This is a genomic window from Sphingomonas changnyeongensis, from assembly GCF_009913435.1.
GTDB classification, from domain to species: domain Bacteria; phylum Pseudomonadota; class Alphaproteobacteria; order Sphingomonadales; family Sphingomonadaceae; genus Sphingomonas_B; species Sphingomonas_B changnyeongensis.
In genome coordinates this window covers 1,621,703-1,733,689 of sequence record NZ_CP047895.1, presented here as the reverse complement: position 1 = coordinate 1,733,689, position 111,987 = coordinate 1,621,703, and the positions used below count along the sequence as shown (strand labels likewise).

Genomic DNA, 111,987 nt, shown 5'->3' with positions numbered 1-111,987 from the left:
AGCGCCCTTGGCCCGATGCCGAACAGCGATGCGCCCGGCGACATTGCCGGCTGCAACGGCAAGCTGTTCGCCATTGCGAACAATGGCCGCGGCTTGTGGGCGGCCGGCGGCAGCGGCTGGACCCAGATCGGCACCGCCACCTATGCGGCGATGGACGCGAATGGCGGCTGGCTGGGCCTTGTCGACACCGGCGGCAATGGCTGGGTGATCGACACCACCGCAACCAGCCCCGCGCCCCAGGCGATGATGACCGGGCTGAGCCTGCTCGCCCAGGCGCCCAATGGCGACCAATATGTGACCGACAGCAGCCTCAACCTGTGGCACGTCGCCTATGTCGCCGGGCAAAGCCCGTCCTGCACCCAGCTGCGCGCCAATATCGTCGGCATCGCCGTCAGCGATGGCGGCACCGTCTATGCGACCGACAATAGCGGCAATGTCTGGGTGCTGACCGCGCCCGCCACCAATAGCTGGCAGCTGCTGCCGGCGCTGCCGTCCTGAACCGGCCGTCATCCCCGCCAACCGTGAAAGGAACCGCCATGGCCCCGCTGCCCGTGATCCCGATCCTGCAATCGGTCATGACCGCCCAGTCCTATCTGCGCGCCGCCACCAATGCCAGCCTGCCGCCGGTGATCACCGGCCAGGGCCAATATGGCCCGCTCGTCACCAGCTTTGTCGACTGGCAGGAGGAGTTGTGGACCCAGTTCTGGGAAGGGCTGGTCGACACCGGGGTCGTGGCGGCCGCAGCAGAGGTGAACACGCTCTTTCACAGCAATCTGGCCGATGCAGGCGTGATCAACGGCCTGCTCTATGACGACGACATCCCGATCGCCGTCGCCCAGTGCAACGACGTTGCCAACCTGATCACCAGCGCCCAGCCCATGCTCGAACAGCTGGAGGAGATTGCCGCATCGATCGAGGGGGCCGATCAGGCCAAGGTCGATGCCTATACGGCGCTGGTCGCACAGTTGCAGGACCAGTTCAACGCGCAGGAAGACAAGCTGACCCAGGACGCGCTCGACAGCGCGACCGAAATCGTGTCGACCGCGATCGATGTCGGGATCGCCATCGGGTCCGAGGGCGAGGATACGACCCAGCTGATCGAAGGCGTCATCAAGCTCGGCACGACGGCGATCGACGAACTTGCGCTGACTGCCGCGATCAAGGAGACGCTCGGCCAGCTCGAAGACGCCTGGGCCGCGCTTGATCAGGCGAGCGCCGACCTTGCCCAGATCACCCATTGCTGCAAGCAGCTGAAGACAGTGACCGACCAGACGGCAGCGACGCTGACCGCGCTCGATACGCTGTCCACCGCGTGGAACAGCGTTGCCGCCACGACCACCCTGCCTGCCGATCAGTGGGAATCGGAAGGCTGCGCGGCGCTCCGCCAATGGGCGGCGCAGATGGTCAAGCTCAGCTTCGGCAACGCCACCCAGCGGGTGACGACCAGCACCGTCAGCGCGGCCTGAACCGGGGTCCGTTCCCCGCCCCGGTCCCGGCGCTGCATCCGGGGGACAACACCCCGCCCCCGGCGATCGGGCGGCACATCATCCGTGCCGCCCGATCGGCGTTTCCGCCGGATTGCGCGCGGTCATGGGCACGCGCAATCACGGGGATCGGAAACATGATTGCGGGCATCTGTCGCGCTGGTCGTTCTTGAGGGCCAAGCTGTTCTTGTTCCGGTGGAATTACGCCCTGCCCCCGCCCCCCGTTCCACAATGGGACAGATATTTGCCGCTTATGACTTGCATAACCATTCATTAATCAGGATTCTGCGGCACCGGAGGAGCACCATGACTCATGGGGAAAAGGGGTAGATCTGTGAAAAGCCCTCTGAAAGGAGGGTTGCTTGCCGGTGCAGCCTTTGGCCTTGCCGGCAGCGCCAACGCGGCGATCACCGTGCACACCACGTCGGGCAGCTTCACCGCCGCCGCTACCGGGCTGCAGACCGACACGTTCAACGACCTGTCCGAGATCCTCTATTCGTCGCCGCTGAGCCGCAGCGCCGGCTCGTTCAGCTATCAGGCGTCAGCCGCGAACGGGCTGTTTCCGGGCAGCGTGTCGGGGAACCGGTTCCTGTCGACCAACACGGCAACCAACCTGATCACGTTTGCGAACTTCGGCACCGCAGTCTCGGCGATTGGCGGTCGCTTCTTCGGCTCCGACAGAAATGGCGATTTCATTCGGTCGCCCTCGATCACCCTCACCGCCACGGACACGACCGGCAGCGTCGTCGAGGTGATCGTGAACCCGACCACGTCGAGCTTCCGCGGCTTCACCACCACCGGCAGCTTTGTCTCGCTGCTCGTGGCCGGGTTCAATCCGGTCGCATCGAACCCGCTCTGGCCGTCTGTCGATGACCTCCAGCTCGGCACGGCCGTCACCGACGCCATCCCCGAACCGGCAAGCTGGGCGATGATGATCAGCGGCCTCAGCCTTGCCGGTGCCGCGATGCGTCGCCGCCGGGTGAATGTCGCTTTCGCCTGACCCGCAGCGTCAGGCCAGGCCGAAAGGGGTCGCGCCGTCCGCCGGCGCGGCCCTTTTTCGTCGGTGCCGGGCATGAAGACAGGGTGACGGGCGAACCCGGCCCTGCCTGACCCGGATCCGGCTGCATTTGACGGCGATGTTCGAAGAAACCGTGGTAGCGGAGGAGGGACTCGAACCCCCGACACGCGGATTATGATTCCGCTGCTCTAACCAGCTGAGCTACTCCGCCCCTGACGGCGAGGCGGCGCTATAGGCGGGCTGGCGCGCCCGGTCAACCGGCAGATGAGCAGCTGCGCGACCTGCTTGACCGGAGGGCTGCGATCTTCTTTCTGCTCCTTGCCCCGGACAGGCCGGGCGGCGTGAAGGGAGCAGCGGAAGTTGACGGACGCGAGCATGGGCCGGGTGGTGATCGTGGGTGCGGGCCATGGCGGGGCGCAGGCGGCGATCATGCTGCGGCAGCTGGGCTATGCCGGCACAGTGACGATGATCGGCGACGAGCCGGAACTGCCCTATGAGCGTCCGCCGCTGTCCAAGGACTATCTGGCCGGGGAAAAGCCGTTCGAGCGGCTGCTGATCCGCCCCGAGCGTTTCTGGGCCGAACGCGGGATCGACATCAGGCCCGGCGAACGCGTCGTCACCGTCGATGCCGAAGCGCACCGCGTGACGACCGACCGGGGCGAGGCCATTCAATATGACCGGCTGATCTGGGCGGCGGGCGGGCGGCCGCGCGCCCTGCCCTGCCCGGGTGGCGAGTGCGGCGATGTCCACCGCATCCGCACCCGCGCCGATGTCGACCGGCTGGTCGCGCATCTGGGCGAGGCGGAGCGGATCGCGATCATCGGCGGCGGCTATATCGGGCTCGAGGCGGCAGCGGTGCTGGTGAAGCTTGGCAAGCGCGTCAGCCTGTTCGAGGCGCAGGAGCGGCTGCTCGCCCGCGTCGCCGGCCCGGCGCTGTCGGCCTTTTATGCCGAACGCCACCGGGCGCACGGCGTCGACCTGCATCTGGGCGCGAGCGTCGCGGCGATCGAAACCGATCCGGCGAGCGGGCGGATGACCGGCGTGCGCCTCGCGGGCGGCGACGGCACGCCCGGGATGCTGGTGCCCGCCGACATGGCGATTGTCGGCATCGGCATCGTGCCCGAGGTCGCGCCGCTGCTCGCCGCAGGTGCTGCGGGCGATGCCAGCGGGGTATCTGTCGATGAACGCTGCCGCACCAGCCTGGCTGATATCTTCGCGATCGGCGACTGCGCGGTCGCCGCCAACCGCTTTGCCGGCGGCGCGCGCATCCGCGTCGAATCGGTCCAGAACGCCAATGATCAGGCGGGTGTCGCGGCGCGCACCATCTGCGGCGAGGACGCCGTTTATGATGCCGTGCCGTGGTTCTGGTCGAACCAATATGATCTGAAGCTGCAGACCGTCGGCCTGTCGCTCGGCCATGACGAGGCGGTGCTGCGCGGCGATCCGGCGGCAGGCGGGTTTTCGGTCGTTTACCTGAAGGACGGCCGGGTGATCGCGCTCGACTGCGTCAACGCGACCAAGGATTATGTGCAGGGCCGCGCGCTGGTGCTGGCCGGGGCGCGGATCGACCCGCTCGACCTTGCCGATGCATCGCGCCCCCTCAAGGAACTGCCGCAGCAATGCTGAGCGCGGTCAGCCGCGCCCGTTGAAGCGGGTGCTGCCGATCGCCTCCCACGGCCCGCCGCGCCATGCCCAGCTTGCCAGCCCGGCTATGTGCAGCGGCCGGGCGGTCACCTCGGCCGACAGGGCGGCGAACAGCGCCTTCGCCTCGCGCGCCGGGACGCCGTTCTGGATGGTGATGTGCGGCTGCCACCCGGCCCGGTCCTGCGCGCCGAGCAGTCCGGCCAGCCCGTCGGCCAGCTCGTCGCGGATCGCCGCCAGATCGGGGCTGTGGACGCTGAGCGCGACCCCGGCCTCCAGCCGCATCACCCCGGCGATCCGCGCGCGCGGCGGTGCGCGCCCCGCCACGGCGGCGCGCAGCCGCGTGGCCAGTTCCGGGCCGCTCGCCGGGGGCAGCTGGTGGAACAGCGTCAGATGCGCGGGCACATGGTTGCGCGCCGCCGGATAATGCGCCCGCCGCAGCTTGTCGGCAAAGGCCTGGTCGGCGGCGCCAAGAAGCGCGGTGACAATGATCGGCGCCGGCGTCACATTGCCCCCGACGCGCGCCCCGGCCCGGCCGGGGCACCGCCACCGGACCAAGGAGACAGCGATGATCGAGTTCCATACCGCCGCCACCCCCAACGGCCACAAAGTGTCGATCATGCTCGAGGAATGCGGGCTGGATTATCGTCTGCATGTGATCGACCTGTCCTCCCAGGCCCAGAAACAGCCCGATTTCCTCGCGATCAACCCCAATGGCCGCATCCCGGCGATTGTCGACAATGGCTTTCCCGTCTTCGAATCGGGGGCGATCCTGCTTTATCTGGCCGAAAAGACCGGCCGGTTCCTGCCCGCCGACGCTGAAGGGCGCAGCCGCGCGGTGCAGTGGCTGATGTGGCAGATGGGCGGGCTTGGCCCGATGATGGGCCAGCTCAACGTCTTCAAACGCTATTTCCCCGAACATATCCCCGCCGCGATCGAACGCTATGAGCGCGAAAGCTACCGGCTGTTCGGCGTGATGGAAACGCGGCTGGCCGACAGCCCCTATCTGGCGGGCGATGATTACAGCATCGCCGACATTGCCTGCTGGCCCTGGGTGCGCGCGCATGAATGGCCGGGCCTGACGCTCGCCAACCATCCGCGCCTCGCCGACTGGCTGGCGCGGATCGGCGAGCGGCCGGCGGTGGTGCGCGGCATGCAGGTGCCGCCGCGCCCGGACATGAGTGGCGACGGTGCCCAGCGCTTTGTCGAGCGGGCGCGCACCATCCTGGCGTGAGGGTTAAGTCGGAGAGGGTGTGTCTTGCGCGGTGAAGCGCAAACACACCCCCCTCAGATTTCGACCTGGCTGCCCAGTTCGACGACGCGGTTGGTCGGCAGGCGGAAAAACTCCATCGCGCTTTCCGCGTTGCGCAGCATCCAGGCGAACAGCTTTTCCCGCCACAGCGCCATGCCCGGCCGCGACGAGGCGAGCAGCGTCTGGCGCGCGAGGAAGAAGCTGGTGTCCATCATCTTGAACTCGGGCCCGCAGCCGGTGAGGTTCTTGAGCGCGGCGGGAACATCGGGTTCCTGCATGAAGCCATATTTGATCACCAGCCGGTGGAAGCCGCGGCCGAGATCCTCAAGCTGGCAGCGCTGCACCTGCTCGACATAGGGCACATCGAGGATCCTGACCGTCAGCAGGATCACCCGCTCATGCAGCACCTTGTTGTGCTTGAGATTGTGGAGCAGCGCATGCGGCACGCCTTCGGGCGTCGAGGTCATGAACACTGCGGTGCCGGGGACGCGGGTGGCCGAGTTGGTCGCGGATTCGATGAAGATCGAAATCGGCATCGCCGATTCGCGCAGCCGCTCGATCATCAGCTTGCGGCCCTTGGCCCAGGTGGTCAGCAGCGTGAACGCGATCAGCCCCACGAGCAGCGGGAACCAGCCGCCATCGGGCACCTTGGTCAGGTTCGACAGCAGATAGGCCAAGTCGACGATGAAGAACACCGCGAGCAGCAGCGTCGCCAGCAGCTTGTTCCAGCGCCACATCGAAAACAGCACGACCGCGAGCAGACAGGCATCGATCGACATCGCGCCGGTGACCGCGATGCCATAAGCGGCGGCAAGGTTCGACGAGGACTGGAAGCTCAGCACCAGCAGGATGACGACCGTCATCAGCGTCCAGTTGATCACCGGGATATAGATCTGCCCGGCGGTCGACGCGCTGGTGTGGGTGATGCGCAGGCGCGGGATGAAGCCCAGCTGGATCGCCTGCTGGGTCACCGAGAACGCCCCCGAAATCACCGCCTGGCTGGCGATGATGGTGGCCAAAGTTGCCAGGATGACGAGCGGCAGGCGCAGCGATTCGGGCGCGAGCAGGAAGAACGGGTTCTTGATCGTCTCGACCGCCGCCTCGGGCGGCAGGCCGACGACCATCGCCCCCTGCCCCAGATAATTGAGCATCAGCGCCGGCAGCACGAAGAACAGCCAGGACACGCGGATCGGGTTGCGCCCGAAATGGCCCATATCGGCATAGAGCGCCTCGGCCCCCGTCACCGCGAGCACGACCGAGCCGAGCGCGAGGAAGGCCAGCCACTGGTCGACAAGGAAGAACTGCACCGCATGCCAGGGATTGAGCGCGGCGAGAATGCCCGGCGCCTTCACGATCTGGACAATGCCCAGCGCGGCGATCGCGACGAAATAGGCGAGCATGATCGGCCCGAACAGCCGCCCGACCGCCGCGGTGCCGCGCGACTGGATCATGAACAGGAAGATCATGATGCCGACCGCGATCGGCACGACCAGCGGCGCAAAGCGCGCCTCGACCACCGTCAGCCCCTCGACCGCCGACAGCACCGACATCGCCGGGGTGATCATCGAGTCGCCATAAAACAGCGCGGTCGCGAACACGCCGAGCAGCACGATCGGCGCCGTCCAGCGCGCGCCATTGGTCGACCGGTTGATGAGCGCGAGCAGCGCCAGGCTGCCGCCCTCGCCCTTGTTGTCGGCGCGCATGATGATCGACACATATTTGAGCGTGACGACCAGCATCATCGACCAGAAGACGAGGCTGAGCACGCCATAGATGTGCAGCCGGTCGGGCGTCAGCGGGTGATGGCCGGCAAAGGTCTCGCGGAACGCATAGATCGGGCTGGTGCCGATATCGCCGAACACGATGCCGATCGCCGCCACGGCAAGCCGCGCCAGCCCCTGGCCGGCATGGCCGTGCGGATCCTGCATGACCGGCGCGTCGTCGCAGCCCGGCGTGTCGCTGCCCATCGGGTCGGCGGTGCCGGACATCATCGGCGGGTCATTTCGATCAATCGCGACATCAAGCGCATAACAAGCACTACGCCCCTTGCACAGGCGGGCGGCCCCTATCACGCGCCCGGTGGGGCTGCAACGCCTATCGGGTCGGCCGCTCGCCACCCTCCGGCCCGGCCGTGCCGAACAGGGCGTCGGCCTCGCTGCGCGTCGGGATAGCGCGCAGCACGAAACTGCTGCTGATCGTCGTCACGCCGGGCAGCCGGCCAAGATGTTCGCGGTGCAGCCGCTCATAATCATCAAGGTCGCGGGCGACGATCTTCAGCCGGTAATCATGCGCGCCCGAAATCAGCGCGCATTCCACGACACCGTCGATCGCCGCCACCGCCCGCTCGAACCGCGCCAGATCCTCCTCGACCTGGGTGCTGAGCGTGATGTCGACCAGCGCTGTGACGTGAAAGCCGAGCCGGCGATGGCCGAGCCGCGCGCCATAGCCCTCGATCAGCCCGCCCGCCTCCAGCGCCTGGATGCGCCGCGTGCAGGCCGACTGGGACAGGCCGACCCGTTCGGCGATCTGCGCAACCGGCAGCCGCGCATCGGCGGCCAGCGCCTTCAGGATGTTGCGGTCAATCCGGTCCATGCGCAGATATCCTCTGTCAAGTCGCTCTATCACGCCGGATTTATGCGCGCAAACGGCATCCGGCGCAGTGAAGTTGCAGGGATTCGCGCGCCCGCTTTGCGCTATCGATCAGGGCGACAACCCTGAGCGATGGAGAGACGGACATGCGTGTCGGTGTGCCCAAGGAAATCAAGAATCACGAATATCGCGTCGGCCTGACCCCGCCGTCGGTGGCGGAGCTGGTCGCGGCCGGCCATGAGGTGGTGGTCGAAACCCGCGCCGGCAGCGGCATCGATTTCGACGATCAGGATTATGTCGCCGCCGGCGCGCGCATCATGGGCAGCGCGGCCGAGGTGTTCGCCAATGCCGACATGATCGTGAAGGTGAAGGAACCCCAGCCGGGCGAGATCGCGCTGCTCGAGAGCCGCCACCTGCTGTTCACCTATCTGCATCTGGCCGCCGACAAGCCGCAGGCCGAAGGGCTGATGAAGTCGGGCGCGACCTGCATCGCCTATGAAACGGTGACGGCGCGCGACGGCTCGCTGCCGCTCCTGAAGCCGATGTCGGAAGTCGCCGGGCGGATGTCGATCCAGGTCGGCGCCCATTATCTGGAAAAGGAACAGGGCGGTCGCGGCGTGCTGCTGGGCGGCGTGCCCGGCGTCGCGCCGGCGCGGGTCGCGATTCTGGGCGGCGGCGTCGCCGGGGTGAATGCCGCGCAGATGGCGGTCGGCATGCGCGCCGACGTGACCATCTATGACATCAACATGGCGCGGCTGGCCGAACTGGACATGTTCTTTTCCAGCCAGATCAAAACCGCCTATGCCTCCAAGGCCGCGATCGCAGCGGCGGTGCGCAACGCCCATCTGGTCATCGGCGCGGTGCTGGTGCCGGGCGCGGCAGCGCCCAAGCTCGTCACCCGCGACATGCTGAAGACGATGAAGCGCGGATCGGTGCTGGTCGATATCGCGATCGATCAGGGCGGCTGCTTTGAAACCTCGCGCGCGACCACGCACGACAATCCGGTGTTCGAAGTGGACGGCGTGACCCATTATTGCGTCGCCAACATGCCGGGCGCGGTCGCGCGCACCTCTGCCTTTGCGCTCAACAATGCGACGCTGCCCTTCGTGCTCCGCCTCGCCAATCTGGGCGCGGACGCAGCGATGGCGGCGGATGCGCATCTGGCAAACGGCCTCAACGTCTCGGGCGGCAAGATCCGTCACCAGGCGGTGGCCGAGGCGCTCGACCTGCCGTTCGACCCGGCCTGATCCGGGGCGGCAGTGAAGCCGGGGGCCGGATATGTCCGGCCCCAAGGCCTCAGAACAGCTCGTCGAGCAGCAGGTGGAAACGGAGCCGGGCCTCGTCCGGCTCCGTGATGCCGTAAGCCGCGAGCATCGCCGCCTGGGCGTCCGCGCCGTAAGCGGACAGATTGTTCCACAGGATCGCCAGATCCTGCCACGGGTCGGCCAGACCCAGCCGGCCGACATCGATCATCCCGGCCACGGCCCCGTCGGCGATCAGCAGATTGCCGGTCGAAAAATCGCCATGCGTGACCACGCGGCGCAGCCCCTCGGGCCGGGTGGCAACCAGCGCGTCCCAGACCTGGGCGGCGGTCCAGCCCTGGCGCTCGGCATCGAAATCGGTTTCATCGACCAGACCCAGCTCGATGTTGCGGCTGGCGGCCGTCATGCGCAGGTCCGCACCCATTTCGAACGGACACTGGCCGGCGGGCAGCGCATGAAAATCACGCAGATAGCGCCCGAGCAGCGCGGCAATCTCCGCCGCGCGGTGCGGCTCGGCAGCCAGCAGCGCATCGACCGTCACGCCCGACAGCGCCTCGGTCAGCAGCCAGGCCGCCCCGCCTTCGCTGGCAAAGGCCAGCATGCGCGGCGCCGGCCAGCGCCCCTCAAGCCAGCGCAGCCGCGCCATTTCATTGGTCAGTTCATCGGCCACGCGGCCGGTGCCATATTTCAGATAGGCGGGCCGCTCGCCCTGCCGCGCGAACACCAGCCCGCCGGATTCGCCCCCGGTGACCGGAACCCAATCCCCGTCGAGCATGGCCGGAAACGGCGTCGGCATCGGGCAATCGGGCATGGCAACCTCCTCAAGCGGGCAATTCGGCGATCCTTGCCTCCAGCTCGTCGCGCCACGGCGCATCGGCCGGGCTGCGGGCGAGCAGCTGCTGCCACAGCTCCCGCGCCTCGTTGAAGCGGCCCGACTGGGCGAGCGCCAGCCCCATGAAGAAGGGCGGGCCGGGATGCAGCGGCGCGATCTCCGCGGCGCGCCGGAACGCGAACATCGCGGCCGGGGACACCTGCCCCTCATTATAGACGACAAATGCGTTGCCGAACCCCAGCCACAGATCGGGGTCGCGCGGATAATCCTTCAGTCCCCGGCGGATGAAGCCGATCGCCGCCGCCGGAACCCCCGCGCGCATCGCGCCGTCGGCGGCAATCAGATATTGCTGCGCCCCGCCCATGCGGTCGCCAAACTTTGCCCTGAGCGCGATTTCGGCATCGGCCACCCGTGCCGCATCGGCGCGCGTCGCGCGTGGCGCGCCGGGCAGATCGGGCCGCCCCTGCAGGGCATAGCCGGCCAGACCGAGCAGAAGCGCGGCGGCCACCACCTCAAACGCCGCGCGCGGCAGGCTGGCAAAGCGCCACATGGCAAGGCCGACCAGCACCACCAGGCCGATCACCGGCAGCCATCCCGTCATCGCCGTCCCCTCCCCCGGAAGCGCCCGCGCGCCAGCCAGCCGCCCAGGGCAAGCAGGATCAGCGGCGTGACCCACAAGGGCGCGGTGACGGCATCGACCGGCGGTTCATAGGTCACCCAGCGGCCATAGCGTTCGATCAGCCAGTCGCGGATCGACTCGGGCGTCTCGCCGGCGTCGATGCGGCTGCGCACCAGCGCGCGCATGTCGCCGGCCAGTTCCGCATCGCTGTCGGCAATCGACTGGCCCTGACAGACGATGCAGCGCAGCGTCAGCATCAGATCATGCGCGACGCGCTCCTTTGCCGGATCGGCCAGCTGTTCATGCGCATAACGGGCCGGCGGCAGCGCGGAATCGGCCAGCGCCGGCCCGGCAAGGGCGAGCAGCGCGACAAAGGCGGCGGCGCACGGGCGCACAGGCGCGCTCACCGTGCCGCCTCGTCAAGCCGGGCGAGGATGTCGGGGATATTCTCCGCCCGGATGTCGCCGATATGCTGGTGGCGGATGATGCCGCGCCCGTCGACGACGAACGTCTCGGGCACGCCCGATGATCCCATCGCCAGCTGCACGCGCGACACGGTGTCGGACCCGATATGGCGATAGGGGTCGCCGTGCCGCGCAAGGAAGCCGGCGACATCCTGCGGCCGGTCGCGGATCGCGATCGCGTCGATCTCGACCCCGCGCCGCTTCAGCTCCATCAGCACCGGCGCTTCGGCGACGCAGGGCACGCACCAGCTGGCAAAGACGTTGAGCAGGCGGGGCTTGCCGGTTGCCAGCGCGCGGCTGTCGAACCGGCCGCGCCCCGGCGCGCCTTCGGGCAGGTCGAACGCCGGCACCGGCTTGCCGACCATGCGCGAGGTGATGCTGCGGTCTGCCGGGGCGTAAAGGCCGTGCGCGACAAAGCCCAGAAAGGCGACGAACCCCGCGAGCGGCAGCCAGAGAATAAGCGCGCGTTTCATGCGAACGCCGCCACCGGCTGGCGCGCCGCGCGACGCACCCGGCCGACCAGCGCCAGCGCACCGCCCAGCGCGATCAGCCCGCCGCCCAGCCAGATCAGGGTCACGAACGGTTTCCACCACAGCCGCAGCTGCCAGCGCCCGCGCTCATCCTGCGCGCCCAGCACCGTGTAGAGCTGACCGTCCCAGGCAGTGGCGATGGCCGATTCGCTGGTCTGGGTCACCGGATTGGGCCAGCTGCGCGCCTGCGGCTTGAGCGTGATCGGCGCATTGGTGCCGCGCTGCGCGACCAAAGTGGCTTCAAGCGCGGTCCAGTTCGGCCCGGCGACCGGATCGATCGCCGTCAGCCTGACCGAATAAGGCCCGACCATGCGCGCCTCGCCCGGGTTGAGCGCGACCAAAGTTTCACGGGTAAAGGCGCTGTCGCACGCCATGCCCGCCAGCGATACGGCCACACCCAGATGCGCGATCACCATGCCCCAGATGAACAGCGGCGTGCGCCTGAGGTTACGGCCAAAGAGCGGCGCGACACTGGCCGCGCCAACGCCGATTGCCGTCACCAGCCCGAGCAGCGGCAGGATGCGGATGCCCGGCGCAAATACCAGCACCGCGCCCAGCGCGGCGACCCCGGCCAACATCGGCACCGCCAGCCGCCGGATCAGCGCCTTTGCCTGGTCGCGCCGCCAGCGCAGAAGCGGCCCCGCCGCCATCAGCACGAACATCAACAGCGCGAGCGGCCCGGCGGTCGCGTCGAAATAAGGCGGGCCGACCGACAATTTCTCGCCCGACAGCGCCTCGGCCGCCAGCGGATAGAGCGTGCCGACGAACACCACGCCCAGGATCGCGGTGAGCAGCAGATTGTTGCCGACAAGCGCGCCCTCGCGGCTCACCGGCTCGAACTGCGCGCCTTCCTTGACGGTCGCGATGCGCAACCCGAACAGCGCCAGCGCGCCGCCGATATAGAGCGCGAGCAGCGCGAGGATGAACGACCCGCGCTGGGGATCGACGGCAAAGGCGTGAACGCTGGTCAGAATGCCGGAGCGCACAAGGAAGGTGCCGACCATCGACATCGAAAAGGCGATGACCGCCAGCATCACCGTCCAGGCGCGCAGCGCATCGCGCGTTGCCAGCACGGTCACCGAATGCAGCAGCGCGGTCGCCGCCAGCCAGGGCATCAGCGAGGCATTTTCAACCGGGTCCCAGAACCACCAGCCGCCCCAGCCCAGCTCATAATAGGCCCAGTAGCTGCCGGCGGTGATGCCGAGCGTCAGCATGATCCATGCCGCCAGCACCCAGGGCCGCATCGCGCGGGCAAAACCGGCATCGACCTCGCGCGTCAGCAGCGCGCCGACCGCGAAGGAAAAGGCAACCGACAGCCCGACATAGCCGAGGTAAAGCGTCGGCGGATGAAAGGCGAGGCCCGGATCCTGAAGCAGCGGGTTGAGCCCCTGCCCCTCGGCCGCCGCCGGTGCCAGCCGCTCGAACGGGTTTGACGAAAACAGCAGAAACGCGAAAAAGCCGAGGCCGATCGCAGCCTGGGCGGCAAGCGTCGCATGGCGCATCCGCGCGCTCACCCGCCGTTCGAACAGCGCCACCGCCGCGCCCGCCACGCCCAGGATCGTCACCCAGAGCAGCATCGAGCCCTCGTGATTTCCCCAGGTGCCGGCGATCTTGTAGAGCATCGGCTTGGCCGAATGGCTGTTGGCCGCCACCAGCCGCACCGACATGTCGGATTCGGTGAACAGCCAGACGAGCAGCATGAAGGCAAGCAGCGTTAGCAGCCCCTGGGCAACCGCCGCCGGGCCGACCACCGCCCCGCCGACCATCCGGGCGGCATCGCCGCGCCCGGCAAAGGCGGTCGCCCCCATCACCAGCTGCAGCAGCGCGAGCGCCGCCGCCAGCCACAATGCGGCCAGCCCCGCCTCGGCGATCATGGCTTCAGCGTCCCGGTCTTGTGACGCTGGCCGTCGCCCCCCCGTTCCAGCTCGGGGGGCATGTAGCGCTCGTCATGCTTGGCGAGAATCGTGTCGGCGACGAACACGCCGTCGGGGCCGAATGCGCCTTCCGCGACCACGCCGCTCTTCTCCTTGAACAGATCGGGCGGAATGCCGCGAAACCGCACTTTGGTGGTCGACGGCCCGTCGGCGACGACGAAATCGATGGTCACGCCGTCCGCCGCGCGGCGGATCGATTTGTCGGCGACCATGCCGCCCAGCCGGATGCGCTGCCCCGGATCGACCGGGCTGCGCGCCAGATCGGCGGGCGAATAGAAATAGGCCGCCTGATCGCGCAGCGCCGAGGCGGCAAGCAGGCCAGCCCCGACCAGTGACGCCAGCGCGACCACGCCGAGCGTCAGTCTTTGGTGCTTTGCCTTCATTTGCGCCGGATCGCCTCCGCCTCGCGCTCGGCCCGGCGCATCGCCGCCCAGGCATGGAGGGACAGGCCCGCCGCACCCAGCACGGTGATCGCATAGGCGGCGATGATATAGGGCCAGTGGTTCATGCCGCCGCCAGCCGGCGCAGCCGCGCCTCGACCTTGGCGCTCGCCAGCGTCGCGCGCATCCGCATCAGCACGATGGCCCCGAACAGCAGCGAGAAACCCAGAGTTGTGAAGGCGAGCGGCCACAGGATTTCAGGCGCGATCGCCGAACCGCGCACGGTGATGCTCGGCCCCTGATGCAGCGAGTTCCACCAGACGACCGACCGGTTGATGATCGGCACATTGACCGCGCCGACCAGCCCGAAAATGGCGGTGGCGCGCGACACGCTGGTCTTTTCCTCGCTCGCGCCCGCAAGCGCGATATAGCCGATATAGAGGAACAGCAGCACGAGCATCGACGTCATCCGCCCGTCCCACTGCCACCATGTGCCCCAGGTGCGGCTGCCCCAGATCGAGCCCGAAATCAGGCAGATGGCGGTAAAATAAGCCCCGGGCAGCGCAATCGCCCGCGCCGCGACCCCGGCCAGCGGATGCCGCCAGACCAGCTGGGTCAGGCTGGCGATCGCAATGCCGGTCCACCCGCCCATGCCCAGCCAGGCGGCGGGCACATGCACATACATGATCCGGACGCTCTCGCCCTGCAGGTAATCGGGCGGGGCCAGCATCAGCCCGGCATAGAAGCCATAAAGGCAAAGCGCCGCGCCAAGACCGAACAGCCATGGGGTGAGCGGCCGGGCAAGCCCCAGAAAACGGGTTGGATTCGCGAAGCCGTGCATGATCTGGGCTAACCTTAACCGACCGGACGGCCAAGCGGAAGCGCCGAATGGGCCAGCCGGTTGCCGCCCGGCCGGACCGAGCGATCAGCGCCAGACGATCAGGCCGGGACGATCAGGCCCGCACGGGCGGGCCGATGCTCAGCCCCGGCCGATCAGCTGCTGCGCGATGCGGTCGGCGACATGGGCGGCGGGATCGCCGGTCGCGGCGCTTTCGGCCCAGACCTGTTCCAGCCGTTCGGGGATCTGGCGGATGCGCGCGCGCACCTCGGCCTCGTCGCCCTGCCCCAGATATTCCAGCCCGACATTGATGATGCCGCCGGCGTTGATCACATAATCGGGCGCATAGAGAATGCCCCGGCCATGGATGCGGTCGCCATCGGCGTGGGTCGCCAGCTGGTTGTTCGCCCCGCCGGCGACGATCGGCGCCTTGAGCGCGGCGATGCTCGCCTCGGTCAGCACCGCGCCCAGCGCATTGGGGCTGATGACATCGGCCTCGATGGCCAGAATCTCGTCGGTCGCGGCGGTCGCCGCACCCAGTTCGGCCGCCAGTTCGGCGGCGCGCGCCGCGTTGACATCGGCAAGCGTCAGGCGCGCGCCTTCGGCTGCCAGCAGCCGGGCAACCCCGCCACCGACGCTGCCGACGCCCTGAATGGCGACATGCACGCCCGCCATGTCGTCACGGCCGAGCGCACGGCGCACCGCAGCCTTGATGCCCAGAAACACGCCATAGGCGGTGAACGGCCCCGGATCGCCGCCCGCGCTGCCCTGTTCGACCGGCAGGCCCGACACGAAGCGGGTGTGGCGCGACACGGCGACCATGTCGGCGGTCGAAATGCCGACATCCTCCGCGGTGACATAGCGGCCACCCAGCGAATCGACCGAGCGGCCGAACGCGGCGAGCATCGCCTCGGTCTTGGTTCCCTGCGCATCGGCCAGGATGACGCCCTTGCCGCCGCCCAGCGGCAGCCCGGCCATGGCGTTCTTGTAGCTCATGCCGCGCGACAGGCGCAGCGCGTCGGTCACCGCATCGTCGCGGCGCGGATAATGCCAGAAACGCGCGCCGCCCGCCGCCGGGCCAAGCGCGGTCGAATGCACGGCAACGACCGCCGTCAGCCCGCTGTCGCGGTCGCGGAACAGGTGCACGCCCTCATGGTCGTCAAAATCCGGCAAATCCCAGACGTTCACGGCAAACCCTTATCAAATCAAGATGATGGGGCGATCGACGGGACTTGAACCCGCAACCCCTGGTACCACAAACCAGTGCTCTAACCGATTGAGCTACGATCGCCGTAACGGCTGGAACCGCGGCGGGCACATAGGAGCGCGAACGCCCCCGCGTCAAGCACATGGCGCACCCGGATCGATCAATAATCGCCCGACAGGTCGAGAACCGGCCGGTTTGCCCCCGTCACGCGCAGCCGCGCCGTCCAGCCGGCCCGCCCCAGCCGGAGCGTCAGCCGCTCGGTGCCGCCGGCGCTCACCAGGTCCAGCCGCACATCGCCCGCAGCGCAGGAAACCGGCCCCGACAGGCGCAGCGCCGCGCCCGCCGCCAGGCCCGGCACTGCCGCTGCCGGCAGGTCCGCAGTCACCCGCCCGCGCGCGCTGACGCAGCGGCCGCCCGAAAAGCCGATACCGACCTCATCCAGTTCGACCGCCTCCACCGGCGGCAGGCCGGCCGCGCCCGCCAGCACGATCCGCCCGGTCGCCGAATCGAGCGACTGCCCCCCGGCCCGGCTTCGATCCGCGCCGCAAATGCCGGCACATATCCCGCAAGGCCCAGCCGCACCCGGCCGGTCAGCAGCGCCAGCGGGTCCAGCCCGGCCTGCACGTCGCCCAGCATCAACGGCCCGATCCGGGCATCGACCAGCCGGCCCGACCACAGGCTGCCGGTCGCGGCGCGGGCGGCAAGCACCGGCGGCATCAGCCCCAGCACGACGCGGAGCGGCATCAGCGCGATCAGCGCGACGACGAAGCCCAGCCCCGCGACCAGCACGATCCGGCGGCTCATCGCCCGGCCGCCCCCGGCGCGGCGATCAGCCCGGCCTCGACCTGCACGGTCTGGTCGGCATTGGCGCGGACCGCCAGCCGCTCGACCACCACGCCCTCGCCATCGAGCGCCGCGATCCATGCAAAGGCGGCGGCTGGCCGCGCGGCGGGAATGATCAGCGCCGCCCGGCCCGCGCCCTGCGGCGTGACGGCGGCTCCGGCAAAGCCCGCCGCCTCCGCCGCCGCGCCGATGCGGGTCGCCAGATCGCCCGGCACAGCGGGGCGCGCGCGCGCCGCGCGGTCGAGCCGCGCCAGCGCCGCCGCCCGCGCCTCAACCCGCCCGGCCAGCAGCACCGCCTCGGCATGGCGCGCCTCGGCCCGGGCCAGCCCGGCGGCCAGCGGACGCGCAATGCCCAGCCAGCCGATCACGACCGCCAGCAGCGCCAGCATCACCGCAATCAGCACGCGTTCCCGCGCGCTCAGGGCGCGGAACCAGCCCGACAGCTGCCCGACAGCGCTCATCCGCCGATCCTCAGTTCGCCGCGGATGCGGCCATTTTCGGTCACAAAGGGCGGCGTCTCGACCGCCAGCCCGGCGGCGCGCAGCCGGGCCGCCAGCGCCTCGACCTCCGCCGCGCCGGGTGCGGAAATCGTCGCGCGCAGCAACCCATCCACGGAAAAACTCATTTCTTTCAACTCGATCGCTGGGGCAGCCGCCAACCCGGCAAACAATGTGCCCGCCGTTGCGGCAAAGCCTGCGCCGCCACCCTGGCGCTGGGCCAGCCGGGCATCGAGCGCCGCCACACCCCCGGCAGGCGCGGCCTTTGCGGCAGCCGCCGCCTCCAGCCGCGCGGCGGCAAGATTGAGCCGAACCATCTCGGCCAGCGGCACGGCTGCGCTCAGCACCGCCAGCGCCGCAGCAAACATGCCGAGCCGTTGGATCCGCTCCGGCGCGACCGCCAGCCGGCGGCGGCGCGCAAACCGCCCCTGCCGCAGGTCGAGCGGCGGATGGGCGAGCACCGCAGCGAAGGCCGCGGCCATGTCCACCGCCATCACCGGCGCGTCAGCGGTCAGCAGCGGGGTCAGCGCCGGATCATCGGCAAAGGCGCAGTCCGCCCCGCGCAGCACCGCGCCCTCCCCCAGTCCAGACGGGCAAAGCCGGTCGCCGGCACCGGCGGCAACAGGATTGCCGGCCAGATTTCATCGGGATCGACCCCCGCCGATGCCAGCCCCCCAGCCATGCCTGCATCCGCGCCGCCGTGACCAGCGCGACCGGCCGCGTCGCCCCTTCAGCCGGGCCGACGGCGACATGGGTGTCGCCGGCAGGATCGAGCAGCTGATCGGCCAGCATCGCCCGCGCCGCCCCGCCCGCCTGGGCCGGGGGCATGGCCCCGAGGTCGAGCCGCACCAGCCGCACCGCATCGGCGGGCGCGACCGCCACCAGCAGCTCGTCCGGCCCCGTCGCCGGCAGCGGCAGGCCGCCATGGGCGATTTCCCGTCCGCGCCCGTCGCTGCCGCGCTCGATCCGGTGCCAGCCGGCGGGCCGGTCATTGTCCCCGATCCTGACGAGCAGCAGGCTGCCCGTGTCGCGTGCCGGCCGCGTCACTGGCCGTCGCCCCAGCGCCGGGCGACGATCCGCGCCGGATTTGCCCCGGCATCGATCAGCGCGCGTTCGGCAAAATCGGCCCCGCCCACCGCCACCTCAACATCGAGCGCGAACCAGCGCGTCTGGACGCGCGGCTGGGCCTGCACATCGGCGGGCGCTTCGGCACCCAGCCGCCCGGCATCGTTCCAGAATGCGGCAACGCTTTCCCAGCCCCCGGCCGGGCGGCGGGCGATCAGCGCCCGGGCGCGGGCCGGGGGGATCTGTTCGGGCGACAACATGGTGAGCAGCGGCACCTGTTCGGGCGTGAGCGTGTTGACGTTGATCGGCGACAGGTCGGTCACCGGCAAGGTGCAAACCCAGGGCTTCAGCCGCTGATAAAGGGCCGGGCCGATCCCGGCAATGGCGGCCAGTTCGCTGGGATCCGCCAGGACGGTGCCGGCGGTCAGATGCGGCACCGGCAGCGCGCGATAGGCGGCATCCTCTGCCCCCATTGCGCGCGGATAGTCATCGGTGTCGATCCAGTCGGCAAGCGCATCGCCGGCCCGCCGCGCCTCGGCAGCACCAATGCCCAGCCCCTCCATCAGCGCGACGAACTGGGCCAGCCCCGTCGGGCGGGTGACGAAGCGGATGTCCGGCCCCGTCGTCGCGCCCGACACCACGCTGTTGAGATTGAAGCAATTGCCGCCATCGCTCAGCCGCGCCGCCGCCAGCCCGGCGGGCAAAGGCAGGCCGACTCGCCGCCCCTGCCAGCCGCCCGGATCGGCGCGCTCCCCGGCCGCACGGCGCAGGGCGGCGATGCGCGCGACCGCCACCTGTTCGGCGGCAAGCGCCAGGAAACGCGCCTGTTCGATGCCCGCACCATTGGCGGCGATGCGCGTCGCGAGCCTCAGCCGGTCAAGCGCCATCGCCGCCAGCCCGGCCATGATCGCGACCAGCATCAAGACCGCCAGCAACGCGGCCCCGCGCTCATGCGCCCGAATGCGGATCAGGGCCGGGCGCGTCACTGGCCGGCCCCGACCAGATAGGCATGGCGGGTCTCCACCCCGCCCGGCCCGGTGACGACCAGTTCGAGCGCCAGCGGCAGCGCATCGCGGGCAAGCGGATCCCAGCGGTCGCGCCAGCCCGCGCGGCTGCGATAACGCAGCCGGATCGCCTGCGCATCGGCGATCACCGGCTCTGGCGCGAGCGGCGCGGCACCATCGAGCATCGGCCAGATCCGCCTCTCCAGCCGCGCGCCCGCCAGCCGGTATTCGACCCGCTGCAGCTCGGCCCGGGGGGCATCGTCCAGATTGTCCCAGCCGCCGCGCACCAGAGTGAAGCCGTCGGGCCCGCCGGCAAAGGCCGGTTCCATCGCCCCGGCGGCATTGCGCGTCGGGCGCGGCACCGCCTGGGCCAGATCGGCGCGCAGCAGCGCATCGACGCGGCGGGCGGCGGCCAGCTCGTCCAGCCGCGCACGCACCGCCCCTGCGACTGGACGCTGATGCGCAGCACCGCGATGCCGGCCGCCGCGAGCAGCGCGAAGACGAGCAGCGCGACCAGCAGCTCGACGAGCGTAAATCCCTGCGCGGCGGCGCGCTGCCCGTCGGTCCGCGTCGTCATGCGACGGGCCTGAGCACGGTCAGCAGCGCGGGTGCGCCGCCGCCCGCGACCATGATGTCGATGCGCAGCAGCGGCTGGCCGGCCACCGCCTCGGCCCTGACCGTCCAGCGCCAGCGGCGGCCGCCATTGGCGAGCGCGCCAGTCCTGACGCCGGCGGGCGGGGGCAGCGGATCGGTCAGCAGATCGACCGCGATGTTGCGCGCGACCAGCTCTGCCTGTTGCCGCTCGGCCAGGTCGGCGGTCTGGCGGACCGAGGCGGTTTCCAGCCGCATCAGCGCGAGTGCCGCCAGGCCGAACAGCAGCAGCGCGACCAGCAGCTCGACAAGCGTGAAACCGGCCCCGCGCGCGGTCATCTCAGCCGCCGACCGACACTGCGCCATCGGCGGCGATGCGCACGCCGATCCGCACCCCGTCGCGCGTCAGCACGAGGGAGAATGGTCCGCTCGGCCGCCCGGTCGCGTCGAACGCGGTGCGCGCCGCAGGCGGCCCGCCCAGCTCCGCCCGCACGCCCGCGCCCCAGGGCCGGGCGGCAAAGGCGCGGTCAACGACCGGCAGCCACTGGCCGTCGCGCCGCCGGTCGAACGCATAGCCGCTGGCGGTGACACGCAGCGCGACCGGCCGCCCCTCAATGACCGCCATGTCGCGCGCCGCCGCGGTGCGCGCGGCAAAACGCTCCGCCTCGTCCAGCAGATCGCCGCGCGGATCGGGCATGGTCAGCACCACCGCGCCCGCCATCAACCCGATGATCGCGATCACGACCATCAGTTCGACCAGCGTGAAGCCGTGTTCGGCGGAACGCCATGAAGACGTGAAGCCGTGTTCGGCCGAACGCCTGCGCGGTGGTGCGCCGCGTCCGGTGCTTCGCCGACCGGGATCAGTCCCAATTGCCGATATCGGCATTCTCGGCCTCGCCCCCCTCTTTGCCGTCCGCGCCGAGCGTCCAGACATCGACGGGGCCGTGCGTGCCAGGCGCGGCATAGAGATAGGGCCGCCCCCAAGGGTCGTCGGGCAGGCGCTTCACATAGCCGCCCGGCCGGTAACGCTGCGGCTGGGCAAGGCCCGGCGGCGGCGCGACCAGCGCCTTCAGCCCGTCGGTCGTCTGCGGATAGGCAAGATTGTCGAGCCGGTACATTTCAAGCGCCTGTTCAAGCGTCGCAATGTCCGCCCGCGCCTTTTCCATCGCCGCCTTGTCGCCCGCCGGCAGCACATTCACCGCGACGATCGTCGCCAAAAGTCCGATGATCACGATCACGACCATCAGTTCGACCAGCGTGAAGCCGTGTTCGGCCGAACGCCGCGAAGACATGAAGCCGTGTTCGGCGGAACGCTTCACAGACGTGAAGCCGTGTTCGGCGTAACGCCGAGAAGACGTGAAGCCGTGTTCGGCGGAACGCCGAACGGGCGCGCGAATGGCACGCGAGAGAAAAGCCGCGCGGGGCGGCGGAATCGGGCAAGGGTCATCATCTTCCTCATCATCCGGCCCCCTTATAATCCGGCCAGCGTCTCCAGCTGCAAAATCGGCAGCAGGATCGCCAGCACAATCGCGGCGACCAGCGCCCCCATCATCACGATGATGGCCGGTTCAAGCAGCGCCAGCGCGGTCGCGGTAAAGCCGTCAAACTCGCGCTCCAGATAATCGGCGGCGCGTTCGAGCATCTGGTCGAGCCGGCCCGATGCCTCACCGCCCGCCGCCAGATAGACGAGCAGCGGCGGAAACACCCCGGCGCGGCGCAGCGCCGCCGACAGGCTGCCGCCGCCGCGGATCGCCTCGACAATCTCGTCGGTCGCGGCGCGCAGTGCGCGGTTGTGGATCGTGCCCGCAGTCAGCGCCAGCCCGTCGAGCAGCGGCAGCCGCGAGGCGACCATGGTCGCGAGCGTGCGCGCCATGCGCGCGGCATGCAGGTCACGGATCAGCCGCCCGATCAGCGGCAGGCCGAGCAAAGCGCGGTCAAAGGCCAGCCGGGTGCGCGGCTCGGTCAGCGCCCGCGCCGCGATCAGCCCCGAAGCGACCAGCCCGGCAAGCAGCGCCCACCACCAGCCGACCAGAAAGTCCGACAGGCCGATGACCATGCGGGTGAGCAAAGGCAGCCGCTGCCCGACCGTGTCGAACTGTTCGACCACCTTTGGAACGACGAACACCATCAGCGCCGCGACCACGAACAGGGCGACCAGCGCCAGCACCGCCGGATAGGCGGTGGCGGTGACGATTTTCGAGCGCATCTGCGCCTGACGTTCGAGCAGCGCCGACAGCCGCTCAAGGATCACCGGCAGCGCGCCCGAACCCTCCCCGGCGCTCACCATCGCGCGGTAGAGCGGCGGAAAGCTCAACGGCGCGCGGGCCATGGCATCGGACAGCCGCCGCCCCTCCACCACCCCCTGATGCACCTGGCCGACAATCTGCCGGACATGCGGCTGTTCGGACTGGACGGCCATCGTCCGCAGGGATTCCTCAAGCGGGCTGACCTGGGTCAGCGTCGCCAGCTGGCGGGTGAACAGGGTCAGGTCCTTGGCCGACAGCCGGCGGCGGCGCGCGAACGGGCGGGCCCGCATGCCCACGGGCGGATCGGCGGTCCCCGGTTCCAGCCGCACGACGAACAGGCGGCGCTGATCAAGCTGCTGGCGCGCCAGATCGGCCGAGGCGGCGGCAATGCGTCCGCGCCGCTCCCCGCCCGGGCGTCGATCGCCAGATAGTCATAATCAGGCATCGACCGGCTCGCGGCGCGAGATGCGCACCGCCTCTTCCGCCGTGGTTTCGCCCGTACGCACCAGCGCCCGCGCGGCAGCCCCCAGATTGGGGGCGTTCAGGAACGCATGGCGGGCGATGATCGCTTCGTCGCCGCCATCGTTGATCAGCCGCCGGATCGTCTCGTCGACGCGCACCGCCTCGAACACGCCGATGCGGCCGCGAAAGCCGCTCTGCCCGCAGGCGTCGCAGCCGACCGGCTCATAAACGATCTCGCCGGGATCAAAGCCGAGCAGCGCCGCCACCGACCCGCTCGCCGCGACCGGGCGGCGGCAATCGGGGCACAGCCGCCTGACCAGCCGCTGCGCGATGACCGCGCGCAGCGTGGAGGCGAGCAGGAATGGCTCCACCTTCATGTCGCGCATCCGCGTGATCGCGCCGACGGCATCGTTGGTGTGGACGGTCGACAGCACCAGATGGCCGGTCAGCGACGCCTGCACGGCGATGTCGGCGGTTTCGCGGTCGCGGATTTCGCCGACCATCACCACATCGGGATCCTGGCGCAGGATCGCGCGCAGCCCGGCGGCAAAGGTCAGCCCGACCTTGGCATTGACCTGGGTCTGGCCGACGCCCTCGACCGCATATTCGACCGGATCCTCGACGGTCAGGATGTTGCGCGTGCCGTCATTCAATAGCCTGAGGCTCGCATAGAGCGTCGTCGTCTTGCCCGATCCGGTCGGGCCGGTGACAAGGATGATGCCATTGGGCTCGGCCAGTGCATCGCGCAGCACCGCCTCCGCCCCCGGCGCGAGGCCGAGCAGGGCAAGGTCCATGCCCGCATTGGCCTTGTCGAGGATGCGCAGCACCACCCGCTCGCCCGCCCGGCTGGGCAGGGTCGACACGCGCACGTCGAGCAGCTTGCCGCCCAAAGTCAGCGAAATGCGCCCGTCCTGCGGCACGCGCCGCTCGGCAATGTCGAGCCGCGCCATCACCTTGATGCGGCTGACGAGCACCGGGGCGACATGGGCGGGCATGCGCAATGTTTCGCGCAGCACGCCATCGATGCGCATCCGCACGACCAGCCCGGTCTCATAAGGCTCGACATGGATGTCCGACACGCCCTGGCGCACGGCATCGGCGATCACGCCGTTGATCAGCCGGATGGCGGGCGCATCGTCGGCGGTGTCGAGCAGATCGTCGGCGGTCGGCAGATCGCCCGCGATCAGCGCCAGATCGTCGCCCAGCCCGAGCGAGCCTGCCGCCATCGCCGCCGCCTCGCCGCCCAGCGCATAATGATCCGACAGCAGCCGGTCGAACGCATCCGGGGCGACAAAGGCGACGTCGAACCCCTGTGCCAGATGCCGCCTGACCTCGAGCAGAATGGCCGGGTCCGCCCCCTCGCGCAGCGCGACCGACAGCCTGTCCCCCGACCCCGCCATCAGGATGACGCCGTGACGCCGGGCAAAGCCATAGGGGATGGCGATGGGCAGCGCCGCCGGTGCCGGCATGGCGGGACCGGCCGCCGCCAGATCGCCGGGGCGGCCCATCGTCACCGGTCGCTCCCCGGCGCGGCGGGAGGCGCGGATTCGGGCCGGGCCGGTTCAGGCTGGGCGGGTTGGGGCTGAGCCGTGCCCGGCCGCGCCGGCAGCAGCGCGGCGGCGCCCATATAGTCGCGCACCAGTTCGTCGATCGTCGGCTCCGCGTCCGGCTGCTGGTCGAGCTGCTGGGCGCGGACATAGCCATAGCGGCGCATGGCCACCGCACGCGCATCCTCGGGCGTGCGCAGGATGGTCGGGCGGATGAACACCATCAGATTGGTCTTGGCGCGCGAGCGCGAGCGCGACCGGAACAGCTCGCCCAGCCCCGGAATGTCGCCGAGCAGCGGGATCTTCTCGATCGTCCGCCGTTCATTGTCGTCAAGCAGGCCGCCAAGCGCGATGATCTGGCCGTCATCGACGGTCACCGTCGTCTCGATCTCGCGCTTGTTCAGGATCAGTTCCTGGTTGCTGTTCGACACCGGCCCGGCGATCGAGCTGACCTCCTGCCGCAGGATCAGCTTGATCGCCCCACCCTCGTTGATCTGCGGCCGGACCTGCAGCTGGATGCCGACATTCTGGCGCTGGATCGTGCGGAAGGCATTGTCGAAATTGTTCGACAGCGCCTGACCGGTGGTGATCGGGATTTCCTGGCCGACCAGGATCCGCGCTTCCTGATTGTCGAGCGTCATGATCGACGGCGTCGACAGCAGGTTGGACGCGGTGTCGGAGCGGACGGCGTTCAGGATCACGCCGAAAATGCCGTTGCGCCCGACATTGGTGGCAAAGCCGCCCAGCCCGCCGGTCGCGCCCAGCACGGCATTGGCCGCCGCCTGCGCCAGCTGGTCGGACACCGGGCTGTTGGTGGTCGTCGTCACCACCTGGCCGTTGACGGTGGTGGTCGTGCGATCAAGCTCGCGCGCGGCGACCGCTCCGGCGATGGTCAGGATGTTGGGCTGGGCGTTGGAGTAATTGGTCGCGAGCAGCGGCACGTCGCTGCCCGGCTCGCCGCCCAGCAGGAACTGCACGCCCAGCCGCTTGGCCAGCTGGTCCGAAATCTCGACGATGATCGCCTCGACCAGCACCTGATCGCGGCGGGTGTCGAGCTGGCGCACCACCTCGCCCAGAATGCGCTGCGTGTCGGGCGCGGCGGCGATGATGATCGCGTTCGCACCTTCAAAACGGGTGACGATCGCGCTTTGCCGGCCGATGATGCTTTCGCCCGGCGGCACCGGCTGGGCCGGCAGCGCCGCCGGCTGGGGCGACCCCTGCGCCGCGCCCAGCCCGCCGCCCGCACTCCCCGCCCCGCCCAGGCCGCGCGACTGGCTGAGCCCGGCGGTCTGGCCGGGCTGGGTCACGCTCTGCCCGGTCAGCTGCTGCAGCACCGGCAGCAGCAGCTGGGCATCGGCATGTTCGAGCCAGTGGACGCGCACCTCGGTGCCGTTGGCCGCGCGCTGGTCAAGCTCGGCCGCGACCTGCGCCAGCCGCGCGACCGTCGCCGGATCGCCGCGCAGCACGACGGCGTTCGAACTGTCGACCGCGACCACGCTGGCCGCCGCCTGTCCGCCGCTTTGCCCCGGCGCACCTGCCCCGCCCGGCCCGATCAGCTGGGACAGCGAGCCGGCAATCTCGCGCGCGCCGGCATTCTTGAGCGTGATCACCCGGGTTGCCGCGCTGTCACGGTCGATCCGCGCCAGCACCTCGCGCACCCGGCGGACATTGTCACCGAAATCGACGATCACCAGCGAGTTGCCGGCGCGATTGGCGGTCACCGAGCCTTCGCGGCTGACCAGCGGCCGCACCGTTTCCGCCGCCGAGGGCGCATCGATCGAGCGCAGGCGGACGATTTCCGTCACCAGCGCATTGGCCGTGCCCGCCCGGCCGACGCGGCTGGGCTGGCTGGCCGCGCCGTCGAGCGGCTGGACGCGGAACGCGCCGCTGCCGGCCGGCACCGCGACCAGGCCATTGGCCCTGAGCGTCGACAGGAACACTTCCAGATATTCGCTGCGCGACAGGCTGCGGTCGGTGACGACCGACACCTTGCCCTGCACCCGCTGGTCGATGATGAAGCTGCGCCCGGTGACCTTGGCCGCATCCTGGATGAAGGCGCGGATATCGGCGTCGCGGACGTTGAGCGCATATTGCGCCGCCGCCGGGGCCGCGAGCAGCAGCGCAGCGGCGGTGCCAAGGGTGAATGCGGCGGATGGACGGCGCATCAGCGTGCCTCCCCCGGCCCGGAGGCAGGCTGGGTAACGGGCGGGGCAACAGGCTGGGCAACAGGTGCCGGAACCGCCGCCGGGGCGTCACCGACGACCGGAGCCGGCGGTGCGCTGCCCGACTGGACGATGAACAGCGATTCGTCGCGCCCGGCGCGGCTGATCACGACATGATCGAACGCCACCGATTTGAGCGTCACGCCTGGCTCGATCTCCTCGCCGACCGCAACGCTGCGCTGCACATTGTCGGCGCCCGCCAGGATCGCGGATCCACGGCCCGTCGCCTCGTCCACCCTTGTGCCGAACAGGCTGAGCGGCAGCGCGGTGACTGCAGCGGTATCGCCGGTCGCGGTGCGGAAGAACGGATCGGTGCCGGCGGCAAGCGCCGCGCGCCCGGCCGCCGCATCGGGGCCGGGCATGGCGGCCCATGCCCCGACCGGGCCGGTCGGGGTGATGACCGCCCAGGCAAGCCGGGCCGCCTGCACCGCGATCAGCGCGACGACCAGAATCTCGGCGAGCAGCAGCGGATCGAACCGGGCGGGGCGCCACAGGGTTCGCCAGCGGCGCGGATCAGTCGACAGGCGCATCCATTCTCCCCAGCGTGCGGCCGCGCTAGGCCCCCTTGGTGACAGTTCGCGGAATGATTTGTGACAGTCATATGGCAGCCGGAGCAGACCAGCAACCGGCCCCGACCTGCGCGCCTCCACCTGCGACCGACCCAGCGGGCCTTGACGCTTGCCGCCCGCCCGCGCGACGGTCCGCCATGCCGGAAGGATGGCCGGGCAGGAGGATGACGTGACCGACAATCCCTATGACCAGATGGTCATCGACAGCATGATGGCTGCGCCCGGCATCCAGCGCGTGCCGACGCCCAAGGTCAGCCTGTTCATCCGGCGCGGGTTCCTGACCCCGGAGGAATGCGCGCAGGTGATCGAACGGATCGACCGCGGCCGCCAGCCTTCGACCGTCACCGATTACAATGGCGACGCCGCGTTCAGGACCAGCGAGACCTGCTATTTCGACGTCAATGATCCCTTGATCGTCGACATCGACCAGCGGATCTTCGCCTTCTCACGGCTCGATCTCAAATATGGCGAGCCGATGCAGGGGCAGCGTTATGCGGTGGGGCAGGAGTTCAAGGCCCATACCGACTATTTCGAGCCGCAGGGCGCCGATTATCAGACGCATACCCAGGTCGCCGGACAGCGGACCTGGACGGTGATGATCTATCTGAACGAACCCGAAGCCGGGGGGGCGACGCGTTTCAAGGCGATCGACAAGACCGTGCAGCCCGAAACCGGCAAGCTGCTCGCCTGGAACAACCGCCGCCCCGATGGCAGCCCCAATCCCTCGACCATCCATCACGGCATGAAGGTGCGGGCGGGCACCAAATACATCATCACCAAATGGTTCCGGGAGCGCCCCTGGGGCTGGGCCTGAGCGCAACGGACGGCCGCGATGAGGCGGTTCACGGAGCCGCACAGGTAACGAACCGGCCCGCCCGTGTCCGGTGCCGGCAAAGGCGTCACACCCGGCAACGCAGCCCCGACCGACCGGCCTTCTTGCCGCGACGACCCCGCGCCAGCACCGCCATTTCACGAAAAAAGCCAGAAAAAAGAAAAGGGACGGCCCGGAGACCGCCCCTTTCCGTCATTGGCGTCCAGCCCGTTTCCGGGCCGGCCGGGATCAGGCGTAGACCGCGCGAACCTTGCGGACGCGGCGGGCAGCGGCACCGATCATGCCGAAGCCACCGATCATCATCGCCCAGGTCGCCGGCTCAGGCACCGCCGCGATGGCGATGTTGTCGACTTCAAAGGCGTTGCCATAGGCGCTGAAGCGCAGCGCGGTCACCTGCGACTGGAAGCCGTTGGTGAAGTCCAGGCGCACGATGCGGTTGGTGTTGGCTTCGGTCTGGTTGCCATTGGCCGGATCCCAGACATTGCTGCCTTCGATGGTGGCGAGAACGACGCCACCGGCGCCGAGCACTTCGAGCGTGTTGTAGACGTCGATCGAGCCCCAGAGCAGGCTAACCGCGTTGATCGGGCCGAGACCGGTCAGATCGAACACGCCGGGCGTGCCATCGGCCGGGCCGACCGAGATGAAGCCGCCGGTGCTGCCGAGCGGACGGGCGCGGGTTTCGACGGTCGTCGTGAAGATCGACCGGTTCCAGCGCGGCGTGGAGGTTTCGAAGTCGAACACCAGCGGGTTGTCGAACCCGCTGCCCGGATAGACAGCCGCACCCGGCGTGCTCGAAAGGACAACAGCCGACTGGGCCGGCGCGGCGGCAATGGCGGCACCCGCCATCGCGAGACCGAGAACAAACTTCTTCATAAACAACACCCCTTGGTTCGTAAGGATCAGCAACCCACCCAAAAAACGCCGATCTGTCAGTCATGTGCGCCCCGGGCACGAATCACCCGGCACCTCACGCAACCGCTTCGGCTTCAGTTACCCGTTTACGCAAAATTAACCATTCTGTCCAAGGCAAATGTTCACTTATGCACGTCCCGCAGTGGCACATGGGGCACCGGACGGAACGGCCTGGTTGCACAGGAAAGGGCGGTCGGCGCGGGCATGCAGTGCCGCCAGGCACCGCAGCTCAGCCGGTCAGCGCCTCGACCAGCGCGCGGACCTTTTTCTGCCGCCATTGCGGCATCGGGGCATGCGCCCAATAGCCCATGCCGTGATCGACCGGGTCGGCCAGCGCCACGATGCGCCCGGCGGCCAGATCCGCTTCGGCCAGCATTTCAGGCACAAGCGCGCGGCCCAGCCCCTCTGCCGCCGCGTCGATGGCAAGCCCGGCATCGGCGACGCGCAGCAACGCCCCATCGGGGGCATGGCCCGGCCAGGCGATCCACGGCGCATCGGCGGCCGCGCCCGGCGCGGCGATGCGCACGAACCGGGCGGTGCCGATCAGCACCCCTTCATGCTCGCCCCGGTCGACCATCAGCCGGATGGCGAGATCGAGATTGGCCTCGGTGAAATCGACCGCCTCGTCCCCCGCGACGATGTGAAAGCGCAGTTCGCCGTCGTCGGCCGCCAGCCGGGCGAGGCGCGGTGCCAGCCAGCGCGCGGTCAGGTCGCGCGGCGCGGCGATGGTCAGCACTTTCGACGACTGACCGGCCTGGATCGCCCGCACCGCATCTTCAAAGCACAAAAAGCCCTGGCGCAGCGCCGCCAGCCCGGCTTCTGCCTCGGGCGTCAGTTCCAGCCCCTTGGCGGTGCGGCGGAACAGCACGACGCCCAAAGTCTCCTCAAGCGCGCGCACCTGCTGGCCGACCGCGGCCGGGGTGACCGCCAGCTCGTCGGCCGCGCGGGTGAAGGACAGGTGGCGCGCCGCCGCGTCGAGCACGCGCAGGCCGTTGAGCGGCAGATGCGTGCGCTTCATGCCTGCACCGCTGGCGCGACGAGCGGAAAGCGCGGGATCGCGACGTCGAAGGTCGAGCCATCCTCGGCGATCATGCGGTAGCTGCCGCGCATCTGCCCGGTCGGGGTCGACAGCGGGCAGCCCGAAACATAGTCGAACGATGCCCCCGGCGACAGCAGCGGCTGTTCGCCCACAACCCCCTCGCCCTGCACCTCGTGGCGCGCGCCGTGCCCGTCGGTGATGATCCAGTGGCGGCTGATCAGCTGCACCGCCATCCGCCCCTCATTTTCCAGCCGGATGTGATAGGCCCAGAACCAGCGCCCCCGTTCGGGATCCGACTGATCGGGCATGAACGAGACGGAGACCCTGACGGTCACGCCCCGCGTGGTCTGGGCATGGGGGAAAAGCGCCTTCACAGCCCGACTGCGCCGAGCGCCCGGTCGAGATCCTCGATCAGGTCGGCGACATCCTCCAGCCCGACATTCAGGCGCAGCATCCCGTCGGTGATGCCCATATCGGCGCGCACCTCGGCCGACAGGCTGCTGTGGGTGGTGGTGGCCGGATGCGTCATCAGCGACCGGGAATCGCCGATATTGTTGGAAATGTCGATCAGTTCGAGCGCGTCGAGCAGGCCGTGCGCCTGGGCACGGTCGGCGACGAACAGCGCCATGATCGTGCCGCCGGCCGCCATCTGCCGTGCCGCCAGCGCGCGCTGCGGATGGCTGTCCAGCCCCGGATAGAGGACGCGCAGTCCCCGGTCTTCGAGAAACCGGGCGACGGCCAGCGCATTGTCGCTCTGCCGGCGGACGCGCAGGTCGAGCGTTTCCAGACCCTTGAGCACCACCCAGGCGTTGAACGCCGACAGCGTCGGGCCGGTGTTGCGCACGAACGGTAGCAGCACATCGTCGATGAACGCCCGGCTGCCGCACACCGCCCGGCGAGCACCCGGCCCTGCCCGTCCATAAGCTTGGTCGCCGAATAGGCGACGATATCGGCCCCGAAATCGAGCGGCCGCTGCAACGCGGAGGTCGCAAAGGCATTGTCGACGAGCGTGCGGATGCCGTGCGCGCGCGCAATGCCGCAGATGGCGGCCAGATCGGCGATCTCCAGCGTCGGATTAGCGGGGGTTTCAAAGAAGAACAGCCGGGTGTTGGGCCGGATCGCGGCTTCCCAGGCGGCGGTATCGACCGCATCGACGATCGTCACCTCGATCCCGAAGCGCGGCAGCAGCGAATCGGTCAGCCAGCGGCACGATCCGAACATGGTCCGCGCCGCGACCAGATGGTCGCCGGCCGAAAGCTGGCAGAGCAAGGCCGACGTCATCGCCGCCATGCCGCTCGCCATCGCGCGCGCGGCCTCAGCCCCGTCGAGCATCGCGATGCGCTGTTCGAGCATCTCGACCGTCGGGTTCTGCAGCCGGCTGTAGGTCATCCCCTTCTGTTCGCCGGCAAAACGCGCGGCGGCATCGCCCGCGCAGTCATAGGCGTAGCCGGAGGTGAGGAAGATCGCTTCGGACGTCTCCCCCCATTCGGACCGCGCAGTGCCGCCGCGCACCGCCTGGGTCGCGGGGCGCCATTTCGAGGTGATCGCAGGATCCTGGCCGGTCAGTCGCTTCATGGCGGCCGCTTTGCCGGTTTTGCCCGGCCAAGGTCAACTCGGGCGATGGCCGGAGCGCCTGCCAGTTTTTCTTTCAGCCGGCCAAGCCGGGGCAGCGCCCGGCCTCGCCGCTCGGTCCGGTCAAGCGGCGAGCGCGGCGATCACCCGGTCGCCCATCGCTGCGGTGCCGATCGTGCCGCCCAGATCGGCGGTGCGCGCGCCCGAGGCGAGCACGGCGGCGACCGCCGCCTCGATCCGCGCCGCCGCGTCGGCCAGCCCCAGCGAATGGCGCAGCATCATGGCCGCCGACAGGATCGTTGCCAGCGGATTGGCCCGGTCCTGCCCGGCAATGTCGGGGGCGGAGCCGTGGATCGGCTCGTACAGCCCCTTGCCCGCCGCATCGAGCGAGGCCGAGGGCAGCAACCCGATCGAGCCGACGCACATCGATGCCTGATCCGACAATATGTCGCCGAACAGATTGCCGGTCACGATCGTGTCGAACTGCCCCGGCGCGCGCACCAGCTGCATCGCGGCATTGTCGACATACATATGGGTGAGCGCGACATCGGAATATTCGGCGGCGATTTCGGTCACCACGTCGCGCCACAGCTGCGAGGTTTCGAGCACATTGGCCTTGTCGACCGAACACAGCCGCCCGCGCCGCCCCCGCGCGGTTTCGAACCCCAGCCGCGCGATGCGGGCAATCTCCGCCTCGTCATAGCGCATCGTGTCAAAGCCTTCGCGCAGCCCATCGGCGGTCGTGCGGCGGCCGCGCGGCGTGCCGAAATAGACGTCGCCCGTCAGTTCGCGGACGATCATCAGGTCGATCGCCCCGGCGACTTCGGGGCGCAGCGCAGAGGCGTCGGCCAGCCCCGGAAACAGCCGCGCCGGCCGCAGATTGGCGAACAGCCCCAGTTCGCGGCGCAGGCCCAGGATCGCCTGTTCGGGCCGCAACTGCCGCTCCAGCCCGTCACAGTCCGGATCGCCGACCGCGCCGAACAGGATGGCATCGGCGCGCGCGGCCAGCGCCAGCGTCTCGGGCGGCAGCGGGTGGCCGGCGACGCGATAGGCATGGCCGCCGACCGGTGCCTCGGCAAAGTCGAGACCGAGGTCGAGCGCCGTCAGCACCCGCACCGCCTGGGCGACCACGTCCGGCCCGATCCCGTCCCCGCCAATATCGCGACCAGCACCAGCACCCTCCCCAGAAAACGGCAGCCTGCCGGTGCAAAGCCGCATCCGGCCCCGCCGGTCAACCCCGGCCCGCCCGGACCTTTGCCGCGTCAGCCCCCGCTGCCGGCACGCGCCAGCCGGGTGCGCAGCCGGTCGCGCGCCGCCAGAATGACGCCGCGCCGGCCCGGCAGCAGGTGACGGGCAATGGCATCGCCGGTCGCATCACCCGTCGCATCGCCGCCGCCGCCAGCCTCCGGCCCTGCTGCGCGTCGCTCCGGCAGCCCCCCGGCCAGCCCATAACCAAGCTCGGCCAGCAGCAGCGCCTCGAACCGCCAGATCGCGGGCGCCCAGCCGCGCGCGCTCGGCGCATGTTCGACGGCATCGAGCACCGCGGCCAGCGCGTCATGCACGGCAGGATAGGCATACCCCTCGGGCAGCGTCGCGGCGGTGAGCGCGCACAGCCAGTCGATCGCCGCCGCCGGCAGCGGTTCGGCGAGCAGCGGCGCGCGGCTGTGCACCAGCTCGGCGGTGGCGGCGGCAAGCTGCGTCTCGGTGCGGGCGCGCAGGCTGAGCGCGACGACGTTGCCCGGCGACAGCACTGGCCGGAGCGCCCGCGACCGGCCACCCCGGACATAGCCTGGCTGCAGGCCATGGGCCGGGGTCAGCGCGCGGATCACCGCGCCATGCTCGCCATGCGCGCGCACCGCCAGGATCAGCGCCTGCGCCTCGATGATCATCGCCGGCCGGCCTCCCGACCGGATCGGGGAGCGGGCCGGTGCCGCCCTGCCCCACCGGGGTGCTCAGCGCTGATGAAAATGGTCATAGACAAGCTGGGCGACGCTGCGCGACACGCCAGGGGCCTTTTGCAGATCCTCAAGGCTTGCCGCGCGCACCGCGCGGGCGGTGCCGAAATGCATCAGCAGCGCCCGCTTGCGCGCCGGGCCGATGCCCGGCACCTCGTCCAGCGGCGATGCGCCAATGGCCTTGGCGCGTTTCTGGCGGTGCGCGCCGATGGCAAAACGGTGCGCCTCGTCACGCAGCCTTTGCAGATAGAACAGCACCGGCGCGTTGGGCGGCAGCGTCAGCTCGCGCCCGCCGGGCAGATGGAAAGTCTCGCGCCCGGCATTGCGGTCCGGCCCCTTGGACACGCCGACCAGCGGCACATCCTCGATCCCCATATCGCCCAGCGTGCGCAGCGCGGCATTGAGCTGGCCGCGCCCGCCATCGATCAACACCAGATCGGGCCAGTCGCCGCCCTCGCGGTCGGGATCGTCATTCTGCGCGCGGGCGAAGCGGCGCTCGAACACCTCGCGCATCATCGCGAAATCGTCTCCGGGCGCGGTTTCGGGCCTGCGGATATTGAACTTGCGATAGCAATTCTTGAGGAACCCGTCCGGCCCGGCGACGATCATCGCGCCCAGCGCATTGGTGCCCATGATGTGGCTGTTGTCATAGACCTCGATGCGCTGCGGCGGGCCGTCCAGCTCGAACAGCTCGGCCAGTTCGCGCAGCAGCCGCGCCTGGGTGGTGCTTTCGGCGAGCCGCCGGTCGAGCGCTTCCTCGGCATTGCGGCGCGCCTGATCGATCAGCCGCCGCCGGTCGCCGCGCTGCGGGGCGAGGATCGCGACCTTGCCGCCCGCCGCCGGGGCCAGCGCCTCGGCCACCAGCTCCGCCTCGTCCAGCGGCCGGTCGAGCAGGATGGTGCGCGGCGGCGGCACCTCTTCGTAGAATTGCATCAGAAAGCTGGTCAGCACCGCGTCTTCGGCCAGATCTTCGACATGGGTCGGAAAGAAGCTGCGATGCCCCCAATTCTGCCCGCCGCGGATGAAAAACCCCTGGATGCCGACCGTCCCGCCCTTGCTCGCCAGCGCGAAGATATCGGCATCGCCCAGCCCGTCGGCATTGATCGCCTGGCTGCCCTGGATGAAGGTCAGCGCGCGCAGCCGGTCGCGGTAGATGGCGGCCAGCTCGAAATCCATCCGCTCGGCCGCGTCCTGCATCGCCGCGCCCAGCTTGGCCTGCACCTGGGTCGATTTGCCGGCCAGGAACGCCTTGGCGTCGGCCACCAGCTCGCCATAGGCATCGGGCGTGATCCGCCCGACACAGGGGGCGGAGCAGCGCTTGATCTGATAGAGCAGGCAGGGCCGCGACCGGTTGGCGAAGAAGCTGTCGCTGCACGAGCGCAGCAGGAACAGCTTTTGCAGCGCATTGAGCGTGCGCGTCACCGATCCGGCGCTGGCGAACGGCCCGTAATAATTGCCTTTGGCCCGCTGCGCCCCGCGATGCTTCTGGATGCGCGGATAGTCATGCTCCGCGCCCAGCAGGATATAGGGAAAGCTTTTGTCGTCGCGCAGCAGCACATTATAGGGCGGGCGATAGCGCTTGATCAGCTGCGCTTCGAGCAGCAGCGCCTCGGCCTCGCTGTTCGTCGTCACGATCGTCATCGCCCGGGTCTGCGCGACCATCCGCTGCAGCCGCCGGGGTAGCCGTGTGACCTGCGTGTAATTGGTCACCCGGTTTTTGAGCGCCCGCGCCTTGCCGACATAGAGCACATCGCCGCGCGCATCCTGCATCCGGTAGACGCCCGGCCGGGCGGGCAGCGTGCGCAGCACGTTGCGGATCGCGGCAATGCCCAGATCAAGGTCGGGCGCATCCGCCCCGCGCACCGAATAGGCGGCGCTTTCCTCGTTGAACCGGTCAGGGGTGTTGGGGCGCGACATGGCCGCCCCAGTTAGGCATGATCGCCCCGGGCGGCAACCGGCCGCCGGGCCGGCAGACCGGCGACAGGCGCAGGTGAACAGGCGGGAGACGGGAATGCAGGTGCGCGGGCTGAACGTGGTGGTGACCGGCGGCACCGACGGGATCGGCCGCCATCTGGCCGCCCAGCTGCACGATGCGGGCGCGGCGGTGATCGTGATCGGCCGCGATGCCGAGCGGCTGGCCGCCGCCCGCGCGGCGGGGATGGAGGCAATCGCCGCCGACCTGTCGAACCGCGCCGGATGCGACGCGCTGATCGCCGCGCTTGCCGGCCGGCCGATCGACATGCTGATCAACAATGCCGGCATGAACAGCGATTTCGATGTCGACGGGGTGATGGACCGCGACATGACGGACCGGGCGATCTTCCTGAACCTCAATGCCCCGATCCATCTGGTCGCGGGGCTGCTGCCCGCGCTGCGCGCCCGGCCGCAGGCGGCGATCGTCAATGTGACGTCGGGCCTTGCCTATGCGCCGCGCGCCGGCGCGCCCGTCTATTGCGCAACCAAGGCCGGGCTGCGCAGCTTTACCCAGACGCTGCGCCACCAGCTCCGCGACAGCCGGATCAGGGTGATCGAGGTGCTGCCGCCGGTCGTCGACACGCGGATGACCGCGGCCAACCGCCACCGCAAGATGCCCGCCGATGCCTGTGCACGCGACATCATCGCGGCGATCCGCGCCGACCGGCTGGAAGCGCCGGTGGGCGCGGCGCGGCTGCTGCGGATCCTGGCCAATATCGCCCCGGCGGCCGCACGGCGGATCATGATCCGATACTGAGCGTTTTCGAGCCGGGTGGACTCACCCGGCGGCCGGGAAAACGCGGCAAACCAACGAATTAGAGCGGTTGGTCTGGCGCAGCCAGATCTAAAACCGCTCTAAGCGAGCCGGACGATGCAAAAGAGCGGCGCCCCCGCCAAGGGGACGCCGCTCCGTTCGCGACCGGCGCAGGGCCGGGCCGGTCGAGTTCTGGGCGCGGGCCGCGCCGGTTACTTGACGGCAGCGAGCGCCGCTTCGGCTTTGGCCATCGTCTCGTCGGTCAGCGCCCCGTTCGAAAAGGGCTGAACCTGGCGCAGGGACATCGACTTGAACTGGTCAAAGGCCGGGTGGGTCGAGATGCCCGGCACCGCGGTGTCGAGCGCAGCCTTGCCAGCCGGATCGGCGACGATCTGTTCGATCGGCGTGTCGAGCGTGAAGCGCGCGGCAGTCGCCGGCGCGGCGGCGCCATGGCCGGCATGGTTCTGGGCGACGGCCGGGACAGCGGCAAAGCCGATCAGCGCGGCGGCAAAAAGCTTGTTCATGGTCATCCTCTCCCTCATGACGCCGCCAGCCATGCCGGCCGCGATGATCAGTGAACCGAGCCGAGCCCGGCAATCGTCGAATCGACGAGCGCCTTGTCCGCCTTGGCGTCGTGGCGAGCGGCGATCAGCCGGGTCGCGGCCTCGGTCGCGGCATCGACGGTGCGGGCGCGAAGTTCGTCAATGGCCGCGCGCTCGGCAGCGGCGATCTTGTCTTCCGCCATCCGTGCCCGGCGCTCGACCAAAGCCGCCGCATCGGCTTCGGCACGGGCGCGCAGCGCTTCGGCCTCGGCCTCGGCATGGGCGACCATCTGCCGGGCGTCGGCCTCGATCGCGGCAAGCTTGCGCGCATATTCATCGCGCAGCGCCTCGGCCTCGGCGCGCAGCGCACGGGCCTCGTCCAGCCGGCCGCGAATGGCCGCAATCTGGCCGTCGAGCATCCGCCCGATCAGGCGCGGCACACCCTGCCAGATCAGGATGGCGATGAACACCGCCATCGCCAGCGACACCCAGCCGGTCGGATCGAGCATCAGCGCGGTCGGATCGGCATGGACCACGGCCTCGCCATGCGCGGCCGCGTCAGCGGAAAGGAAGGAAAGTTCAACCATTCAACACCGCCTTGACGGCGCCCTGCGCCTCGACGTCCGAGATCTCGGCACCCGACACGCGGGCAACGATGGCGCGCGCCGCATCGGCGGCAACGGCCTCGATTTCCCCCGCCGCCTGGGCGGCAGCGGCGGCAATGCGCGCTTCGGCATCGGCGATCCGCGCCGCCTGGGCGGCATCGGCCGCAGCCAGCACCGCTTCGGCGCGGGTCGCCGCTTCGGCCTGGGCAGCGGTCAGCTTAGCACGTGCCGACTCGCGGGCGGCATTTTCGCGCGCCCGCCAGTCCTGCTCGGCCGTGTCGGCGGCGCCACGCGCCGCCTCGGCTGCCGCCAGATCCGCCGCGACCTGCGCGTCACGGGCGTCCATGGTTGACTGGATCTTGGGAACCATTCCCCGGCCAACGATGAAAAAGGCAAGGCCGAACGTGATCAGCAGCCAGAACAGCTGCGATGCATAGGTTGCGGCGACTTGATCGATCTGGGGCATTCTGGCTGTCCTGCATTGCGCGGGGCCGGCGGGTGCCGGCCCCCGATCGTGCCTGGCTTAGGCGACGAAGATCAGCAGCACCGCGACGACGAAGGCGAGCAGGCCGAGAAGTTCGGCGGCGGCGAAGCCGATGAACATGTTGCCCTGCTGGCCGGCAGCAGCCGACGGGTTGCGCAGCGCGCCCTGAAGGAAGGCGGCAAAGACGTTGCCCACGCCCAGCGCGGCGAGGCCCGCACCGATCGCCGCGAGACCGGCACCGAGCAGCTTGATCGAATCAGCTTCCATTGTTCACTCCTTGGGAAATGCGTTTGACGAAAACGGGTGAAAATCAGTGCGCGTGGAGATGCTCGGCATCGTTGATGTAGAGCGACGTCAGCAGCGCGAACACATAGGCCTGGACCGCCGCGACCAGCACTTCGAGCGCCGACACGCCGACCATCAGCGCAAAGCTGGGAATGCCGACGGCCAGCCCGGTGCCGGCACCGGCACCCGCCGCCTGCACGATGAAATAGGCGAGCACCTTCAGCAGGATATGGCCCGCGGTCATCGCGACGAACAGCCGCAGCGCAAGGCTGAACGGGCGCACCATGAACGACACGAACTCGATCGGCGCGACCAGCAGCAGCACCGGCGCGGGCGTGCCCTTGGGCGCGAACAGGCTGAAGAAGTGGAGACCGTGGCGGACAAAGCCGACCACCAGCACGATCGAGAAGGACAGGATCGCGAGCACGCCCGTCACCGTGAAATGGCTGGTGAAGGTGAAGGGATGCAGCCCGAACAGGCCAAGCGGCAGCAGGCCGAGCAGGTTGGCGAACAGGATGAACATGAACAGCGTGAAGACATAGGGCACATATTTGCGCCCGGCCTTGCCGATATTCTGCGCCAGCAGCTTGTCGATGAAACCGACAAACGCCTCGACCATCATCTGCCCGCGCCCCGGCACCAGCTGGCGCTTCATGCCCATCAGCATGAACGCCCACAGGCCGATAAGCGCCGCGACCATGAACGCCGCGCTGTTGGTGAACGCGATTTTCTGGCCGCCCAGCGTGAACATGTCGGCAATCGTCTGCACCTCGAACTGGTGCATCGGATCGATCGTGCCTGCCTTTTCGGTCGCCACAGCCATTCCCATTTAACCAAAGCGCCCGAAGGTCACTGCCCCGAGCGCTTCTTCGAAATCCGGATGATGTTCCTGAACGCGCTCACCGTTCCCAGGAACAGCAAGGCGAGCAGGAGCCAGGGCGATGTGCCGAACAGGCGGTCAAGCACCCACCCGATCAGCGACCCCCGACCATGCCCCCGACCAGTTCGGCCAGCACATGATTGCCGAGACGATAGCCGTCCCCGTCACCGCGCTCTGCCGCACCGGTCCTGTCCGCCTCTTCGCCGCGGGCGCGGCGCAGGCGCGCATCGAGCGCATCCAGCCGCCGGTCCTCGGGTAAAGGCTCCAGGCCGGGTTCGTCCTCCGCCATGCCAAAGTCTCTCCGTGCCACGGCCCTGAGGCCATATCGGGCGAGCCCAAATGCGCGACGGCGAGCGACCCCGCCAAGGCGCGGCCCGTTTAGGAAGGGAGTCGAGGGGTGTCAACATGTCTGGCATGTGACAGGCCGGCCGCGCCCGACCGGCGGGCGGCGTTCAGCCGCACCCCCGCAAGGCTGCCGCCGGGTCAGTCCGGGCAGTTCAGACCGCGCGGCGGCGGGTCGCCGGCCCCGCGCACGCGCCAGTTGGTGCCGTCGAGCGAATAGGCATGGCCCGGCGCGACGCGCTTCAGCGTCTGGCAGCCCGTTGCCGCGGCAATCTCCTCGACCGACACGCCGCGCGCCGCCGCCTTTTCGGTGTAGAGCGCGCGGCGCTTGATGTTGATCTGATCGATCTGGGCGCGGATGCCCGCATCGACGGCGCTGCGCACGCCCAGATAGCCGTCGGCGCGTTCGCCGACCGCGCCGGAATCGAGCACGGCGGTCAGCCCCGCGACCTGGGCGGCGGCAGGGGCCGCCACCATCAGCGCGACCGGGATCAGGGCAAATCTCATCATTGCGGAAACAGCTCCGAATTCTGCTCGATCAGCTCCTGCGCGTCGCGCTGCAGCCGGACGAGCACCTCCTGCTTGATGTTGACGTTAAGATTGATCTCGATCGGCCGGTCGGGCGCATTCACCTGCACACAGCCGGCCGTGACGATCGCCAGGAAAGGAACGACAAGAACCCGCATGGCCCCCTGCGTCGCATCCCGATGGTCCGCGGTCAACATCGCATCCCCTATCGGCGGTTCCGGCTGACCCCGGCCTGAACGGCGGGGCGCGCCGGAACCGGATCGGCCGGCCTCAGCTCCGGCGGCAGCCGGTCACGCAGGATCAGGCCGGGGTCATAAAAGCTGCGCGCGCTCGACAACAGGCCGCGAAACGGCGCCGTCACGCGGATATTGAACCGGAACGGCAGACGCTGCACCTGCGCGGCCAGCTGACCGCCCAGCCGCGCGATCAGCCCGGTCGCGACCGGGGCGATGGTGCCGCGGCTGACCCCGTCGAAGCGGATCTGGCTGATCATCTCGCCATCCACCGCCCCGTCGAGCGCGATGGTCAGATCGCGGTAGCTGATCGATTGCAGCGCATCGAACGCGATATCGCCCCAGATGCCGAGATCGGCCTTGGATACATCGCCGACATAGGCGATGCGGCCGCCGGGCGGGCGGGCGCGCAGCATCCCGCCGACGATGCGCCCGCCATCGCGGTCGAACACCATCGGCACGACACCGTCGAAAATGCCGGTGGCATCGAGGTTGCGCACCTCGAGCCGGCCGATGAACTGCGCGGCATCGATGCCGCTCAAATCGACGGTCATCTGGCGCGGCTGGTCGGCGGCAAAATCCCAGACCGTCGGGCGGATCGAAATGCGCCCGCCGGCAAGCGGCCATGTGGCACCGGCCAGCGCCATCCGCCGCCCGGGCAGCAGGCTGTAGGCGACCTCGCCATTTTCAACGAGCACGCCCGGATTGACGGCGGCGATGGTCGCGCGCTGATCGGGCGCGGTGACAAGGCCGAGCAGGTCGGTGAAGCGGATACGCCCCTTGAGCCCGTTGACCGGACCGAACGCGGCGGCAAGCGCGGCGGCATCATAATCGAACACGCCGCTGCTCGTCACCTCAGCCCCCGCCCAGCCGATGCGCGCGGTGCCGTCGATCACGCCATCGACCGAAGCGACCACGCCGAGGGTGAGCGGGGTCAGCGCCTCGGGCTGGAGATCAGGCCCGAACCGCAGCCCGACGACGCGCAGATCCGCCGCGCCCTGCCCGCGCGCCAGATCATGGTCGATGCTCACCTTGGCGACCGCCGTGCCGGTCGCGGGGTGGCGCAGCGTTCCGCTGGCCCTGACCATGCCACCCGCCAGCCGGAGCGACAGGTCGGGCACGGCCAGCGGCTCGAACCGGGCGGCGGCGGCGCGGTCGGCGATCCGCGCGGCGGCACCCACATCAAGCACGCCGCCCGCCAGCCGCCAGCTGCCCGCGCCGCCGGACATGAGCAGCGGCACCGTGCCGATCCGTCCGGACAGGCCGGCAAAGCGGCCACCGGCTCGGCCAAACCGGCCTGACAGACTCTCGACCTCGACCATGCTCGCGGCATCGCCGGTGCCGAGCCGGGCCGCGAGGCCGGTCGCGGCAAGGCCATCACGATCGACGGTCAGCCGCCCGGCGGCAAGCCGCAGCGGCGCGTCGCCCGACCGGCCGGTCAGCACCAGATCACGGACCGCCGCACCGTCGAGCAGCGACCTGCCGGTGGCGCACAGCCGCGCGCGCGCCGGATCAAGGACAATCTCGCCAATCGCCGCGCGGGCAAAGCCGATGGCGGTGCAGCCGGGATTGAGCATCGGCGCGGCGGCGATCCGCCCGCCCAGATCGAATGCCAGCCCCTCGATCCGGCCGCCGGGGATCGGCCCGGTCATCGTCACCCGCGTGCTGACCCGCCCCCCTCAAGACGCACCGGCGCAAAGGCGACCCGCGCATCACCGGCCACATGCGGCGCGATCCGGATCCAGCCCGACAGGGCCGCGCCGGGCGCGCGCTGCACCAGCCGAGCGCTGACCGGCGGCAGGCCGGGTGCCGTCAGGTCGATCTGGCCATCGGTCTGCAGGTTGAGCGCCGGCCAGACCAGCCTGACGCCCTCGCCCCCGCCAGCCGTAGCCGCGCGCCGCCGGCCCGCGCCTCGACCGTGTCGATGGTGAGCGCGCCGCGCCCGCCGGACCCGGCGGCCGCCAGTGTGGCGGCAACGTCCGTGCCCCGCGCCGCCTGCTGCACCAGCCGGTCGGCCCCGGCAATCAGCGCCGCCGCCGGGGTGCCCGGTGCCTGAAGCCGCGGCACGCCCCCCGCGGCGGCGAGGCCGCGCGCCCCGGCCCGGCCCGACAGCCGCCATGCCCCGTCGGCGCGCAGATCGAGTGTGCCGGCAGTCTCCGCCCGCTCGATTGTCAGCCCCGGTGCGGTGACGCCAAGCGCGGCCAGCACCACCTGCCCGCCTGCGCTCGCACCCCGGCCCGATAGGCCGATCGTCGCGCGCAGCCCGTCCGCCGCCAGTTGCGCCCCCGGCACCGCCGCCGCTGCCGTCGCCAGCTGAGCGCTGGCACGCCAGCTGTCGAAGCCCGATGACAGACCAAGCTCAACCGCCGCATCGGGCCGGGCCAGCCGGGCTGCGCCGCAATCGATCCCCGCCGCCCTGACCGGCCCGGTCAGCGCCGGCCGCCCGCCCCGAACGGTGATGGCCAGCCGCCCGGACAGCCCGGTCACCCGGCAGGGATCGACCTGCAGCGTCGGCGCAGCCAACGCGACCCGGCCAGCAAAACCGTCATTCATCCGCCCACGCCCGGCGAGCGCGATGCGCACCGGGCCGGCGGGTGTCGCCAGATCGGCGATGGCGTCGGCCAGCTGCAGGTCGAAATCAGGCAGCGCCGCCCTGCCCGTCCCCTCCGTCCCCAGCCGGTCGAGCGCGCCGATATCCAGCCGCCCATCGGCCCAGCGCGCGCTGAGCCTGACGCCCCCGGCCCGGATGGCGGCGATACGCGGCGCGCCCAGCCGGGGCATCAGATCGATCTCGACCCAGCGGGCCGACAGGTCGGGCCGCGCGGGATCGCCGATCACCAGATTTTCGATCCGCTGCGTCCTGAGACCAATCCGGGTGATGGTGTAGCGCGCCGGGATGCCGCGCGCGGTCAGCGCCCGCTCGATCGCCCGCTCGGCAATCGGCGCGCGGGCCAGCCACAGGGCGGCAAGCGCCGCGACGATGCCGGTCGCGCCCAGCATCGCCGCCCGCGCGGGGCGCCGGGACGGGCTGGTCAAGAAAGGACCGTGACGTTCATCCCCGCCAGCATAGCGGGGCCGGACGCCGATTGCGAAGCCCGGATCGGCGGCATAAGCCTTGGGCCATGGCGGATAACGGGATGGATGGTGACGTGGCTGCGGCGCATGGAGGAACCTCCGGTGCGGACGGGGCTGCGGACGCGGTGCAGGATCCGGGCGGCACGGCAGGCCACCGCGCGCGGCTGCGCCAGCGGCTGCTGCGCGGCGGGCCGGACGCGCTGCTCGACCATGAACTGATCGAATATCTGCTCGCCCTCGCCATCCCGCGCCGCGACACCAAGCCGCTGGCGAAGCGGCTGATCGCGGAGTTTGGCGGCATTGGCGGGCTGCTCGCCGCCGATCCCGAGGCGATCGGCCGCACCGGCCTTGGCGAATCGGCGATCAGCGCGCTGAAGCTGGTGCAGGCGGCAGCGCTGCGCATGCTGTCGGCCGAAGTGCGCGCCCGGCCGGTGATCAACAGCTGGGCGGCCCTGCTCGATTATCTCCACGCCGATCTTGCCCATATCCCGGTCGAACGGGTGCGCGTGCTGTTCCTCAATGCCAAGAACATGCTGATCCGCGATGAGGTGATGAGCACCGGATCGACGAACGAAGCGGCGATCTACACGCGCGAAGTCATTCGCCGCGCGCTCGACCTGTCGGCATCGGGGTTGATCCTCGTCCACAACCACCCGAGCGGCGACCCTGCGCCCAGCAAGCAGGACATCGCCGTCACCCGCGACATTGTCGAGGCGGGCCGGCGGCTCGACATCACCGTGCACGACCATCTGATCATCGGATCGAACGGCCATAGCAGCCTCAGGTCGATGGGCCTGATCTGACGGCAATGTCGGTGCCCCCGCCACCGGCGCGGGCGTTAACTTTCTTTTATCCGCTGAATGATCACCCCCGGCGGCCGGCGTTCCTAGATATGAATGATACACGCCAATGGCTGTCATCGTTCTTTACCATCAATCGCGTGGAACGATCCAAATCATTGGCCGGAAATATGCCGACTGAGGAGGATCATATGCATTGGTTCACCGCACATGCGCCGATCCGGCAGAAGCTGCTGATCGCCTTTGGCGTGATGGTCGCGCTGACAGCGCTGCCGGCATTGGCCGCGCTGCTGACCGGTGCGTGGGTCATGGCGGCCGTCGGGGCGGTGGCGACGCTTGCGGCCGCCAGTGTCGCCCATCTGTGCCGCGAGGCGATCGCGCGCCCCTATGTGACGACCGTGGTCCGCATGGAGGGGCTGGCCGCCGGTGATCTGGACAGCCCCATCGCCCATACCGATTTCACCGACTGTGTCGGCCGGATGACCCGCGCGATGTTCGTGTTCCGCGACACGGCGCGCGCGCAGCTGTCCAGCCGGGCCGAGGAACAGGCGCTGGTGACGGGGATCTTCGGCACCGCGCTCGCGACACTGCGCCAGGGCGACCTGACCATGCGCATCGATGCCGACGTTCCCGCCGCTTATTCCCAGCTGAAGACTGATTTCAACGACATGGCGGAGACGCTTCAGGCGCTGCTGGCGGCGCTGAGCGAAAGCAGCCGCACGATCATGGGCGGATCGGGCGAGATTGCGAGCGCCGCCGGCGACCTTGCCCGGCGAACCGAGGCCAATGCCGCCAGCATCGAGGAAACCGCCGCCGCCATCGCGCAGATGAACGAACGGCTGGGCGAAGTCTCGGCCGCGGCCGGGCGCACGGTCGACCGGGCCGACCAGACGCGCGTGACCGTATCGGCGGGGCGCACGACCGCGAACGAGGCGGTGACGGCGATGGAGCGGGTGTCGGACAGCGCCAAGGGCATCGACAGCGTGATCGAGGGGCTGGACAAGATCGCGTTCCAGACGCGCGTTCTGGCGATGAACGCGGCGGTCGAGGCGGGCCGCGCGGGCGAGGCGGGGCGCGGCTTTGCCGTCGTCGCCGATCTCGTCTCCGCGCTGGCCATGCGCGCCGAGGAAGAAGCCAAGCGCGCGCGCGACCAGCTGACCCTGACCCAGACTGATATCGGCACGGCGGTCGGCGCGGTCGAGCGGGTCGACACCGCGCTCGCCGCGATCGCCGACGATGTCGGCACCGTTCATGCGCTGCTGGCCGACATCGCGCGCGACAATGCGGCCCAGTCGGCCGCGATCACCCAGATCAACGCGGCGATCGGCTCGATGGACCAGTCGACCCAGCAGACGGCGGCGATGGTCGAACAGACATCGGCCGCCGCCAACACATTGATGGGCGAGGCCGGCGTGCTCGCCGACCGTGCGGCGGCGTTCGAAATCGGTGGCGAGCGCGGCGGTGAGCGCAGCGGGCCGCGGCACGGCCAGCGTTCACCTGCGCTGCGGCTGGTTGCCGACCCGCCGGCCCGGGCCGGGGCCGGCAGCGGCGGCCGGAACGCCCGCCCCGTCCCCCACGCCGCCGAGGCGGCATGGAGCGGTTTCTGACAGCAGGGCCGGCCGGTGTCCCGCAGGGGATGCCGGCCGGGCGGCGTCAGCCCTTTTTCAGGTGCCGGCGGCCGAGCAGTTCGGCGATCTGCACGGCGTTGAGCGCCGCGCCCTTGCGCAGATTGTCGGACACGCACCACAGCGCGATGCCATTCTCGACGGTCGGATCCTCGCGCACGCGGCTGACATAGGTCGCGAACTCGCCCACGCATTCGATCGGCGTCACATAGCCGCCATCCTCGCGCTTATCGACGAGCATGATCCCCGGTGCCTCGCGCAGCAGGCGCTGTGCGTCGGCGGCCGAAATGTCGTTTTCGAACTCGATATGGATCGCCTCGGAATGGCCGACGAACACCGGCACGCGCACGCAGGTGGCGACGACCTTCACCTTGGGATCGAGGATCTTCTTGGTCTCGACCACCATCTTCCATTCTTCCTTGGTCGACCCGTCGTCGAGGAAGCTGTCGATATGGGGGATGACGTTGAAGGCGATCTGCTTGGTGAACTTCTTCGGCTCGGCCGGGTCGCCGACAAAGATGTTGCGGCTCTGCTCGAACAGCTCGTCCATGCCCTGCTTGCCCGCACCCGACACCGACTGGTAGGTCGACACCACCACCCGCCGGATCGTCGCGAAATCATGCAGCGGCTTCAGCGCCACCACCATCTGCGCGGTCGAGCAGTTCGGATTGGCGATGATGTTGCGCGCCTTGTAGCCGTCGATGGCGTCGGGATTGACCTCCGGCACGATCAGCGGGACGTCCGGCTCCATCCGGTAGAGCGAGGAATTGTCGATCACCGTGCAGCCGGCAGCAGCAAAGCGCGGCGCGTGGATGCGCGTGGCGTCCGACCCGATGGCGAACAGCGCGATGTCCCAGCCGGTGGGGTCGAAATGCTCGATATTCTGGACCTTGACCGTGCGCCCGGTATCGCCCAGCTCGACCTCTTCGCCCTGGCTGCGCGACGATGCGAGCGCGGCCAGATCGCTGATCGGGAATTCGCGTTCCGCCAGGATGTTCAGCATCTCGCGGCCGACATTGCCGGTCGCGCCCGCAACCACCACCCGATAACCCATGAAGCGCCTCCTCAAGGGGTGGCGCCTAGCGGGCGGGCGCGGGCCTGTCCAGCGCCGGGCGGGCGCGCAACCGGGCTCGCGCGCGTCCGGCGGGCCAAGATTTTCTTCAGCGCCTGAAAGCCGGGGGCGGCACCCCGCCCGCCCCCGGCACTCTCCGGATCAGGCGAACACGATCCGCGCCTGGCGGCGGCGCAGGCCGAACCCGGCAAGGCCGAACCCGGCGACCATCATCGCCCAGGTCGCGGGCTCGGGCACCGCATTGCCCGAGAAGCGCACTTCCGACAGGCCGCTCGCCCAGTCACGCTCGGCATAGGTGCCCTGGGCATGGTTGGACAGGATGTCGAGCCGCACGAAGCGCGCCTCGCCCGCCAGCGCGAAATCCTGGGCGGCGAGCGCCTGGCCGGTGCCGAGCGCCAGCCGCGCATCGAGCGCGCGGGCATAGCTGCCGCCGTCGCGCGACACGAAGATGCTGAAATCCTTCACCCCGCGCAGGATGGTCGACATGAACTCGGCCGGGTTGCCGAAGTTATAGTTCCAGATGCTGACGCCGCTGAGCGCATAGACATCGCCCAGATCGAAGGTGACCGACGCCTGGTTCACGCCCAGATTGGTCATCCACATATTGGCAAAGCCGGCATCATGGGTGCCACCGGTCAGCCCGCTGCCGTTGATCAGGTTGACCGCGCGATACTGGCCGAAAAAGGCGAAGGTGTCGCTGGCGGAAACGCCGACCGGAACGATGGTCCCGGCAGCCGCCGGCGCGGCCAGCGCCGAGGCCGCGAGCGCGGCGGCGAAAACATGCTTGATCATGAACCATACCCCTTGACTGACAGGCGGCACCGACGGGCGGTGCCGCGCAGCCGGGCTTAGATGCGGTTCGAGACAGGATGGTTAACCATTTCCTAAGCTTTTGTTTTTCACCCGCGGCGATGGTGCCGGACAGGGCGCGGATTTGACGCCGGTCGGCGGCCAGGCCATGCTGGAGCACTCGCCATCCGCTCCGCCCAGACCATGACCGAGTTTCGCGCCGCCCCGCCGCCCATATCGGCCCCCTCCGCCCCGCCCGTGATCCGCACCGCGCGCCTGACGCTGCGTCCCGCCACGATGGAGGATCTGGAGCCTTTGCACGCGGTGCTGAGCGATGCGCGGGCGATGCGTTACTGGGCGACCCTGCCCCACCGCGCGCTCGACGAGACGCGCGACTGGCTGCAGGCGATGATCGACGCGCCCGCCGGCGAGGGCGAGGACTGGATCATCACGCATCGCGGCACGGCGATCGGCAAGGCCGGGCTGTGGCGCTTTCCCGAAATCGGCTTCATCCTGCACCCGGATCGCTGGGGTCAGGGGCTGGCCGGCGAAGCCGTGGCGGCGGTGATCGACCGCGCCTTTGCCGTGCACCGGCTGCCGCGCATCACCGCCGATGTCGATCCGCGCAACACGGCATCGCTGCGCCTGCTGGCGCGGCTGGGATTTGTCGAAACGGGCCGCGCCAGCCGCACGCTCAGGCTGGGCGACGAATGGTGCGACAGCGTCTATCTGGAACTGGCCGCACCCGGCCCGGACGCGGGATAACCACCCCCGCCCGGGCCGCGCATGGCGGCGTCAGGCCGCGCGCGGGGCGCTCTGCCGGACGCCCTCATCGACATGGTCCGCGAACTGCGCGAAATTGTCGATGAACTGCTGGACGAGCTTGCGCGCCGTCGCGTCATATTCGGCGGCATCGGGCCAGGTCGCGCGCGGATCGAGGATCGCGCTGTCCACGCCCGGCACCGCCACCGGCACCTGGAAGCCGAAGAACGGATCGGTGCGGAACTCGGCATTGGCGAGCGAGCCGTCCAGCGCGGCGTTGAGCAGCGCGCGCGTCGCCTTGATCGGCATGCGCCGGCCGACGCCATATTTGCCGCCGGTCCAGCCGGTGTTGACCAGCCAGCAATCGACATTGCCGCGCGCGATCCGCTCCTTCAGCAGATTGCCATAGACGCTGGGATGGCGCGGCATGAACGGCGCGCCGAAACAGGTCGAGAAGGTCGCATCCGGCTCGGTCACGCCGATCTCGGTCCCCGCGACGCGCGCGGTATAGCCGGACAGGAAGTGGTACATCGCCTGATCCGGGGTCAGCCGCGCGATCGGCGGCAGCACGCCATAGGCATCGGCGGTCAGGAAGATCATGTTGCGCGGCACCGGGCCCAGATTGTCGCGCGACGCATTGGGAATGAACTCGATCGGATAGGCGCCGCGGCTGTTTTCCGCGAGGCTGTTGTCGTCGAAATCCAGTTCGCGCGTGTCGGGATCGATCACGACATTCTCAAGCACGGTGCCGAAGCGCTTGGTGGTCGCGAAGATTTCCGGCTCCGCCTCGGGCGAGAGGCGGATCATCTTGGCGTAGCAGCCGCCTTCGAAGTTGAACACGGCAGTGTCCGACCAGCCATGTTCGTCATCGCCGATCAGCGTGCGGCTGGCATCGGCCGACAGCGTCGTCTTGCCGGTGCCCGACAGGCCGAAGAAGATCGCCGTATCGCCTTCCGGGCCGATATTGGCCGAGCAGTGCATCGGCATCACGCCCTTGGCCGGCAGCAGATAATTGAGGATGCCGAACACCGACTTCTTCATTTCGCCGGCATAGGCGGTGCCGCCGATCAGGATCAGCTTTTCGGTGAAGCTGACGGCGATCACCGTTTCCGAACGGCAGCCATGCCGGGCCGGATCGGCCTGGAAGCTCGGCAGGTCGATGATCGTATATTCGGGCACGAACCCGGCAAGCGCGGCGCGGTCGGGGCGCACCAGCAGCGTGCGGATGAACAGATTGTGCCACGCAAACTCGTTGATGACGCGCACATTCACCCGGTGCTCGGGCTGCGATCCGCCATAGAGATCCTGGACGAACAGCGTGTCCTTGGTGCCCAGATGGGCAAGGAAATCGGCCTTGAGCGCGGCGAAATGCTCCGGGCTCATCGCCTTGTTGGTCTTGCCCCACCACACGGTCGCGTCGGTTTCGGCATCGCGGACGATGAACTTGTCATTGGCCGAACGGCCGGTGTGCTTGCCGGTCTTGACGACCAGCGGCCCGTCCTTGGCGAGCACGCCCTCGCCGCGGCGCACCGCCTGCTCGACGAGCGGCGCGGTGCCGAGATTCCAGTGGAGCGTCGCCCCGGTGTCGATTCCCTGATCGGCAAGCGTGAAATCAGGCACATGATTGGACACGGACACCCTCCAGCAAAAGATCCTCGGCGCACGCGCGCGTGCATTCGAATGCAGGCCGCATATCCACCCCCGCGCCCTGAGTCAAATGGCGCAGGGCGGATTGGTCCTATCCGGGACAGATGACCCAAAACATAATGCAGATGGTTCTGACACAAGGAAAAATGCAGCGGGTGCCGTCGCCTCGACTGCCGAAAAATCTGCCAGAGGGTCTGTAAGCCGGGTTCTGTCCATCCCGGAACGGGTCCGGGACTGGGCGATCATTCCTCTCGGGCCGCCATTGCTGACGGCCTCCAGCAACCAACCCGGGCGACTGGGCCGGAACAAGGCCCTGCGGGTTGCCCCGCGCGCCGCCCCTATTCGGTCTTGCTCCCGGTGGGGTTTGCAATGCCGTCCCCGTTGCCGGGGCCGCGGTGCGCTCTTACCGCACCCTTTCACCCTCGCGTCGCCGAAGCGGTCGCTTGTCTGCTCTCTGTTGCACTGTCCCTGATCCCCGGCCGCTGGCCGGAAACCGCCGGGCGTTACCCGGCACCGCTGTTCCGTGGAGCCCGGACTTTCCTCGGCACCGCTTGCGCGGCGACGCGATCGCCCGACCCTCTGGCCCGGCCCCCTTAGCGCCGGGGCGCCGGCGCGTCACGCATCTTGTCGCGCCTCAATCGTCGCCCTGCGGATGCCTCAATCGTCGCCCTGCGGATGCCTCAATCGTCGCCCTGCGGGCGGGGCAACAGCAGCGCGAGCAGGATGGCGCGGCATTCGGCGTCGATCGTGCCGTCGATCAGTTCGGGGCGGAACCGGCGCTGGAACGCGACGACCGCCGCCAGCGCGTCCGTCACGTCATAGCCGAAGCGTTCGAGCGCGAGCAGAAAGCCGCCATCGCTCCAGCCCGGATCCATCAGGTTGCGCGTCGGCCGCGGCAGCGCGAGCCGCAGCCGCGCCAGCCGCCCCCAGGGGAACAGCTCGCCCGGATCCTGCTTGCGCGCCGGCGCGATGTCCGAATGCCCGACGATATTGCCGCGGGTGATGCCGTGCCGGTCCTTCACATCGGCGACGAGCGGGATCAGCGCCTCGATCTGCGCATCGGGGAAGGGACGATAGCCGAACTCATGCCCCGGATTGACGATCTCGATCCCGATCGAGGCGGAGTTGATGTCGGTCACGCCGCGCCAGTGCGACAGGCCGGCATGCCAGGCGCGCTTGTCTTCGCCGACCATCCGCACCACCTGCCCGTCCTCGGTCACCAGATAATGGCACGACACCTTGGCCTCCGGGTCGGCCAGCCGGGCGATGGCGGAGGCGGCATCCGCCATGCCCGTATAGTGCAGGACGATCATGCTCACCGGCAGGCGGCGCTCATCCCAGTTGGGCGACGGCGTGTCGATGATCTCCCTCACCCTTCCTCCTTCAAGCCCGGCGTTTCGGCCTGTGTCAGCTTTTGCCGCTGCGAGCCTCGCCATCCTGAACGCGCGCCGACCGGAGCGTCACGATCGCCACCCCGGTCAGCGCCACCACCCCGCCCAAAATCATCATCGGCGTCAAGGGCGTGGCAAAGAACAGCGCCGCTGCCGCCACCGAAATCACCGGCGTCGCCAGGGTGAGCGGCATGACCACCGCAATCGGGTGGCGCTGGAGCAGCCACGCCATCGAGCCATGGCCCATGATCGTCGATCCGATGGCGGAAAAGGCAATCCAGCCGATGCTGGCCAGCGGCAGAGCGGGGATCGCGCGCATCGCCGCCGGCTCGAACACCCAGGCGACCGGGCCGAGCACCGCGGCCCCGATCAGGCCGATCCAGCCATACATGGTCAGCACATTGACGCCGGTCAGGCCGCGCTGGATCAGCGAGGCGAACGCCCAGATCAGGCTGGCGAGCGCGGTCAGCGCGATGCCCGGCACCTCATTTGCCGCGCGCGGATCGAACAGCAGGATGCCGACACCGGCGAGCGACAGCGCGACCCCGGCGATCCGGTAGCGGTGGATGCGTTCCTTGAGCACGATGACCGCCAGCAGCATCGAAAACGGCACGCCCAGCTGGCCGGCAATCGCGAGCGCGCCCACATTGGTCGCCACCGCCAGCGACATGTTGATGGCGATGAAGAACAGCCCCCGGTCAGGACGCCGAGGCCGAGCAGCGCCGGCATCCGCCCCGGCACGATGCGGATCCAGCTGCCGCACACCAGCAGCACGATCAGCTGGCGGATGAACGCGGCGGTCAGCGGCTCGACCGCATCGACGGCCATTTTGACCGCAACGATGTTCAGCCCCCAGAGCAGGTTCATCACCAGCACGACCATCAGATCGCGCGGCCCGAGGCGGGAAAGGGTGGCGGCCATGCCGGGCGCTGTAACGGGTGAGGCGGCGGGCGCAAGCGCGTCGCGCACCAATGGCCGGATTGCGACGGGATTGCCGCCCGACCGGCGGTCAGGCCGCCTGACGCCGGATCAGCGCTGCCGGGCGGTAAAGCCCGCGCAATTCGGGATCGGATCCGAACCGGTCGGTCTGGCCGATCACCGTCTCGCCCGCGCCCAGCATCAGATAGCCGTCGGGCGCGAGCGCATCGGCCAGCCGGTCAAAGGCGCGCCGCCGCCGCTCGGCGTTGAAATAGAGCATGACATTGCGGCACAGGATCAGGTCGAACCGCCCCGGCGCCGGATCGTCGAGCAGATGGTGGCGCTTGAACCGCACCCGGCCGGCAAGCGCACGGCCCACCCGCCACGTCTCGCCATCCTGATCGAACCAGCGCAGCATCGAGGTGATCGGCAGGCCGCGCTGGATCTCGAACTGGCTGTAGCTGCCGGTGCGCGCCCGTTCGACCGCCGCCGCCGACACGTCGCTGGCCTGGATATCGACGGTCCAGCCCTGCCAGCGCGCGGGATCGTTGGCGAAGATCATCGCCAGCGAATAGGCCTCCTGGCCCGTCGAGCAGCCGGCCGACCAGATCGCGATCCGCCGGTCGGCGCCGCGCGCCTCGCGCAGCTGGTCGAGCACGCCGGTTTCGATCAGCTTGAAGGCTGCGGTGTCGCGGAAGAAATAGGTTTCGTGGTTCAAAAGCGCCGACAGCACGGCATCGACCAGCGCCGGTTCGGCCCCGGCGCGGAGCCGGGCGACCAGATCGCCGAGCGAGGCGATGCCCTGGGCGCGGATCATCGCCTTGAGCACGGTTTCGATCCGCCACAGCCGGTTCGGCCCGATCTGCTGGCCGGTGCGCTGCTCGAGCAGGCTGGCCAGATAGGCCAAAGACGGCTTGTCGGCGATCATGCCGCGGCCCGGTGGCGGCGGGCGATCAGCTCGGCAATCTGGCGCGGCGGCAGGACGGCGCTTGCCAGCCCCGCCGACACCACCGCGCCCGGCATGCCCCAGACCACCGAGGTGTCGCGGGTCTGCGCGACGACGCTGGCGCCGCTGTCGGCCAGCCGCGCCGCACCCAGCGCGCCGTCGCGGCCCATGCCGCTCAGCACCACGCCCAGCGCGCGCGGCCCGTAAATCTCGGCGACCGACATGAACATCGGATCGACCGAGGGCATGCAGCCACTCGCCACGCGTTCATCAGTGATGCGGATGCGGACCGCGCCGCCCACCGTCTCCACCCCCAGATGGCCGATGCCCGGCGCGACATAGCAGCGGCCGGAGAGGATGCGCGCGCCCGGCCGCGCCACCTCTGCCGGGCGGCGGGCCATTTCGGCGATCTGGGCGGCAAAGAAGCTCATGAACGCCGGCGGCAGATGCTGGGTGATCAGGATTGGCGCGGCAAAGCCCGTCGGCAGCGCGCCGAGCAGCTCGGACAGGGCATGCAGCCCGCCCGTCGATGCGCCGACCGCCAGACAGTCGATCGGCCCTTCGGCCAGCGGGCGCAATCTGGCGGCAACGGCTTCCGCCCCCGCGCCGTCACCCCCTGCGTCCGCCGCCGGGCGGACGCAGGGCGCATGGGCGGCGCGGCCCAGCCGCAGCAGCTTTTCGGCCAGCACATCGGCAAAGCGGCCGCCAAAGGCGCTCGCCCCCGGCTTGGCGAGCGTGTCGGCCGCCCCCAGCGTCAGCGCCCGGATCGTCGCCACCGCGCCCTGCTCTGCCGATGACGAGACGATCAGCACGCGCGCCCCGGCGCTGGCGGCGAGGATCGCGGGCAGCGCGGTCAGCCCGTCCTGCCCCGGCATTTCGATGTCGAGCAGGATGATGTCGACCCGCGCACCGGCCAGGAAATCGAGCGCGGCAGCCGCGCTCGCCACGGTGGCGGCAATCTCGAACTCCGGGCGGCTGCCGACCATGCGCGCGAACACCGCGCGCGCGACCGCCGAATCATCGACGATCAGCAGGCGGATGGGCGGCAATGAAACGGGACCGGCCCCGGCCCGGTGCGGCGGTGCCTCGGTCAGCGGAGACGGGGACACGGCGCGCGGGTCAGGCGAGGCCGACGATCTGCAGCTTGGACGCCAGCGTGTCGCGGTCGAACGGCTTCATCACATATTCGTCCGCACCCGCCTCGATCGCCGCCTTGATATGGCCGATGCCGCTTTCGGTCGTGCAGAACACCACTTTGGGCCGCCGGGGCAGATCGACCTCGCCCAGCGCCTTCAAAAACTCCATCCCGGTCATCACCGGCATGTTCCAGTCGAGCAGGACGACATCGGGCGTCGCCGCCTGGCACTGGTCGAGCGCGTCGCGCCCGTCGCCGGCCTCGGACACCTGAAAGTCGAGCGTTTCGAGAATGTGCCGCGCAACCTTGCGGATCACCTTGGAATCATCAACGACAAGGCAGGTCTTCATGACGGCAACTCGACTGGTTCTGTCCCAGTGCACACCCTAGGCGGCTGAAGGTAAGGACATGGTTAAGGCCGGGCTCTGGTCGAGGGCGGGTGGGGCTGTTTGCGGTGCGGTTGGTTGTTGCGCGCCTTGCGGCGCGGGGGCGGCACCAGCCCGCTCCCCCACCCGGCCACCCAACGGCAGTATCATATGGGTGGCCGGGTGGGGGAGCGGGCTGGTGCCGTTCTTCCCAAACAAACAACTCCCGGTGCCGCCCACGCGCCACAAGGCGCGCAACAAACAACACGCCCCTGCGCCGCAAGGCGCAGCACAAACGAGCCGCGCAACCAGCGCCCCGTCAGGCGGCGAGCGCCTCGTCGGGGCCGGCGACCAGCGCTTGCGGATCGACGAGCAGCAGCGCCTCGCCGCCGAAATCGAGCATGCCGAGCGCGACGCGCGCCCAGCCGGCGTCCAGCCGGGCGCGGATCGGGGCCGGCGCGTCTTCGATCACGCGCGCATCCTCGATCGTGCCGACGCGCAGCCCGTAATGATGGCCATCGACATTGACGACGACGATCCGCGACCGCCGCGCCGGCGTCGGCGGCAGGCCGAGCGCGCGTTCGCAGCAGATGATGGTCAGCACGCGCGAGCGCAGCGGGGCCAGCCCGGCAATGTGCGGCGGGGCAAGCGGCACCGGCGCGATATGGTCGATATCGACCACCGATTCGACCAGCGCGGCGCGGATGGCGACCGGCTGGTCGGCGATGGTCGCGATCAGATAGAGATTGTCCATCAGCCCCGCTCCGCCGCGATGCGTTCGATGGCCGCGAGCAGCGCGACCCGGTCGTAACGATAGATGCGGTCGCCGCCCGCGCGCTGCCGGTCGGGCGTCAGCCGGACGACCGGGGCGCCCCCCGCCCCTCCTGCCGTTCGCCGTCATGGCCTCCCGCCTCGTCGGCACCGTCTTCAAGCGCGATGATGACCGCCGCCTCCTCGGCCGGGGTCTCCCCCCGGAAGGCGACGCGGTAGCCCGCCGCCTCGACCAGCGGGCGCAGGATTTCGCGCGTCCACAGATCCTCGCGGTCGGGCAACAGACAGACCGGACGGCGCAGCGGCGGCACATCGGCCTCGGCAGCGGCGAACAGCCAGAAGGGATCGAGCAGCTCGATCTGGTCACCCCCGCCAGCACGACGCCAGCCACCGGCCCCGGCGCGCCGGCGGCATGGCAGTCGGGCGGCAGGCGGACAATGTCGATCACATCGTCGATCGCATAGGCAAGGTCGCGCGCGCCGTCATGCAGGCGCAGCAGCTTGACCGCATCGCCCGCCGGCGCGGCGTCCAGCCCGGCGAGCGGCAGCAGCCGGTCGCCGATCGCGACGCGCATCCGGCCGGCGGTGAAGCGGATCTGGTCGACGGGCACATCCTCGACCCGTTCGACGACCGCCAGGCGGATCGCCCGCACCCGCCCGTCCAGGTCGCGGAACAACAGGCTCGACACATGATTGTCCGCCTCTTCGGCCTCGGCGACCGGCAGGGCGGCGGCGGCATCTTCGGCCGCCACCCCGGCGCGCGCGGCGATGCCCGCCATGTCGAGCAGCAGCATCGGCACGCCGCTGTCGGGCAGCGACTTGCCGGCATAGACGCCGGTTGCCGCAATCGGCGGCGAGGCCGGCTTGATCACCAGTTCCTCATGGTCGTGCACGGCCTCGACGCACAGCGCATAGACGCAGCCGGCACCCGCGCGGATGACGACGAGGGTGCGCCCATCGGCCGCGTCCACCCGGCCCATGCCCAGCACCTGTTCGAGATGGACGAGCGGCATCGCCCGCCCGCGGATGGTGACGATGCCGGCATTGCCGAGCGAATCGATGCGGATCATCCCGCTCGACGCGCGGACGATCTCGTCGATGGCGACGCGCGGGATGGCGAAGCTCTGGCCGCCCGCCGACACGGTGAGCGTGGCGATGATCGTCAGGGTCAGCGGCACGCGGATCACCGCGCGCAGCCCGGCGCGCGGCCGGTTGTCGAGCTCGATCGACCCGCCGATCCGTTCGATGTTCGATTTGACCACGTCCATGCCGACGCCCCGGCCCGACAGGGCGGTGACCTGCTCGGCCGTCGACAGGCCGGGGGAAAAGACCAGCGCCAGCCGCTCGGGCGCGCTCATCTGCTCGGCCGCCTCGGGCGTCACGATGCCGGCGGCCACCGCCTTGGCGACGATCCGCGCCTCGTCGATCCCGTTGCCGTCATCGGCCACTTCGATCACGATCTGATTGCCCGACTGGCGGGCGCTGATCGACAGCCGCCCGACCGGCGGCTTGCCGCGCCGGCGGCGTTCGGTCGGCGGCTCAAGGCCATGATCGATGGCGTTTCTGACCATATGCGTCAGCGGATCGCGGATCAGCTCGATCATCTCGCGGTCAAGCTCGACATCGCCGCCGTCGATTTCGAGGTCGACGGGCTTGCCCAGCTCGGCGGCGGTGTCGCGCACCAGCCGGGGCAAGGCCGAAAACAGTTTTTCGATCCGCTGCATCCGCGTGCGCGTCACCGCGTCGCGCATGTCGGCGATGCAGGCCGACAGACGCTCGAACGCGCCGCCCAGCTCGCCTTCCGCGTCCAGATCGCGCAGCCGCCGCGACAGTTCATTGCGCGCCAGCACCATGTCGGACACGCCGCTCATGATCCGGTCGAGCAGGTCGAGCGGCACGCGGATGCTGCGCATCGCCGCCCGCGAGGCCTGGTTCATGCTGACCGCCTGGGCCGCCGGCTGCGCGCCGCGCCCGGCGTCGGCAAGGGCGGCGACCAGCTGGTCATCCTCGTCTTCCGACAGGCTGGTTCCGGCCTCGAGCGCGTCGACATGCTCGCCGATGCGGTCGATGACGGCGAGCACGGCGGTGACCAGCGCGGCATCGCCGCCGCGCGTGCCCGCGCGCAGCGCCGACAGCACATCCTCGGCGGCATGGCTCAGCCGTTCGAGCCGGGGCAGTTCCAGAAAGCCGCAGCTGCCCTTCACCGTGTGAACAAAGCGGAACACCGCATCCAGGCGCGCGCGATCCTGCGGATCGGCCTCCCAGGCGATGATCTCGCCCGACAGCGCCTCCAGCGTCTCGCGTGTTTCCGCGATGAACTCGCTCAGCAGATCGTCCATCAGCCCCATCCGGTCCGGTCGGGGCCTTGTGACAGGGCGATGGTTAAGGCCGGGTTAGGACCGGCACCCGCAGCCGTCAGGCCGCGGGCGCGTGGTGAAGCGTCGCCCCGAACATGACGAACGGCTCTTCGGGCGCGGAGACGAGCACCTGCCCGCCGGTGCCGGCAACCAGCTGATGGACCAGCCAGGCGGCGGCGGCGCGCGGGGTGAGCGCGGCCTCGTCGGTCCGCCCCTGCAGCGCGTCGCGCAGCTCGCTGTCGAGCACGAGGCGCGGCCCTTCGGCGCGGACGACGATTTCGGTCGTGTCGCCGCCCACTTCCGCGCCGACATCGAGCCGGCCGCCGCGCACCAGCGCGTCACCGGCGATCAGCGCGAGGTTGAGCAGCACCTTGATCGCCGTCTTGCTCAGCGCCTCGGCCTCGACCATCCAGCCCAGCTCGACCCGCCCGCCGGGGCCGAACAGCCCCTCGATCGCCGCCCGCGCCTCACGCGCGGCGACGCTTTCGCCGAACCCGCCGGCGGCGCCAAAGGCGAGGCGGAAGAATTTGAGCTTGTTGGCCGAAGCGCGCGCGCTTTCATTGAGCAGATCAAGGCAGCGCGCCCGCATGTCGGGATCATGCTCATCGGCCAGCAGCTCCAGCCCGTTGTTGAGCGCCCCGACCGGGCTGAGCAGGTCATGGCAGAGGCGCGAGCACAACAGGCTGGCGAAATCGACGGCGCTGGCAGTCATGAGGCGTCCCGGTTGCAAAGATCGGCGTCCTTCTGGCGAAGCGGCGGGCGTGATGCAAGCCGCGCTGCGCCCGGCCAGGGTCAATCGAACGGGATGAGCACAACCGGCGCGAATCCGCCCGGCAGCGCGCGCCACGCGCCCGGCACGCCCGCCTCCCCGCCCGCCCCGCCACCGGCATCGTCGCCGGGGAGGATCAGCCAGATCTGCCCGTCGCCCGCCGCCATGGCGGCATCGCGCGCCGACGGTCGGGCGGGGCCGCTGGGGTGGGAATGATAGCAGCCGATGACCGCCGGGCCGCCATTTCGCGCGGCGCGGTGGGCGGCGATCAGCGCGGCGGGATCGATTTCGAACATGATCGCCGGATCGGCCGCGACATTGGCGCAGGGCTGCGCCGTGTCGATGCGCAGGCCGCCGTCCACGCCCGTCACGCCCAGCAACAGGCCGCACGCCTCGCGCCCCGGCGTCGCCGCCGCATGGGCGCGGGCCGCCGCCAGCGCCGCCCTTGAAATCATCACCGTCATGACCAACTTCGCCTATCCGATGGACGCGGGGGTTTCCATAATCGCGGCGACGATCAGCGCCGAAGCCGATGGCTGGCGGCTCGACCGGGCGCTGGCCGCGGCGGTGCCGATCCTGTCGCGCGAGCGCATCAAGACGCTGATCGCATCGGGCCGGGTGACCGGCGACGATGGCCGGGCGTGGCGCGATCCGGCGGTGCGCGCGGTGGCGGGCGCCCGGTTCGCGCTGGGCGTGCCCGATCCCGAACCGGCGCATAATGTCGCCCAGGATCTCAATCTCGTGATCGCGTTCGAGGATGAGCATCTGATCGTGATCGACAAGCCGGCGGGCATGGTCGTCCATCCCGCCGCCGGCAATCCCGACGGCACTTTGGTCAATGCGCTGCTGCATCACTGCGCGGGCCAGCTGTCGGGCATTGGCGGGGTGGCGCGGCCGGGCATCGTTCACCGGATCGACAAGGACACATCGGGCCTGATCGTCGCGGCCAAGACCGACCGCGCACATGAAGGGCTGGCGCGCCAGTTTGCCGATCACAGCATCGACCGGCGCTATCTGGCGATTGTCGCGGGCCTGCCCAGCCCGGCCTCGGGCACGGTCGATGCGCCGCTCGCGCGGTCGGACAGCGACCGGAAAAAGGTGGCGATCGTCACGGCTGGGCGCGGCAAGCGCGCGGTCACCCATTACCGGATGGTCACGCCGCTGCGCGACTCGGCGCTGGTCGAATGCCGGCTGGAAACCGGGCGCACCCATCAGGTGCGCGTGCACATGGCCTCGCTCGGCCATGGGCTGCTCGGCGATCCGGTCTATGGCCGGGTGCGACCGGGGCACCGCGCGGTGCTGAAGGCGTTGGACTTCAAACGGCAGGCGCTGCACGCCGCGCGGCTCGGCTTTGTCCATCCGATCACGCGGGCAGAGATGGCTTTTGACAGCGAAATGCCCGATGACATGCAGCTGTTGTTCAGTCAGCTGCGTATATAAATGTATCAAGTCTTGATGCCCGCCCGAACAGGGCGCGGCGACGGCAGGGAGAATGAACAATGGCCAGTGGCAAGAACGTACCCGCGACCATCCCGGCGCTGGGCGGCGAGGCCGGCCTCAACCGCTACCTGGCCGAGATCCGCAAATATCCGATCCTGACGCCCGAGCAGGAATATATGCTCGCCAAACGCTATCAGGAGCATCAGGACCCGGAAGCGGCGGCGCAGCTGGTGACCTCGCATCTGCGGCTCGTGGCCAAGATCGCGATGGGCTATCGCGGCTATGGCCTGCCGGTGTCCGAGCTGATTTCCGAAGGCAATATCGGCCTGATGCAGGGCGTGAAGAAGTTCGAGCCGGACCGGGGCTTCCGCCTGGCGACCTATGCAATGTGGTGGATCCGCGCCTCGATCCAGGAGTTCATCCTGCGGTCCTGGTCGCTGGTGAAGATGGGCACCACCGCCGCCCAGAAAAAGCTGTTTTTCAACCTGAGGCGGATGAAGAACCGCATCGACGCGTTCGAGGACGGCGATCTCCGGCCCGAGGACGTGACCAAGATCGCGACCGATCTCGGCGTGTCCGAAGACGATGTGATCAGCATGAACCGCCGCATGGCGATGGGCGGCGACAGCTCGCTCAACGTGTCGATGCGCGAGGATGGCGAGGGCCAGTGGCAGGATATTCTCGCCGACAATGATCCGCTGCAGGACGAACGGCTGGCCGATGCCGAGGAGCGCGACGTGCGCCACCAGCTGCTCGTCGAGGCGATGGACGATCTGAACGACCGCGAGCGCCACATCCTGACCGAGCGGCGGCTGGCCGAAGAGCCGAAGACGCTTGAGGAGCTGAGCCAGGTTTACGGCGTCAGCCGCGAGCGGGTGCGCCAGATCGAGGTGCGCGCCTTTGAAAAGCTGCAGCGCGCGATGCTGCGGCTGGCCGGCGACCGGCGGCTGCTGCCCGCCTGACATCCGGCGGCTGCTGCCGTCCGGCACGGTTCCACGATCCTCCCCGGCCCGGGCCGGGGAGGATCTGTTTTTTAAGCGGTCCAGCTTGCTGTTTTGCCGCGTTTTCCGGGCCGCCGGGTGATTCCACCCGGCCTGAAAACGCTCTAAAGACCGGCGATGGCCAAGCGCGCACGTCGTTCCTCGCCCTTTGACCGCCCCCGCCGGTTCCGGCCCGGCCGGCTGCTCATCCGTGCCGGCATCGGCTTTGTGCTGGGGTCGGTGATCTGGGTGGCGCTTTACCGCTTCGTGCCCCGCCCTTCACCTTCACCATGGCCGGGGACATTCTGGCCGGGCGCAGCGTGACCAAGGACTGGACGCCGCTGTCGCGCATCGACGCCGACATGCCGCGCGCGGCGATCGCGGCCGAGGATGCGCGCTTTTGCAGCCATCACGGCTTCGACGTCGATGCAATCGCGGCGGCCGCGATCAGCAACGCCCAGGGCGGCCGCATCCGCGGCGGATCGACGATCAGCCAGCAGGCGGCGAAGAACGCCTTTCTGTGGCAGGGCGGCGGCTATGTCCGCAAGGCGCTGGAGGCCTGGTTCACGCTGCTGATCGAGGCGATCTGGGGCAAAAGGCGGATCATGGAAGTCTATCTGAACATCGCCGAAACCGGCATCGGCACCTATGGCGTCGAGGCCGGGGCCAAACGCTATTTCCGGCACGGCGCGGACCGGCTGACGACCGTGGAGGCGGCGCGGATCGCCGCCGTTCTGCCGCTGCCCAAGAAACGCGCCGCCACCGCCCCGACGGGCGCGACGCGGCGCTATGGCAATGCGATCCTCAGGCGCATGGGCGCGGTCAAGCGCGACCGGCTGGACGGCTGTCTGCGCTGAAACGGGGTGGTGTGGTTGTGCCGCGCCTCACGGCGGGGTTTTTTGTTGCGCGCCTCGCGGCGCGGGGGCGGCACCGGGGTCGTTTGTTTGGGAAGAACGGCACCGGCCCGCTCCCCCACCCGGCCTCATGGGCGGCAGGTTACGCTATGGGAGGCCGGGTGGGGGAGCGGGCCGGTGCCGCCCACGCGCCGTAAGGCGCGCAGCAAACAACACGCCCCTGCGCCTCACGGCGCAGCACAAACAACGCTTCAGAACGGCAGCTTGAAGCCCGGCGGCAGCGGCAGGCCGCTGGTCATCTTGCTCATTTCAGCACTCGATGCCTGATCGGCCTTGGCGCGCGCATCGTTGAACGCGGCGGCGACCAGATCCTCCAGCATCTGCTTTTCCGACGGGGCGAGCAGCGACGGATCGATATCGACCGCGATGATGCGCCCCTTGGCGGTGGCGCGGACCTTGACCAGACCGCCGCCGGCCGCACCCTCGACCTCGATATGGTCGAGATTGGCCTGCGCCTTGGTCAGTTCGTCCTGAACATTCTTCGCCATGTTCAGGATATCGTCGAGACTTTTCATCATCAGCTCCCTTGCGCGCGGCCGCGCGCCTGCATTGCCGGGCTGTAGTCGATCAGCTCGGCGTCTGGAAAGGCGGCAAAGGCGGCGCTCACCACCGGCATGTCGAGAATCGCCTGCCGCGCCGCCGCCTCCGCCGCCCGCTCCTGCTCAAGCAGCGACGGCGCAGCCGCGCCATCGACCAGCTCGACCGTCCAGTTCATCCCCGTGCGCTGGCGCAGCACGGCCACCAGATCGCGCAGAAACTCGCCCGGCAGCGGCCTGAGCGGGCGCAGCCGCACCAGCGGCGGCGCATAGTGGATCAGCCCGACATCGTCATGCAGGTGCAGCGCCAGCCGGGGCCGGTCGGCATAGACCAGATCGTGAAAGGCGCGGAAATCGGCCGGCGCGTCGGGCGACGGCGCCGGTTCGGCGGCACCGGATGCGGGGGCGAGCGGCGCGACCGGCGCATCCGACGCCTGGGGCGCACCGGCATGACCGCCGCCCCCGGACGGACCGGCAGGCCCGCCCGGCGCGGGCAGATCGCCGCGCGCGAGGCGGCGGACAAGCTCTGCCGGGTCGGGCAGTTCGGCGGCATGGATGACGCGCAGCAGCGCCATTTCCGCCGCCTCGATCGGCATCGGCGCGCGCACCACCTCGTCATGGCCCTTGAGCAGCAGCTGCCACAGCCGGTGCGTCTGGACGAAGGACAGCCGCGCCGCCCATCCCGCCAGCGCCTCGCGCTCCTCGGCCGACTGGGCGGGATCGGCCCCCGCGCCCATCCGCTCCAGCGTGACGCCGTGCACGGTCTCGAGCAGCCCGCGCAGCACGGTCGCCGGATCGACGCCATGATCATATTGGGCGCGCAGGCCGGCAAGCGCAGCGGCGGCATCGCCGGCCAGCACCGCCCCGAACAGCCGCCGGATCGCTCCCCGGTCGGACAGGCCGAGCATGTCGCGCACCTGCGCGGCGGTTACCTGCCCCTCGCCCTCCAGATCGGCATGGGCGATCGCCTGATCGAGGATCGACAGGCCGTCGCGCGCCGACCCTTCGGCGGCGCGCGCGACCAGCGCCAGCGCCTCCGGCTCGGCGGCCACGCCCTCGGCCGCGCACACATGGGCGAAATGCCCGGCGAGCAGCTCGGCGGGGATGCGCCGCAGATCGAAACGCTGGCACCGCGACAGGATCGTCACCGGCACCTTGTGGACCTCGGTGGTCGCGAAAATGAACTTCACATGCGGCGGCGGTTCCTCAAGCGTCTTCAGGAGCGCGTTGAACGACGCGTTCGACAGCATGTGAACTTCGTCGATGATGTAGACCTTGAAGCGCGCCGACACCGGGGCATAGGGGATGGTGTCGAGCAGGTCGCGCATCTGTTCGACCTTGGTGTTCGACGCCGCATCCTGTTCGAGCACGTCGATGAACCGCCCCTCGGCAATCGCGCGGCACGGATCGCACTGGCCGCACGGATCGATGGTCGGTCCGCCCTGCCCGTCAGGGCCGATGCAGTTGAGCGCCTTGGCGATCAGCCGCGCGGTCGATGTCTTGCCGACCCCGCGCACCCCGGTCATCAGAAACGCATGCGCCAGCCGCCCGCGCCGGATCGCATTGCCCAGCGTCGTCACCATCGCGTCCTGGCCGATCAGCTCTGAAAAGCGCTGCGGCCGGTATTTGCGCGCGAGGACGCGGTAAGCTTGGGAAGACTCGGACATTGCCCGGTTTCTAGTGCGGTTTCAGGCCAAGGGGAAACACTTCGCCGGCCATCGGGGGCGCGTGGGAAGAAACCGACGAAAGGTGAAGGTGGGAGCCGGAACGACCCGGCACGAAAATCGTTACGGCTGCTTCCTTCCGGACCTGACCGGGTTGGCGACGGCACCGTCCGCCCGACTCCCGCGCCGCATATGGGCGATGATGCGGGCGGTTGCAAGCATGGGCGCGCCCGCCCCCGCCCGGCCCCTTCCCGCGCCCTCTCCAGAAGCCCGGTCAGCGGCCCTGCATGTTGCGCGCCTCGGCCGGGATGCGCACGGTCAGCCCGTCCAGCTCCTCGGTCAGCACGATCTGGCAGGCAAGCCGGCTGGTGCGGGTCGCCCCGGCGGCGAGGTCGAGCATGTCTTCCTCGGCCTCGGCGGCGGGGGCAGCCGGTCGAAATCCGCCGCTGCCACGATCACATGGCAGGTCGAACAGGCCATCTGCCCCTCGCACGTGCCCTCAAGCGGCTGGCCATCGGCCTGGGCGACGGTCAGCAGCCTTTCGCCCGGCTGCGCCTCGATCTCGCGCACGGTGCCGCCATCGGCGCGTTCGAACCGGATCCTGATCATGCCGCCTTCAGCCCCTGCTTGTCCGCCGCGTCCAAGATCATGTCGAGCGCGCGGTTCAGTTCTTCAACCCGTGTATAGCGGCCAAAGCCCAGCCGGATGCTCGCCCGCGCCTCGGCATCGGCAAGGCCGATCGCGCGCAGCACATGGCTCGGCCGGCCCGATCCGCTCGCACAGGCGCTGCCCGCCGAAAAGGCGACACCGCGCACATCGGCGATCAGCCGCGCCGCATCCAGCCCGGCGCACCGGACATTGAGGTTGCCGGGCCAGCGCTGCTCAATGCCGCCATTGATCTGCCAGCCGGTCAGCCGGGCACGCGCGCGCGCGGCCAGCGCCTCGGCATGGGCGCGGTCCTCGACCATCCGCCCCGCCGCCAGTTCGGCCGCCGCACCAAAGCCCGCGCACAGCGCCGGGGCCTGGGTGCCCGAACGCAGCCCGCCCTCCTGCCCGCCGCCATGGAGCAAAGGTTCGAGCGCCACGCCGTCGCGCACCCACAGCGCGCCGATCCCCTTGGGACCATGGATCTTGTGCGCCGATACAGCGACCAGATCGGCATCGGGAATGGCGACCCGCCCCAGCCCCTGCACGGCATCGCACAGGAACAGCGCGCCCGCCGCCCGCGCCACTTCGGCGATGCGGGCGACGGGCTGGATCGCCCCGATCTCGTTGTTGACCAGCATGGCCGCGACCAGCAGCGTATCGTCATCGACCGCCGCCGCCAGCCGGTCGGGATCGACCAGCCCGTCGGCGCCCACCGGCACGAGCACCGGCTGAAACCCGCGCTGGCCAAGCCAGCCCAGCGTGTCGAGCACACAGGCATGCTCGCTCGCCAGCGCGACGATGCGGCGGCGGCGCGGGCTGGCCCAGGCCGCGCCCTTGATCGCCAGATTGACCGCCTCGGTCGCGCCCGATGTGAACACCAGCCGCCCGCCGGCCAGGCCGATGGCCGCCACCAGCTGTTCGCGCGCAAACGCCACCGCCGCTGCCGCCTCGCGCCCCGGCCGGTGCGGCGAATGCGGATTGGCGAAACGCGCCTCAAGCCAAGGGCCCATCGCCGCCAGCGCCTCGGGCGCGAGCGGGGTCGTCGCCTGATAATCGAGATAGATGGGCGTCATGCCGCCCTCGCCCGCGCATCGCGGGCGATGCGCGTCCACACCTCGATGAAGCGGTAAATGTCGGCGCGGCTGGTTTCCGGCCCGAAACTGACGCGCACCACCTCGCGCGCGGCCTCATCGTCCCAGCCCATGGCGGCGAGCACATGGCTGGTCTTGAGCGTGCCCGACGAACAGGCGCTGCCCGCCGACACCGCAATTCCCGCCAGATCGAACTGGATCAGCTGCGCCGATGCGGCGACGCCGGGCATGCGGTAGCTGGCGATGGTCGCCAGCCGGGGCGCGCGCCGGGCGATGCTCTCGCCCCCCGCCGCCTCGATCGCGCCGTCAAGATGCGCGCGCAGATCGCCCGCCCGCTCCACCCAGCCGCGCTGGCTTTCGAGCGCGGCGGCCATGGCAAGCGCACCAGGCAGATTCTCCGTGCCCGGGCGATAGCCTTTTTCCTGGCCGCCGGTGGCGGAGATCAGCCCCAGATCGCGCACCAGCAGCGCGCCGATGCCCGGCGGACCGCCGAATTTATGCGCCGAGACCGTGATCAGATCGGCCTCGGGCAGCGGCAGCTTGCCCGCCGACTGGGCGCAATCGACAAACAGCATGCCGCCCGCCGCGCGCACCACCGGGGCCAGGTCCCCAGCGGCTGGATCACCCCGGTTTCGTTATTGACCTGCTGGATCGCGACCAGCGGCCGCCGCGCGCCAAGCGCGCCCAGCCGTCCTTCAAGCGCATGGGCGGCGACCAGCCCGTCAGGCCCCACCGGCAGCAAATAGGCATCGCCCGACAGGCGGTGGACCGCATCATGCTCGACCGCCGACACCAGCCGCGCATCGGCAGCCGCGCGGCCCAGCGCGATGGCGATCGCCTCGCTCGCGCCCGAGGTGAAGATCAGCTCGCCCTGCCAGCCGAGCGCGGCCAGGATCCGCCGCCGCGCATCCTCAAGCGCCGCACGCGCCGCGCGGCCTTCCTGATGCGGCGAGGACGGATTGGCCCAGCGCGCAAAACCGGCCTTCATCGCCTCGCGCGCCTCGAGCGACACCGGCGTCGTCGCCGCATGATCGAGGTAGAGCCGCTGCATCACCTGTCCGTCCGCCCTCTTCGTCACCCCATGACCGGGAGCACCCATGTCCCGCCCCGGATCATGTCGCCCGCCGGGCGATCAGCCGCGCCTATTTGCGCGCAGGCCCGCCAATCCTATATAGCCTCACGCTCAAGCGCCACCCGCGCGCCTGTCCCGATGGCCCATTTTTCGATCAAGGTGCTATGCCCGAAGTGATTTTTCCCGGCCCCGAGGGTCGTCTCGAAGGTCGTTTCTCGCCCCCGCCCCGCCCGCGCGCGCCGGTGGCGATGATCCTTCATCCGCACCCCCAGGCCGGCGGCACGATGAACAACCGCATCGTCCAGTCGCTTTACCAGACATTCGCCCGGCGCGGATTCGCCGTGCTGCGGTTCAACTTCCGCGGCGTCGGCAAGAGCCAGGGGACGTTCGACAATGGCGTCGGCGAGCTGTCGGATGCGGCCTCGGCGCTCGACTGGGTGCAGAGCTTCCACCCCGAAGCGCAGCAGACCTGGGTTGCCGGCGTCAGCTTCGGCGCGTGGATCGGCATGCAGCTGCTGATGCGCCGGCCAGAGGTGCGCGGCTTCATCTCGGTCGCGCCGCCCGCCAACATGTATGATTTCAGCTTCCTCGCGCCCTGCCCGGCTTCGGGCATCATCATCCAGGGCGATTCCGATGAAGTGGTCACCCCCTCTGCCGTGCAGAAGCTGGTCGACAAGCTGCGCACGCAGAAGCACATCACCATCCACCACGACACCGTGCCGGGTGCGAACCATTTCTTCGAACATGAAATGCCGCAGCTGATGGGCAGCGTCGACCGCTATCTCGACTTCCGGCTCGACCCCGGCTGTCCGATCCGCTGAGCGGAACACAGGCGATGACCGGTGCCGTGATCTGGGGCGGGCCCCAGCTTGGGCCGAGGCCGGAACGGGGGGAAAATGCCATGGCCGACCGCGAGAAGCTGCTGCTCGACCTGTTCGTCGAAATCGCCCGGGTCGAGCATCTGGTGCGCAATTATCTGGGCCCGATCGAACCGCTGGGGCTGAGCGCCGAGCAGTTCGGCCTGCTCAATTATTTCATCCGCAACAACCGCCAGACCGAGCGGCGCTCGATCCTGGCCTGGGTGTTCCAGATCGACGAAGCCGAGACGGCGACGCATCTGGACGTGCTCGCCGCGCGCGGGCTGGTCGCGCGCCGCCCGGAGGGCGAGGACGAGATCGTGGCGCTGACCCCGGCGGGGCAGGCCGCGCATGAGGCGGCGGTCAAGATGGTCGCCCCCGATGTGCTGCCGCTGATGTCGGAGTTTGCCGATGACGATCTTGGCCAGGCGCTGACCACCCTGCAGGAAATCCGCCGGGTGTTCGACAACCTGCCCGACCGGCCGGCCGCAGGCTGATCGCCGGCTGGCCGTTCAGACGGTCAGGATGGCGACATTGCCGGCGAGCACCAGCGCGGCGACGATCATCAGCCAGCCGCGCCTGCGATCCTGCCCCAGACCGCGCCGGAGCGTCGCGATCCCGCCCAGCAGCAGCCCGGCGGATGCGATCATGAGGACGGACAGGACAAGGGCGGCAGTGGCGTTCATCGCGCGCCCCTAGAGCATTTCCGGGCCGGGCTGTGAAGCGTCCGCGTCTGCCGCGTCGAGCCGCGCCATGCGCGCGAACAGGCCCGGATCGACATTGCCGCCCGACAGCATCACCAGCGTCCCCGGCTCTGGCGCCACCCGCCCGCTGAGCATCGCCGCCAGCGCGACCGCGCCCCCCGGCTCCAGCACCAGCCGCAAGCGTTCAAACGCCCAGCGCATCGCCGCGCCGGTTTCGGCTTCGCTGACCGCGACTCCGCGTGCGCCGCGCGCGCTCAGGATGCCGAAGGTCAGCGGCGCGACCCGAAAGGTCTGCAGCGCGTCGCAGGCGGTGGCGGGCGGGTTCGGCCCGACGCCGACAATCTCCCCGGCGGCGAGCGAACGCGCCATGTCGTCCCACCCCTCCGGCTCCACGGTCACGATCTCGGCATCGGGCAGGGCGAGCGCCAGCCCGGCGGCCAGCCCGCCGCCGCCGCAGCAGGTGACGACCCGGCGGATCGCCCCGCCGCCCAGCGCCGCGACCTGCGCCGCCGCCTCCAGCCCGACGCTGCCCTGCCCTTCGACCACGAACGGATCATCAAAGCTTGGCACCAGCACGGCCCCGCGCGCCTCGGCCAGTTCGGCGGCGATCTGTTCGCGCGACTGGGTCAGCCGGTCGTAAAGGATCACCTCTCCCCCCAGCGCCGCGGTGTTGGCGCGCTTGGCGGCGGGCGCATCGGCGGGCATCACGATCGCCGCCGGCATCCCCAGCCGCGCCGCCGCCCAGGCGACGCCCTGGGCATGGTTGCCGGATGAAAAGGCGACGACGCCGCGCGCGCGCTGCGACTCCGGAATCGCGGTCAGCCGGTGCCACGCCCCGCGCAGCTTGAACGCGCCCATGGGCTGGAGCGATTCGGCCTTCAGCCAGCACGCAGCGTCCCCGATCCGCGCGCTGAGCAGCGGCGTGGGCGGCACGATTTTACTTATCTTTTCCAGTGCCTTGACGACACCTTCGCGATCCGGCTGGCGCAACGCCCACCCCTTTGTCTTGCAATTGAAACAGATCAGGATTCGGCTCTTTACAGGGGGGACCCCCGCCCATATATCGCGCCTCCGCTGCCCCATGGGACTTCCACCGCAAGGCAGCTTTTGTCGCCACGTACGCCGTAAGGCAATTGGAGGTCCCTTGAGTTGCACAAGCATCATCGCGCGCTGGGGCTAGCAAGCGTCCCCAACAATGCCGTGACCGGCATTGACGTCGCCCGTTCCTGCCCGGCAGAGCCGGTCACGCTCGTCCGCCCCCATGCGGCACGGCGCGCGGCCCGCTTCTTCGTCGAGAAGTTTCCCGGCCGGACCCTTTACGCGGTCAAGGCGAATCCGTCGCCTGACCTGATCCGCATCCTGTGGGACGCGGGCGTCACCCATTATGACGTCGCCTCGATCGCCGAGGTGCGGATGGTGCGCGCCACGCTGCCCGAAGCGGTGCTGTGCTTCATGCATCCGGTGAAGGCGGAAGAAGCGATTGCCGAGGCCTATTTCGGCCATGGTGTGCGCACCTTCTCGCTCGATTCGATGGAGGAGCTGGACAAGATCGTCCGCGCCACCCGCGCGCCCGACGGCACCCCGGCGGCTGATCTGACGCTGTGCGTGCGGCTGCGCGTCTCGTCGGATTATTCCAAGCTCAGCCTCGCGTCGAAGTTCGGCGTGTCGCCGGTCGAGGCGAAGGAGCTGCTGATCGCCGCCCGGCAGGTCGCCGATGCGCTCGGCATCTGCTTCCATGTCGGCAGCCAGGCGATGACGCCCGACGCCTATGCCCAGGCGATGGAGCGGGTGCGCCAGGCGATCGTCGAGGCCGCGGTGACGGTTGACGTGATCGATGTCGGGGGAGGCTTCCCGTCCTCCTATCCCGGCATGGAGCCGCCGCCGCTCGAACTGTATTTCGAGACCATCCACCGCGCGTTCGAAAAGCTGCCGGTCAGCTATTCGTCCGAACTGTGGGCGGAACCGGGCCGGGCGCTGTGCGCGGAATATTCATCGCTGATCGTGCGCGTCGAAAAGCGCCGTGGTGACGAGCTGTACATCAATGACGGCGCTTATGGGGCGCTGTTCGATGCCGCCCATGTCGGCTGGCGCTTTCCGGTCACGCTGCTGCGCGACACCGAAAGCCGCACCAAGCCGATGGCGTTCAGCTTTTACGGTCCGACCTGCGACGATATGGACCGGATGGCCGGGCCGTTCATGCTGCCCGCCGATATCGCCGCCGGCGACTATATCGAGGTCGGGATGCTCGGTGCCTATGGCTGCGCGATGCGCACCGGCTTCAACGGCTTCGGCACTGCGCGCACGGTGACCGTGGCGGATGAGCCGATGACGACCCTTTATGCCGGCCGCACGGCGGAACCGGCGAGCAACGTCGTCAAGCTGTAACGCCCGCCGGGCATTTTTCGGGTTTGGCGTCCGGCCCCTGGCGGGGTCGGACGCCCGTTCGGGTTTCCGCGTCCCCTTCCCCAACGACTGCGGCCGATGACCATGTGGAAAGACCAGGCATGACCGATATCGTGAACGACACCCGCAAGGCGGAGCTTCTGTCGAAGACCGTCGAGCATATCGACATCCGCAGCTTCGACGCGCGCCCGATCGTCGATGCGATGGGCAAGATGAGCTTCACCAGCCGCGATCTCGCCCGCGCGACCGGCATCTACAACCAGATGCTCGCCGATCCCGACTGCTCGATCTTCCTGGTGATCGCCGGCTCGACCTCGGCCGGCGGCTGCATGGACCTGTATGCAGAGCTGGTGCGCTCGAACATGGTCGACGGTGTCGTCGCGACCGGCGCGTCGATCGTCGACATGGATTTCTTCGAAGGGCTTGGCCACAAGCATTATCAGGCGCTCGAGGTGCCGGACGACAACACGCTGCGTTCGCTCTACATCGACCGCATCTACGACACCTATATCGACGAAGAGGCGCTGCAGGACTGCGACCACACGATCGGCCGCATCGCCGACAGCCTGGAGCCGCGTGCCTATTCGTCGCGCGCCTTCATCCGCGAGATGGGCAAATATCTGGCCGAACACGGCAAGAAGGAAAACAGCCTCGTCAAGCTTGCCTATGAGCATGACGTGCCGATCTTCTGCCCGGCCTTTGTCGACAGCTCGGCGGGCTTCGGCCTCGTCAAGCATCAGGTCGACCGGATGAAGCAGGGCCAGCCCTATATGGTGCTCGACGCCATCGCCGATTTCCGCGAACTGACCGACATCAAGATCAAGGCCGGCACCACCGGCCTGCTGATGATCGGCGGCGGCGTGCCCAAGAACTTCATCCAGGACACGGTCGTGTGCGCCGAAATCCTCGGCCATGACGATGTCGAGATGCACAAATATGCCGTGCAGATCACCGTCGCCGATGTGCGCGACGGTGCCTGCTCGTCCTCGACGCTCAAGGAAGCGGCGAGCTGGGGCAAGGTCGACACCGCGCTGGAGCAGATGGTGTTCGCCGAGGCCGGCTCGGTCATGCCGCTGCTCGCCTCCGACGCTTATCATCGCGGCCATTGGCGCACCCGCGCCAAGCGCGCCTGGGGCAAGCTGTTCGACTGATCCGGTCAAAGGGGCCGGGCCGCGCTGCTGCGGCCCGGCCCGTTCGGCCCCCACGCCGAGCCAAAAGAAAACCCCGCCGGACCACAGGTCCGGCGGGGTTTTTCATGTGTGGGTGTCTTGGACGCTCAGGCGGCGAGCGGCACCGCGCGGCGGCGGCGCATCGCCGTGCCGACAAGGCCGAAGCCGCCGATCATCATCGCCCAGGTCGCGGGTTCGGGGATCGCGTTGATCGTGCCGTTGAAGTTGCCGAGATGGATCTCGCCATTCATGACCAGCGACCGCACCGCCACCGAGCCCTGCAGGAAGTTGCGGTTATCGACGCGGCTGCCAAGCGCCACGACCGAGCCGACGAACGAGTTGGCGAACGTGATCTCGCGGATCGACGGGTCGAAGTTCCAGATCACCCGCTGCGAATAGAGATCGCCGTTGCCAAGAAAGTTCTGCCTGACAATGAGCGAGTCGAGCGGGGTCGCGCTGCCGACATTGATGATGATCGCATCGGCCGCACCGGCGTTGAAGCTGAATGCGCGCGAGGCCGCCGAGCTGAAGAACGCGGCCGCATCGGCGATGCGGAACACCACGGTCCCGGTCTGGCTGCCGACGTCGAACCGGACATTGTTCGGGTCGGCCATGTTGATCGACGCTGTCGGCGCGAAGGTGCGCAGTTCGTTCGAAAAGGCCGTCAGATCGGCCGCCAGAGCATCGCGCTTGGCCGCAAGCGACGCCTGAAAGCCGCTGCCAAGGGCCGCGTCCTGGCCGGTGGTCGAGCCATTGCCGTTGACATTGCTGTTGGTGCGGCTGCCCCAGCTGATCGACCCGCCGCTCGCGCCGTTGACATTGGCGTTGGACAACGCGCCGATCCGAACGGCCGAACCGGTCGCGTTGACGTTCAGCCCGCCCGTCAGGGTGCCGCCGATATCGATGCCGCGCGGGCCGACAAGGCCGCCGCCGGGGATCGTGCCGCCATTGAGCTGGAGGCCGCTGACATTGGCATTGCCGACGATCGTCGCGGTCGGCAGCGCGCCGGTTGCGGGATTGATGAAACCCTGTTCGCCGCTGCCGATGCCGAACTGGCCACCGCCCTCCAGGTTGCCGCCGATGAAGCTCTTGCCCTCGACCTCCTGGCTCATCACCACATTGCCGGTGGTGAACAGGTTCAGCTCACGCAGGATCGTGGTCCCGCGGCCGATCACCTCCGACGCCATCGCCGGGGCCGGAACGACAGTCAACGCGGCCACCGCCGCCAGCAACGCACCACGCATTTGCGGGTTTCTCCTCACATCCCTTGTGGTGACGTCATGTCATATCCGGAACGGTCGGGGAAGCAGTGTCGTTGGCGGAAATGCGGGAAAACTGTGCCATTGCGATCCGATCTGTCCCGATGATGGACAGGCCCCGGTCAATCGGGCAGCCTTGGCGTTCGAAAAACGGGGGAGACGCGGTTTGAACAGTCCAATTCTCGGGCCGGTGGTGGCGCTGACGTCATGGTCGCTGATCATGTGGCTGTGGATGTATGCGACGCGCCTGCCGGCGATCGGCCGCGCCAAGATCACGCTCGATCCGCGCGTGCCGCCCAAGACGCTGATGGAGCAGCTGCCGGCGGAAACCCGCTGGAAAGCCGATAATTACAATCATCTGATGGAACAGCCGACTTTGTTCTATGCGCTTGCGCTGACGCTCGCGCTTGCCGGTGCGGGATCGGGGCCGAACCTGATGTTCGCCTGGGGCTATGTTGCCCTCAGGGTTATCCACAGCATTTTCCAGTCGACGGTCAACATCATCCCGGTGCGGTTTGCGCTGCACGTGCTGGGGACCCTGTGCCTGTTCGGGCTGGCGGCGGGCGCGGCGATGCGGGTGTTTGCGTTGTAATCAGCCGGCGGATCGGCGCTCGAAAATGCCGCACAGCTCGACATGGGTCGACCAGCCGAACTGGCCGACCGGCACGATGCGCGTGAGCCTCAGGCCGCCACCGGCCAGGATGCGGGCATCGCGGGCAAAGGTCGCCGGGTTGCACGACACATAGGCGATGCGCGGCGTGCGGGCGGCGGCGATCAGCGCCGCCTGCGCCTCGGCCCCGGCGCGCGGCGGATCGAGGACGACGGCTTCGAACCGGTCAAGCTCTGCGGGCTGCAGCGGCCGGCGGTAAAGGTCGCGGTGATCGGCAAAAATGCCCGGCCGCGCGGCCTTGAGCGCCAGCACGGCGTCGCGCGCCGCCTCTGCCGCATAGACGCGCCCGGACAGCGCGAGCGCGAATGTGCCCAGCCCCGAAAACAGGTCCGCCACCACCCGCGCCGCGCCAACCCCGTCGCGCACGGCGGCGACCAGCGCCGCCTCCCCGTCCGCAGTTGCCTGCAGAAAGGCGGCATGCGGCAGGCCGACCGGCACGCCGCCGAGCGTGACCGTGACCGGCACCGGTTCCCACAATGTCTGCGGGCCGCCGCCATCGTCGAGCGCCAGCCGCGCCAGGGCGTGGCCGCGCGCGAAATCGCCCAGCGCCTCGATCGCCGCCAGCCCGTCAGCGGCCATGCCCTCGATCAGCAGGTCGATGCCCTGATCGGCCAGCGTCAGGCGCAGCGTCGCCCCGGCGGCGCGGGCGGGCAGCAGCCGGTCCATCAGCGCGCGCAGCGGCGCGACCAGCGCGAACAGGTCCGGATGCAGCACATGACATTCGGCCAGATCCTCGATCACATGGCTGCGTTCGCGGTTGAAGCCGATCAGGATCCGCCGCCCGGCACGGCGCACCGACAGGCCGGCACGCCGGCGCGTGCGCGGCGGCGACAGATGGACGGGATCGAAATCGGGCGCCGCCACGCCCTGGGCGGCAAGCGCCGAGGCGATGCGGTCGCGCACAAATGCGCCGAGGCTGTCGGTATCGAGATGCTGGAGCTGGCAGCCGCCACAGGCCGGGAAATGGCGGCAGACGGGGTCGGCATGGTGCGGACCGGGCAGCACCCGGCCATCATCGGTCACCCGGTCGCCGGGCGCGGCCAGCGGCACATGGCGGCCATCGGCGGTCACGCCCTCCCCGCGCGCGGCCACGCGGACGATCTCGACCCCGCTCATCGCGCGGCCTCCCCGGCCACGGCCCCGATCGCCGCCGCCAGATCATCGGCGATGAACGCCGCCCCCAGCCGGTCGGCGGCGCGGGCGTGCAGCCACACCCCGGCACCGGCGGCGGCAAAGGGATCAAGCCCGCGCGCCAGCAGCGCGCCGATCACCCCCGCCAGCACATCGCCGGTGCCGGCGGTCGACAGCCAGGGCGAAGCCGGGGGCGCAATCGCCGCCCGGCCATCGGGGCGGCGATCACCGTGTCGGCCCCTTTCAGAACGATGACCGCCCCGGCCCGGACGGCAGCGGCACGGGCGCGGTCAAGCTTGCTGCCCGGCAGGTCGCCGAACCGCGCCGCAAACTCCCCGTCATGCGGGGTCAGCACGGTCGCCGCGGGTGCGGGCCGGGTGCGCGGCAGCAGGTGCAGCGCATCGCCGTCGATCACCAGCGGCCGCCCGGCGGCGCAGGCGGCATCCAGCCGCCGCCGCGCCCCGCCGTCACGCCCCAGCCCCGGCCCGACCACGATGGCGGCGGTGCGCGGATCGGCCAGCGCGGCCTCGTCCCAGCCCTGCTGGACGATCGCATGAGGCAAGGTGGCAGGGGGCAAGGTCGCGGGCAGATCGCCCGGCATGTCGGCGATCAGCCGGACATAGCCGGCCCCGGCGCGCGCGGCGGCGACCGCCGCCAGCCCCGCCGCGCCCGGCATCGCCCCGCCAATGACGGCGACCAGCCCGCGCGAATATTTGTGATCGCCCGCCCCCGGCACGGGCAGCCGGGGTGCGGCAAGCTCATGGGTCGGCGCTGCCGCATCAAGGCCGATCCCGGCGACCACCAGCCGCCCGCACAGCGCAGCCGCCGGTTGCAGCAGATGGGCGGGCTTGAGCGCGCCCATCGCGACCGTCATGTCGAACCGCGTGACCGCACCCAGCAGCGCGCCGCTGTCGGTGTCGACCCCGCTCGGCAGGTCGGCGGCGACCGACACCTGCGCCGCCGCCGCCAGCCGGGCGAGCGCATCCGCCACCGGATCGGCAAGCGGCCGCGACAGGCCGGTGCCGAACACGGCATCGATCAGAAGCGGCCGGGGCACTGCCTGATCGAGCGCGACGACCGGCCCGTCCCACGCCGCGCGTGCCGCCGCCGCCGCGCCGCCGGGCGGCGTGCCGAGTGCCGCGACCATCACGTCCAGCCCCGCATCGCGCAGCAGCCGCGCCGCGACATAGCCGTCGCCGCCATTATTGCCCGGCCCGCAACAGATGAGCGCCGGCAGCGGCCCGGCATGGATGAGCGCCGCCCGCGCCAGCCCGGCCCCCGCGCGTTCCATCAGCTGATCGGCACCGGTGCCGGCGGCGATCAGCCGGTCTTCAGCGGCGCGGGTTTCGGCGGCGGTCAGGACGGGGCGGGACATGCCCCGTCCCTAACGGTTTTAAATGTCCGCGAACATATGGGTTTCGGCGCTGCCGCCGGGATGGGTGACGGCCCCGCCCACCGCCGGGCCGACATTCCGGGAATAGCGCCACAGCGTGCCCGACTGATAGTCATGCGCGCGCGGCTGCCAGCGGGCGCGGCGTTCGGCCAGCACATCGCCTGCGACATCAAGGTCGATGGTGCCGGCGACCGCATCGATGCGGATCATGTCGCCATCCTCGACCAGCGCGATCGGCCCGCCGACCGCCGCCTCGGGCCCGACATGGCCGATGCAGAAGCCGCGCGTCGCCCCCGAAAACCGCCCGTCGGTGATCAGCGCGACCTTCTCGCCCATGCCCTGGCCGTAAAGCGCGGCGGTGGTCGACAGCATCTCACGCATGCCGGGGCCGCCACGCGGGCCTTCATAGCGGATGATGATCACCGATCCCTCGGCAATGTCGCGCGCCTCGACGGCGGCAAAGGCGTCTTCCTCGCAGTCGAACACCCGCGCCGGACCGGCAAAGCTCAGCCGCGCCATGCCCGCGACCTTGACGATCGCCCCCTCCGGCGCAAGGCTGCCTTTCAGCCCCACCACCCCGCCGGTCGGGGTGATCGGGTTCGTCACCTCGCGGATCACCTTCTGGTCGGGGTTCCAGGTGACGCGGTCGATATTCTCGGCCAGCGTCAGGCCGCTCACCGTTTTGCAGTCGCCGTGCAGCAGGCCGCCCGCGAGCATGGTCTTCATCAGCATATAGACGCCGCCCGCCTCATACATGTCCTTGGCGACATAGCGGCCACCCGGCTTCAGATCGGCAAGATAGGGGGTCGAACGGAAAATCTCCGCGACGTCGAACAGATCGAACGCAATCCCCGCCTCATGCGCCATCGCGGGCAGGTGCAGCGCGGCATTGGTCGACCCGCCGGTCGCAGCGACGACGCGGGCGGCGTTTTCGAACGCCTCGCGCGTGCAGATGTCGCGCGGGCGCAGGCCGGCGGCCAGACAGTCCATCACCGCCACCCCCGCCGCATGGGCAAGCGCCGCGCGCCCGGCATAGGGCGCGGGCATCATGTTGGAGTTGGGCAGCGACAGGCCGATGGCTTCGGCGACACAGGCCATGGTGTTGGCGGTGAACTGCCCGCCACAGGCGCCGTGCCCCGGACAGGCGACCTTTTCGAGCGCGATCAGCTCTTCGAGCGGGCAGTGCCCGGCGGCGTGCTGGCCCACGGCCTCGAACACATCGACCACGGTCACATCCTGGCCATGATGGCTGCCCGGCAGGATCGAGCCGCCATAGACGAACACGCTCGGCACGTTCAGGCGCAGCATCGCCATCATCATGCCGGGCAGTGACTTGTCGCACCCGGCAAAACCCACCAGCGCGTCATAGCAATGGCCGCGCACCGACAGTTCGATCGAATCCGCAATCACCTCGCGGCTGACGAGCGACGACTTCATCCCCTGATGGCCCATGGCGATGCCATCGGTGACGGTGATGGTGTTGAACCGGCGCGGCAGCCCCCCGCCCGCCTCCACCCCGCCGCGCGCGGCATCGGCCTGCGCGTCGAGCGCGGTGTTGCATGGCGCGCTGTCATTGCCGGCGGACACGACGCCGACAAAGGGGCGGGCAATCTGCTCCTCGGTCAGCCCCATGGCGTAATAATAGCTGCGATGCGGGGCGCGTTCCGGCCCGACCGAGACATGGCGGGACGGCAGGCGGCTCTTGTCGAAAATGCGGGTCATGGCCCGCGCTATGTCCGAAAGGCCGCGGCCGGCGCAAGAGCCTTTCTAAATCGCGCCCACGATTGTCATTTTATTGCGCGGCATTGGCGGATGACGGGCAGCAGCCGCTCTGCCCAGGTGCGCGCGCCCGCCGCATCGTCAATCAGATCCTGACGCACCTCGATCGCCAGATAGGGGATGCCCCGCGCCTCGGCATGGCGGTTCATCGTCGCGTTGAGCAGCCGCCCCGAATAGGGTTCATTGTCGCCGGTCACGATGCCCATCGCGCGCAGGGCATCGATCGCCACCCGCGCCGCCCGCTCGTCCTGATTGTAGAGAATGCCCACCTGCCAGGGCCGCGCACCGTCGGGCGCGGTTTCGAGCCGCGGGGTAAAGCTGTGCACGGCGACGATCAGGTCGGGCCGCGCCTCGTCGATCATCGCCGCCAGCCGGGCATGATAGGGCCGGTGATAATCGGCGATGCGGGCGGCGCGGGCGGCGGCATCCAGCGCGGCATTGCCGGGAATGGCATGGCCGTCGCTCGCCACCGGGATCAGCGCGGGATGATCCTCTTCACGGTGCAGGTCGATCACCAGCCGCGACACGGTGCCGAACAGCGCCCGGCAGCCCAGCCGGTCGGCCAGCAGATCGGCCACCGCCTCCGCACCGATGTCCCAGCCGATATGGCGCTGGACCAGCGCCGGATCGATGCCGAGATCGACGTCCGGCGGCACATGCGCGGAGGCATGATCGACGACGATCAGCGCGCCGGGCCCGCCCACGCGTTCGCGGTAAGGACTGGCACGATAGGGACTGGCGCGATCGGGACTGGTCATCAGGCGGGCATCAGCGCGCGAAATCGGGGCGGCGGCGTTCGCGCGCGGCGGCATAGCTTTCGGCGAGTTCGGCCCCGCCCAGCGCGGCGTCGCAGGCGCGGTCATGCCCCTCATCGGCGCGCCGCCCGGCGGCGGCGAGCGCCAGCCCCTGTTTGAGCAGCGCAAGCGCGCCGGGCGCATGGCCGGCCATGTCCTGCGCCAGATCGGCGGCCAGCCGCGCCACATCATGCCCCTGCTGTTCGACCAGGCCGATGCGTTCAGCCTCCGCCGCATCGATCCTGACCGCGCCCAGCAGCAGCCGGGCCGCCTGTCCGCCGCCGACCAGATCACGTAATCCCGCAATGTCTTCAATCAGATATCCGATTCCCTGCCGGGCAGCGGGAATCGCGAAGCTGGCATTCGGCCCGGCCAGCCTGACATCGCAGGCCGCAGCCAGCGCGACGCCGGCGCCGACACAGGCACCGTCGATTTCGGCGATCACCGGCAGCGGCGAATGGCGGATCCCGTCCAGCGCCTGGCGCATCGCATTGCGATAGGGCAGCCGTTCCGCCGGATCGGCATGGAGCGTCGCCAGTTCACCGGTGTCGATCCCCGCGCTGAACCAGCCGGGCACCAGCGAGCGGACCAGGATCGCCCGCGCCTTCAGCCGGCCGGCCTGCTCGATCAGCGCGGCGAGCGCGCGCCAGTCTTCGGTGCGCAGGCCGTTGCGCGCCTGAGGACGATCCATGGTCAGCCGGGCGACCGGGCCGTCGAGCGAGAGTTCGAACATGGCGGCGCGCGCACCACGTGCCCCGCGCAGGGTCATCAAAGTATCGGAAAGCGAACGATATTCCATGCCCGACCCAGCGTCCGAAAAAGAAGGGCGGGGCGCGCGATCAACAGGATCGCGTCCCCGCCCGGACATGATGCATGCGCCGATACGCCGCGCATGGACCATGGGCGAATGAGCGTGCCGGCGGGCGCGCCGATTCGTTCCCGGGTCGTTCAGCAAAAGCCGTGCCATCCCGGCCACCCCTCGAATCCGGGCGATGCGGGGAAATGTGACTGTCCCGCGACAGGACGATCGGGTCAGGCCGCGTCCCGGAACCGGTCAGGCCAGGCTGGTGGCCATCCGCCATGCATCCGGCCAGTCGCGGGCGATGGCGTCCGCCGCCGCGTCGCGCGCATCGACCTGTTCGAACAGCGCAAAACAGGTCGCCCCCGATCCCGACATGCGCGCCAGCACCGCGCCGGGCCGCGCCGCCAGCCAGCCCACCAGCCGCGCAATCACCGGGGCCAGCGCCATCGCCGGCGGGGCAAGATCGTTGCGCCCGGCCCGTGCCGCCGCCAGCGGATCATTGCCGATGGTGAGCGGCCCGCGATCCTGCCCGTCCCAGCCCCTGAACACCGGGCCGGTCGGCATCGCCACGCCGGGATTGACGAGCAGCAGCGGCATCCCCGTCAGCCGCTCCGCCCCGGCCAGCGGCACCAGCTCCTCGCCCCGCCCCGTGCCCATCACCGCGCGGTTGTGCAGACAGGCGGGCACATCGGCCCCAAGCGTGCGGGCAATCGCATCGAGATCGGCCTCAACGCCCCACATCCGCGCGAGCAGGCGCAGCGCGGCAGCGGCGTCGCTGGAGCCGCCGCCAATGCCGGCGGCGATGGGCAGAGCCTTGGTCAGCCGCAGCGCCGCCCCGGCGCGGATGCCGGTCGCGGCGCGCAGCGCCTCGGCAGCGCGCAGCACCAGATTGTCCGCGCCCGCGTCCAGCCCGGCGGCGAACGGCCCGTCAATGGCAAGTTGAAGGTCGGCGTCCGGCCGGGCGGCGAGCATGTCGCCATCGCGGGCGAAAGCGAAAATCGTCTCGATCCGGTGATAGCCATCGGCCATCCGCGCGCGGACATGGAGCGCGAGGTTGATCTTGGCCGGCGCAGGCTCGACCAGCCAGCCGGCGGCGGCGTGGTTATCGGGGGTGGTGGCATGGGCGCGCGTCATGCCGCGCGCCATGCCGGTTTTGCGCCGCGCCGCCAAGAGCGGCGGCGATCATCGGGTCAGGCGGCGACCGGCATCCGCGCCCCGGCGGACGACTGCACCGTCAAGCCGGGCCTGACGCTTGCCTGCGCCGCCCCGCCCGATCCGGCCCCGCCTGCCCCGGCCCCGCCTGCCTGCGCGGCCAGCCGGTCGACCTCGGTCGTCAGGTTGCGGGCCGCCGCCGATGTTTCCTCGACCATTGCCGCATTCTGCTGGGTCGTGCGGTCCATCACGCCGATGGCGGCCGACACCTCGGTGATCGCCGTCGCCTGGGCCTGATTGTCATTGGCCATCACCGCGAGCAGTTCGTGCACGCGGCCGACATCTTCGGAAATCGCCGCCAGTGCGCCATCGACCTTCTGCACGGCGGCCACTGCCGTGCTGACATCGCCCTGCGTCGCGGTCAGCTGTTCGCGGGCGCGCTTGGCCTCTTCCTCCGACCGCATGGCGAGCGCGCCGACCAGATCGGCAACGACCGCAAAGCCGCGCCCCGCCTCGCCGGCGCGGCCTGCTTCGACCGCAGCGTTCATCGCCAGAACGCGCGTCTGGAACGCGATCTTGTCGAGGCCCTCGATCACGCTGTCGATGCCCTTGGCGCTTTCGGACACACGCTCCATCGCCGCCACCGCCTCCTCGGCGACCGAGCGGCCGGTATCGACCGTGGCGATGGCGCCATCGGCGCGCTCGACGGTGCGGCCGGCGGCTTCGGCGGTTGCCTTCAGCCGCTGGTCCATCTGCGCGATGGCGGCAGAGGTTTCCTCAAGGCTCGCGGCATTGCTTTCGGTCCGCCGCGCCAGATCCTCGGACGCCTGGGCGATTTCATCGGCCCCGGTCTTGATCGCGCCGACGCTGCCGTTGATCGCGCCGAGCAGCTCGGACAGTGCATGTTCGCGCTCGGTCACCGCCGCCATCGCTTCGGCGCGGCTCGCCTGTTCCTGCTCGAAATAGATCGATACCGACATTTCAAGGTCGATGAGTGCGGCCATCACGATGGCGCGGATCTGGTCGAACCGGGTATCGCCGCGCCCGCGGCCGAACAGGCCGCCCGCGCCCTTTTCCGCGCCGATCGTCTCGATCAGCGAATCGAGGATGACGCTGTAGGACCCGATATACCATTGCGGCGTCAGCCCGATCATGGCGTGGCGCGCGCCGATGCGCTTCACCCGCGCGACATAATCGGCGTCGAACGCGCCGCCCGACAAATGCCCCCAGTGATCGGACTGAAGCCGCTTGGCGGCATCGATGTGCGACGCGCCGTTGAACATCCGCGCGGTTTCGGGATGGGCGGCGATCTTCTTGTACAGCCGGTCGAGCGCCGGCCCCATCGCGCGCGCGATCATCTCGCGCGACTGGGCGAGCAATTCGCGCCGCTCGTTTGAAAAACCGACAAAATCCAGCCGGGTCGCCGTTTCGGGATGGGCCATGGTCTCTGTCCTCGTCCAGCCGGCCGCCCCGCGCCTGTTCACCGGCAGCCCGCGCTCATATTGATCATTGATGTGTATTATAGCGGGCGCGAGATGCATGACGCGCACCAGCCGACAGTTAATCGCGGTTAACGGCCCGGCCTGCGCAGCGACTTTCTTAACCGGTCGCCATTTATCCCCGCTCTGGTGATGGATCCGGTGCTTCTTGCGCTTTGGGCGAGCCTGGCGGTGCTGCTGCTGGCGCTCTGCGCCGTGCGGCGGCGGCGGCTGCGCATCGCGCCGCTGCCGAACGACTGCGGCGATGACGACAGCGGCGTCGGCAGCATGCGCGAGACGCTTGCCCGGCGCATCCAGCGCGGCGACGATTTCGGGCTATGACGCCCGGTCGCGCCAACACCCCGGCTACCGCTCAGCGCGCGGCCAGCGCGTCCGAAAAACCCCGGTCGATCTTGGCGGTCGCGCGTTCGGCAACCGCCGGGCTGTCGGCAAACAGCGCCGCCGCCCGCCAGGCATGGCGCGCCTCGAACCGGCGGCCTGCGGCCCAATAGGCATCGCCCAGATGCTCGTTGATCGTCGGATCGGCGGGCTCCCCCTCGACCGCGCGTTCAAGCGCCGGGATCGCCTGCGCCAGATCGCCGATCAGGAAATAGGCCCAGCCGAGCGAGTCGGTGATCGCCGGATCGTCGGGCCTGAGGCTCGCGGCACGCTCGATCAGCGTCATGGCCGCCTTGACGTTTTCGCGCCGTTCAAGCTGCGCATAGCCAAGATAATTGAGCGCCGCCGGTTCAAGCGGGGCAAGCTGCACCGCCTTTTCAAGCGCGGCCCGCGCCTCGCCCCACTGGCCCGAGCGCTCGAGCGCGCTGCCCAGCACCAGCCACAGGCTCCAGCGCCGCTCGCCCGCCGGGCTGCCTGCCGCCGCCTCGGCCAGCGTCACCGCACGGCGATAGGCGGGCACCGCCTCGCCCTCCCGGCCCAGCTCGACCAGCAGATCGCCCAGCCGGGCATGATCGGCAATGCCCGCGCGCGGATCGCGGCTGCGCTCCGCCGCCAGCGCCAGCGCCTCGTCGCGCCGGTCGGACTGGGCGAGGATCGCGATCTTGAGATCGACCGCCGGGGCGAGCAGCGGCGCGGCAGCGCCAGCGGCCACGATCGGGGCAAGCATGGCGAGCGCGGCGTCGCGCTGGCCGTTGACCGCGAGCAGCCGGGCGAGCGTCAGGGCAGCGGCCGGGCTGGCCGGATCGAGGAAATGCGCCAGCCGCGCCAAAGTGAGCGCCAGCGGCGAGCGCGGATCGGCCTGCACCGTCTCGCCCACCCGCAGCAGCAGCTGCGCGATCCCGCCGGCCGGGCCGGACGAGCCCATGTCGAGCGGCCGCCCGGCGGCGATGGCCGCGCGGGCCGAGACCATCACCGGATCCTCGCCCGGCAGCAGCGCCAGCGCCGCCTGGGTGCGGCCCGCCGCCTGCAGCCGCGCCGCCGCGACCAGCCGGAACGCGCCCGATCCGTCGCCGGTCAGCGCCTGGGTGCGGGCAATCCCCTCCCCCTCATCCACCCGGCCTGCGGCGATCAGCAGCAGCGCCCGGTGTTCGGCGGCAAGTGCTGCGGTCAGCGCGCTGCCGGTCGGCGCGTCGAGAATGGCGAACGGATCGCGCCCGGCCCCGCGCGCGATCCACGCGCTCAGCACCGGGGCGAGAAAATCGAAACTGCCGTCATCGGCAGCGGCATCGACCGCCGCCTGCGCCGCTGCCCAGTCCCGGTTGCGGACCGCCTGCGCCATCAGCAGCAGCCGGCCATCGGCGGGCAGCGCGCCGCCCTTGTCAAGCAGGGCCGCCGAGCGCAGCGCCAGCGCCATGTCGCCGGCGACCAGCGCCTGGCGATAAGCGCGCGCGGCGACCGCCGCATCGTCGGGCCGGGCCGCAAGCACCGCCGCCAGGCTGCGCGACGCAGCCGCGACATCGCCGTCCACGCCCGCCAGCCGCGCCCGCGCATAGGCCTTGAGCGGCGAGGCGGTGACCGGCGCGGGCCGGGCCGCGGCCGCACCGGGCGCGAGCGCGGCCAGCGCCACCGCGACCAGCGCCGCCAGCGACGGGGCGCGCCCCGCCGCCGTCCGCGCATTCAGCTTACATATTGGGGTAATTGGGACCACCACCGCCCTCCGGCACCACCCAGTTGATGTTCTGGGTCGGGTCCTTGATGTCACAGGTCTTGCAGTGGACGCAATTCTGGGCGTTGATCACGAAGCGGGGATTGCCCTCTTCCTGCCCGACCACCTCATAGACGCCCGCCGGGCAATAACGCTGTGCCGGTTCGTCATACAGCGGCAGATTGTGCCGGATCGGCACGTCCGCATCCTTGAGCGTCAGGTGAATCGGCTGATCTTCCTCGTGATTGGTGTTCGACAGGAACACCGAGGACAGCCGGTCGAAGCTGACGATCCCGTCGGGCTTGGGATAATCAATCTTGGGCATCACGTTGGCCGGCCACAGCTGCTCATGGTCGGGCTTGTGCTTGAAGGTGAAGGGCAGGCCGATGCCCAGCTGGCGCATCCACATGTCCACCCCGGCCACCAGCGTGCCGACCGTGCCGCCGAACTTCGCCACCGCCGGCTCGACATTGCGGACCATCTTCAGCTCGCGGTCGATCCAGCTGGCGCGCAGCGCGGTTTCATAATCGTCGAGCGCGTCATGCTGCCGGTCGGCAACGATCGCGGCAAACGCCGCCTCGGCGGCCAGCATGCCCGACTTCATCGCCGTATGGCTGCCCTTGATGCGCGGCACGTTCACGAACCCGGCCGAACAGCCGATCAGCGCACCGCCCGGAAACGCCAGCTTTGGGATCGACTGCCAGCCGCCCTCGTTGATCGCGCGCGCGCCGTAAGACACCCGCTTGCCGCCCTCCAGCATCTCGCGGATCGCCGGATGCGTCTTCCAGCGCTGAAACTCCTGAAACGGCGACAGATGCGGGTTGCGATAGTTGAGCGCGACGACGAAGCCGAGCGCGACCTGGCCGTTCGCCTGATGATAGATGAAGCCGCCGCCCCAGGCATCGTCGAGCGGCCAGCCCTGGGTGTGGATGACCTTGCCCGGCACATGCTTGGCCGGATCAATGTCCCACAGTTCTTTCAGGCCGATGCCATAGACCTGCGGCTCGCAGTCGCGTTCCAGGTCGAACCGCCGCTTCAGCTCCTTCGACAGATGGCCGCGCACGCCTTCGGCAAAGAAGGTGTAGCGGGCATGGAGTTCCAGCCCCGGCTGGTAATCGGGCTTGTGGGTGCCGTCGCGCGCCACGCCCATGTCGCCGGTGGCAACGCCGCGCACCGATCCGTCCTCGTTGAACAGCACCTCTGCCGCGGCAAAGCCGGGGAAAATTTCCACCCCCAGCCCCTCGGCCTGTTCGGCGAGCCAGCGGCAGACATTGCCGAGCGACCCGGTGTAGCAGCCCTTGTTGTGCATGAACGGCGGCAGCAGCGCGTGCGGAAACTCGGTCTTCTTGCCCGCGGTCAGCACCCAGTGATGGTTTTCGATGACCGGGGTCTGCGCCAGCGGGCAGCTATCGCGCCAGTCGGGCAGCAGCTCGTCAAGCGCGATCGGATCGACCACAGCCCCCGACAGGATGTGCGCGCCGACTTCCGACCCCTTTTCGATCACGCAGACCGAAAGCTCGCGGCCCGATGCGGCCGCCAGCTGTTTCAGCCGGATCGCCGCCCCCAGCCCCGCCGGCCCGGCGCCGACGATCACAACATCATAGGGCATCGATTCCCGCTGGCTCATTCCCGCTCTTCCTCTCTCCACAGCCATTTCGCCGCAGCGGTGCCACGGCCTGTCAGGCCAAGCGATGCTGTGTGTTGACGATATGGTCAACCTGTCCGTCTAAACAAAACATGCTTTCTTTGGATCAGCTGGACAGCCGCGACTGGGCGGCAAGCCTGATCGGCTGGTGGCAGGATGCCGGGCTGGACTGTCTGGTGGGTGATGCCCCGCGCGACTGGCTGGCGGCGGGCGACGCCGCTCAGCAGCGGGTGGACGCTGCGGAAGCCGGGGGCGGTGACGCACCCCCTGCCCCATCCTCTGCGCCGCGCCCGGCTGCTGCAATGCCTGCCGCGATCGCCGCGCGTCCCGCCCGGCAAATCTGCCGCAGACGCTCGACGCTTTTTGCGCATGGCGCGCGGCGGGCGACGATATTCCCGAGGCGGCCTGGCCGGACGCCGCCGCGCCCGGCATGGCGATTCCGGGCAGCGGGCCCAGGCGGGTGGCGGGCGGCGGCGATGCCGGCGCGGTGCTGGCCGTCGTCACCGACATGCCGGACCCTGAGGATCTGGGGGGCAATATGCTGCTGTCGGGCGCGGCCGGGCTGCTGTTCGACCGGATGCTCGGCGCCATCGGCCTTGCCCGCCCGGCGATCTGGCTGGCCCCGCTCGCCGTGGCGCGCCCGGTTGCCGGGCAGGTGCCCGCCGCCGACCAGCCGGCGCTGGCCGCGATCCTGCGGCACCAGCTGAGCCTGACCGGCGCTGAACAGCTGCTGGTGATGGGCGATGCGGCCAGCCGTGCGCTGACCGGGACGGAAACCGCGCGGGCGCGCGGACGCTTCCACAGCGTTAACCTTGGCGACCGCACGGTTGCGGTCGCTGCGACCTTCCATCCCCGGCTGCTGCTGCGCCGCCCGGCGCTGAAGGCGGAAGCCTGGGCCGATCTGCAGATGGTCGCGGCGCGGATGACTGGCGGAGGATCGCAATGCGCATGATCCGGGGGATGATGCTGGCGGCGGTGCCGTTCGCCGTTCCCGCTCAGGCGGGTGCGGAGACCGGCCCGGCTGCTGCGACGGCCCTTTCCGCCGCGACCGCGCCGGCCCAGCCGCTTCAGCCGGCAATGCTGACACCGGCGGCGCGCGAAGCCTGGGGCGCAATCTTCCGCGCGCTGCGCGCCGGGGCATGGGCCGATGCCGCCGCGCGGATCGACGCGCAGCCCGACGGCCCGCTCAAATCCTATGCGCGGGCCGAGCTGGTCACGGCCAAGGGCTCGCCCAGGGCCGAGGCCGATGCGCTGGCGGCCTTGCTCGCCGCCGCGCCCAACCTGCCGCAGGGGCCGCAACTTGCCGCGATGGCGCAGAAGCGCGGCGTGACGGACCTGCCTCCCCTCCCCGCATTTCAGAAATTCACCTGGCTCGGCAGTGCGCCGGTGCGCGAGCGCGCCCAGCCGACGCGCGAAGATCCGGTGGCGGCGGAACTGGCCCCGCGCATCCAGCCGCTGATCAAGAGCGACGATCCCGCCGGCTGCGAGGCGCTGCTGGTGGCCGAGGAAGGCCGGCTGTCGGGCGCGGCGCTGACCGAATGGCGGCAGCGCATTGCCTGGGTCTATTATCTGAACGGCGACGACGCCAATGCCCGCCGCCTCGCCGCGCTCGCGGCGCAGGGTGAGGGCGAATGGCGCGTGCAGGCCGACTGGACGCTGGGCCTTGCGGCATGGCGGCAGCGCGATCCGGGCGCGGCGGCGGAGGCGTTTGCGCGCGTCGCGGCGGCGGGCGGCGATGCCGAAATCCGCGCGGCGGGCCATTACTGGACGTCACGGGCCGACATGGCGCGCGGCCGGCCCGATCTGGTGCAGGCGCGGCTGCGCGCGGCGGCGCAGCATCAGGAAACATTTTACGGCCTGCTCGCCGCCCAGGCGCTGGGCATCGCCACCCAGCCCATCCATGATTTCGCGCGCCTCGACCGCGACTGGCCCCGGCTGGCGCGGATCGACAATGTCGCGCTGGCACAGGCGCTTGCCGCGCTGGGCGAGGCCGAACATGCCGACCGGGTGCTGCGCTATCAGGCGCGGATCGGCGCGCCTGCCGATCATCAGACGCTGGCGGCGCTGGCGGCGCGGCTCAACCTGCCCGACACCCAGCTTTACCTCGCCCATAACGGCCCGGCGGGCGCGCGGGCGAGCATCGTCGCCCGTTATCCGACCCCCGAATGGACGCCCGATGGCGGCTGGCGCGTCGAGCGCGAGCTGGTCTTTGCCCATGCGCTGCAGGAATCACGGTTCGAAGCCCGCGCGGTCAGCCCGGCCGGGGCTTATGGCATCATGCAGGTGATGCCCGGCACCGCCGATCTGATCGCCCGCCGGCGCGGTCAAGGACCGGTTGACCGGGCGCTGCTGATGCGCCCGTCGACCAACCTTGAATATGGGCAGGCGCGGCTTGAGCAGGTGCGCGACTATCGCCCGACCGGCGGGCTGCTGCCCAAGGTGATCGCGGGGTACAATGCCGGGCCGGGCGTGCTCGACCAGTGGAACGTCAAGGTGCGCGATCAGGGCGACCCGCTGCTGTTCATCGAAAGCATCCCCTATTGGGAAACGCGCGGCTATGTCGCCACGGTGATGCGCAATTACTGGATGTATCAGCGCAATGGCGGCAAGCCGTCGGCCAGCCTGAAGGCGATGGCGCAGGGCATGTGGCCGCGCTTTCCCGGCCTGCCCGGCGCCTATGCGGTGCGGCTGACGCCCACGGCCAGCGGCCCGGTGCGCACCGCGGCGCTGGGCGCTGCAAGCCCAGGCGATGGCGAGGCGGCGCGTGCCGATTGATCCGGCGCGGCCGTTCGTGCCGGTTGCCATTGCGGTCCTCACCATCTCCGACACGCGCGGGCCGGCGGATGACCGGTCGGGCGATCTGCTGGTCGAGCGGCTGACCGGGGCCGGCCACGGCCTCGCCGCGCGCGCGATCGAGCGCGACGATGTGGCGGCAATCACCGCCCGACTGCGCGCCTGGGTGGCCGATCCGGCGATCGACTGCGTGATCACCACCGGCGGCACCGGCCTGACCGGGCGCGACGTGACGCCGGAGGCGCTCGCCATGCTGGGCGGCAAGGACATTCCGGGCTTTGGCGAGCTGTTCCGCTGGCTGAGCTTTGCCAGCATCGGCACATCGACCATGCAGTCGCGGGCGATGGCGGTGCTGGCGGGCGGCACCTATGTGTTCGCGCTGCCCGGATCGACCGGGGCCGTGCGCGACGGGTGGGACCAGATCCTCGTCCACCAGCTCGACAGCCGCCACCGGCCCTGCAACCTGGTCGAACTGATGCCGCGCCTGAACGAACGCTGATTGCGGCGCGGCAGCGCCCGGCCGTTTAGAGCGGTTTGTGATCTGGCTGCGCCAGATCAACCGCTCTAATTTGTTGGTTTGCCGCGTTTTCCGAACCGTCAGGTGAGTCCACCTGACTGGAAACCGCTCATGCCCCACGTCCCGCACGGGCGGCAAAGGCGCGACCGACAATGCAACGAGCCGGCGGCTCAACCAGCCCGAACGGACGCATGATGGCGACTGGCGCGATGTGACGGACGCGGTGGACGGCCCCGTGCGGCCGGTTGCGACCAGCGTTTCTGCCATTCGACCGATCGATCAACGCCTGTCGCGACTGCATACATCCGACAATCTGCTGAACAACGCTGTCTTGACTCTTCTCTTTGTGATACCCGACAATACGAGAGTGAGCAGAACTAGGCGGTTAATGAGACGATAAATCCAGGATACTAGCCTCGATCATTCAAGAAATGATTATGACGAATAGGCCGAACAGCATGCGAGCAATTTTAATTTTTCTAGCGCTTTCATTCGGCTGCGCGCCGGTAACAAGTTTACATGCGCATGACAACCAAAACCCATTGAGCATCGACGAGAAAGTCCGGATCAGGCGATTAATTGAGCGCGCCATTGAAGCTGGCCGACGTGAAGCCGACGCGGCGCGATCCGATATCACCGTTGCTAACAATGACCGCGGAGATATACAAAGCCAATTTGCACTCACGCTCATTACAGCCGATCGTTGCGAGGAAGCCGTTCAGTTCGTACGCGACCGCACAGAGATTATGGCTGGCGGCATTGATCGCCTGATCATTAGCAGATATATGGATATACATATCAGATCTGATCGATTGCCAATCACAAATATCCTGAAAGATGATCTAAAGTGCTCCATTGACCTGGCAAAGATAATGCTTGATCGTTGGGACGATGCCGACTACTATCCTGTTGGACGCATCGCATTTCGGTATAAAGCGGCTGTTTATCTCGACGCGGCCGATATCACTGGCGCAAAAGCTCTGATGAATGATGCAGAGCAAAAACTATTCGATATGAGAACGAGCGGGGTGGGCGCGCTAACCACGCTGTGGCACTCGAGACTCGAGGCACTTGTGATATATAAGGGATCCCCGAAGCAAATGAGCTATATTGATGAAATTGGCTCCAAAATGCTGACTGAGAAGCTGGATCCGAAATCGTACGAAGCGAATGGACTGTTAGAATTACTTGCCGGCGCCGGCCGCTGCGATCTGGTTGAGGGTTTCGTCCGAAAAGGCCCAACCAGCTGCGACGAATATATTGAGTCGCGCAGGAAGGCCTCTATGGCAGATTTACAATTCAATTTCTCCTTTTTCAGTGACGAGCCTGCACTTGTCGAGGAGAGCATAGATGATGCCCTATCGCAGACGACGCCGTGGCTTCGACTCACAAAACTCCTTCTCATTGTTCGCGCGGGGAGCCTGGCACTAAGGTCAGCGGACGGTCACGGGCTGCCAACAAAAATGGTACAGTGATGACTCTGGAGCCGACGCCTGACAGGCGAATTTTTATACGGGCATCCCATTCGACGGACATTGACTGTTCACCACCCCCGTTGCCTTAACTGCGCCGCCACTTGAAGTTCAGGGCATGGGAACATGGTCGCGCCCATTGCCGAGCCCGGCTCGACGGTGGCGGGCGCAATCTGTCACCGGGGCTGGATTTCCAAAGACGCAATGCCCCCCGCCGTCTGGAGCGGCCGATCCGGTTGCAGCGGATCGGCCGCCCCGGACCGAAAAATGCGCTCAGGCCGCGACCGTCGCCAGGCGGTAGTCGCGATACTGGTCGCGCAGTGCGGTTTTCAGCAGCTTGCCGGTCGCGGTGTGCGGCAGGCTGTCGACGAACAGGATCTCGTCCGGCAGCCACCATTTGGCGACATGGCCGGCCAGATGGGCGAGGATCTGGTCGGCCGTCACCTCCGCTCCCGGCTTGCGCACGACCAGCAGCAGCGGCCGTTCATCCCATTTGGGATGGTGCACGCCCACCGCCGCCGCCTCGGCCACGCCGGGGCAGCCGACCGCGGCATTTTCCAGCTCGACCGAGCTGATCCATTCACCGCCCGATTTGATCACATCTTTTGCCCGGTCGGTGATCTGCATCGTGCCATCGGGGTGCAGCACCGACACATCGCCGGTGTCGAACCACTGATCGGCATCGACGCTGTCGGCATCGGCCTTGAAATAGCGCTTGATCACCCAGGGGCCGCGCACCTGCAGCCGCCCGCTCGACCTGCCGTCGCGCGGCTGCACCCGGCCTTCATCGTCGACGACGCGCAACTCGACACCGAACGGCACCCGCCCCTGGCGGACGACCAGATCGACCTGCTGTTCAAAGCTGAGCGCGTTCCAGTCGGCCGGCGGCGCGCCCATCGTGCCGATCGGCGACGTTTCCGTCATCCCCCAGGCATGGCCGACGCGGATGCCCATCTTCATCAGCCGTTCGATCATCGCGCGCGGCGCGGCCGATCCGCCGATCGTCACCAGTTCCAGATGCCGGGGCGCATCGCCGGTGGCGTCCATATGCTGGAACAGCGCCAGCCACACGGTCGGCACGCCGGCCGAATGCGTGACCTTTTCCGCATTCATCAGATCGGTCAGCACCTTGGGATCGTTGATCGCGGAGAACACGAACTTGATCCCCGCCAGCGCGCCGGCAAAGGGCAGGCCCCAAGCGGCGGCGTGGAACATCGGCACCACCGGCAGCGCGACGGCCAGCGGCGACAGGTTGAACACCGCCGGCGCCACCTCGGTCATCGCGTGCAGCATGGTCGAGCGATGCTCATACAGCACGCCCTTGGGGTTGCCGGTCGTCCCGCTGGTGTAGCAGAGCATGCAGGGATCGCGCTCATCCCCCTCCACCCAGGCATAATCGCCGCTGTGGGGCGCGAGCATCGCTTCGAAGCTGCCATCGTCGAACACCACATAATGCTCGATGCTGGTCAGCTGCGGCTTCAGCCGTTCGACAATCGGGGCAAAGGCGCGGTCGTAAAACAGCACCCGGTCCTCGGCATGGTTGGCGATATAGACGATCTGTTCATCGAACAGGCGCGGATTGATCGTGTGGATCACCCCGCCCATGCCGATCGCGCCATACCAGGCGATCAGGTGATTGACATGGTTCATGGCCAGCGTTGCGATCCGGTCCCCTGGCTTCATCCCCAGCGCCTCCAGCGCCTGCGCCAGCCGCCGCGCATCATGCGCAACCCCGGCCCAGTCGGTGCGCGTCTGCCGCCCATCGGCCCAGTGGGTGACCAGCTCCTGCCCGCCGTGCTCCCGCGCGGCGTGATCGATCAGCCGCGGCACCCGCAACACGAAATCCTGCATCCCGCCCAGCATATGACCCTCTCTCTCTTGGATGGTTATGCGGCGATGATGCGCGAACAGGGCATCGGGTGACAAGGTGCGGCGGACAGGTGGCGCACAGGCGACGGGCGGTCGCCGGAGCGCGCCCCCGCCCCGCCCCGAACCCCGCGCGATGCGAAAAAGCGCAAATTCCCCGCTTGACGCGGCGGCGCGAATCCGACACATGCGCCGCCTGCCAAGCGTGGACGCATAGCTCAGTTGGTAGAGCAGCTGACTCTTAATCAGCGGGTCCTAGGTTCGAGCCCTAGTGCGTCCACCAGTTTATCCATTTAAATCGGATAGTTAGTTGGATAGCCCTCCGGGGTACGGAACCGGATTTCTGTTACAGGTTCCGACTAGGTTCAGGTGCGCGTTCGGCGCGATCCACGGTGCAAATATATTTGTGATCGGCCCAATCGTTGACCGCGTGTTTCGGGCATGTTCTCTGTTGACGGCGAATCGGAGAGCGTGAATGCAGTTGAGCCTTCAGTTTCCATATCTGTCGATCAAGGCGTTCCCGACCGTAACCCTGCCCGCGCTAACAGTTATCGTCGGCATCAACGGAAGCGGGAAGTCACACCTGCTACAAGCAATCGCTGGTGGCCAGGTTCGCAACTCAATTGCCGCCGCAGATAACGGTCAAGGTGCGCGGCCGCCCGGTGGCGCGACACCGCAAGCGCAAGAGATCAGACTGCTTGTGAACGACGGCGGCTTGGGCGCCGCGCAACCCGCCCAACAATATATGTCCATGCAAGGCCAGCCGATGCCCGGAATGCCCGGCGGTGGCTTTGAGCACGCGCGAGCGACCGTGACCCTCGATCAACGGACACGAATGGCCCAGGCGACGGCAAATCGATACGAAAGCGTTCTTAACGGTGACGATGTTTGGCGCATCGGGCCGGCCGCCCTTATCGAGCGTCTTGGTGAAACCGACCCGGATGCTATTCAGCACATCGAAGAGCTTTACCGAATTGCGGAGGATCGACTAATCCACGGGTCGGTGAATGGGAGCGCAGAGCAGCATGGTCCGCAGCATCCGGTTTTGATCCCGGTGCGACAGGTGGCCGAACGGCTCGGCATCCCGCCTCTTGAAGTCACCGCAGAGCATATGGAGCAGTTCTCGCCGTGGGGTGAAGCCGACCAGTTCGGTGCGAATATGGCTTTGGTGTTCGGTCGATATCGTGACGCTTTGTTGGCGAACCGCCTGAAGCAACTCGAAGATCAGCATAACGGATCGAACACAGCCTTCACGGAAGAGCGGTTTCGAGAGTTGTTCGGCGCGCCTCCGTGGGACCAACTCAACGCAACGATCGAGGCTTTTGGCCTTCCTTATGAGGTGGCGGCTCCCGACACGCTCAAGTTTACGCCGGTATCCATCAACCTTTTGAAGAAGCCAGCAGGTGAAGCGGTCGGCACGGCCAATCTATCGTCGGGCGAGAAGGTTCTATTTCAATTTGCGCTCTCGTCCTTCGAATATGACGAGCAGCTTATGAACGTAAAGCGACCGAAGCTGCTCTTGCTGGACGAAATGGACGCGTCCTTGCATCCCGAGATGGTGCATCGGTGGCTAGGAGCAATAAGCAACGGGCTCGTCGAGAAGCAGGGTATTTACTGCATCATCACTACGCACTCGCCGACCACCGTTGCCCTGGCCCCGAAGACGCTCTTTTCGAAATGAGCGACGGCCTCTCGGGACTAACCAAAATCTCCAAGCAGGACGCTCTTAATAGGCTCACCTTTGGTGTCCCTACGCTGTCGATCGACTATTCTGGCCGGCGACAGGTCTTCACGGAAAGTGACACCGACGCGGCGATATACGAGCGGGTCTATTCGCTCATTAAATCTCGTATCGAATGCGCCCGCGAACTCAACTTCCTGTCGACCGGAATGCGGAACAAAGATGGCGGCGAAACGAACAGCGGCTGCACCATCGTCACGAACATAGTTCAGCGGCTCGACGAAGCCGGCAACAAGAGTGTGTATGGGATAGTCGATTGGGATGGCACCGCCACCTCTGTCGGTCGCGTGCGGGTCATAGCCGAGGGATCGCACAACGGCATCGAGAACCTTTTGCTCGATCCGCTCCTGATTTGCCTATTGCTCGTCAAAGAGCGTCGCGCACCTGAAGAATTGCAAGATATCGCGCGCTTCGCCGGCGTGGACACTCTGGCTAATGTCGAACTTCAGCGCATGGTCGATGCGATCCAGCACAAGGTTGTCACGACGGGCAGCGGGACTCTAGCCCCGGTCAGCTATCTGGACGGCACGACGACCAATGTCCTTCGCGATTATCTCGTTATGGACGACCACGCGCTCGAAGATGCGCTTCGCGCGGCCTTCCCGTATCTGCGAAAATGGTCGAACCGCGGGGCGCTCGTGTTGGCCGTAGTCGAAGAAGTTCTTACCGAATACCGCGGCTTCTGCCCGGCCCGCTGAAGGCAATGTTCGAAGAGGTAGCGAACGCCTAGCGCTGCTCGTCCGTCGTGAGAAGATCGAGCGCCTGTCGCATCCCGATATGGCTTTGGAACGGCACGAGTCGCTTCGCCGCTTCGGCCTGACTGTCGGTGATCGCGTCGCCGGTGGCCGGTCAGGGGAAGCGCTGACTTTCGTTACCGGCGACGGTCAATACATCAGTCCCTCGCCCGATTCTCCCCCCCTCAAGGAACCCTACCGAATGACCGACACCCCCGATCACGATGCCGGCGCGCACAAGGTGCGGATGCAGGCGGTGCAGCGTGCGCAGCGGGAGAAGACGCGGGAGGCGCGCGATCCGGAGCGGGGGCTGGTGCTCGTCCATACCGGCAATGGCAAGGGCAAGTCGTCATCGGCGTTCGGGGTGATTGCGCGGGCGCTGGGCTGGGGGCAGCGGGTTGGCGTCGTCCAGTTCATCAAGGGCAGCTGGAAAACCGGCGAACGCGCGTTCTTTGCGCGCTTTCCCGACGAGCTGGTGTGGCACACCATGGGCGAGGGTTTCACCTGGGACACGCAGGACCGTGACCGCGATGTCGCCGCCGCCACCCAGGCGCTGGCGCGGGCCGAGGCGATGATCACCGGCGGGGATTTCGATCTGGTCGTGCTCGATGAAATCAACATCGCCCTGCGCTACGACTATCTGGATATCGCGCGGGTGCTGGACGTGCTTGACCGCCGCGCCGCGCGCACCGGGGTGATCCTGACCGGGCGTGACGCAAGGCCGGAGCTGATGGACTATGCCGATCTGGTCAGCGAGATGCGCGAGGTGAAGCATCCCTTTGCCGCCGGCATCCGGGCGCAGCGCGGCATCGATTTCTGATCCGGCACCGCCGGTTCGTCGCCGCCGTTAGCCCCTCCACCTGCCCCGCCCACCCGCCGTCCCGTCAGCCCCGGTTGACAGCAGGCCGGCCGATGCGCGACACAGCCGCGCAGATGGTTCCCGTGAGAGCGGGGCGAAGAGGGAACCCGGTGCAAATCCGGGACTGTGCCCGCAACTGTTAGCCGGGAGCTGACGGCCACCAAAGTCACTGGGACATCCGTCCTGGGAAGACGGCCCGAAGCGGTGATCGGCGAGTCAGGAGACCTGCCATCGCGTCGTTCGCGGCTCTGGCCGGGTCCAGCCCGGGGCGCGGGAGGATGTGTCTTCCCCAGAAACGACACCCGTAAGGGGCTGTCCAGGCCGGCGTGCATGCGCCGGTCGGCCCTTGTCGTCGTTTCAGGACCGCCGGGTGCAGGACACCCCGGCGCAGGAAGACTTATGACCAAATCCCATGTGTCGCGCGCCGCCCTTGCCGCCGCGCTGGCAGCCCCTGCCATCATCATCGCTGCCGCCACCCTTGCCGCCCCGCTGCCGCCGCCGAACTGGCCGCGGCAGAGCCCGACAAATCGCCCGATCTGGCCGTCGCCACCGCCGATCGCGACATCGTCGTCACCGCCAACCGCGCGCCGCGCGCGCTCAGCGAGGTGGGTGAATCGGTGACGGTGATCGCGACCGACGAGATCGAGACGCGGCAGAGCAATGCCGTTGTCGATCTGCTGCGCACCGTGCCCGGCGTCACCTTTGCCCGCAATGGCGGCATCGGCACGTCGACCGGGGTCAGCATCCGCGGCGCGGAGGCGGACCAGACGGTGGCGCTGATCGACGGCATCCGGCTGAACGATCCGTCCTCGCCGGGCGGGGGCTTCAACTTCGGCAATCTGCTGACCGGCAACATCGCCCGGATCGAGGTGGTGCGCGGGTCCCAGTCGGTGATCTGGGGCAGCCAGGCGATCGGCGGCGTCGTCAACATGATCACCCGCGCGCCGACCGACACATGGGAAGTCAATGCCCGGGCCGAGGGCGGCTGGCGCGACACCTATCAGGCGGTGGCCAATGTCTCGGGCCGCGCCGGGCCGGTCGCGGCCAGCTTTGGCGCCGGCTACTTCACCACCGACGGCCTGTCGGCGTTCAGCGAGGCGCGCGGCGGCACCGAGCGCGACGGCTATGAGAATATCGGCGCGAACGGCAAGCTGCTGATCGACCTCGCCGCCAACATCGCGATCGATCTGCGCGGTTTCTATTCGCGCGGCGAGACCGACATTGACGGCTTCCCCGCGCCGCTGTTCGCCTTTGCCGACACGCTGGAGGTGGCGAAGACCGAAGAGTTTGTCGGCTATGCCGGCATCAACGCCACCTTCCTTGACGGGCGCTTCCGCAACCGGCTGGCCTTCACCTACACCGATACCGACCGCGACAATATCGACCGCACGGCGGCAACCCCGGTCAACACCTTTGCCGGGCTGGGCCGCAACGAGCGCATCGAATATCAGGGCATCTTCACCGCCAGCGACCGGCTGGAAGCGGTGTTCGGCGCGGAAACCGAAACATCGCGCTTCTCCACGTCCAGCTTCGGGGCCGCGCCGTCGACCGCGCGGGTGGGCATCGACAGCGTCTATGCGCAGCTGAGCGGCGCGCCGGTCAGGGGCCTCAGGCTGACGGGCGGCGTGCGCCATGACGATCACGACACGTTCGGCGGCGCGACGACCTTTGCCGGCAGCGGCGTGTTCACCCCCAATGGCGGCGCCACCACGATCCGCGCCAGCTATGGCGAAGGCTTCAAGGCGCCGACGCTGTTCCAGCTGCGCAGCAACTTCGGCAATCTGGCGCTGCAGCCCGAACGGTCGAAAAGCTATGACGTGGGCGTGGTCCAGCGCTTTCTGGACGGCCGGCTGGAACTGGGCGCGACCTATTTCCGCCGCGACACGCAGAACCAGATCGATTTCGTGTCCTGTTTCCAGAACAGCGCGGCGATCTGCACCGGCCGCCCGTCGGGCACCTATGACAATATCCGCCGCACCCGCGCGTCGGGCGTGGAGGCGACGGTCACGATGACCCCGGTCGATGCGCTCACCTTCCGCGCCCAGTACAGCCTGATCGACACCGAAAACCGCGACACCGGGCTGCGCCTCGCACGGCGGCCCGAACAGACGGTGAGCGCGCTCATCGACTATCGCTGGGCCTTCGGGCTGGAGACCGGCGCGACCATCGCGCATGTCGGCGACAGTTTCGACAATGCGGCGAACACCCGGCGGCTCGACGGGCATGTGCTCGTTGATCTGCGCGCCAGCTATCCGGTCACCGAAACGGTCGAACTCTATGGCCGCGTCGAAAATCTGTTCGATGAAGTCTATGAAACCATCTTCCGATACGGCACGGCTGGCCGCGCGGCCTATGTGGGTGTGAGGCTCCGGCTTTGATCAGACGCTTTCTGCTCGCCTGCCTGGTTCTGCCCGGCCTCACCGCGTGTGAGGCCGGGTCCGGTGCATGGAGCAGCGCGGCACCGCGCCCGCCGGCGGTGCCGCTGCGCGTCGTCAGCCTCGATTACTGCGCCGATCAATATGTGCTGGCGCTGGTGCCGCGAAACCGCATCGCCGCGCTGTCGCCCGATGCCCGCAAATCCTTCTCCTATCACCGCGCCCGGGCGGCGGGGATCGCGCAGGTGCCGTCACGGGCCGAGGATGTGCTGGTGCGCCGCCCCGATCTGGTCGTGCGCTCCTATGGCGGCGGGCCGGATGCGGCGCGCTTCTTCGCCCGGTCGGGCGTGCCGGTCGTCCAGATCGGCTATGCCAATGATCTGGCCGGCGTCCGCCGCACGCTGATCGAGGTGGCGGACGGCCTTGGCGCGTCCGCGCGCGGCGCGGCGCTGGCGCGGGCGATGGACGCCCGGCTCGCCCGGCTGCGGGGCGACAGGCCGGCGCGACAGGCGCTCTACATGACCCCGGCGGGGGTGACGACCGGGTCGGGCACGCTCATTCACGCGATGATCACCGCCGCGGGCCTGGCCAACTTCATGGACGCGCCGGGCTGGCGGCCATTGCCGCTCGAACGGCTTGCCTATCAGCGCCCGGATCTGGTGGCCGCCGCCTTTTTCGGCACCGAGACCGACCACCGCGACGGCTGGAGCGCCGCGCGCCACCCGGTCGCGCGCGCGCAGCTGCGCGAACGCCCGGTCGTCAATCTCGACGGGGCGTCGACCGCCTGTGGCGGCTGGTTCGTGCTCGACGCGGTCGAGGCGCTGGCGCGGGGGGCGGAATGACCGACTTTCGGCTCAACATCGCGCTGGTCATCGCGGTCGTCGCGGCTGTGCTTGCCGCCTGTTTCCTCGGCTCGACCCCGCTGCCGCCGGCGCGGCTGGCGGCGGCGCTGATCGGCGCGGGCAGCCCGGGCGACATGACGGTCGTCTGGGCGATCCGCCTGCCCCGCGCGCTCGCGGCGCTGGCGGTCGGTGGCGCGCTCGGCATGAGCGGGGCGGCACTTCAGGGCCTGTTGCGCAACCCGCTGGCCGAACCCGGCGTGCTCGGCGTGTCGGCGACCGCCGCGCTCGCGGCGACCGTCATGCTCTATTACGGGCTGGCGGGGGTTGCCGGCTTCATGCTGCCGATGGCGGCGATCGGCGGGGCGATGGCGGCGACCGCGCTGCTCGCCATCGTCGCCGCGCGCACCGGATCGGTGGTGACGCTGATCCTGGTCGGCGTCGGCCTGTCGAGCTTTGCCGCCGCGGCGATGGCGCTGCTCCTCAACCTTGCGCCCAACCCGTTCTCGCTTGCCGACATGGTAACATGGATGATGGGATCGGTCGCCAATCGCAGCTTTGCCGATCTGGCGCTCAGCGGCCCGTTCCTGATCGCGGGGCTGACGCTGCTGCTGCTGACCCGGCGGGGCCTGTCGGCATTGACGCTGGGCGAGGAAGCCGCCGCCGGGATCGGCCTTGATGTCGCGCGGCAGCGGGTGCTGGTCGTCGCCGGCACGGGGCTGGCGACCGGGGCCGCCGTCGCCATTGCCGGATCGGTCGGCTTTATCGGCATCGTCGCCCCGCATCTCGTCCGCCCGCTCACCGGCCATGATCCGGCACGGTCGCTGCTGCCCGCCGCCCTGCTTGGCGGCTGCCTGCTGGTGGCCGCCGACATCGTGGTCCGCCTGCTGCCCACCGATGCCGAGCTGAAGCTGGGCGTGGTCGCCGCGCTGATCGGCGCGCCGGTCTTTGTCTGGATCGCCGCCCGCCGCCGGAGCGTGCAATGACCGCGCTTCATGCCGACGCGCTTGTCCACGCGGTGGGTGGCCGCCTGCTGGTCGATGGCGCGCATCTCCGGCTGGGGCCGGGCGAACTGGTCGTGCTGCTCGGCCCCAATGGCGCGGGCAAGACGACGCTGCTGCGCCTCGCCCTCGGCCTCATCGCCCCGTCATCGGGATCGGCGATGATCGGCGGCACCGATGCCCGGCAGCTGCCGGCGGCGGCGCGGGCGCGCCATGTCGCCTATCTGCCGCAGGGCCGGGCGCTCGCCTGGCCGGCGCGGGTGCGCGACGTCGTCGCGCTTGGCCGCTTCGCCTTTGGCGGCCCGCTCGGCCGGCTGCGCGCGGCGGACGGAGACGCGGTCGCGCGCGCGCTTGCCGCCTGCGATCTGGTCGGGCTAGCCGACCGGCGGGTCGACACATTGTCGGGGGGCGAGCTTGCGCGTGTCCACATCGCCCGCGCGCTCGCGGCGGAAGCACCGCTGATCATCGCCGACGAACCGGCAGCCGCGCTCGATCCGCTGCACCAGCATCAGGTGATGGCGGTGCTGCGCGCTGCCGCCGATCGCGGCGGCGGCGTGCTCGTCGTGCTGCACGATCTGGCGCTCGCCGCCCGCTATGCTGACCGGCTGGTGTGGATGCAGGACGGCCGGATCGTCGCCGACGGCCCGGTCGCGCAGACGCTGACCCGCGAACGGGTGGCGGCGGTCTATGGCGTCAGCGCGCGGATCGGCCCCGGCCCCGCCCCGATATCAGCATCGACGGGCCGCTGTGACGGCGCGCGCGCTGATGATCCAGGGCACCGGCTCCGACGTCGGCAAGTCGCTGCTGGTCGCCGGTCTGTGCCGCATCGCCCGGCGGCGCGGCATCCGCGTCGCGCCGTTCAAGCCGCAGAACATGTCTAACAATGCCGCCGCCTGCGCGGATGGCGGCGAAATCGGCCGCGCCCAGGCGCTGCAGGCGCGGGCGGCGGGCCTGGCCCCGCACACCGATTTCAACCCGGTGCTGCTCAAACCCGCAAGCGACCGGCGCGCGCAGATCGTCGTCCATGGCCGGGTGCAGGACGCGCAGGACGCCGCCCGTTACATGGCCGGGCGCGGCGCGCTGATGCCGGCGGTGGCGGAAAGCTTCACCCGGCTGGCGGCGGCGTTCGATCTGGTGATCGTCGAGGGCGCGGGCAGCCCGGCGGAGATCAACCTGCGCGCCGGCGACATCGCCAATATGGGCTTTGCCCGCCGGTTCGACGTGCCGGTGATCCTGGCCGGCGATATCGACCGGGGCGGCGTCATCGCGGCGCTGGTCGGCACCCAGGCGGTGCTCGACCCTGAGGATGCGGCGATGATCCGGGGGTTTCTGGTCAACAAATTCCGCGGCGATCCGGCGCTGTTCGACGACGGGCTGGCAGAAATCGTCCGCCGCACCGGCTGGCCGTCGCTGGGCGTCATTCCGTGGATCGCCGCCGCGTCGCGGCTGCCGGCGGAAGATGCGGTGGTGCTCGAACGCGGGATTGCGGGGCAGGACGCGCCGCTCACCATCGTCGCGCCGATGCTGTCGCGCATCGCGAACTTCGACGATGCCGATCCGCTCAGGCTCGAACCGGGGGTGGATTTCCGCTTCGTGCCGCCGGGCCGGCCGCTGCCGCGCAATGCCGATGTCGTGCTGCTGCTCGGCACCAAATCGACGCTCGCCGATCTGGCCTTTCTGCGCGCACAGGGGTGGGACACCGATCTGCTCGCCCATGTCCGTGGCGGCGGCCGGGTGCTAGGCCTGTGCGGCGGGTTCCAGATGCTCGGCCGACGCATCCGCGACCCGGACGGCATTGACGGGCCGGCCGGTGCCGCCGACGGGCTGGGCCTGCTCGATATCGAAACGGTGATGACGCCGGGCAAGCAGGTGCGCCCGGCGGCGGGGCGGTGCGCGCTGACCGGTGCGCCGGTTCAGGGCTATGAGATCCATGCCGGCAACACCCATGGGCCGGGGCTGGCCCGCCCGCTGCTCAACCTCGATCACGGCCCGGACGGCGCGGTCAGCGCCGATGGCCGGATCGCGGGCAGCTATCTGCACGGGCTGTTCGGCAGCGACGCGTTCCGCCGCGCCTGGCTGAACCGCGTGCGCCCCGGCGTGGCGGGCGATCTCGCTTATGAGGCCGAGGTCGAAGCCGCGCTGGACGGGGTGGCCGATGCGCTGGAGGCGGCGGTCGATCTGGACGCCCTGTTCGCGGCCGCGCGCACGCCGCTTCTGGGGGCATGACCGGCATGCTGACCGCATCGTCCGCCGGGGTGATGCTGGCGGCGCTCATGATCGAGGCGGTCTTTGGCTGGCCCGACCGGCTCACCCGCCGCATCGGCCATCCGGTCATCTGGATCGGCGCGCTGATCGCGCGCGCCGACGCGCAGGCGAACCGGCCCTATCTCAGCCACCGCAGCCGCTATCTGACCGGGGCAGCGGCGAGCATCGCCGTCATCGCCGTGGCGGCAGCCATTGCCGGGCTGATCGCAGCGGCGGTTCCGGGCGGCTGGCCGGGGCTGGTGATCCTTGCGCTGTGCGGATCGAGCCTGATCGCCGCGCGCAGCCTTTACGATCATGTCGCGGCCGTCGCGGCACCGCTGGCCGCCGGCGATCTGGCGGGCGCACGGGCGGCGGTTGCGCGCATCGTCGGGCGCGACCCGGCGCTGCTTGACGATGCGGGCGTGGCGCGCGCGGCGATCGAGAGCCTGGCTGAAAACATGTCGGACGGGGTGGTCGCCCCCTTGTTCTGGGGCGTGCTGTTCGGCCTGCCCGGCCTTGCCGCCTACAAGGCCATCAACACGCTCGATTCGATGATCGGCCACCGCACCGCGCGGCATCTGGCCTTTGGCGGGTTCGCCGCGCGCCTCGACGATGTCGCCAACCTGGTGCCCGCCCGGCTGACCGGGCTGCTGCTCGCCCTCGCCGCGCTCAGCCCGGCGGCGCTGGGCGCGATGCTGCGCGACGCGCGACGGCACCGCTCGCCCAATGCCGGCTGGCCCGAAGCCGCAATGGCAGGCGCAATCGGCGTCCGCCTGTCGGGTCCGCGCGCCTATCAGGGCCGTATCGCGCCCGAGCCTTGGCTGAACGGTACCGCGCCCGACCCCGATGCCGGGGCGATCCGCCGCGCGCTCGGCCTCTATGTCCGCGCGCTGGCGATCATGGCGCTGGCGCTGCTCGCCCTGATGCTGGCGCTGGGGTGGCGATGACCGACGCGCTGCTGCGCCATGGCGGCGCGCTCGACCGGATGCGCGCGGCCTTTCCGGACGCGCCGGTGCCTTGGATCGACCTGTCGACCGGGATCAATCCCTGGCCCTATCCGGCGGACGCGATGCCGGCCGACCTGTTCGCGCATCTGCCGACCGAGGGGGAACGCATGGCCTGCCACGCGGCGATGGCCGATGCTTTCGGGGCGTCAGCCGAGGCGCTGCTGGTGACGCCGGGGACGGAGCTGGTCATCCGCCTGCTGCCGTATCTGCTGCCCGGCATCCGGCGCATCGCCGTGCTCACCCCGGCTATGGCGATCATGCCGCCGCCTGGCGCGTCGCCGGCCGCAATGTCGTCGAGACCGCCGATCCGGTCGCGGCCGCAACAGGCTGTGACGCGGTCATGCTGTCCAACCCCAATAATCCGGACGGACGGGGCTTTGCGGCGGCAGAGCTGGCGGCATTGGCCGAAGATCTGGCGCAGCGCGGCGGGGTGCTGATCGTCGATGAAGCCTATGCCGATGCCGCGCCGGACCAGTCGCTGGCGGGGCTGGCGGGCCGCGACGGGCTGGTGGTGCTGCGTTCGTTCGGGAAATTCTATGGGCTGGCAGGCGTGCGGCTCGGCGCGCTGCTCGCCCCGCCGGGCCTGATCGCGCGCTGCGGCGATCTGCTCGGCTGCTGGCCGGTCAGCGGCCCGGCGCTGTGGCTGGGGCCAGAGCCTATGCCGATCATGGCTGGGCGGCGGCGACGCGGGCACGGTTGGCAGAGGCCGCTGCCGGCCTGGATGCGGTGCTGGAGCGGGCCGGGATCACGCTGTGCGGCGGGACATCGCTGTTCCGCTATGTCGCCCTGGCCGACGCGGCGAGATGCTGGCGGACGCTGGCCGAGGCGGGCATCTATGTCCGCCGGTTCGGCTGGAGCGACCGGCATCTGCGGATCGGCCTGCCCGCCGGCCCGGCAGAATGCGCGCGGCTGGCGCAGGCGTTGCCGGGGCAAGCGGCGGGATAAGCGCGGCCTGATCACCTGACCGGTGCAGGCCTGACCATGCGGAATGCCGCGGTCAGCCCGCGTGATACATTTGTTTTTGTCATGCCAGCATTTCGTTTCGCATATGTTATCTTTGGGCACCGGCGGTTCGAGACACCGGGCAGGGGCCCGATGCCGATATCGCCGCGCCGGGGCGGGAGGCCCTTATTCAATGTCCCACGCAAATCCTGTCAGACAGCTGGCCTTTATGCTGACCGTCGCGATCGGCATGGCCGGGCCGGCCTATGCCTATGAAGCGGCCCATGCCGTGGTTTCGGGCAAGCATGACCATGTTCATGCCGCAGCCTGCGGCCATGCCGCCGTCCAGCATGACGGCCACACCGATTATGTGCATGACGGGCATCTGCACCACATGCATGGCGATCATGCCGATGAACATGGGGCCGCCCCGGCCAGCTGATCCGCCGGGCGGTCAGCCGAACAGCAGCACGATCAGGGTCGCCCCGCCAATCGGGGCGACCAGCAGCAGGATGAGGTTCAGCGCCACCAGCGCCATCAGCCGCCGTTCGCGTGGACGGGTGATGCGCGGGCCGGGCAGCGGGCCGCGCGGCGGCGGCCAGGAGGCGGGCGGCGGATCGCCCCGGAAATCGACGAACATCGCGCCTCACATCTCCGGCTGCTGGCCAAGTTCGCGGTTGAGCCACAGTGCGACGAGCGTCGCCACCGCCCCCGACAGCAGATAGGCCCCGGATGCCATCAGCCCGTAATTGGCCGAGATCCACAGCGCAGCGAGCGGCGCGAAGCCCGCACCGAACAGCCATGCGAGATCGGAGGTGAGTGCGGATCCGGTATAGCGCCGCGCCAGCGTGAACCGCGCCGACAGCGCGCCGGAGGACTGGCCGAAGGCGAGACCGAGCAGGGCAAAGCCGATCAGCATGAACGCGGCCTCGCCCGCCTCTCCGGCACCGAGCAGCTGGGGCGCAAAGCCGCTGAACGCCGCAATCGCCACCGCCGTGCCGGCCAGCACATTGCGGCGGCCATAACGATCCGCCAGCCGCCCGGACAGCATGATCGCGCCGACGCCAAGCGCAGCGGCGGCCGCCTCGATCAGCAGGAAGCGCACCGGCGATTCGCTGGTGAACAGGAACACCCAGCTGAGCGGATAGACGGTGACCATATGGAACATCGCAAAACTGGCGAGCGGCGCGAAGGCACCCAGCACGATGACGCGCCATTCATGCCGCACCGTCTCGACGACCGGCGCGGGGTGCAGCGTCCGGCGTTCGAACAGCCGCGCGTAATCGGGCGTCACCACGATGCGCAGCCGCGCAAACAGCGCGACGACGTTGATCGCAAAGGCGACGAAGAACGGATAGCGCCAGCCCAGCTGAGGAAATCCTCCGCCGGCAGCGCCCAGATCAGAAATGCGAACAACAGGCTGGCGACGATCAGGCCGAGCGGCGCGCCCAGCTGCGGGATCATCGCATACCAGCCGCGCCGGTCGCGCGGCGCATTGAGCGCCAGCAGCGAGGCCAGCCCGTCCCACGACCCGCCAAGCGCCACCCCCTGCCCCATGCGGAACAGCGCGAGCAGCAGCGCCGATCCGACGCCGATGGCGGCATGGCCGGGCAGAAAGGCGATGGCCGCGGTCGATCCGCCGAGCAGGAACAGCGCAACCGTCAGCTTCGCCCCGCGCCCATAGGCGCGGTCGATCGCGGTGAAGATCGCGGTGCCGACCGGCCGGGCCAGAAAGGCGAGCGCGAAGATCGCAAACGAAGCCAGAGTGCCCTGGAGCGGATCCAGATAGGGAAACACCAGCTTGGGGAACACCAGCACCGAGGCGATCGCATAGACGAAAAAGTCGAAAAACTCCGACGTCCGCCCGATGACGACGCCGATGGCGATCTCGCCGGGGGCGACCGCATGGCCATCGGCATGGATCAGGCGGGCGTCCTGTTCGGCCCCGGTCGTTGGAATGCTGCTCGCTGCCATGATGATGCCCGGTCCTGCTGTCTCGCACCATCCTTATGCCCGTTTGATGCCGGTCAATGCATTGGACAAAATGTCCTATGTTCGACGCGGCGCGACAGGCGTAGCTCGGCCGGCATGAGCATGCTTTCCCGGCGTCGCCGGCGCCTCGCCCTCATGCCCGTGCTGCTGCCGCTGCTTGGCGGCTGCAACATGATCGTCCTCGATCCGGCCGGCGACGTCGCGCGCCAGCAGGGCAATCTGGTGATGATCTCGACCGCGCTGATGCTGCTGATCATCGTGCCGGTAATGGCGGCGACGATCTGGTTCGCGTGGCGCTACCGCGCGTCAAACAGCGCAGCGACCTACCGGCCCGACTGGGATCATTCGACCCAGCTTGAACTGCTGATCTGGGCGGCCCCGCTGCTGATCATCATCTGCCTGGGCGCGCTCACCTGGGTCGGCACGCATCTGCTCGACCCTTATCGCCCGCTCGCCCGCACCGCGCCGGGGCGTCCGGCGGCGGCGGCCCGCCCGCTTGAAGTGCAGGTCGTGGCGCTCAACTGGAAATGGCTGTTCATCTATCCCGAACAGGGGATTGCGACGGTCAACGAACTGACTGTGCCGACAGACCGGCCGATCCGGTTCCGCATCTCCTCCTCCTCGGTGATGAACAGCTTCTACATCCCGGCACTGGCCGGCCAGATCTATGCGATGCCGGGGATGGAAACCAGGCTGCACGGCGTGTTCAACCAGACCGGGCGGTTCACGGGTTTCTCGGCCAATTATTCGGGCGCGGGATTTTCCAACATGCGCTTTGCGGTCAACAGCCTTGACGCTGCCGGCTTTGACCGCTGGGTCGCGCGCACCCGCGCCGGCGGGTCGTCGCTCGACCGCGCCGCCTATCTGAAGCTTGAGCGGCCGAGCGAAAAGGAACCGGTGCGGCGTTACGCGGCGGTCGAGGCCGAGCTGTTCGACCGCATCGTCAATCTGTGCGCCGAGCCGGGCAAGATGTGCATGCACGACATGATGGCGATCGATGCGCGCGGCGGCATGGGGCTGGCCGGGCTCTACAATGTCCGCGCGCTCGCTTATGACAAATTCGCCGCGCGCGGCACCGGTGACAGCGCCAGCGACCGCTATGTCGCCGAAGCCTGCGCCAATCCCGCGATGTTGGGCGCAAGCCTGGCGCGCACCGACGCCGCGCCGGTCAGCCCGGCACCGCTGATCGGCGCGGGGCTCAGCCGGCCCGGTGCCGCGCCGATGACGCCGATTGCCCTTTCCCGCCTTGCGCCCCCGCCCGGCCGCGCCCCTGCGGCTGCGGACCGCCCCTGTGACAGGATCTGCCGTGATGAGCGCCCTCCCCGCCCCCGCAACCTCGCCGCTGCTCGGCAAGCTGTCGCTGGCCGCGCTGCCGCATGATCCCATCGTGCTTGCGACCATGGTGGTCGTCATTCTGGGTGGGCTTGGCCTGGTCGCCGGGATCACCCGCTACCGGCTCTGGGGCTATCTGTGGTCGGAATGGTTCACCACCGTCGATCACAAGAAGATCGGGATCATGTACATGATCCTCGGCCTGGTGATGTTCCTGCGCGGCTTTGCCGATGCGGTGATGATGCGGCTGCAGCAGGTGATGGCGTTTGGCGGTTCCGAAGGCTATCTGAACGCCCATCATTACGATCAGATCTTCACCGCCCACGGTGTGATCATGATCTTTTTCGTGGCGATGCCGTTCATCACCGGGCTGATGAACTATGTCGTGCCGCTGCAGATCGGCGCGCGCGACGTGTCGTTCCCGTTCCTCAACAATTTCAGCTTCTGGATGACGACGGCGGGCGCGGTGCTGGTCATGGCGTCGCTGTTCATCGGCGAGTTCGCGGCGACCGGCTGGCTGGCCTATCCGCCGCTGTCGGGCATTGCCTACAGCCCCAGCGTCGGCGTCGATTATTACATCTGGGCATTGCAGATCGCCGGGGTCGGCACGACGCTGTCGGGCATCAACCTGATCGTCACCATCCTCAAGCTGCGCGCGCCGGGCATGGGCCTGATGAAAATGCCGGTGTTCACCTGGACGTCGCTGTGCGCCAACATCCTGATCGTCGCCAGCTTCCCGGTGCTGACGGCGGTGCTGACGCTGCTCGGCCTTGATCGCTATGCGGGCACCAACTTCTTCACCAACGACTTTGGCGGGTCGTCGATGATGTATGTGAACCTGATCTGGATCTGGGGCCATCCGGAGGTTTACATCCTGATCCTGCCGCTGTTCGGCGTGTTCAGCGAAGTCACCTCGACCTTTTCGGGCAAGAAGCTGTTCGGCTATACCTCGATGGTCTATGCCACGATCGTCATCACGATCCTGAGCTATATCGTCTGGCTGCACCATTTCTTCACCATGGGATCGGGCGCGAGCGTCAACAGCTTTTTCGGCATCACGACGATGGTGATCTCGATCCCGACCGGGGCCAAGCTGTTCAACTGGCTGTTCACAATGTATCGCGGCCGCATCCGCTTCGAACTGCCGATGATGTGGACGGTCGCATTCATGCTGACCTTCACCGTGGGCGGGATGACCGGCGTGCTGCTGGCGGTGCCGCCGGCGGATTTCGTGCTGCACAACTCGCTGTTCCTGATCGCCCATTTCCACAACGTCATCATCGGCGGCGTGCTGTTCGGCATCTTTGCGGCAATCAATTACTGGTGGCCCAAGGCGTTCGGCTTCCGGCTGGAAAAGCGCTGGGGCACGGTCAGCTTCTGGTGCTGGGTCACCGGCTTCTGGCTCGCCTTTGCGCCGCTCTATGTGCTCGGGCTGATGGGCGTGACGCGGCGGATGCGGGTGTTCGACGATCCCGATCTGCAGATCTGGTTCGCGATCGCCGCCATCGGCGCGGCGCTGATCGCGGTCGGCATCGCCGCGATGCTCGTCCAGTTCGCGGTCAGCATCTGGAAGCGCGACGAACTGCGCGAGGCGAGCGGCGACAGCTGGGACGGGCGCACGCTTGAATGGGCGACGACATCGCCGCCGCCCGCCTATAACTTCGCCTTCACCCCGCGCATCCATGCGCTCGATGCCTGGTACGACATGAAGGCGGCGGGCGCGCAGCATCCGGTGACGGGCTTCAAGGACATCCACATGCCCGCCAATACCGGGGCCGGGGTCATCCTGGCGGGGATCAGCACCGTATGCGGCTTTGCGCTGGTCTGGCACATCTGGTGGCTGGCGGGCTTCAGCCTGGTGGCGCTGATCGGCACCGCCATCGCGCACACGTTCAACTACCGGCGCGATTATCACATCCCGGCGGCCGAGGTCGCGGCGACCGAGGCGTGGCGGACCCGCCAGCCCGTCACGGCAGGAGCCTGAGCCGATGCACGCGACACCCATGACCGCCCCGGCCAGCCGCGCGTCCATTACGAGCTGGACGAGCATCCCCATGCCGAGGGCCACAGCACGATGCTGGGCTTCTGGATCTATCTGATGAGCGACTGTCTCATCTTCGCGATCCTGTTTGCCTGTTACGCGGTGCTGGGCGGCAATCTGGCCGCCGGGCCGGGGCCGAAGGATCTGTTCGACCTGAAGCTGGTCGCGCTCAACACCGCGATGCTGCTGCTGTCATCGCTGACCTACGGCATGGCGATGATCGCGATGCAGCAGCGCCGGCTGGGCCAGACCCGGCTGTGGCTGGCGGTCACCGGCCTGTTCGGAGCGGCGTTTCTGGCGATCGAGCTGTATGAGTTCGCGCATCTGATCCATCTGGGCGCGACGCCGCAGCGCAGCGCCTTTCTGTCGGCCTTTTTCACACTGGTCGGCACGCACGGGCTGCACGTCACGTTCGGGCTGGTCTGGCTGGTGACGCTGATCGTCCAGCTCGGCCGGCACGGGCTGGTCGCCGCCAATCAGCGGCGCGTCGCCTGTCTCAGCCTGTTCTGGCATTTCCTCGACGTCATCTGGATCGGCGTCTTCACCTTTGTCTATCTGCTGGGGATGGTGCGATGAGCGCGCAGCTGCACGGCGACACGCATGACGGGCATGACGGGCCGGGCGGGGCGGAGATCCCGCACGCCTCGATGCGCGATTACACGATCGGCTTTGTCCTCTCGGTGGTGCTGACCGCGATCCCGTTTGCGCTGGTGATGACGGGCGCGGTGTCGGCCGCGCTCACGGCCGTGCTGGTGATGGCGCTGGCGGTCGCGCAGATCATCGTCCACATGGTGTTCTTCCTGCACATGAGCCCCAGGGCCGAAGGCGGCTGGACGATGACCTCGCTTGTCTTCACCATCATCGTCGTCGGGATCATGCTGGCGGGATCGCTGTGGGTGATGAGCCATCTGAACAGCAACATGATGCCGATGGCGCACGACACGGCCGCCATGCCGTGAGCACGCGCCCGCCAGCGGCGCGCATCGTGCTGACCGGCGGGCTGCTGCTGCTGATGCTCGCGGGGCTTGGCCTTGGCGTCTGGCAGTTCAAGCGCATGGTGTGGAAACACGCATTGATCGCGCAGGTCGAGGCGCGGCTGCGCGCCGATCCGGTCGCGGCCCCCGGCCCCGCCAGCTGGCCCGCGATCAGCGCCGGCAAGGACGCCTATCGCCGCGTCACCCTGTCGGGCCGGTTCCGCCATGACCGTGAAACGCTGGTGCAGGCGGTCACCGAACGCGGCGGCGGCTATTGGGTGCTGACCCCGCTTGAGGCGCCGGGCTTCACCGTCATCGTCAATCGCGGCTTCGTGCCCGCCGGCGCGCGCGATCCGGCGCGGCGGCGCGCGGGCAATCGCGCGGGGCCGATCACCGTCACCGGCCTGTTGCGGCTGAGCGAGCCGGGCGGCGGCTTCCTGCGCGCCAATGATCCGGCGCGCGACCGCTGGCATTCGCGCGATGTCGCCGCCATCGCCACCCGGCGACGGCTGGGGCCGGTCGCGCCCTATTTCATCGATGCCGATGCCGCGCCCAATCCCGGCGGCCTGCCGGTCGGCGGGATGACGGTCGTGCGCTTTGCCGACAATCACCTTGTCTACGCGCTGACCTGGCTGGCGCTGGCGGCGGGATGCGGGCTGGGCGCGGTTCTGCTATGGCGGCGCAGGTGAACCTGGCCACCCCGGACCCCGCACCCCCGGACCCTGCACCCGATGCGGGGCTGCGCAACATGGCGCTGCTGGTCCAGCTGCGCTGGCTCGCGGTCGGCGGGCAGCTGGCGACGATCCTGGTCGTGCACGGCCCGATGGGCATTCCCCTCCCGCTCGCGCCGCTGATCGGGACGATCCTGCTGCTGGTCGCGATCAATCTGGTCAGCCTGCCGGCGCTGCGCCGCCGCCAGTCGGTGTCGGAACCGGCGCTGCTCGCCGCCTTGCTGTTCGATGTCGGCGCGCTGACCTGGCAGCTGCATTTCACCGGCGGCCTCGCCAATCCGTTCGTCTGGCTGTTTCTGCTGCAGGTGGTGATCGGCGCGGTGCTGCTGCCGTCGGGCGCATCATGGGCGGTGGTCGGGGCCAGCCTGTTCGCGCTGTTCGTGCTGGC

At 69.2% G+C, this 111,987-nt stretch carries 108 protein-coding genes, 3 tRNA genes, 2 other RNA genes, 11 pseudogenes and 1 riboswitch (2 of these 125 only partly in view); of the genes and pseudogenes, 43 read left to right on the top strand and 81 right to left on the bottom strand.

Annotated elements, in window-relative coordinates; genetic code table 11:
* From GVO57_RS08625 to GVO57_RS08615, 3 genes are all read left to right on the top strand, one after another.
* A protein-coding gene (locus GVO57_RS08625; RefSeq protein WP_160592796.1) for a hypothetical protein crosses the window boundary here: on the top strand, positions 1-498 show its end. It extends 1,554 nt beyond the left edge of the window; only the last 498 of its 2,052 coding nucleotides appear in the window; its start codon lies off the left edge, out of view; the stop codon is at positions 496-498.
* Between the two features lie 38 nt (positions 499-536).
* Positions 537-1,466 carry a hypothetical protein gene (locus GVO57_RS08620; protein WP_160592795.1) on the top strand — a complete coding sequence of 310 codons (930 nt, stop codon included), beginning with the start codon at positions 537-539 and terminating at the stop codon, positions 1,464-1,466.
* Positions 1,467-1,818: 352 nt separating this feature from the next.
* Entirely contained in the window at positions 1,819-2,484 is a 666-nt protein-coding gene (locus GVO57_RS08615; RefSeq protein WP_160592794.1) for a PEPxxWA-CTERM sorting domain-containing protein, read from the top strand.
* Positions 2,485-2,636: 152 nt separating this feature from the next.
* Here GVO57_RS08615 and GVO57_RS08610 read toward each other — a convergent pair.
* Positions 2,637-2,713, bottom strand: a tRNA-Met gene (locus tag GVO57_RS08610).
* A 164-nt stretch (positions 2,714-2,877) separates the two neighbouring features.
* Between GVO57_RS08610 and GVO57_RS08605 the strand changes: the two genes are divergently transcribed.
* Positions 2,878-4,128, top strand: coding sequence for an NAD(P)/FAD-dependent oxidoreductase (locus GVO57_RS08605; RefSeq protein WP_160593920.1), 1,251 nt, complete (start codon positions 2,878-2,880; stop codon positions 4,126-4,128).
* 6 nt (positions 4,129-4,134) lie between these two features.
* Here GVO57_RS08605 and GVO57_RS08600 read toward each other — a convergent pair whose 3' ends face one another.
* Complete coding sequence (locus GVO57_RS08600) at positions 4,135-4,650, bottom strand: 2'-5' RNA ligase family protein (RefSeq protein WP_233281309.1); 516 nt, start codon at positions 4,648-4,650, stop codon at positions 4,135-4,137.
* 61 nt (positions 4,651-4,711) lie between these two features.
* Between GVO57_RS08600 and GVO57_RS08595 the strand changes: the two genes are divergently transcribed.
* Positions 4,712-5,377 carry a glutathione S-transferase family protein gene (locus GVO57_RS08595; RefSeq protein ID WP_160592792.1) on the top strand — a complete coding sequence of 222 codons (666 nt, stop codon included), beginning with the start codon at positions 4,712-4,714 and terminating at the stop codon, positions 5,375-5,377.
* A gap of 53 nt (positions 5,378-5,430) precedes the next feature.
* Here the strand turns inward: GVO57_RS08595 and GVO57_RS08590 are convergent, their stop codons facing one another.
* Together GVO57_RS08590 and GVO57_RS08585 are read right to left on the bottom strand one after the other, a co-directional pair.
* Complete coding sequence (locus GVO57_RS08590; protein WP_160593919.1) at positions 5,431-7,362, bottom strand: potassium transporter Kup; 1,932 nt, start codon at positions 7,360-7,362, stop codon at positions 5,431-5,433.
* A 127-nt stretch (positions 7,363-7,489) separates the two neighbouring features.
* Positions 7,490-7,987 (bottom strand): Lrp/AsnC family transcriptional regulator, encoded by a 498-nt coding sequence (locus GVO57_RS08585; RefSeq protein WP_160592791.1) that lies wholly within the window; start codon positions 7,985-7,987, stop codon positions 7,490-7,492.
* Between the two features lie 143 nt (positions 7,988-8,130).
* On the opposite strand from GVO57_RS08585, the gene ald reads away from it, so the two are divergent.
* The gene (ald, locus tag GVO57_RS08580; protein WP_160592790.1) at positions 8,131-9,231 is read left to right on the top strand and encodes an alanine dehydrogenase; all 1,101 of its coding nucleotides are present in this window, start codon (positions 8,131-8,133) and stop codon (positions 9,229-9,231) included.
* A gap of 49 nt (positions 9,232-9,280) precedes the next feature.
* Here ald and GVO57_RS08575 read toward each other — a convergent pair whose 3' ends face one another.
* The 25 genes and pseudogenes from GVO57_RS08575 to GVO57_RS08455 all read right to left on the bottom strand — a co-directional run bounded on the left by GVO57_RS08575 (position 9,281) and on the right by GVO57_RS08455 (position 27,057).
* Positions 9,281-10,057 (bottom strand): APH(3') family aminoglycoside O-phosphotransferase, encoded by a 777-nt coding sequence (locus GVO57_RS08575; RefSeq protein ID WP_160592789.1) that lies wholly within the window; start codon positions 10,055-10,057, stop codon positions 9,281-9,283.
* 10 nt (positions 10,058-10,067) lie between these two features.
* Positions 10,068-10,679, bottom strand: coding sequence for a tetratricopeptide repeat protein (locus GVO57_RS08570; protein WP_233281308.1), 612 nt, complete (start codon positions 10,677-10,679; stop codon positions 10,068-10,070).
* On the bottom strand, positions 10,676-11,104 hold the full coding sequence (locus GVO57_RS08565; protein WP_233281307.1) for a cytochrome c-type biogenesis protein: 429 nt from the start codon (positions 11,102-11,104) through the stop codon (positions 10,676-10,678). The genes GVO57_RS08570 and GVO57_RS08565 overlap by 4 nt, the downstream gene beginning before the upstream one ends.
* A complete protein-coding gene (locus GVO57_RS08560) occupies positions 11,101-11,634 on the bottom strand; it encodes a DsbE family thiol:disulfide interchange protein (protein ID WP_160592788.1) in 534 nt (177 codons plus the stop codon). Before GVO57_RS08560 ends, GVO57_RS08565 begins: the two co-directional genes overlap by 4 nt.
* A complete protein-coding gene (locus tag GVO57_RS08555; RefSeq protein WP_160592787.1) occupies positions 11,631-13,565 on the bottom strand; it encodes a heme lyase CcmF/NrfE family subunit in 1,935 nt (644 codons plus the stop codon). Before GVO57_RS08555 ends, GVO57_RS08560 begins: the two co-directional genes overlap by 4 nt.
* A complete protein-coding gene (ccmE, locus tag GVO57_RS08550; RefSeq protein ID WP_160592786.1) occupies positions 13,562-14,008 on the bottom strand; it encodes a cytochrome c maturation protein CcmE in 447 nt (148 codons plus the stop codon). The genes GVO57_RS08555 and ccmE overlap by 4 nt, the downstream gene beginning before the upstream one ends.
* A complete protein-coding gene (gene ccmD / locus GVO57_RS08545; RefSeq protein ID WP_160592785.1) occupies positions 14,005-14,133 on the bottom strand; it encodes a heme exporter protein CcmD in 129 nt (42 codons plus the stop codon). Before ccmD ends, ccmE begins: the two co-directional genes overlap by 4 nt.
* Positions 14,130-14,846, bottom strand: a complete 717-nt coding sequence (gene ccmC / locus GVO57_RS08540; protein WP_160592784.1) for a heme ABC transporter permease CcmC — start codon at positions 14,844-14,846, stop codon at positions 14,130-14,132. The genes ccmD and ccmC overlap by 4 nt, the downstream gene beginning before the upstream one ends.
* A 138-nt stretch (positions 14,847-14,984) precedes the next feature.
* Positions 14,985-16,031, bottom strand: coding sequence for a Glu/Leu/Phe/Val family dehydrogenase (locus tag GVO57_RS08535; RefSeq protein WP_160592783.1), 1,047 nt, complete (start codon positions 16,029-16,031; stop codon positions 14,985-14,987).
* A 26-nt stretch (positions 16,032-16,057) separates the two neighbouring features.
* Positions 16,058-16,134 (bottom strand) — tRNA-His (locus tag GVO57_RS08530).
* A 76-nt stretch (positions 16,135-16,210) separates the two neighbouring features.
* Positions 16,211-16,435, bottom strand: coding sequence for a hypothetical protein (locus GVO57_RS08525; RefSeq protein ID WP_160592782.1), 225 nt, complete (start codon positions 16,433-16,435; stop codon positions 16,211-16,213).
* Complete coding sequence (gene gspN, locus GVO57_RS08520; protein ID WP_160592781.1) at positions 16,432-16,854, bottom strand: type II secretion system protein N; 423 nt, start codon at positions 16,852-16,854, stop codon at positions 16,432-16,434. The genes GVO57_RS08525 and gspN overlap by 4 nt, the downstream gene beginning before the upstream one ends.
* Positions 16,851-17,354, bottom strand: coding sequence for a type II secretion system protein GspM (gspM, locus tag GVO57_RS08515; RefSeq protein ID WP_160592780.1), 504 nt, complete (start codon positions 17,352-17,354; stop codon positions 16,851-16,853). Before gspM ends, gspN begins: the two co-directional genes overlap by 4 nt.
* Positions 17,351-17,959 carry a hypothetical protein gene (locus GVO57_RS08510; RefSeq protein ID WP_160592779.1) on the bottom strand — a complete coding sequence of 203 codons (609 nt, stop codon included), beginning with the start codon at positions 17,957-17,959 and terminating at the stop codon, positions 17,351-17,353. The genes gspM and GVO57_RS08510 overlap by 4 nt, the downstream gene beginning before the upstream one ends.
* Positions 17,925-18,437, bottom strand: a complete 513-nt coding sequence (locus tag GVO57_RS08505) for a type II secretion system protein L (RefSeq protein ID WP_160592778.1) — start codon at positions 18,435-18,437, stop codon at positions 17,925-17,927. The genes GVO57_RS08510 and GVO57_RS08505 overlap by 35 nt, the downstream gene beginning before the upstream one ends.
* A complete protein-coding gene (gene gspK, locus GVO57_RS08500) occupies positions 18,434-19,390 on the bottom strand; it encodes a type II secretion system minor pseudopilin GspK (RefSeq protein ID WP_233281306.1) in 957 nt (318 codons plus the stop codon). Before gspK ends, GVO57_RS08505 begins: the two co-directional genes overlap by 4 nt.
* 47 nt (positions 19,391-19,437) lie before the next feature.
* The gene (gspJ, locus tag GVO57_RS14995; RefSeq protein ID WP_233281305.1) at positions 19,438-19,896 is read right to left on the bottom strand and encodes a type II secretion system minor pseudopilin GspJ; all 459 of its coding nucleotides are present in this window, start codon (positions 19,894-19,896) and stop codon (positions 19,438-19,440) included.
* 68 nt (positions 19,897-19,964) lie between these two features.
* Positions 19,965-20,036: pseudogene (locus GVO57_RS15615) on the bottom strand (prepilin-type N-terminal cleavage/methylation domain-containing protein); the annotation flags it as partial.
* Positions 20,033-20,389, bottom strand: coding sequence for a type II secretion system minor pseudopilin GspI (gene gspI, locus GVO57_RS08485; RefSeq protein ID WP_160592775.1), 357 nt, complete (start codon positions 20,387-20,389; stop codon positions 20,033-20,035). The pseudogene GVO57_RS15615 and the gene gspI, both read right to left, overlap by 4 nt.
* Position 20,390: 1 nt before the next feature.
* Positions 20,391-20,798: a GspH/FimT family pseudopilin gene (locus GVO57_RS08480; protein WP_233281304.1), complete on the bottom strand. Its 408-nt coding sequence runs from the start codon at positions 20,796-20,798 to the stop codon at positions 20,391-20,393.
* Positions 20,799-20,910: 112 nt separating this feature from the next.
* Positions 20,911-21,342 (bottom strand): type II secretion system major pseudopilin GspG, encoded by a 432-nt coding sequence (gene gspG / locus GVO57_RS08475; RefSeq protein WP_160592773.1) that lies wholly within the window; start codon positions 21,340-21,342, stop codon positions 20,911-20,913.
* 179 nt (positions 21,343-21,521) lie between these two features.
* Positions 21,522-22,741 (bottom strand): annotated as a pseudogene (gspF, locus tag GVO57_RS08470) (type II secretion system inner membrane protein GspF).
* Positions 22,734-24,227 carry a GspE/PulE family protein gene (locus GVO57_RS08465; protein WP_160593915.1) on the bottom strand — a complete coding sequence of 498 codons (1,494 nt, stop codon included), beginning with the start codon at positions 24,225-24,227 and terminating at the stop codon, positions 22,734-22,736. The pseudogene gspF and the gene GVO57_RS08465 overlap by 8 nt, the downstream one beginning before the upstream one ends.
* Before the next feature lie 41 nt (positions 24,228-24,268).
* Positions 24,269-26,470, bottom strand: a complete 2,202-nt coding sequence (gene gspD, locus GVO57_RS08460) for a type II secretion system secretin GspD (RefSeq protein ID WP_160592772.1) — start codon at positions 26,468-26,470, stop codon at positions 24,269-24,271.
* Entirely contained in the window at positions 26,470-27,057 is a 588-nt protein-coding gene (locus GVO57_RS08455; RefSeq protein ID WP_160592771.1) for a type II secretion system protein N, read from the bottom strand. Before GVO57_RS08455 ends, gspD begins: the two co-directional genes overlap by 1 nt.
* 187 nt (positions 27,058-27,244) lie before the next feature.
* On the opposite strand from GVO57_RS08455, the gene GVO57_RS08450 reads away from it, so the two are divergent.
* Positions 27,245-27,910, top strand: a complete 666-nt coding sequence (locus GVO57_RS08450; RefSeq protein WP_160592770.1) for a prolyl hydroxylase family protein — start codon at positions 27,245-27,247, stop codon at positions 27,908-27,910.
* A 246-nt stretch (positions 27,911-28,156) separates the two neighbouring features.
* Here GVO57_RS08450 and GVO57_RS14990 read toward each other — a convergent pair whose 3' ends face one another.
* The 7 genes and pseudogenes from GVO57_RS14990 to uvrC all read right to left on the bottom strand — a co-directional run bounded on the left by GVO57_RS14990 (position 28,157) and on the right by uvrC (position 35,323).
* A complete protein-coding gene (locus tag GVO57_RS14990) occupies positions 28,157-28,834 on the bottom strand; it encodes a PEPxxWA-CTERM sorting domain-containing protein (protein WP_233281303.1) in 678 nt (225 codons plus the stop codon).
* A gap of 235 nt (positions 28,835-29,069) precedes the next feature.
* Positions 29,070-29,858, bottom strand: a complete 789-nt coding sequence (locus GVO57_RS08440; RefSeq protein WP_160592769.1) for a LysR family transcriptional regulator — start codon at positions 29,856-29,858, stop codon at positions 29,070-29,072.
* On the bottom strand, positions 29,855-30,253 hold the full coding sequence (gene apaG / locus GVO57_RS08435) for a Co2+/Mg2+ efflux protein ApaG (RefSeq protein ID WP_160592768.1): 399 nt from the start codon (positions 30,251-30,253) through the stop codon (positions 29,855-29,857). The genes GVO57_RS08440 and apaG overlap by 4 nt, the downstream gene beginning before the upstream one ends.
* Positions 30,250-31,454, bottom strand: a pseudogene (gene metZ, locus GVO57_RS08430) (O-succinylhomoserine sulfhydrylase). The gene apaG and the pseudogene metZ overlap by 4 nt, the downstream one beginning before the upstream one ends.
* A 120-nt stretch (positions 31,455-31,574) precedes the next feature.
* On the bottom strand, positions 31,575-32,669 hold the full coding sequence (leuB, locus tag GVO57_RS08425; protein WP_160592767.1) for a 3-isopropylmalate dehydrogenase: 1,095 nt from the start codon (positions 32,667-32,669) through the stop codon (positions 31,575-31,577).
* 44 nt (positions 32,670-32,713) lie between these two features.
* Positions 32,714-33,340, bottom strand: coding sequence for a DNA repair protein RecO (recO, locus tag GVO57_RS08420; RefSeq protein ID WP_160592766.1), 627 nt, complete (start codon positions 33,338-33,340; stop codon positions 32,714-32,716).
* A gap of 63 nt (positions 33,341-33,403) precedes the next feature.
* Complete coding sequence (gene uvrC, locus GVO57_RS08415) at positions 33,404-35,323, bottom strand: excinuclease ABC subunit UvrC (protein WP_160592765.1); 1,920 nt, start codon at positions 35,321-35,323, stop codon at positions 33,404-33,406.
* A 94-nt stretch (positions 35,324-35,417) separates the two neighbouring features.
* On the opposite strand from uvrC, the gene GVO57_RS08410 reads away from it, so the two are divergent.
* A complete protein-coding gene (locus GVO57_RS08410) occupies positions 35,418-36,137 on the top strand; it encodes an SDR family oxidoreductase (protein WP_160592764.1) in 720 nt (239 codons plus the stop codon).
* Positions 36,138-36,346: 209 nt separating this feature from the next.
* On the opposite strand, the gene GVO57_RS08405 is transcribed toward GVO57_RS08410, so the two are convergent.
* From GVO57_RS08405 to GVO57_RS08360, 11 genes are all read right to left on the bottom strand, one after another.
* The gene (locus tag GVO57_RS08405) at positions 36,347-36,658 is read right to left on the bottom strand and encodes a hypothetical protein (protein ID WP_160592763.1); all 312 of its coding nucleotides are present in this window, start codon (positions 36,656-36,658) and stop codon (positions 36,347-36,349) included.
* A gap of 47 nt (positions 36,659-36,705) precedes the next feature.
* Positions 36,706-37,263 (bottom strand): F0F1 ATP synthase subunit B family protein, encoded by a 558-nt coding sequence (locus GVO57_RS08400; RefSeq protein WP_160592762.1) that lies wholly within the window; start codon positions 37,261-37,263, stop codon positions 36,706-36,708.
* Positions 37,256-37,747 (bottom strand): F0F1 ATP synthase subunit B family protein, encoded by a 492-nt coding sequence (locus GVO57_RS08395; protein ID WP_160592761.1) that lies wholly within the window; start codon positions 37,745-37,747, stop codon positions 37,256-37,258. Before GVO57_RS08395 ends, GVO57_RS08400 begins: the two co-directional genes overlap by 8 nt.
* Positions 37,748-37,804: 57 nt before the next feature.
* Positions 37,805-38,032 carry a F0F1 ATP synthase subunit C gene (locus tag GVO57_RS08390; RefSeq protein WP_055759484.1) on the bottom strand — a complete coding sequence of 76 codons (228 nt, stop codon included), beginning with the start codon at positions 38,030-38,032 and terminating at the stop codon, positions 37,805-37,807.
* A 43-nt stretch (positions 38,033-38,075) separates the two neighbouring features.
* Positions 38,076-38,834 carry a F0F1 ATP synthase subunit A gene (locus GVO57_RS08385; protein WP_160593913.1) on the bottom strand — a complete coding sequence of 253 codons (759 nt, stop codon included), beginning with the start codon at positions 38,832-38,834 and terminating at the stop codon, positions 38,076-38,078.
* 65 nt (positions 38,835-38,899) lie between these two features.
* Positions 38,900-39,016, bottom strand: coding sequence for an AtpZ/AtpI family protein (locus tag GVO57_RS15440; protein WP_327785504.1), 117 nt, complete (start codon positions 39,014-39,016; stop codon positions 38,900-38,902).
* 8 nt (positions 39,017-39,024) lie between these two features.
* A complete protein-coding gene (locus tag GVO57_RS15435; RefSeq protein WP_327785503.1) occupies positions 39,025-39,219 on the bottom strand; it encodes a hypothetical protein in 195 nt (64 codons plus the stop codon).
* 194 nt (positions 39,220-39,413) lie between these two features.
* Positions 39,414-39,782, bottom strand: coding sequence for a YdbL family protein (locus tag GVO57_RS08375; protein WP_160592760.1), 369 nt, complete (start codon positions 39,780-39,782; stop codon positions 39,414-39,416).
* Complete coding sequence (locus GVO57_RS08370; RefSeq protein ID WP_160593912.1) at positions 39,779-39,958, bottom strand: YnbE family lipoprotein; 180 nt, start codon at positions 39,956-39,958, stop codon at positions 39,779-39,781. The genes GVO57_RS08375 and GVO57_RS08370 overlap by 4 nt, the downstream gene beginning before the upstream one ends.
* 47 nt (positions 39,959-40,005) lie before the next feature.
* Positions 40,006-41,685, bottom strand: coding sequence for a YdbH domain-containing protein (locus GVO57_RS08365; RefSeq protein WP_160592759.1), 1,680 nt, complete (start codon positions 41,683-41,685; stop codon positions 40,006-40,008).
* Between the two features lie 160 nt (positions 41,686-41,845).
* Complete coding sequence (locus GVO57_RS08360) at positions 41,846-43,033, bottom strand: intermembrane phospholipid transport protein YdbH family protein (protein WP_160592758.1); 1,188 nt, start codon at positions 43,031-43,033, stop codon at positions 41,846-41,848.
* A 122-nt stretch (positions 43,034-43,155) separates the two neighbouring features.
* Between GVO57_RS08360 and radC the strand changes: the two genes are divergently transcribed.
* The gene (gene radC, locus GVO57_RS08355; RefSeq protein WP_233281302.1) at positions 43,156-43,911 is read left to right on the top strand and encodes a RadC family protein; all 756 of its coding nucleotides are present in this window, start codon (positions 43,156-43,158) and stop codon (positions 43,909-43,911) included.
* Positions 43,912-44,099: 188 nt separating this feature from the next.
* On the top strand, positions 44,100-45,515 hold the full coding sequence (locus GVO57_RS08350; RefSeq protein WP_160592757.1) for a methyl-accepting chemotaxis protein: 1,416 nt from the start codon (positions 44,100-44,102) through the stop codon (positions 45,513-45,515).
* 46 nt (positions 45,516-45,561) lie between these two features.
* On the opposite strand, the gene GVO57_RS08345 is transcribed toward GVO57_RS08350, so the two are convergent.
* Positions 45,562-46,587 carry an aspartate-semialdehyde dehydrogenase gene (locus GVO57_RS08345; RefSeq protein ID WP_160592756.1) on the bottom strand — a complete coding sequence of 342 codons (1,026 nt, stop codon included), beginning with the start codon at positions 46,585-46,587 and terminating at the stop codon, positions 45,562-45,564.
* 159 nt (positions 46,588-46,746) lie between these two features.
* Positions 46,747-47,397: a PEPxxWA-CTERM sorting domain-containing protein gene (locus GVO57_RS08340; RefSeq protein ID WP_160592755.1), complete on the bottom strand. Its 651-nt coding sequence runs from the start codon at positions 47,395-47,397 to the stop codon at positions 46,747-46,749.
* Positions 47,398-47,598: 201 nt separating this feature from the next.
* Here GVO57_RS08340 and GVO57_RS08335 point away from each other — a divergent pair, with 201 nt between their 5' ends.
* On the top strand, positions 47,599-48,159 hold the full coding sequence (locus GVO57_RS08335; RefSeq protein WP_160592754.1) for a GNAT family N-acetyltransferase: 561 nt from the start codon (positions 47,599-47,601) through the stop codon (positions 48,157-48,159).
* A 30-nt stretch (positions 48,160-48,189) separates the two neighbouring features.
* Here GVO57_RS08335 and GVO57_RS08330 read toward each other — a convergent pair whose 3' ends face one another.
* The 11 genes and pseudogenes from GVO57_RS08330 to GVO57_RS08280 form a co-directional block, all read right to left on the bottom strand.
* On the bottom strand, positions 48,190-49,788 hold the full coding sequence (locus GVO57_RS08330) for a phosphoenolpyruvate carboxykinase (RefSeq protein ID WP_160593910.1): 1,599 nt from the start codon (positions 49,786-49,788) through the stop codon (positions 48,190-48,192).
* A gap of 196 nt (positions 49,789-49,984) precedes the next feature.
* Positions 49,985-50,386: RNase P RNA component class A (gene rnpB / locus GVO57_RS08325), an RNA gene on the bottom strand.
* A 97-nt stretch (positions 50,387-50,483) separates the two neighbouring features.
* The gene (locus GVO57_RS08320) at positions 50,484-51,116 is read right to left on the bottom strand and encodes an N-acetylmuramoyl-L-alanine amidase (RefSeq protein ID WP_233281557.1); all 633 of its coding nucleotides are present in this window, start codon (positions 51,114-51,116) and stop codon (positions 50,484-50,486) included.
* A 94-nt stretch (positions 51,117-51,210) separates the two neighbouring features.
* Positions 51,211-51,864, bottom strand: coding sequence for a DMT family transporter (locus tag GVO57_RS08315; protein ID WP_233281301.1), 654 nt, complete (start codon positions 51,862-51,864; stop codon positions 51,211-51,213).
* Positions 51,865-52,203: 339 nt separating this feature from the next.
* Positions 52,204-53,040 (bottom strand): CheR family methyltransferase, encoded by an 837-nt coding sequence (locus tag GVO57_RS08310; protein ID WP_201752608.1) that lies wholly within the window; start codon positions 53,038-53,040, stop codon positions 52,204-52,206.
* Entirely contained in the window at positions 53,037-54,167 is a 1,131-nt protein-coding gene (cheB, locus tag GVO57_RS08305; RefSeq protein ID WP_233281300.1) for a chemotaxis-specific protein-glutamate methyltransferase CheB, read from the bottom strand. The genes GVO57_RS08310 and cheB overlap by 4 nt, the downstream gene beginning before the upstream one ends.
* A gap of 10 nt (positions 54,168-54,177) precedes the next feature.
* Positions 54,178-54,543, bottom strand: a complete 366-nt coding sequence (locus GVO57_RS08300) for a response regulator (protein ID WP_160592752.1) — start codon at positions 54,541-54,543, stop codon at positions 54,178-54,180.
* Between the two features lie 334 nt (positions 54,544-54,877).
* A pseudogene (locus GVO57_RS15610) lies at positions 54,878-55,240 on the bottom strand (chemotaxis protein CheW); the annotation flags it as partial.
* A gap of 71 nt (positions 55,241-55,311) precedes the next feature.
* Positions 55,312-57,667, bottom strand: a pseudogene (locus GVO57_RS08290) (chemotaxis protein CheA).
* Positions 57,668-57,743: 76 nt separating this feature from the next.
* Entirely contained in the window at positions 57,744-58,397 is a 654-nt protein-coding gene (locus GVO57_RS08285; RefSeq protein ID WP_160592750.1) for a histidine phosphotransferase family protein, read from the bottom strand.
* 80 nt (positions 58,398-58,477) lie between these two features.
* Positions 58,478-58,918 (bottom strand): M67 family metallopeptidase, encoded by a 441-nt coding sequence (locus GVO57_RS08280; protein WP_160592749.1) that lies wholly within the window; start codon positions 58,916-58,918, stop codon positions 58,478-58,480.
* Between the two features lie 19 nt (positions 58,919-58,937).
* On the opposite strand from GVO57_RS08280, the gene GVO57_RS08275 reads away from it, so the two are divergent.
* From GVO57_RS08275 to mtgA, 3 genes and pseudogenes are all read left to right on the top strand, one after another.
* Positions 58,938-59,894, top strand: a complete 957-nt coding sequence (locus GVO57_RS08275) for an RluA family pseudouridine synthase (protein ID WP_160593907.1) — start codon at positions 58,938-58,940, stop codon at positions 59,892-59,894.
* Positions 59,895-59,953: 59 nt separating this feature from the next.
* Positions 59,954-60,856 (top strand): RNA polymerase sigma factor RpoH, encoded by a 903-nt coding sequence (gene rpoH, locus GVO57_RS08270; RefSeq protein ID WP_160592748.1) that lies wholly within the window; start codon positions 59,954-59,956, stop codon positions 60,854-60,856.
* 156 nt (positions 60,857-61,012) lie between these two features.
* A pseudogene (gene mtgA / locus GVO57_RS08265) lies at positions 61,013-61,731 on the top strand (monofunctional biosynthetic peptidoglycan transglycosylase).
* 248 nt (positions 61,732-61,979) lie between these two features.
* Here mtgA and GVO57_RS08260 read toward each other — a convergent pair.
* The 6 genes and pseudogenes from GVO57_RS08260 to GVO57_RS08235 form a co-directional block, all read right to left on the bottom strand.
* Positions 61,980-62,303, bottom strand: coding sequence for a YbaB/EbfC family nucleoid-associated protein (locus tag GVO57_RS08260; RefSeq protein ID WP_160593906.1), 324 nt, complete (start codon positions 62,301-62,303; stop codon positions 61,980-61,982).
* A gap of 2 nt (positions 62,304-62,305) precedes the next feature.
* Complete coding sequence (locus GVO57_RS08255; protein ID WP_160592747.1) at positions 62,306-63,991, bottom strand: DNA polymerase III subunit gamma/tau; 1,686 nt, start codon at positions 63,989-63,991, stop codon at positions 62,306-62,308.
* 84 nt (positions 63,992-64,075) lie between these two features.
* Positions 64,076-64,174: signal recognition particle sRNA small type (ffs, locus tag GVO57_RS08250), an RNA gene on the bottom strand.
* A gap of 88 nt (positions 64,175-64,262) precedes the next feature.
* Positions 64,263-64,597, bottom strand: a pseudogene (locus GVO57_RS08245) (2Fe-2S iron-sulfur cluster-binding protein).
* On the bottom strand, positions 64,594-65,709 hold the full coding sequence (locus GVO57_RS08240; protein ID WP_160592746.1) for a cysteine desulfurase family protein: 1,116 nt from the start codon (positions 65,707-65,709) through the stop codon (positions 64,594-64,596). The pseudogene GVO57_RS08245 and the gene GVO57_RS08240 overlap by 4 nt, the downstream one beginning before the upstream one ends.
* A pseudogene (locus GVO57_RS08235) lies at positions 65,706-66,778 on the bottom strand (cysteine desulfurase family protein). Before GVO57_RS08235 ends, GVO57_RS08240 begins: the two are co-directional and overlap by 4 nt.
* Positions 66,779-66,963: 185 nt before the next feature.
* Here GVO57_RS08235 and GVO57_RS08230 point away from each other — a divergent pair.
* Together GVO57_RS08230 and GVO57_RS08225 are read left to right on the top strand one after the other, a co-directional pair.
* On the top strand, positions 66,964-67,620 hold the full coding sequence (locus tag GVO57_RS08230; protein ID WP_160592745.1) for an alpha/beta hydrolase: 657 nt from the start codon (positions 66,964-66,966) through the stop codon (positions 67,618-67,620).
* An 80-nt stretch (positions 67,621-67,700) separates the two neighbouring features.
* Complete coding sequence (locus tag GVO57_RS08225) at positions 67,701-68,153, top strand: MarR family winged helix-turn-helix transcriptional regulator (protein ID WP_160592744.1); 453 nt, start codon at positions 67,701-67,703, stop codon at positions 68,151-68,153.
* Positions 68,154-68,168: 15 nt separating this feature from the next.
* On the opposite strand, the gene GVO57_RS14620 is transcribed toward GVO57_RS08225, so the two are convergent.
* Positions 68,169-68,342, bottom strand: a complete 174-nt coding sequence (locus GVO57_RS14620) for a hypothetical protein (RefSeq protein WP_201752607.1) — start codon at positions 68,340-68,342, stop codon at positions 68,169-68,171.
* 9 nt (positions 68,343-68,351) lie between these two features.
* Positions 68,352-69,350, bottom strand: coding sequence for a threonine ammonia-lyase (locus GVO57_RS08220; protein WP_407695682.1), 999 nt, complete (start codon positions 69,348-69,350; stop codon positions 68,352-68,354).
* A gap of 159 nt (positions 69,351-69,509) precedes the next feature.
* Between GVO57_RS08220 and GVO57_RS08215 the strand changes: the two genes are divergently transcribed.
* Both GVO57_RS08215 and GVO57_RS08210 read left to right on the top strand, forming a co-directional pair.
* Positions 69,510-70,745, top strand: a complete 1,236-nt coding sequence (locus GVO57_RS08215; protein ID WP_160592742.1) for a type III PLP-dependent enzyme — start codon at positions 69,510-69,512, stop codon at positions 70,743-70,745.
* Between the two features lie 119 nt (positions 70,746-70,864).
* Complete coding sequence (locus tag GVO57_RS08210) at positions 70,865-71,914, top strand: 1,9-bis(guanidino)-5-aza-nonane synthase (RefSeq protein WP_160592741.1); 1,050 nt, start codon at positions 70,865-70,867, stop codon at positions 71,912-71,914.
* 125 nt (positions 71,915-72,039) lie between these two features.
* Here the strand turns inward: GVO57_RS08210 and GVO57_RS14985 are convergent, their stop codons facing one another.
* Complete coding sequence (locus GVO57_RS14985) at positions 72,040-73,152, bottom strand: collagen-binding domain-containing protein (RefSeq protein ID WP_233281298.1); 1,113 nt, start codon at positions 73,150-73,152, stop codon at positions 72,040-72,042.
* 205 nt (positions 73,153-73,357) lie between these two features.
* Between GVO57_RS14985 and GVO57_RS14980 the strand changes: the two genes are divergently transcribed.
* The gene (locus tag GVO57_RS14980) at positions 73,358-73,783 is read left to right on the top strand and encodes an MAPEG family protein (RefSeq protein ID WP_160592739.1); all 426 of its coding nucleotides are present in this window, start codon (positions 73,358-73,360) and stop codon (positions 73,781-73,783) included.
* On the opposite strand, the gene GVO57_RS08195 is transcribed toward GVO57_RS14980, so the two are convergent.
* From GVO57_RS08195 to GVO57_RS08165, 7 genes and pseudogenes are all read right to left on the bottom strand, one after another.
* Positions 73,784-74,977 carry a class I SAM-dependent RNA methyltransferase gene (locus tag GVO57_RS08195; protein ID WP_160592738.1) on the bottom strand — a complete coding sequence of 398 codons (1,194 nt, stop codon included), beginning with the start codon at positions 74,975-74,977 and terminating at the stop codon, positions 73,784-73,786.
* Positions 74,974-76,367 (bottom strand): annotated as a pseudogene (locus GVO57_RS08190) (NAD(P)H-hydrate dehydratase). Before GVO57_RS08190 ends, GVO57_RS08195 begins: the two are co-directional and overlap by 4 nt.
* Before the next feature lie 18 nt (positions 76,368-76,385).
* Positions 76,386-78,107 (bottom strand): dihydroxy-acid dehydratase, encoded by a 1,722-nt coding sequence (ilvD, locus tag GVO57_RS08185; RefSeq protein ID WP_160592737.1) that lies wholly within the window; start codon positions 78,105-78,107, stop codon positions 76,386-76,388.
* A gap of 65 nt (positions 78,108-78,172) precedes the next feature.
* Entirely contained in the window at positions 78,173-78,922 is a 750-nt protein-coding gene (locus GVO57_RS08180; RefSeq protein WP_160592736.1) for an N-formylglutamate amidohydrolase, read from the bottom strand.
* A 10-nt stretch (positions 78,923-78,932) separates the two neighbouring features.
* A complete protein-coding gene (locus GVO57_RS08175) occupies positions 78,933-79,727 on the bottom strand; it encodes an enoyl-CoA hydratase/isomerase family protein (protein WP_160592735.1) in 795 nt (264 codons plus the stop codon).
* 285 nt (positions 79,728-80,012) lie between these two features.
* The gene (locus GVO57_RS08170; protein WP_160592734.1) at positions 80,013-80,894 is read right to left on the bottom strand and encodes a 4-(cytidine 5'-diphospho)-2-C-methyl-D-erythritol kinase; all 882 of its coding nucleotides are present in this window, start codon (positions 80,892-80,894) and stop codon (positions 80,013-80,015) included.
* A gap of 56 nt (positions 80,895-80,950) precedes the next feature.
* A complete protein-coding gene (locus GVO57_RS08165) occupies positions 80,951-82,354 on the bottom strand; it encodes a globin-coupled sensor protein (RefSeq protein ID WP_160592733.1) in 1,404 nt (467 codons plus the stop codon).
* Between the two features lie 198 nt (positions 82,355-82,552).
* Here GVO57_RS08165 and GVO57_RS08160 point away from each other — a divergent pair, with 198 nt between their 5' ends.
* Positions 82,553-82,732 carry a hypothetical protein gene (locus tag GVO57_RS08160; protein WP_160592732.1) on the top strand — a complete coding sequence of 60 codons (180 nt, stop codon included), beginning with the start codon at positions 82,553-82,555 and terminating at the stop codon, positions 82,730-82,732.
* A gap of 31 nt (positions 82,733-82,763) precedes the next feature.
* Here the strand turns inward: GVO57_RS08160 and GVO57_RS08155 are convergent, their stop codons facing one another.
* Together GVO57_RS08155 and GVO57_RS08150 are read right to left on the bottom strand one after the other, a co-directional pair.
* Positions 82,764-84,497: a tetratricopeptide repeat protein gene (locus tag GVO57_RS08155; protein ID WP_160592731.1), complete on the bottom strand. Its 1,734-nt coding sequence runs from the start codon at positions 84,495-84,497 to the stop codon at positions 82,764-82,766.
* Entirely contained in the window at positions 84,472-86,121 is a 1,650-nt protein-coding gene (locus GVO57_RS08150; RefSeq protein ID WP_160592730.1) for an electron transfer flavoprotein-ubiquinone oxidoreductase, read from the bottom strand. The genes GVO57_RS08155 and GVO57_RS08150 overlap by 26 nt, the downstream gene beginning before the upstream one ends.
* Positions 86,122-86,569: 448 nt before the next feature.
* Here GVO57_RS08150 and GVO57_RS08145 point away from each other — a divergent pair, with 448 nt between their 5' ends.
* The 4 genes from GVO57_RS08145 to GVO57_RS08130 all read left to right on the top strand — a co-directional run bounded on the left by GVO57_RS08145 (position 86,570) and on the right by GVO57_RS08130 (position 90,924).
* The gene (locus GVO57_RS08145; RefSeq protein ID WP_160592729.1) at positions 86,570-87,091 is read left to right on the top strand and encodes a uracil-DNA glycosylase family protein; all 522 of its coding nucleotides are present in this window, start codon (positions 86,570-86,572) and stop codon (positions 87,089-87,091) included.
* On the top strand, positions 87,082-88,914 hold the full coding sequence (locus tag GVO57_RS08140) for a lytic transglycosylase domain-containing protein (RefSeq protein WP_160592728.1): 1,833 nt from the start codon (positions 87,082-87,084) through the stop codon (positions 88,912-88,914). Before GVO57_RS08145 ends, GVO57_RS08140 begins: the two co-directional genes overlap by 10 nt.
* Positions 88,904-89,431 (top strand): molybdenum cofactor biosynthesis protein B, encoded by a 528-nt coding sequence (gene moaB / locus GVO57_RS08135; RefSeq protein ID WP_160593905.1) that lies wholly within the window; start codon positions 88,904-88,906, stop codon positions 89,429-89,431. Before GVO57_RS08140 ends, moaB begins: the two co-directional genes overlap by 11 nt.
* Before the next feature lie 560 nt (positions 89,432-89,991).
* Positions 89,992-90,924: a hypothetical protein gene (locus GVO57_RS08130; protein WP_160592727.1), complete on the top strand. Its 933-nt coding sequence runs from the start codon at positions 89,992-89,994 to the stop codon at positions 90,922-90,924.
* A 270-nt stretch (positions 90,925-91,194) separates the two neighbouring features.
* On the opposite strand, the gene GVO57_RS08125 is transcribed toward GVO57_RS08130, so the two are convergent.
* Entirely contained in the window at positions 91,195-92,784 is a 1,590-nt protein-coding gene (locus GVO57_RS08125) for a long-chain fatty acid--CoA ligase (RefSeq protein ID WP_160592726.1), read from the bottom strand.
* A 210-nt stretch (positions 92,785-92,994) separates the two neighbouring features.
* Here GVO57_RS08125 and GVO57_RS08120 point away from each other — a divergent pair.
* From GVO57_RS08120 to GVO57_RS08065, 13 genes and pseudogenes are all read left to right on the top strand, one after another.
* Positions 92,995-93,070, top strand: a tRNA-Lys gene (locus GVO57_RS08120).
* Positions 93,071-93,262: 192 nt separating this feature from the next.
* On the top strand, positions 93,263-94,468 hold the full coding sequence (locus tag GVO57_RS08115) for an AAA family ATPase (RefSeq protein WP_160592725.1): 1,206 nt from the start codon (positions 93,263-93,265) through the stop codon (positions 94,466-94,468).
* The gene (locus GVO57_RS08110; RefSeq protein WP_160592724.1) at positions 94,465-95,226 is read left to right on the top strand and encodes a hypothetical protein; all 762 of its coding nucleotides are present in this window, start codon (positions 94,465-94,467) and stop codon (positions 95,224-95,226) included. Before GVO57_RS08115 ends, GVO57_RS08110 begins: the two co-directional genes overlap by 4 nt.
* Positions 95,227-95,464: 238 nt before the next feature.
* A complete protein-coding gene (cobO, locus tag GVO57_RS08105) occupies positions 95,465-96,082 on the top strand; it encodes a cob(I)yrinic acid a,c-diamide adenosyltransferase (RefSeq protein ID WP_160592723.1) in 618 nt (205 codons plus the stop codon).
* Positions 96,083-96,179: 97 nt separating this feature from the next.
* Positions 96,180-96,368, top strand: a riboswitch (cobalamin riboswitch).
* Between the two features lie 358 nt (positions 96,369-96,726).
* Positions 96,727-98,499: a TonB-dependent receptor plug domain-containing protein gene (locus GVO57_RS08100; protein ID WP_233281297.1), complete on the top strand. Its 1,773-nt coding sequence runs from the start codon at positions 96,727-96,729 to the stop codon at positions 98,497-98,499.
* On the top strand, positions 98,496-99,338 hold the full coding sequence (locus GVO57_RS08095) for an ABC transporter substrate-binding protein (protein ID WP_233281296.1): 843 nt from the start codon (positions 98,496-98,498) through the stop codon (positions 99,336-99,338). The genes GVO57_RS08100 and GVO57_RS08095 overlap by 4 nt, the downstream gene beginning before the upstream one ends.
* Positions 99,335-100,321 carry a FecCD family ABC transporter permease gene (locus tag GVO57_RS08090; protein ID WP_160592722.1) on the top strand — a complete coding sequence of 329 codons (987 nt, stop codon included), beginning with the start codon at positions 99,335-99,337 and terminating at the stop codon, positions 100,319-100,321. The genes GVO57_RS08095 and GVO57_RS08090 overlap by 4 nt, the downstream gene beginning before the upstream one ends.
* Positions 100,318-101,217: an ABC transporter ATP-binding protein gene (locus GVO57_RS08085; protein WP_233281295.1), complete on the top strand. Its 900-nt coding sequence runs from the start codon at positions 100,318-100,320 to the stop codon at positions 101,215-101,217. Before GVO57_RS08090 ends, GVO57_RS08085 begins: the two co-directional genes overlap by 4 nt.
* Positions 101,102-102,562 carry a cobyric acid synthase gene (locus GVO57_RS08080; RefSeq protein ID WP_160592721.1) on the top strand — a complete coding sequence of 487 codons (1,461 nt, stop codon included), beginning with the start codon at positions 101,102-101,104 and terminating at the stop codon, positions 102,560-102,562. Before GVO57_RS08085 ends, GVO57_RS08080 begins: the two co-directional genes overlap by 116 nt.
* Positions 102,559-103,527, top strand: a complete 969-nt coding sequence (gene cbiB, locus GVO57_RS08075; RefSeq protein ID WP_233281294.1) for an adenosylcobinamide-phosphate synthase CbiB — start codon at positions 102,559-102,561, stop codon at positions 103,525-103,527. The genes GVO57_RS08080 and cbiB overlap by 4 nt, the downstream gene beginning before the upstream one ends.
* 70 nt (positions 103,528-103,597) lie before the next feature.
* Positions 103,598-104,119 (top strand): annotated as a pseudogene (locus GVO57_RS14975) (aminotransferase class I/II-fold pyridoxal phosphate-dependent enzyme); the annotation flags it as partial.
* A 107-nt stretch (positions 104,120-104,226) separates the two neighbouring features.
* On the top strand, positions 104,227-104,532 hold the full coding sequence (locus GVO57_RS15430) for a hypothetical protein (RefSeq protein ID WP_327785566.1): 306 nt from the start codon (positions 104,227-104,229) through the stop codon (positions 104,530-104,532).
* Between the two features lie 226 nt (positions 104,533-104,758).
* The gene (locus GVO57_RS08065) at positions 104,759-104,971 is read left to right on the top strand and encodes a hypothetical protein (RefSeq protein ID WP_160592720.1); all 213 of its coding nucleotides are present in this window, start codon (positions 104,759-104,761) and stop codon (positions 104,969-104,971) included.
* Between the two features lie 12 nt (positions 104,972-104,983).
* Here the strand turns inward: GVO57_RS08065 and GVO57_RS08060 are convergent, their stop codons facing one another.
* Together GVO57_RS08060 and GVO57_RS08055 are read right to left on the bottom strand one after the other, a co-directional pair.
* Positions 104,984-105,169 carry a hypothetical protein gene (locus GVO57_RS08060; protein WP_160592719.1) on the bottom strand — a complete coding sequence of 62 codons (186 nt, stop codon included), beginning with the start codon at positions 105,167-105,169 and terminating at the stop codon, positions 104,984-104,986.
* 6 nt (positions 105,170-105,175) lie between these two features.
* A pseudogene (locus GVO57_RS08055) lies at positions 105,176-106,503 on the bottom strand (MFS transporter).
* A 153-nt stretch (positions 106,504-106,656) separates the two neighbouring features.
* Between GVO57_RS08055 and cyoA the strand changes: the two are divergent.
* The 6 genes in view from cyoA to GVO57_RS08025 are tightly spaced (at most 54 nt apart) and all read left to right on the top strand, a layout consistent with a single transcriptional unit that may run on beyond the window.
* The gene (cyoA, locus tag GVO57_RS08050) at positions 106,657-107,901 is read left to right on the top strand and encodes a ubiquinol oxidase subunit II (RefSeq protein ID WP_160592718.1); all 1,245 of its coding nucleotides are present in this window, start codon (positions 106,657-106,659) and stop codon (positions 107,899-107,901) included.
* Entirely contained in the window at positions 107,831-109,837 is a 2,007-nt protein-coding gene (gene cyoB / locus GVO57_RS08045) for a cytochrome o ubiquinol oxidase subunit I (RefSeq protein WP_160592717.1), read from the top strand. Before cyoA ends, cyoB begins: the two co-directional genes overlap by 71 nt.
* A 54-nt stretch (positions 109,838-109,891) precedes the next feature.
* Positions 109,892-110,470, top strand: a complete 579-nt coding sequence (gene cyoC / locus GVO57_RS08040; protein ID WP_233281555.1) for a cytochrome o ubiquinol oxidase subunit III — start codon at positions 109,892-109,894, stop codon at positions 110,468-110,470.
* Positions 110,467-110,853, top strand: a complete 387-nt coding sequence (gene cyoD, locus GVO57_RS08035; protein ID WP_160592715.1) for a cytochrome o ubiquinol oxidase subunit IV — start codon at positions 110,467-110,469, stop codon at positions 110,851-110,853. Before cyoC ends, cyoD begins: the two co-directional genes overlap by 4 nt.
* 53 nt (positions 110,854-110,906) lie before the next feature.
* Entirely contained in the window at positions 110,907-111,557 is a 651-nt protein-coding gene (locus GVO57_RS08030; protein ID WP_160593901.1) for an SURF1 family protein, read from the top strand.
* On the top strand, positions 111,554-111,987 hold the 5' end (the start) of the coding sequence (locus GVO57_RS08025; protein WP_327785502.1) for an ATP-binding protein. The gene runs 823 nt beyond the window's last position; the window shows 434 of its 1,257 coding nt (coding positions 1-434); its start codon is at positions 111,554-111,556; its stop codon lies off the right edge, out of view. The genes GVO57_RS08030 and GVO57_RS08025 overlap by 4 nt, the downstream gene beginning before the upstream one ends.

Excerpts from the sequence above, each read along its gene's own strand:
- GVO57_RS08620 (WP_160592795.1), top strand. The coding sequence starts at position 537 with ATGGCCCCGCTGCCCGTGATCCCGATCCTGCAATCGGTCATGACCGCC.
- GVO57_RS08605 (WP_160593920.1), top strand. The coding sequence starts at position 2,878 with ATGGGCCGGGTGGTGATCGTGGGTGCGGGCCATGGCGGGGCGCAGGCG.
- GVO57_RS08595 (WP_160592792.1), top strand. The coding sequence starts at position 4,712 with ATGATCGAGTTCCATACCGCCGCCACCCCCAACGGCCACAAAGTGTCG.
- GVO57_RS08590 (WP_160593919.1), bottom strand. The coding sequence starts at position 7,362 with ATGGGCAGCGACACGCCGGGCTGCGACGACGCGCCGGTCATGCAGGAT.
- GVO57_RS08585 (WP_160592791.1), bottom strand. The coding sequence starts at position 7,987 with ATGGACCGGATTGACCGCAACATCCTGAAGGCGCTGGCCGCCGATGCG.
- ald (WP_160592790.1), top strand. The coding sequence starts at position 8,131 with ATGCGTGTCGGTGTGCCCAAGGAAATCAAGAATCACGAATATCGCGTC.
- GVO57_RS08575 (WP_160592789.1), bottom strand. The coding sequence starts at position 10,057 with ATGCCCGATTGCCCGATGCCGACGCCGTTTCCGGCCATGCTCGACGGG.
- GVO57_RS08570 (WP_233281308.1), bottom strand. The coding sequence starts at position 10,679 with ATGACGGGATGGCTGCCGGTGATCGGCCTGGTGGTGCTGGTCGGCCTT.
- GVO57_RS08560 (WP_160592788.1), bottom strand. The coding sequence starts at position 11,634 with ATGAAACGCGCGCTTATTCTCTGGCTGCCGCTCGCGGGGTTCGTCGCC.
- GVO57_RS08555 (WP_160592787.1), bottom strand. The coding sequence starts at position 13,565 with ATGATCGCCGAGGCGGGGCTGGCCGCATTGTGGCTGGCGGCGGCGCTC.
- ccmE (WP_160592786.1), bottom strand. The coding sequence starts at position 14,008 with ATGAAGGCAAAGCACCAAAGACTGACGCTCGGCGTGGTCGCGCTGGCG.
- ccmD (WP_160592785.1), bottom strand. The coding sequence starts at position 14,133 with ATGAACCACTGGCCCTATATCATCGCCGCCTATGCGATCACCGTGCTG.
- ccmC (WP_160592784.1), bottom strand. The coding sequence starts at position 14,846 with ATGCACGGCTTCGCGAATCCAACCCGTTTTCTGGGGCTTGCCCGGCCG.
- gspN (WP_160592781.1), bottom strand. The coding sequence starts at position 16,854 with ATGAGCCGCCGGATCGTGCTGGTCGCGGGGCTGGGCTTCGTCGTCGCG.
- gspM (WP_160592780.1), bottom strand. The coding sequence starts at position 17,354 with ATGAGCGCTGTCGGGCAGCTGTCGGGCTGGTTCCGCGCCCTGAGCGCG.
- gspI (WP_160592775.1), bottom strand. The coding sequence starts at position 20,389 with ATGACCGCGCGCGGGGCCGGTTTCACGCTTGTCGAGCTGCTGGTCGCG.
- GVO57_RS08480 (WP_233281304.1), bottom strand. The coding sequence starts at position 20,798 with ATGGTCGTGATCGCGATCATCGGGTTGATGGCGGGCGCGGTGGTGCTG.
- gspG (WP_160592773.1), bottom strand. The coding sequence starts at position 21,342 with ATGTCTTCGCGGCGTTCGGCCGAACACGGCTTCACGCTGGTCGAACTG.
- GVO57_RS08465 (WP_160593915.1), bottom strand. The coding sequence starts at position 24,227 with ATGCCGGCACCGGCGGCGCTGCCCATCGCCATCCCCTATGGCTTTGCC.
- gspD (WP_160592772.1), bottom strand. The coding sequence starts at position 26,470 with ATGCGCCGTCCATCCGCCGCATTCACCCTTGGCACCGCCGCTGCGCTG.
- GVO57_RS08455 (WP_160592771.1), bottom strand. The coding sequence starts at position 27,057 with ATGCGCCTGTCGACTGATCCGCGCCGCTGGCGAACCCTGTGGCGCCCC.
- GVO57_RS08450 (WP_160592770.1), top strand. The coding sequence starts at position 27,245 with ATGGCCGGGCAGGAGGATGACGTGACCGACAATCCCTATGACCAGATG.
- GVO57_RS08440 (WP_160592769.1), bottom strand. The coding sequence starts at position 29,858 with ATGAAGCGCACGCATCTGCCGCTCAACGGCCTGCGCGTGCTCGACGCG.
- leuB (WP_160592767.1), bottom strand. The coding sequence starts at position 32,669 with ATGCGGCTTTGCACCGGCAGGCTGCCGTTTTCTGGGGAGGGTGCTGGT.
- recO (WP_160592766.1), bottom strand. The coding sequence starts at position 33,340 with ATGATCATCGAGGCGCAGGCGCTGATCCTGGCGGTGCGCGCGCATGGC.
- uvrC (WP_160592765.1), bottom strand. The coding sequence starts at position 35,323 with ATGTCGCGCCCCAACACCCCTGACCGGTTCAACGAGGAAAGCGCCGCC.
- GVO57_RS08410 (WP_160592764.1), top strand. The coding sequence starts at position 35,418 with ATGCAGGTGCGCGGGCTGAACGTGGTGGTGACCGGCGGCACCGACGGG.
- GVO57_RS08405 (WP_160592763.1), bottom strand. The coding sequence starts at position 36,658 with ATGAACAAGCTTTTTGCCGCCGCGCTGATCGGCTTTGCCGCTGTCCCG.
- GVO57_RS08400 (WP_160592762.1), bottom strand. The coding sequence starts at position 37,263 with ATGGTTGAACTTTCCTTCCTTTCCGCTGACGCGGCCGCGCATGGCGAG.
- GVO57_RS08395 (WP_160592761.1), bottom strand. The coding sequence starts at position 37,747 with ATGCCCCAGATCGATCAAGTCGCCGCAACCTATGCATCGCAGCTGTTC.
- GVO57_RS08390 (WP_055759484.1), bottom strand. The coding sequence starts at position 38,032 with ATGGAAGCTGATTCGATCAAGCTGCTCGGTGCCGGTCTCGCGGCGATC.
- GVO57_RS08385 (WP_160593913.1), bottom strand. The coding sequence starts at position 38,834 with ATGCACCAGTTCGAGGTGCAGACGATTGCCGACATGTTCACGCTGGGC.
- GVO57_RS15435 (WP_327785503.1), bottom strand. The coding sequence starts at position 39,219 with ATGGCGGAGGACGAACCCGGCCTGGAGCCTTTACCCGAGGACCGGCGG.
- GVO57_RS08375 (WP_160592760.1), bottom strand. The coding sequence starts at position 39,782 with ATGATGAGATTTGCCCTGATCCCGGTCGCGCTGATGGTGGCGGCCCCT.
- GVO57_RS08370 (WP_160593912.1), bottom strand. The coding sequence starts at position 39,958 with ATGCGGGTTCTTGTCGTTCCTTTCCTGGCGATCGTCACGGCCGGCTGT.
- GVO57_RS08365 (WP_160592759.1), bottom strand. The coding sequence starts at position 41,685 with ATGACCGGGCCGATCCCCGGCGGCCGGATCGAGGGGCTGGCATTCGAT.
- GVO57_RS08360 (WP_160592758.1), bottom strand. The coding sequence starts at position 43,033 with ATGCTGGGCGCGACCGGCATCGTCGCGGCGCTTGCCGCCCTGTGGCTG.
- radC (WP_233281302.1), top strand. The coding sequence starts at position 43,156 with ATGGCGGATAACGGGATGGATGGTGACGTGGCTGCGGCGCATGGAGGA.
- GVO57_RS08350 (WP_160592757.1), top strand. The coding sequence starts at position 44,100 with ATGCATTGGTTCACCGCACATGCGCCGATCCGGCAGAAGCTGCTGATC.
- GVO57_RS08345 (WP_160592756.1), bottom strand. The coding sequence starts at position 46,587 with ATGGGTTATCGGGTGGTGGTTGCGGGCGCGACCGGCAATGTCGGCCGC.
- GVO57_RS08340 (WP_160592755.1), bottom strand. The coding sequence starts at position 47,397 with ATGATCAAGCATGTTTTCGCCGCCGCGCTCGCGGCCTCGGCGCTGGCC.
- GVO57_RS08335 (WP_160592754.1), top strand. The coding sequence starts at position 47,599 with ATGACCGAGTTTCGCGCCGCCCCGCCGCCCATATCGGCCCCCTCCGCC.
- GVO57_RS08320 (WP_233281557.1), bottom strand. The coding sequence starts at position 51,116 with ATGATCGTCCTGCACTATACGGGCATGGCGGATGCCGCCTCCGCCATC.
- GVO57_RS08315 (WP_233281301.1), bottom strand. The coding sequence starts at position 51,864 with ATGTCGCTGGCGGTGGCGACCAATGTGGGCGCGCTCGCGATTGCCGGC.
- GVO57_RS08310 (WP_201752608.1), bottom strand. The coding sequence starts at position 53,040 with ATGATCGCCGACAAGCCGTCTTTGGCCTATCTGGCCAGCCTGCTCGAG.
- GVO57_RS08300 (WP_160592752.1), bottom strand. The coding sequence starts at position 54,543 with ATGAAGACCTGCCTTGTCGTTGATGATTCCAAGGTGATCCGCAAGGTT.
- GVO57_RS08285 (WP_160592750.1), bottom strand. The coding sequence starts at position 58,397 with ATGACTGCCAGCGCCGTCGATTTCGCCAGCCTGTTGTGCTCGCGCCTC.
- GVO57_RS08280 (WP_160592749.1), bottom strand. The coding sequence starts at position 58,918 with ATGACGGTGATGATTTCAAGGGCGGCGCTGGCGGCGGCCCGCGCCCAT.
- GVO57_RS08275 (WP_160593907.1), top strand. The coding sequence starts at position 58,938 with ATGGACGCGGGGGTTTCCATAATCGCGGCGACGATCAGCGCCGAAGCC.
- rpoH (WP_160592748.1), top strand. The coding sequence starts at position 59,954 with ATGGCCAGTGGCAAGAACGTACCCGCGACCATCCCGGCGCTGGGCGGC.
- GVO57_RS08260 (WP_160593906.1), bottom strand. The coding sequence starts at position 62,303 with ATGAAAAGTCTCGACGATATCCTGAACATGGCGAAGAATGTTCAGGAC.
- GVO57_RS08255 (WP_160592747.1), bottom strand. The coding sequence starts at position 63,991 with ATGTCCGAGTCTTCCCAAGCTTACCGCGTCCTCGCGCGCAAATACCGG.
- GVO57_RS08240 (WP_160592746.1), bottom strand. The coding sequence starts at position 65,709 with ATGACGCCCATCTATCTCGATTATCAGGCGACGACCCCGCTCGCGCCC.
- GVO57_RS08230 (WP_160592745.1), top strand. The coding sequence starts at position 66,964 with ATGCCCGAAGTGATTTTTCCCGGCCCCGAGGGTCGTCTCGAAGGTCGT.
- GVO57_RS08225 (WP_160592744.1), top strand. The coding sequence starts at position 67,701 with ATGGCCGACCGCGAGAAGCTGCTGCTCGACCTGTTCGTCGAAATCGCC.
- GVO57_RS14620 (WP_201752607.1), bottom strand. The coding sequence starts at position 68,342 with ATGAACGCCACTGCCGCCCTTGTCCTGTCCGTCCTCATGATCGCATCC.
- GVO57_RS08210 (WP_160592741.1), top strand. The coding sequence starts at position 70,865 with ATGACCGATATCGTGAACGACACCCGCAAGGCGGAGCTTCTGTCGAAG.
- GVO57_RS08195 (WP_160592738.1), bottom strand. The coding sequence starts at position 74,977 with ATGAGCGGGGTCGAGATCGTCCGCGTGGCCGCGCGCGGGGAGGGCGTG.
- ilvD (WP_160592737.1), bottom strand. The coding sequence starts at position 78,107 with ATGACCCGCATTTTCGACAAGAGCCGCCTGCCGTCCCGCCATGTCTCG.
- GVO57_RS08180 (WP_160592736.1), bottom strand. The coding sequence starts at position 78,922 with ATGACCAGTCCCGATCGCGCCAGTCCCTATCGTGCCAGTCCTTACCGC.
- GVO57_RS08175 (WP_160592735.1), bottom strand. The coding sequence starts at position 79,727 with ATGACCCTGCGCGGGGCACGTGGTGCGCGCGCCGCCATGTTCGAACTC.
- GVO57_RS08170 (WP_160592734.1), bottom strand. The coding sequence starts at position 80,894 with ATGACGCGCGCCCATGCCACCACCCCCGATAACCACGCCGCCGCCGGC.
- GVO57_RS08165 (WP_160592733.1), bottom strand. The coding sequence starts at position 82,354 with ATGGCCCATCCCGAAACGGCGACCCGGCTGGATTTTGTCGGTTTTTCA.
- GVO57_RS08150 (WP_160592730.1), bottom strand. The coding sequence starts at position 86,121 with ATGAGCCAGCGGGAATCGATGCCCTATGATGTTGTGATCGTCGGCGCC.
- GVO57_RS08145 (WP_160592729.1), top strand. The coding sequence starts at position 86,570 with ATGGCGATTCCGGGCAGCGGGCCCAGGCGGGTGGCGGGCGGCGGCGAT.
- GVO57_RS08140 (WP_160592728.1), top strand. The coding sequence starts at position 87,082 with ATGCGCATGATCCGGGGGATGATGCTGGCGGCGGTGCCGTTCGCCGTT.
- GVO57_RS08125 (WP_160592726.1), bottom strand. The coding sequence starts at position 92,784 with ATGCTGGGCGGGATGCAGGATTTCGTGTTGCGGGTGCCGCGGCTGATC.
- GVO57_RS08115 (WP_160592725.1), top strand. The coding sequence starts at position 93,263 with ATGCAGTTGAGCCTTCAGTTTCCATATCTGTCGATCAAGGCGTTCCCG.
- GVO57_RS08110 (WP_160592724.1), top strand. The coding sequence starts at position 94,465 with ATGAGCGACGGCCTCTCGGGACTAACCAAAATCTCCAAGCAGGACGCT.
- cobO (WP_160592723.1), top strand. The coding sequence starts at position 95,465 with ATGACCGACACCCCCGATCACGATGCCGGCGCGCACAAGGTGCGGATG.
- GVO57_RS08090 (WP_160592722.1), top strand. The coding sequence starts at position 99,335 with ATGACCGACTTTCGGCTCAACATCGCGCTGGTCATCGCGGTCGTCGCG.
- GVO57_RS08085 (WP_233281295.1), top strand. The coding sequence starts at position 100,318 with ATGACCGCGCTTCATGCCGACGCGCTTGTCCACGCGGTGGGTGGCCGC.
- GVO57_RS08080 (WP_160592721.1), top strand. The coding sequence starts at position 101,102 with ATGATCCAGGGCACCGGCTCCGACGTCGGCAAGTCGCTGCTGGTCGCC.
- cbiB (WP_233281294.1), top strand. The coding sequence starts at position 102,559 with ATGACCGGCATGCTGACCGCATCGTCCGCCGGGGTGATGCTGGCGGCG.
- GVO57_RS08065 (WP_160592720.1), top strand. The coding sequence starts at position 104,759 with ATGCTGACCGTCGCGATCGGCATGGCCGGGCCGGCCTATGCCTATGAA.
- GVO57_RS08060 (WP_160592719.1), bottom strand. The coding sequence starts at position 105,169 with ATGTTCGTCGATTTCCGGGGCGATCCGCCGCCCGCCTCCTGGCCGCCG.
- cyoA (WP_160592718.1), top strand. The coding sequence starts at position 106,657 with ATGCCCGTGCTGCTGCCGCTGCTTGGCGGCTGCAACATGATCGTCCTC.
- cyoB (WP_160592717.1), top strand. The coding sequence starts at position 107,831 with ATGAGCGCCCTCCCCGCCCCCGCAACCTCGCCGCTGCTCGGCAAGCTG.
- cyoD (WP_160592715.1), top strand. The coding sequence starts at position 110,467 with ATGAGCGCGCAGCTGCACGGCGACACGCATGACGGGCATGACGGGCCG.
- GVO57_RS08030 (WP_160593901.1), top strand. The coding sequence starts at position 110,907 with ATGCTCGCGGGGCTTGGCCTTGGCGTCTGGCAGTTCAAGCGCATGGTG.